Origin of the sequence: Paenibacillus sinensis, assembly GCF_019904155.1 — a bacterium.
GTDB classification, from domain to species: Bacteria; Bacillota; Bacilli; order Paenibacillales; family Paenibacillaceae; genus Paenibacillus_AQ; species Paenibacillus_AQ sinensis.
In genome coordinates, this window is the sequence record NZ_JAHCMB010000128.1 from 115,780 (window position 1) to 231,122 (window position 115,343).

The 115,343-nt window shown below is 54.0% G+C and carries 85 protein-coding genes, 2 tRNA genes and 1 pseudogene (2 of these 88 only partly in view); 68 read left to right on the forward strand and 20 right to left on the reverse strand.

The window, feature by feature from the left end; translation table 11 throughout:
* Positions 1 to 7, reverse strand: partial view of an ABC transporter permease subunit gene (locus tag KIH86_RS14575; RefSeq protein ID WP_223085325.1) — the beginning only. Its footprint begins 806 nt before the window's first position; 7 of the gene's 813 nt are visible here — the first part of the coding sequence; it begins with the start codon at positions 5 to 7; its stop codon lies beyond the left edge, outside the window.
* Complete coding sequence (locus tag KIH86_RS14580) at positions 4 to 891, reverse strand: ABC transporter ATP-binding protein (protein ID WP_223085324.1); 888 nt, start codon at positions 889 to 891, stop codon at positions 4 to 6. Before KIH86_RS14580 ends, KIH86_RS14575 begins: the two co-directional genes overlap by 4 nt.
* Positions 892 to 1,056: 165 nt before the next feature.
* Here KIH86_RS14580 and KIH86_RS14585 point away from each other — a divergent pair, with 165 nt between their 5' ends.
* Positions 1,057 to 1,662 (forward strand): TetR/AcrR family transcriptional regulator, encoded by a 606-nt coding sequence (locus KIH86_RS14585; protein WP_223085323.1) that lies wholly within the window; start codon positions 1,057 to 1,059, stop codon positions 1,660 to 1,662.
* Positions 1,663 to 1,794: 132 nt separating this feature from the next.
* Positions 1,795 to 3,171, forward strand: coding sequence for a class II fumarate hydratase (fumC, locus tag KIH86_RS14590; RefSeq protein ID WP_223085321.1), 1,377 nt, complete (start codon positions 1,795 to 1,797; stop codon positions 3,169 to 3,171).
* 171 nt (positions 3,172 to 3,342) lie between these two features.
* Here fumC and KIH86_RS14595 read toward each other — a convergent pair whose 3' ends face one another.
* Positions 3,343 to 4,230: a hypothetical protein gene (locus KIH86_RS14595; protein WP_223085319.1), complete on the reverse strand. Its 888-nt coding sequence runs from the start codon at positions 4,228 to 4,230 to the stop codon at positions 3,343 to 3,345.
* A 201-nt stretch (positions 4,231 to 4,431) separates the two neighbouring features.
* Between KIH86_RS14595 and KIH86_RS14600 the strand changes: the two genes are divergently transcribed.
* From KIH86_RS14600 to KIH86_RS14610, 3 genes are all read left to right on the forward strand, one after another.
* Positions 4,432 to 5,343, forward strand: coding sequence for a LacI family DNA-binding transcriptional regulator (locus KIH86_RS14600; RefSeq protein WP_223085318.1), 912 nt, complete (start codon positions 4,432 to 4,434; stop codon positions 5,341 to 5,343).
* Positions 5,344 to 5,934: 591 nt separating this feature from the next.
* Complete coding sequence (locus tag KIH86_RS14605) at positions 5,935 to 7,782, forward strand: glycoside hydrolase family 13 protein (RefSeq protein ID WP_223085317.1); 1,848 nt, start codon at positions 5,935 to 5,937, stop codon at positions 7,780 to 7,782.
* A 338-nt stretch (positions 7,783 to 8,120) separates the two neighbouring features.
* Positions 8,121 to 12,437, forward strand: a complete 4,317-nt coding sequence (locus KIH86_RS14610) for a bifunctional 2',3'-cyclic-nucleotide 2'-phosphodiesterase/3'-nucleotidase (RefSeq protein WP_223085315.1) — start codon at positions 8,121 to 8,123, stop codon at positions 12,435 to 12,437.
* Between the two features lie 358 nt (positions 12,438 to 12,795).
* On the opposite strand, the gene KIH86_RS14615 is transcribed toward KIH86_RS14610, so the two are convergent.
* The gene (locus KIH86_RS14615; protein ID WP_223085313.1) at positions 12,796 to 13,347 is read right to left on the reverse strand and encodes a helix-turn-helix domain-containing protein; all 552 of its coding nucleotides are present in this window, start codon (positions 13,345 to 13,347) and stop codon (positions 12,796 to 12,798) included.
* Positions 13,348 to 13,492: 145 nt separating this feature from the next.
* Here KIH86_RS14615 and KIH86_RS14620 point away from each other — a divergent pair, with 145 nt between their 5' ends.
* Genes KIH86_RS14620 through KIH86_RS14630 form a run of 3 tightly spaced genes read left to right on the forward strand, consistent with a single transcriptional unit; the run spans position 13,493 to position 15,348 of the window.
* Entirely contained in the window at positions 13,493 to 13,897 is a 405-nt protein-coding gene (locus tag KIH86_RS14620) for a DoxX family protein (protein WP_223085311.1), read from the forward strand.
* Complete coding sequence (locus KIH86_RS14625) at positions 13,894 to 14,562, forward strand: alpha/beta hydrolase (protein ID WP_223085310.1); 669 nt, start codon at positions 13,894 to 13,896, stop codon at positions 14,560 to 14,562. The genes KIH86_RS14620 and KIH86_RS14625 overlap by 4 nt, the downstream gene beginning before the upstream one ends.
* A gap of 6 nt (positions 14,563 to 14,568) precedes the next feature.
* The gene (locus KIH86_RS14630) at positions 14,569 to 15,348 is read left to right on the forward strand and encodes a DODA-type extradiol aromatic ring-opening family dioxygenase (RefSeq protein ID WP_223085308.1); all 780 of its coding nucleotides are present in this window, start codon (positions 14,569 to 14,571) and stop codon (positions 15,346 to 15,348) included.
* A gap of 236 nt (positions 15,349 to 15,584) precedes the next feature.
* On the opposite strand, the gene KIH86_RS29565 is transcribed toward KIH86_RS14630, so the two are convergent.
* Both KIH86_RS29565 and KIH86_RS29570 read right to left on the reverse strand, forming a co-directional pair.
* The gene (locus KIH86_RS29565) at positions 15,585 to 16,244 is read right to left on the reverse strand and encodes a vWA domain-containing protein (RefSeq protein WP_235775430.1); all 660 of its coding nucleotides are present in this window, start codon (positions 16,242 to 16,244) and stop codon (positions 15,585 to 15,587) included.
* A 222-nt stretch (positions 16,245 to 16,466) separates the two neighbouring features.
* Positions 16,467 to 16,982 (reverse strand): annotated as a pseudogene (locus tag KIH86_RS29570) (TerD family protein); the annotation flags it as partial.
* Positions 16,983 to 17,112: 130 nt separating this feature from the next.
* On the opposite strand from KIH86_RS29570, the gene KIH86_RS14640 reads away from it, so the two are divergent.
* Complete coding sequence (locus tag KIH86_RS14640) at positions 17,113 to 18,447, forward strand: exonuclease domain-containing protein (protein WP_223085299.1); 1,335 nt, start codon at positions 17,113 to 17,115, stop codon at positions 18,445 to 18,447.
* A gap of 202 nt (positions 18,448 to 18,649) precedes the next feature.
* Here the strand turns inward: KIH86_RS14640 and arfA are convergent, their stop codons facing one another.
* Complete coding sequence (gene arfA / locus KIH86_RS14645) at positions 18,650 to 20,140, reverse strand: arabinosylfuranosidase ArfA (RefSeq protein ID WP_223086056.1); 1,491 nt, start codon at positions 20,138 to 20,140, stop codon at positions 18,650 to 18,652.
* A gap of 384 nt (positions 20,141 to 20,524) precedes the next feature.
* Between arfA and KIH86_RS14650 the strand changes: the two genes are divergently transcribed.
* The 10 genes from KIH86_RS14650 (at position 20,525) to KIH86_RS14690 (ending at position 34,184) form a co-directional block, all read left to right on the forward strand.
* Positions 20,525 to 21,427, forward strand: coding sequence for an ArsR/SmtB family transcription factor (locus KIH86_RS14650; RefSeq protein WP_223085297.1), 903 nt, complete (start codon positions 20,525 to 20,527; stop codon positions 21,425 to 21,427).
* Between the two features lie 330 nt (positions 21,428 to 21,757).
* Positions 21,758 to 22,960, forward strand: a complete 1,203-nt coding sequence (locus KIH86_RS14655) for an ROK family transcriptional regulator (RefSeq protein WP_223085296.1) — start codon at positions 21,758 to 21,760, stop codon at positions 22,958 to 22,960.
* A 23-nt stretch (positions 22,961 to 22,983) separates the two neighbouring features.
* A complete protein-coding gene (locus tag KIH86_RS14660; protein ID WP_235775424.1) occupies positions 22,984 to 24,015 on the forward strand; it encodes an ROK family protein in 1,032 nt (343 codons plus the stop codon).
* Between the two features lie 32 nt (positions 24,016 to 24,047).
* The gene (locus KIH86_RS29845; protein ID WP_262416521.1) at positions 24,048 to 24,176 is read left to right on the forward strand and encodes a hypothetical protein; all 129 of its coding nucleotides are present in this window, start codon (positions 24,048 to 24,050) and stop codon (positions 24,174 to 24,176) included.
* On the forward strand, positions 24,169 to 25,899 hold the full coding sequence (locus KIH86_RS14665; RefSeq protein WP_223085294.1) for a prenyltransferase/squalene oxidase repeat-containing protein: 1,731 nt from the start codon (positions 24,169 to 24,171) through the stop codon (positions 25,897 to 25,899). The genes KIH86_RS29845 and KIH86_RS14665 overlap by 8 nt, the downstream gene beginning before the upstream one ends.
* Before the next feature lie 196 nt (positions 25,900 to 26,095).
* A complete protein-coding gene (locus tag KIH86_RS14670; protein ID WP_223085292.1) occupies positions 26,096 to 29,593 on the forward strand; it encodes a BadF/BadG/BcrA/BcrD ATPase family protein in 3,498 nt (1,165 codons plus the stop codon).
* 2 nt (positions 29,594 to 29,595) lie between these two features.
* Positions 29,596 to 31,140, forward strand: a complete 1,545-nt coding sequence (locus KIH86_RS14675; protein ID WP_235775425.1) for a 2-hydroxyglutaryl-CoA dehydratase — start codon at positions 29,596 to 29,598, stop codon at positions 31,138 to 31,140.
* 63 nt (positions 31,141 to 31,203) lie between these two features.
* Positions 31,204 to 32,631 carry a cardiolipin synthase gene (cls, locus tag KIH86_RS14680; protein WP_223110526.1) on the forward strand — a complete coding sequence of 476 codons (1,428 nt, stop codon included), beginning with the start codon at positions 31,204 to 31,206 and terminating at the stop codon, positions 32,629 to 32,631.
* Positions 32,632 to 32,878: 247 nt separating this feature from the next.
* Positions 32,879 to 33,181: a hypothetical protein gene (locus tag KIH86_RS14685; RefSeq protein WP_223110527.1), complete on the forward strand. Its 303-nt coding sequence runs from the start codon at positions 32,879 to 32,881 to the stop codon at positions 33,179 to 33,181.
* Positions 33,182 to 33,308: 127 nt separating this feature from the next.
* On the forward strand, positions 33,309 to 34,184 hold the full coding sequence (locus KIH86_RS14690) for an Rpn family recombination-promoting nuclease/putative transposase (protein WP_223085286.1): 876 nt from the start codon (positions 33,309 to 33,311) through the stop codon (positions 34,182 to 34,184).
* Positions 34,185 to 34,267: 83 nt separating this feature from the next.
* Here KIH86_RS14690 and KIH86_RS14695 read toward each other — a convergent pair.
* Positions 34,268 to 34,344, reverse strand: a tRNA-Pro gene (locus KIH86_RS14695).
* A 201-nt stretch (positions 34,345 to 34,545) separates the two neighbouring features.
* Here KIH86_RS14695 and KIH86_RS14700 point away from each other — a divergent pair.
* The 15 genes from KIH86_RS14700 (at position 34,546) to KIH86_RS14770 (ending at position 62,208) form a co-directional block, all read left to right on the forward strand.
* Complete coding sequence (locus tag KIH86_RS14700; RefSeq protein WP_223085284.1) at positions 34,546 to 35,334, forward strand: B3/B4 domain-containing protein; 789 nt, start codon at positions 34,546 to 34,548, stop codon at positions 35,332 to 35,334.
* A complete protein-coding gene (locus tag KIH86_RS14705) occupies positions 35,327 to 36,049 on the forward strand; it encodes an AzlC family ABC transporter permease (RefSeq protein WP_223085283.1) in 723 nt (240 codons plus the stop codon). Before KIH86_RS14700 ends, KIH86_RS14705 begins: the two co-directional genes overlap by 8 nt.
* Positions 36,046 to 36,345: an AzlD domain-containing protein gene (locus KIH86_RS14710; protein ID WP_223085281.1), complete on the forward strand. Its 300-nt coding sequence runs from the start codon at positions 36,046 to 36,048 to the stop codon at positions 36,343 to 36,345. Before KIH86_RS14705 ends, KIH86_RS14710 begins: the two co-directional genes overlap by 4 nt.
* A 29-nt stretch (positions 36,346 to 36,374) precedes the next feature.
* Positions 36,375 to 37,058, forward strand: a complete 684-nt coding sequence (locus tag KIH86_RS14715; RefSeq protein WP_223085280.1) for a flavodoxin family protein — start codon at positions 36,375 to 36,377, stop codon at positions 37,056 to 37,058.
* Between the two features lie 56 nt (positions 37,059 to 37,114).
* Positions 37,115 to 37,456, forward strand: a complete 342-nt coding sequence (locus KIH86_RS14720; protein WP_223085275.1) for a cupin domain-containing protein — start codon at positions 37,115 to 37,117, stop codon at positions 37,454 to 37,456.
* 96 nt (positions 37,457 to 37,552) lie between these two features.
* Positions 37,553 to 38,980, forward strand: a complete 1,428-nt coding sequence (locus KIH86_RS14725; RefSeq protein WP_223085271.1) for an anthranilate synthase component I family protein — start codon at positions 37,553 to 37,555, stop codon at positions 38,978 to 38,980.
* A complete protein-coding gene (locus tag KIH86_RS14730; RefSeq protein ID WP_223085269.1) occupies positions 38,961 to 39,560 on the forward strand; it encodes an anthranilate synthase component II in 600 nt (199 codons plus the stop codon). The genes KIH86_RS14725 and KIH86_RS14730 overlap by 20 nt, the downstream gene beginning before the upstream one ends.
* A gap of 13 nt (positions 39,561 to 39,573) precedes the next feature.
* Complete coding sequence (locus KIH86_RS14735; protein WP_223085268.1) at positions 39,574 to 39,873, forward strand: chorismate mutase; 300 nt, start codon at positions 39,574 to 39,576, stop codon at positions 39,871 to 39,873.
* 15 nt (positions 39,874 to 39,888) lie between these two features.
* Positions 39,889 to 41,322, forward strand: a complete 1,434-nt coding sequence (locus KIH86_RS14740) for a UbiD family decarboxylase (RefSeq protein WP_223085266.1) — start codon at positions 39,889 to 39,891, stop codon at positions 41,320 to 41,322.
* A gap of 11 nt (positions 41,323 to 41,333) precedes the next feature.
* The gene (gene trpB / locus KIH86_RS14745; protein ID WP_223085264.1) at positions 41,334 to 42,548 is read left to right on the forward strand and encodes a tryptophan synthase subunit beta; all 1,215 of its coding nucleotides are present in this window, start codon (positions 41,334 to 41,336) and stop codon (positions 42,546 to 42,548) included.
* Positions 42,549 to 42,645: 97 nt separating this feature from the next.
* Positions 42,646 to 44,178: a MocR-like pyridoxine biosynthesis transcription factor PdxR gene (gene pdxR / locus KIH86_RS14750; protein ID WP_223085262.1), complete on the forward strand. Its 1,533-nt coding sequence runs from the start codon at positions 42,646 to 42,648 to the stop codon at positions 44,176 to 44,178.
* A 301-nt stretch (positions 44,179 to 44,479) separates the two neighbouring features.
* Positions 44,480 to 50,623 carry a non-ribosomal peptide synthetase gene (locus KIH86_RS14755; RefSeq protein ID WP_235775432.1) on the forward strand — a complete coding sequence of 2,048 codons (6,144 nt, stop codon included), beginning with the start codon at positions 44,480 to 44,482 and terminating at the stop codon, positions 50,621 to 50,623.
* A 13-nt stretch (positions 50,624 to 50,636) separates the two neighbouring features.
* The gene (locus KIH86_RS14760) at positions 50,637 to 51,824 is read left to right on the forward strand and encodes an MFS transporter (protein WP_223085261.1); all 1,188 of its coding nucleotides are present in this window, start codon (positions 50,637 to 50,639) and stop codon (positions 51,822 to 51,824) included.
* On the forward strand, positions 51,821 to 61,006 hold the full coding sequence (locus KIH86_RS14765) for a type I polyketide synthase (RefSeq protein WP_223085259.1): 9,186 nt from the start codon (positions 51,821 to 51,823) through the stop codon (positions 61,004 to 61,006). The genes KIH86_RS14760 and KIH86_RS14765 overlap by 4 nt, the downstream gene beginning before the upstream one ends.
* 11 nt (positions 61,007 to 61,017) lie before the next feature.
* Positions 61,018 to 62,208: an Acg family FMN-binding oxidoreductase gene (locus tag KIH86_RS14770; RefSeq protein WP_223085257.1), complete on the forward strand. Its 1,191-nt coding sequence runs from the start codon at positions 61,018 to 61,020 to the stop codon at positions 62,206 to 62,208.
* A 263-nt stretch (positions 62,209 to 62,471) separates the two neighbouring features.
* Here the strand turns inward: KIH86_RS14770 and KIH86_RS14775 are convergent.
* A tRNA-Pro gene (locus KIH86_RS14775) sits at positions 62,472 to 62,548 on the reverse strand.
* A 219-nt stretch (positions 62,549 to 62,767) separates the two neighbouring features.
* Here KIH86_RS14775 and KIH86_RS14780 point away from each other — a divergent pair.
* The 3 genes from KIH86_RS14780 (at position 62,768) to alaS (ending at position 66,633) form a co-directional block, all read left to right on the forward strand.
* Positions 62,768 to 63,550 carry an SDR family NAD(P)-dependent oxidoreductase gene (locus KIH86_RS14780; RefSeq protein WP_223085255.1) on the forward strand — a complete coding sequence of 261 codons (783 nt, stop codon included), beginning with the start codon at positions 62,768 to 62,770 and terminating at the stop codon, positions 63,548 to 63,550.
* Between the two features lie 204 nt (positions 63,551 to 63,754).
* The gene (locus KIH86_RS14785) at positions 63,755 to 63,913 is read left to right on the forward strand and encodes a hypothetical protein (protein ID WP_223085253.1); all 159 of its coding nucleotides are present in this window, start codon (positions 63,755 to 63,757) and stop codon (positions 63,911 to 63,913) included.
* An 89-nt stretch (positions 63,914 to 64,002) separates the two neighbouring features.
* Positions 64,003 to 66,633 (forward strand): alanine--tRNA ligase, encoded by a 2,631-nt coding sequence (gene alaS / locus KIH86_RS14790; protein WP_223085251.1) that lies wholly within the window; start codon positions 64,003 to 64,005, stop codon positions 66,631 to 66,633.
* Between the two features lie 358 nt (positions 66,634 to 66,991).
* On the opposite strand, the gene KIH86_RS14795 is transcribed toward alaS, so the two are convergent.
* Positions 66,992 to 67,981 (reverse strand): SDR family NAD(P)-dependent oxidoreductase, encoded by a 990-nt coding sequence (locus KIH86_RS14795; protein WP_223085249.1) that lies wholly within the window; start codon positions 67,979 to 67,981, stop codon positions 66,992 to 66,994.
* A 62-nt stretch (positions 67,982 to 68,043) separates the two neighbouring features.
* The gene (locus tag KIH86_RS14800) at positions 68,044 to 68,460 is read right to left on the reverse strand and encodes a MerR family transcriptional regulator (RefSeq protein WP_223085247.1); all 417 of its coding nucleotides are present in this window, start codon (positions 68,458 to 68,460) and stop codon (positions 68,044 to 68,046) included.
* A 425-nt stretch (positions 68,461 to 68,885) separates the two neighbouring features.
* Here KIH86_RS14800 and KIH86_RS14805 point away from each other — a divergent pair, with 425 nt between their 5' ends.
* The 11 genes from KIH86_RS14805 to KIH86_RS14855 all read left to right on the forward strand — a co-directional run bounded on the left by KIH86_RS14805 (position 68,886) and on the right by KIH86_RS14855 (position 80,861).
* On the forward strand, positions 68,886 to 69,161 hold the full coding sequence (locus KIH86_RS14805) for an IreB family regulatory phosphoprotein (protein ID WP_038694608.1): 276 nt from the start codon (positions 68,886 to 68,888) through the stop codon (positions 69,159 to 69,161).
* Complete coding sequence (gene ruvX / locus KIH86_RS14810) at positions 69,158 to 69,580, forward strand: Holliday junction resolvase RuvX (protein ID WP_223085246.1); 423 nt, start codon at positions 69,158 to 69,160, stop codon at positions 69,578 to 69,580. Before KIH86_RS14805 ends, ruvX begins: the two co-directional genes overlap by 4 nt.
* A 108-nt stretch (positions 69,581 to 69,688) precedes the next feature.
* On the forward strand, positions 69,689 to 69,997 hold the full coding sequence (locus KIH86_RS14815) for a DUF1292 domain-containing protein (protein ID WP_223085237.1): 309 nt from the start codon (positions 69,689 to 69,691) through the stop codon (positions 69,995 to 69,997).
* Complete coding sequence (locus tag KIH86_RS14820) at positions 69,990 to 70,295, forward strand: DUF1292 domain-containing protein (protein WP_223085235.1); 306 nt, start codon at positions 69,990 to 69,992, stop codon at positions 70,293 to 70,295. Before KIH86_RS14815 ends, KIH86_RS14820 begins: the two co-directional genes overlap by 8 nt.
* Before the next feature lie 194 nt (positions 70,296 to 70,489).
* The gene (gene mltG / locus KIH86_RS14825) at positions 70,490 to 71,515 is read left to right on the forward strand and encodes an endolytic transglycosylase MltG (RefSeq protein WP_407672280.1); all 1,026 of its coding nucleotides are present in this window, start codon (positions 70,490 to 70,492) and stop codon (positions 71,513 to 71,515) included.
* A 69-nt stretch (positions 71,516 to 71,584) separates the two neighbouring features.
* Entirely contained in the window at positions 71,585 to 72,517 is a 933-nt protein-coding gene (locus KIH86_RS14830) for a peptidase U32 family protein (RefSeq protein WP_223085227.1), read from the forward strand.
* Positions 72,518 to 72,570: 53 nt separating this feature from the next.
* Positions 72,571 to 73,896, forward strand: a complete 1,326-nt coding sequence (locus KIH86_RS14835; RefSeq protein WP_223085225.1) for a peptidase U32 family protein — start codon at positions 72,571 to 72,573, stop codon at positions 73,894 to 73,896.
* Positions 73,897 to 74,083: 187 nt separating this feature from the next.
* Complete coding sequence (locus KIH86_RS14840; protein ID WP_223085223.1) at positions 74,084 to 76,318, forward strand: methyl-accepting chemotaxis protein; 2,235 nt, start codon at positions 74,084 to 74,086, stop codon at positions 76,316 to 76,318.
* 214 nt (positions 76,319 to 76,532) lie between these two features.
* Positions 76,533 to 78,431, forward strand: coding sequence for a cache domain-containing sensor histidine kinase (locus tag KIH86_RS14845; RefSeq protein ID WP_223085222.1), 1,899 nt, complete (start codon positions 76,533 to 76,535; stop codon positions 78,429 to 78,431).
* A gap of 5 nt (positions 78,432 to 78,436) precedes the next feature.
* A complete protein-coding gene (locus tag KIH86_RS14850) occupies positions 78,437 to 79,732 on the forward strand; it encodes an ABC transporter substrate-binding protein (RefSeq protein ID WP_223086053.1) in 1,296 nt (431 codons plus the stop codon).
* Between the two features lie 46 nt (positions 79,733 to 79,778).
* The gene (locus tag KIH86_RS14855) at positions 79,779 to 80,861 is read left to right on the forward strand and encodes a LacI family DNA-binding transcriptional regulator (protein ID WP_223085216.1); all 1,083 of its coding nucleotides are present in this window, start codon (positions 79,779 to 79,781) and stop codon (positions 80,859 to 80,861) included.
* 270 nt (positions 80,862 to 81,131) lie between these two features.
* Here the strand turns inward: KIH86_RS14855 and KIH86_RS14860 are convergent, their stop codons facing one another.
* The 3 genes from KIH86_RS14860 to KIH86_RS14870 are packed head-to-tail and all read right to left on the reverse strand — an operon-like array spanning position 81,132 to position 84,534.
* Positions 81,132 to 82,301, reverse strand: coding sequence for a glycoside hydrolase family 130 protein (locus KIH86_RS14860; protein WP_223085213.1), 1,170 nt, complete (start codon positions 82,299 to 82,301; stop codon positions 81,132 to 81,134).
* A gap of 48 nt (positions 82,302 to 82,349) precedes the next feature.
* Positions 82,350 to 83,555, reverse strand: coding sequence for an AGE family epimerase/isomerase (locus KIH86_RS14865; protein WP_223085211.1), 1,206 nt, complete (start codon positions 83,553 to 83,555; stop codon positions 82,350 to 82,352).
* A gap of 19 nt (positions 83,556 to 83,574) precedes the next feature.
* Entirely contained in the window at positions 83,575 to 84,534 is a 960-nt protein-coding gene (locus tag KIH86_RS14870) for a glycoside hydrolase family 113 (RefSeq protein ID WP_223085209.1), read from the reverse strand.
* Between the two features lie 304 nt (positions 84,535 to 84,838).
* On the opposite strand from KIH86_RS14870, the gene KIH86_RS14875 reads away from it, so the two are divergent.
* From KIH86_RS14875 to KIH86_RS14900, 6 genes are all read left to right on the forward strand, one after another.
* The gene (locus KIH86_RS14875) at positions 84,839 to 85,636 is read left to right on the forward strand and encodes a response regulator transcription factor (RefSeq protein ID WP_223085207.1); all 798 of its coding nucleotides are present in this window, start codon (positions 84,839 to 84,841) and stop codon (positions 85,634 to 85,636) included.
* Positions 85,637 to 85,891: 255 nt separating this feature from the next.
* On the forward strand, positions 85,892 to 87,277 hold the full coding sequence (locus tag KIH86_RS14880) for an ABC transporter substrate-binding protein (protein WP_407672281.1): 1,386 nt from the start codon (positions 85,892 to 85,894) through the stop codon (positions 87,275 to 87,277).
* Positions 87,278 to 87,359: 82 nt separating this feature from the next.
* Entirely contained in the window at positions 87,360 to 88,295 is a 936-nt protein-coding gene (locus tag KIH86_RS14885; RefSeq protein ID WP_223085205.1) for a carbohydrate ABC transporter permease, read from the forward strand.
* A 3-nt stretch (positions 88,296 to 88,298) separates the two neighbouring features.
* Positions 88,299 to 89,132, forward strand: a complete 834-nt coding sequence (locus KIH86_RS14890; RefSeq protein WP_223085204.1) for a carbohydrate ABC transporter permease — start codon at positions 88,299 to 88,301, stop codon at positions 89,130 to 89,132.
* Positions 89,133 to 89,169: 37 nt separating this feature from the next.
* Positions 89,170 to 90,192 (forward strand): glycoside hydrolase family 130 protein, encoded by a 1,023-nt coding sequence (locus KIH86_RS14895; RefSeq protein ID WP_223085202.1) that lies wholly within the window; start codon positions 89,170 to 89,172, stop codon positions 90,190 to 90,192.
* Between the two features lie 68 nt (positions 90,193 to 90,260).
* Complete coding sequence (locus KIH86_RS14900; protein WP_223085196.1) at positions 90,261 to 91,220, forward strand: acetylxylan esterase; 960 nt, start codon at positions 90,261 to 90,263, stop codon at positions 91,218 to 91,220.
* Between the two features lie 168 nt (positions 91,221 to 91,388).
* Here the strand turns inward: KIH86_RS14900 and KIH86_RS14905 are convergent, their stop codons facing one another.
* Positions 91,389 to 92,048 (reverse strand): type 1 glutamine amidotransferase domain-containing protein, encoded by a 660-nt coding sequence (locus KIH86_RS14905; RefSeq protein ID WP_223085195.1) that lies wholly within the window; start codon positions 92,046 to 92,048, stop codon positions 91,389 to 91,391.
* Positions 92,049 to 92,146: 98 nt separating this feature from the next.
* Entirely contained in the window at positions 92,147 to 93,031 is an 885-nt protein-coding gene (locus KIH86_RS14910) for a LysR family transcriptional regulator (RefSeq protein ID WP_223085188.1), read from the reverse strand.
* 267 nt (positions 93,032 to 93,298) lie between these two features.
* Between KIH86_RS14910 and KIH86_RS14915 the strand changes: the two genes are divergently transcribed.
* Positions 93,299 to 95,164, forward strand: coding sequence for a peptidoglycan D,D-transpeptidase FtsI family protein (locus KIH86_RS14915; RefSeq protein ID WP_262416520.1), 1,866 nt, complete (start codon positions 93,299 to 93,301; stop codon positions 95,162 to 95,164).
* 167 nt (positions 95,165 to 95,331) lie between these two features.
* Here KIH86_RS14915 and KIH86_RS14920 read toward each other — a convergent pair whose 3' ends face one another.
* Positions 95,332 to 96,549, reverse strand: a complete 1,218-nt coding sequence (locus tag KIH86_RS14920; RefSeq protein ID WP_223085185.1) for an AI-2E family transporter — start codon at positions 96,547 to 96,549, stop codon at positions 95,332 to 95,334.
* A 177-nt stretch (positions 96,550 to 96,726) separates the two neighbouring features.
* On the opposite strand from KIH86_RS14920, the gene KIH86_RS14925 reads away from it, so the two are divergent.
* Both KIH86_RS14925 and KIH86_RS14930 read left to right on the forward strand, forming a co-directional pair.
* On the forward strand, positions 96,727 to 98,109 hold the full coding sequence (locus KIH86_RS14925; RefSeq protein ID WP_223085184.1) for a polysaccharide deacetylase family protein: 1,383 nt from the start codon (positions 96,727 to 96,729) through the stop codon (positions 98,107 to 98,109).
* A gap of 217 nt (positions 98,110 to 98,326) precedes the next feature.
* The gene (locus tag KIH86_RS14930; protein WP_223085182.1) at positions 98,327 to 99,670 is read left to right on the forward strand and encodes a GH1 family beta-glucosidase; all 1,344 of its coding nucleotides are present in this window, start codon (positions 98,327 to 98,329) and stop codon (positions 99,668 to 99,670) included.
* A 109-nt stretch (positions 99,671 to 99,779) separates the two neighbouring features.
* Here the strand turns inward: KIH86_RS14930 and ilvD are convergent, their stop codons facing one another.
* Positions 99,780 to 101,468, reverse strand: coding sequence for a dihydroxy-acid dehydratase (gene ilvD, locus KIH86_RS14935; protein WP_223085181.1), 1,689 nt, complete (start codon positions 101,466 to 101,468; stop codon positions 99,780 to 99,782).
* A gap of 445 nt (positions 101,469 to 101,913) precedes the next feature.
* Between ilvD and KIH86_RS14940 the strand changes: the two genes are divergently transcribed.
* The 4 genes from KIH86_RS14940 to mgrA all read left to right on the forward strand — a co-directional run bounded on the left by KIH86_RS14940 (position 101,914) and on the right by mgrA (position 105,388).
* Positions 101,914 to 102,654, forward strand: a complete 741-nt coding sequence (locus tag KIH86_RS14940; RefSeq protein WP_235775428.1) for an alpha/beta hydrolase — start codon at positions 101,914 to 101,916, stop codon at positions 102,652 to 102,654.
* Between the two features lie 91 nt (positions 102,655 to 102,745).
* A complete protein-coding gene (locus KIH86_RS14945; protein ID WP_223085177.1) occupies positions 102,746 to 103,513 on the forward strand; it encodes an HAD family hydrolase in 768 nt (255 codons plus the stop codon).
* A gap of 28 nt (positions 103,514 to 103,541) precedes the next feature.
* Positions 103,542 to 104,282, forward strand: a complete 741-nt coding sequence (locus tag KIH86_RS14950; protein ID WP_223085175.1) for an NAD-dependent protein deacylase — start codon at positions 103,542 to 103,544, stop codon at positions 104,280 to 104,282.
* Positions 104,283 to 104,383: 101 nt separating this feature from the next.
* Positions 104,384 to 105,388 (forward strand): L-glyceraldehyde 3-phosphate reductase, encoded by a 1,005-nt coding sequence (gene mgrA / locus KIH86_RS14955; protein WP_223085172.1) that lies wholly within the window; start codon positions 104,384 to 104,386, stop codon positions 105,386 to 105,388.
* 14 nt (positions 105,389 to 105,402) lie between these two features.
* Here mgrA and KIH86_RS14960 read toward each other — a convergent pair whose 3' ends face one another.
* Positions 105,403 to 106,269 carry an AraC family transcriptional regulator gene (locus KIH86_RS14960; RefSeq protein WP_223085166.1) on the reverse strand — a complete coding sequence of 289 codons (867 nt, stop codon included), beginning with the start codon at positions 106,267 to 106,269 and terminating at the stop codon, positions 105,403 to 105,405.
* Between the two features lie 398 nt (positions 106,270 to 106,667).
* On the opposite strand from KIH86_RS14960, the gene galE reads away from it, so the two are divergent.
* From galE to KIH86_RS14985, 5 genes are all read left to right on the forward strand, one after another.
* On the forward strand, positions 106,668 to 107,657 hold the full coding sequence (galE, locus tag KIH86_RS14965; RefSeq protein WP_223085164.1) for a UDP-glucose 4-epimerase GalE: 990 nt from the start codon (positions 106,668 to 106,670) through the stop codon (positions 107,655 to 107,657).
* 49 nt (positions 107,658 to 107,706) lie between these two features.
* Positions 107,707 to 109,290, forward strand: coding sequence for a UDP-glucose--hexose-1-phosphate uridylyltransferase (locus KIH86_RS14970; RefSeq protein ID WP_223085162.1), 1,584 nt, complete (start codon positions 107,707 to 107,709; stop codon positions 109,288 to 109,290).
* 204 nt (positions 109,291 to 109,494) lie between these two features.
* A complete protein-coding gene (locus KIH86_RS14975) occupies positions 109,495 to 110,658 on the forward strand; it encodes an iron-containing alcohol dehydrogenase (protein ID WP_223085159.1) in 1,164 nt (387 codons plus the stop codon).
* A 155-nt stretch (positions 110,659 to 110,813) separates the two neighbouring features.
* Positions 110,814 to 111,350 (forward strand): protease, encoded by a 537-nt coding sequence (locus KIH86_RS14980; RefSeq protein ID WP_223085158.1) that lies wholly within the window; start codon positions 110,814 to 110,816, stop codon positions 111,348 to 111,350.
* Positions 111,350 to 112,906: a flotillin family protein gene (locus KIH86_RS14985; RefSeq protein WP_223085157.1), complete on the forward strand. Its 1,557-nt coding sequence runs from the start codon at positions 111,350 to 111,352 to the stop codon at positions 112,904 to 112,906. The genes KIH86_RS14980 and KIH86_RS14985 overlap by 1 nt, the downstream gene beginning before the upstream one ends.
* Before the next feature lie 154 nt (positions 112,907 to 113,060).
* On the opposite strand, the gene KIH86_RS14990 is transcribed toward KIH86_RS14985, so the two are convergent.
* Positions 113,061 to 113,888 carry an AraC family transcriptional regulator gene (locus tag KIH86_RS14990; protein WP_223085155.1) on the reverse strand — a complete coding sequence of 276 codons (828 nt, stop codon included), beginning with the start codon at positions 113,886 to 113,888 and terminating at the stop codon, positions 113,061 to 113,063.
* 213 nt (positions 113,889 to 114,101) lie between these two features.
* Between KIH86_RS14990 and KIH86_RS14995 the strand changes: the two genes are divergently transcribed.
* Both KIH86_RS14995 and KIH86_RS15000 read left to right on the forward strand, forming a co-directional pair.
* A complete protein-coding gene (locus KIH86_RS14995) occupies positions 114,102 to 115,058 on the forward strand; it encodes a glutathione S-transferase family protein (protein ID WP_223085150.1) in 957 nt (318 codons plus the stop codon).
* A gap of 18 nt (positions 115,059 to 115,076) precedes the next feature.
* Positions 115,077 to 115,343, forward strand: the 5' portion of a protein-coding gene (locus KIH86_RS15000) for a GNAT family N-acetyltransferase (RefSeq protein WP_223085147.1). 162 nt of this gene lie beyond the right edge of the window; 267 of the gene's 429 nt are visible here — the first part of the coding sequence; it begins with the start codon at positions 115,077 to 115,079; its stop codon lies beyond the right edge, outside the window.

The window sequence follows — 115,343 nt, forward strand, 5'->3', positions numbered from 1 at the left end:
CGTTCATGCTTGTGCATCCTCCCGGTCATAGAAATTCATGAATATATCTTCCAGATTCTGCGTGAACACATCCAGGCTGCGAATCTTGTATTTCGCGGTCTCCCGAATCAAATCATTGTAATTGCCCTGAATAGCGACCCGGACCCGGAAATCGTCCACACTCTCGGCCGGCAGGCCGGATGAGCGAAAGGCCACAGCGTCTTCCCTGTTCTCGAACACGATGTCGAACAGCTTCCGCTGCATGGACTGCAGCTCGTGGACATTCTTTACCGCTACCAGCACACCGTCCTTGATGATGGCGGCGCGGTCGCATGTGCGTTCGATTTCGGGAAAGCTGTGGGAGGACATAAAGAAGGTCGTGCCGCGCGCTTTTTCCTCCAGAACAAGTTCGATAAAGAGCTTCTGCATCAGCGGATCAAGACCGGATGTGGGCTCGTCCAGAAGAATCACCTCAGGGTCATGCATGAACGCCGCGACGATTCCAACCTTCTGCTTCATGCCCTTCGACATCTTGCGTATGGGCGTGTTCGCATCGAACTGCAGCATCCGGATGAGCCGGTCGCGCTTCGATTTGTCCTTCATGCCCCGCATGCTTCCCATAAATTCAAGGAACGAGAGCCCGGTCATGCCGTCGATAAAAGAGATTTCCCCCGGCAGATAGCCAATATAGCGCTGCACGATTCCCTGCGATTTCCACACATCATGGCCGCAGATGGACGCTTCCCCGCTGTCGGGCTTCATGAAGCCCATCAGATGACGCATCGTCGTGGATTTGCCGGCCCCGTTCGGTCCGAGAAAGCCGAATACCTCGCCCCGGTTAACCGAGAAGGTCAGCTCGCGGATACCTTTTCCCCCTGAAAAAGTCTTGGTGAGTCCCTGGACAGTAATCATACTGCCACCTCCGAATGAAATGGTGAACTATTTTTATGCATATATTTCATGTGTTATACTATGCTTATCGAAGACGAACGTCAATCATTTTATGAAATTATTTTATAATATTGTTTCATAAATTACATTTTAACAACTATCGCACAGGCAGGGAGCAGGCGGATTATGGAAACGAAGAACGGGTTTGAGAAGCGGGCGGAAATGATCAGGCGGAAGATCATCAACACCACCCTGGAGATGCTGAAGACATGGGAGCCGAAGCGCATGCGCGTCGCGGATATCGCGAAGGAAGCCGGCGTGTCGCAGGTGACGATCTATAATTACTTCGGGAGCAAGGAGAAGCTGATCGATCAGACTTTCCGCAGCTATCTGGACATGACGATCGAACGGTTCGAGCGTTTCATGGACAAGCCCCGTTCAGTCCGGGATTTTATTCATTTCTCGATGGAGATGGAGAGGGAGCAGTACAGCGCGTTCCGTCCGGAGCAGATCAAGACGCTGATGATCGATGATCAGGAGATGTTCGGCTATGTGCAGGAGCGTTATGCGGGCACGGTGCTTCCGCTGATGATCAAGCTGGTGGAAGACGGCAAAGCGAGCGGCGAAATATCCCCCAAGGTATCCGTGAACGCCGTCCTGGCGTATATGAACATGTACATACGCAGCTCCAGCGAATTGCTGGAATTAGCGCAGAAGCAGGAGGATCTGAACGCCTTTCTCGATGAATTGACGCATCTGTTCTTCTACGGTCTGTGCGGCCGGGAGGAATAGGCAGGCGTTTTTGAGGGGGGCGGTTATTGTTCAATTTTTTCTGATGCGCGTTTGTCCCGTGGCTTGAGCTTATTGTAAAATACAGACAGGCCTGAATCTTGGCCAAATCCGGCAAAAGGCGGGGTGACCAGCTTGGAATATCGGATGGAGAAGGACACGTTTGGCGAACTGAAAGTGCCCGCGAACAAGCTCTGGGGGGCGCAAACGCAGAGGAGTCTGGAGAATTTCAGGATCGGCGGAGAGCGCATGCCGATTGAAGTAATCCGCGCGCTGGCGCTGATCAAGAAGGCGGCGGCCCGGGTGAACGCAGAGCTCGGCCTGCTGTCTTTGGACAAGGCGGAGGCAATCGCTCAGGCCGCTGACGAGATTCTGCAGGGCGGGCTGGATGACCATTTTCCGCTTGTCGTCTGGCAGACGGGCAGCGGCACGCAGAGCAACATGAACGTCAATGAAGTGATTTCCCATCGGGCAGCCGAGCTGCTGCGGCAGGCGGGACGGGAGGAGACCGTTCATCCGAACGACGATGTGAACAAGGGACAGAGCTCCAACGATATTTTTCCGTCTGCCATGCATATCGCCGCTTTTCTGGCGGTACGGGATCATGTGCTGCCAGTGCTGGAGCAGCTTAAGGCGACTCTGGCTGCGAAGGCGGAGCAGTACTCGTCCCTGATCAAAATCGGGCGCACGCATCTGCAGGACGCGACGCCGCTGACGGTGGGGCAGGAGATCGGCGCATGGGCCGCCATGCTGGAGAGAAGCGGCCGCTTCATCGAAGTAAGCATGGGCTGCCTGCTGGAGCTGGCTGTCGGCGGAACAGCTGTCGGCACCGGGCTGAACGCGCATCCCGAGTTCGGCGACCGGACTGCGGCCGAACTCGGTCTGGAACTGTCGGAGCCGTTCATCTCGGCGCAGAACAAGTTCCATGCGCTGACGAGCCATGACCAGCTGGTGCATGTGCATGGTTCGTTGAAGGCGCTTGCAGGCGATCTGATGAAGATCGCGAATGACGTGCGCCTGCTGGCGAGCGGGCCCCGCAGCGGCATCGGCGAGCTGCGGATTCCCGAGAACGAGCCGGGCAGCTCGATCATGCCCGGCAAGGTGAATCCGACGCAGAGCGAGGCAATGACCATGGTGGTCTGCCAGGTGTTCGGCAACGATGTGACGATCGGGATAGCGGCGAGCCAGGGGCATTTTCAGCTCAATGTATTCAAGCCGGTGCTGATCCACAGCTTCCTGCAGTCCTGCCGGCTGCTTGGCGATGCCATGCTCTCATTTGACCGGAACTGCGCACAGGGGATCGAGGCGAACGAAGAGACGATTGCCCGAAATTTGAACAACTCGCTCATGCTCGTAACCGCACTCAATCCTTACATCGGCTACGAGAAGGCGGCTGAGATCGCCAAGCTGGCCCATAAGGAAGGACTCACGCTCAAAGAGGCAGCGCTTACGCTGAATGCGCTGACGGAGGAAGAGTTCGACCGGATGGTCCGGCCTGAGAAGATGATTTAACTTGTGAAGAAGATTTAGATTCGTCAGCTTCGGAACAGACCGAAAAAGCCGGCTCCCCTTGAGCCGGCTTTATTGACGTTTCGTGAACGGAGTAGCTCTTGATCTGCTGGAGTCCGCCGCCACAGCCGCCAGGCTTGCCGCACTTGGCAGATTAGGCGTATGATTTGGCGATTACACAATCTGTAGAACGCGGTTGAACAAGTCTCCGAGCTCGCTGTCCGAAGCCGAGGAGATGTCGATGCCCGACAGCAGGCTGCGAACAGCGGTTAATTGATCATCTCCGGAAACCTCATCCGAATTTCCGGTAGAGTCTGCATCGCCCTGCTGCTGGAGATACTCGAGCAGCGTCTTGATGTCATCCGTGCTCAGCTTGCCTGCAATACCGTTATCCTCCTGGGTGACTTCGCCGGTTGCGGACGTATCATCTACGGCTGCATCATTGTTCGTTCCCCACATGAATGGCGGCGGAACAGCTCCCATTGCCTTCAGCATGGGAGGTACCCCTCCCGGCCCACCATTGCCTTCCTGATCATCAGGCATCGCATAGGCAAAAGAGCCCGGAACGGACTGCACCTGTGCGAACAGAGACGCAATATCCTCTTGAGACAGGCTGTCAAGATCGGTACCCGACAGCAGTTTGGACAGTGAGTTGACTGTGCTGTCTTCTGCCGTCAGGGACGCGCTGTCTGCTGAAGAGTCCAAGGCCGACACGGTGTCATCACTGGATGCATCCGTAGAGGCCGACAATTTGGACTGGATGCTCTCCAGAATGGATTTCATTTGATCCGGGTTCAGCGGCGGGGGAAGCTGGCGGCCCTGCGGCCGGCTGTAGATTCCGGTGGATGTCGCATCCGTATCGGTGTCGTCCGATAACTGTGCAAAATACTGCAGCGCAAGTGAACTGATCTCGGCGTACTCCGTATTCGTTGCCTCTGTAGTACTGCTCTTAGCAGCGGAAGTACTTGTGCTGCCAGCCGCTGCCGTCTTGACGGCGTTTAAGAGATTGTCATAATTGTAGTAGTTCTTTTGGTTGTAGGTATTGTAGATCGTTGTGGACATTAATGATCCCCTTCCTTTATTGGCCAGGCGGCAAGCCCTGAATCCTCTATCGGAGCCCAAGCTGAATTGAAACTGAAAAGCGGCTGAAAACTAGCTGAAAGTTATGTAACCAGGGCGGCTACGGAGCTGCCGCATTCGAAGATTGACATGGCCGTCAGAGGCCACTACGATGAATAATAAGTTTCCAACCGGAGGTCCGCCATGAAAGGAAAAAAAGTGACGCTGCAGGATATCGCCAGGGAAGCGCGTGTGTCATCCGCCACGGTGTCCTATGTGCTCAATTACTCGGAGAAAGAGAAGATCAGCCACAAGACCCGCCTGAAGGTGTTCGAAGCCGCCAGGAAGCTGAACTATGTTCCGGATATGACAGCCAAAGCTCTAGCCAACAAAAAAAGCTATCTGATCGGAGTCATTGTCAATCTCGGCGAATTCAATCTGAGGAGCAAGCTCTATCAATATTACGAGCAAATTGACGCGCTCCAAAGCCGGCTTCACCAGCTCGGATACGATGTCGTTCTGCTCTCAACGCAAAATCTGACTGAGGATATCCAGATCAGTCAGCGCCGGTCGCTGGACGCCGCGTTTATCATCGATATGGATACGGTGACGCTGGCAGGTATGGTCAATCGATTTTACATACCGCTGATCTTTATTGACGGGTATTTGGGAGATCCGTTGTTTCATGAGGTGCTTGTTGACTACGAATCCGTCTTTGCGGCGGAAGTTGTGCCGGGAAATACGTATGTAGCCATAGAGGAATATTCCAGCGATTATGTGTACAAATGCGCGAGCAAATATTGTCCGGAGGAATGGATCTTCGTTAACCGGAAGGGCGCCTCGCTTCGGGATTTCCTTGCTTCCAAGCATGGCATGAAGGGAGTGGTGGTCGGAGAAGTGCTCGGTCTGCAGACGGAAAGTCTGACAGGCGGGCCGCTTGCCGTCGTTGTCGGTGACGGAGAATGCACTCTGCTCCGGCCCGAGACCCGGAAGATCGTGGTCGATCAGGCGCAAAAAGCCGATATAGCGATTCATGTTCTCCGCAGTCTGCTGTCTCTCGATAACTCAGGGGACCCTCCCAAGAGTGTGTATGTCACTCCGCAAGCCTTGGGATGATTCTCATGTCCTATAGATCCGGTATGGTCTTCTCTCATTCAGGGGGAGAACATGCTTTTTTGTATGTAATTCCAAAAAAAATTTTGGCTTGTCTGCGTGCCTTTACTTCAGCTTAACGAATGGAAGTGCAAAGACTCCAACCGGCTGTGCCGCTTAAGGCGGCGATCGACCGCTTGCAGCTTAACGAAATTTCTCACTTCGGGGGCCGCCGCCAAAACCTTGCAGCCAAGGCGGTTTTGACCCTTTTTTAGTGATTGACAACCGGATTTTCGAGATTTACACTAAGGTCACTTAAGCGCATAAGTGAAGATTTTACCGACTGTTTTCAGATAGTCAGAAGTCCGGTTGCAGACAGGAAACCCGCAGGCAGGAGCTCAGCATTTGGATATGCCGGATTGGGAGAGATGAGAGCTTCCGGAAGCTGTTCACCGTCCCGTTCTGGCCGCATCCCTGCCCGAAGGAGTGCTCATTTGTCTGGCTGTATACAAGAGCGCTCGTCACAAGTCCCTAAGTCACATGCCGGTGTTTGAGAATCTGGTGAACGGGTAATTCAGCCCGGTTAACAAGTAACAGAAGAGAAGGAGTGGAATTATGGATTTATCAGCTGTCATTCACGAACCCAAAAGTGCCCTTTCCTACATGTTCGACGCAAATACGCTTCATCTGCGGATCAAGACGAAGAAGAATGATGTGAAGTCCGTAACGCTGCTTGCGGCCGATCCCTTTAACTGGCGGCCAACCGTCGATAACCCGGAGATATACGAATTCGCGCTCGAGACGATGGCGCGGATTCCGATGATTAAAGAGGCGGAGACCCGTTATCACGACTGCTGGTTTGCGGAATTGACCGGATCTTCATGGAAAAGAGTCAAATACGGATTTGTGCTGGACGACGGGAACCGGCAAATTTTTGCCGGATGCCATGATTTTCTCGAGCTTCCGGAGGAATGGACACCGCCTGCCGATCACTCGAATTATTACAATTACCCCTATCTTCTTGAGGAAGATCTGTACCGAGCGCCGGCTTGGGTGAAGGATACGATCTGGTACCAGATTTTTCCCGACCGGTTTAGCAGGGGAGCCGGCAGAGCGGCAGAGGACGCGCTTCCATGGGGAAGCGTAGAGCGTGACGGCAACGATATCAAATTCGGAGGCAATATTCAGGGCATTATCGACAAACTGGATTATATCCGGGATTTGGGCTGCGGGGGCATTTATTTCACACCTCTATTCGCATCCCCCAGCTCGCATAAATACGATACCCGGGACTATTTCAGCATTGATCCGGATTTCGGAGACAACGCTCTGTTCGGTAACCTCGTCGACGAGGCTCACAAAAGGGGCATAAAGGTTATGCTGGATGCGGTGTTCAATCACTGCGGCTATGAGCATCCGTTCTGGCAGGATGTGCTGAAACGGGGGCAGGAGTCTCCGTATTACGATTATTTCTACATCCTGGACCCGAATAAGCCGGTAGAGCCCGACCTCTCATCGCGCGGGTACTTAGGAGAGCATCTGAACTACCTGACCTTCGGTTATACGGAGAATATGCCTAAATGGAATACAGGCAATCCGGGGGCGAGAGAATATTTGCTGAGCGTCGCGGAGTTCTGGGCGAAACACTATAAAATCGACGGCTGGCGGCTCGATGTATCCAACGAAGTCTCTCATGAATTCTGGCGGGAATTCCGGAAGCGGATCAAGGGAGTTGATCCCGAAATTTACATTCTGGGCGAGAATTGGCTGAACTCCAATCCATGGCTGTTGGGCGATCAGTTCGATGCGGTGATGAATTATGAGTTCTCTTCGCCGGTCATCAGGTTCTTCGGAACACAGCACAAGAATCAGGAGCAATACAGTGCTACGGATTTCACGGCCGCCGTCAATGAGCTGCTTGTCAGCTATCCCAAGAATGTGACGACGACTTTGTTCAATCTGCTTGACAGCCATGATACAGCCCGGATTCTTTCACTATGCGGCGAGAATGCGGATTTGGTGAAGCTGGCATATGTGTTCCTGCTGACCTATCCCGGGTCTCCAAGCATATATTATGGCGGCGAACTGGGACTTTCGGGCGATGAGCATCATAACCGGCAGTGTATGCCATGGGAGCCGAAGCTGCAGAACAAAGACCTTTACCAAGTCGTGCATAAGCTGATCGCGCTGAGAAAGCAATTTCCGGCGTTCAGAACGGCCGATTGGCACTGGCTTGCGGCTGATGATTCCACCGGCACATTGATCTACCGGAAACGGGCGGAAGGCGATACGCTATATGTCCTGATTCACAACTCGCCGGAAGCTAAGGAAGTTCCGCTGCCTGCGGAATTCCGGGGACAGAGCTTCATCGATCTGATTAGCGGGCAGCCCTGCGAGGACTTGCCGGCTGTCCACATGCCAGCTTATTCGTTCCTGCTGTTGCACAGCCAAGAAACCAAATAGCTTCAAGTCTTAAACGGAGCCGCTGAAGTCGGCTCCGTTTGTTTGTCTGTATCGATTTTAGGATCGGTGCAACAAAAAAATGGAATTAAAAATATAAAAAGTAAATATAGTACAAATATTTTAATATATAGGATGTTAGAAATGTTACGCTAACTTCAAATTGATGTAAAAATAATGTTAAAAAAGACCTCGATTTAACCTATTACTTAACTTATCGTGTGAAGTTTATTACATACTTTACGTTTGCTTTATGATTTTCTGCTAGATTCTATAAAATTTATATGCTACAATCTCCCCCGAGTGGAAATAATAGAATAATAGAGGAGGATCACTTATTCATGGGAGATCTGCGTTGGAACAAGCGAGTGGCTTCCGTATTGGCCGGAGCTGTGTTCACGGCCCAAATACTGGGGGGAGCTGCGCTAGGTTCACTTTGGGGTACGGAGAAGGCGGATGCCGCCGGTGCTGGGGCCTCTTCACTGCCTAAAATTGACCTTAGGTTAATGAGCACGACGGACGTGCATACCAACGTCTACGGCTGGGACTACTTCAAGGATGCTCCGTCTGCAACGGTCGGGCTTTCCCGAACCTACACATTGGTGAAGGCAGCTCGGGCGGAGCAGCAAAATAACCTGCTGCTCGATAACGGAGACTTGATTCAGGGTACGCCGCTGGGTACATATGAAGCAAAGATCAATCCGTTGACGGCTCCTGAAAATGCCGGAAAGGCTCACCCGATGATCGCCGCCCTCAATACGATGGGCTATGATGCGGCAACTTTCGGAAATCATGAATTCAATTACGGTCTGGATTTCCTGGATCGCACGATCAAGGGAGACGAACAGCCTGGAACCAAGGCCAATTTCCCGTATATCAACGCCAATATTTACAACGTAGATGGAAGCGGAAATCCGACAACGAACAAATACGAGCCTTTTGTCATTCTGGACAAGCAAGTGAAGGACAGCAATGGCAACGATGTCACACTTCATGTCGGCCTGCTCGGTCTTGTAACGCCGCAGATCATGGATTGGGACAAGGCGAACCTCGAAGGTAAGGTTACAACTGCAGATATTGCGGCAACCGCTGAGAAGTTCGTTCCGGAAATGAAGGCGCGTGGAGCCGATGTAATTGTCGCCATGGCTCACTCGGGCTTTGACTCCGCGGCGTCTATCGGAGACGGCTCCGAGAATGACATTAACGCGCTGAGCCAGGTGCCAGGCATCGACGCCATCACATTCTCGCATACGCACAAGGCGTTCCCGACGAACGGCGACAACACGGCGCTGGATGCTTCCTTCAAGGACCCGTCCACCAAGCAGCCTTATTCTTACATCGATAATGTGAACGGCCATATCCACGATGTTCCGGCTGTACAAGCCGGCTTCGGCGGCGGTTATCTCGGCCTGATCGATCTTGTGATCACTCAGGACGGAAGCGGCAAATGGACAGTGGACAAGGGTGCTTCCAAAGCATCGACCCGCTCGGCCAAGGATGTTGCGGAAGATCCGGCTGTTCTGAATGCGGTGGGCGGCGATCATGAGGCTACCCGCGATTATACCGGAACTCCGCTTGGCACCACACTGGCGCCGATGAACAGCTATTTTGCGCTCGTTCAGGATGACCCGACCGTTCAGATCGTAACTTACGCGCAGAAGCGCTATGTCGAGAATCTGATCAACACCGACGGAAACCTGTCCCAGTACAAGGGCTTGCCGATTCTCAGTGTAGGCGCTCCGTTCAAAGCGGGACGCAACGGCCCGGACGAGTATACAAGCATTGATGCCGGTCCGCTGACGATCCGCAGTGCGAGTGATCTGTATCTGTATGACAATACGCTTAAGGCAATTGTAGTCAAAGGTTCGGTCGTCAAGGAATGGCTGGAAATGAGCGCAGGTGCTTTTAACCAAATCAAGACCCGCATTACTACACCGCAGTCTTTGCTCAATTCCAAGTTCGCTGTCTATAACTTTGACGTTATCGATGGCATTCAGTACAAAATCGACGTGACCAAGAATGCGAAATACAAACCAGACGGTACGATCAACGACCCAACCTCCAGCCGGGTGGTCGATGTAACCTATAACAATGAACCGCTCAATCTGAATCAGGACTTCGTCGTTGTGACGAACAACTATCGTGCAAGCGGCGGCGGCAACTTCCCGGGTGTCAAGGGATCGAAGATGATCATCGACTCCCAGATGGAGAACCGTCAGGTTCTGATGGATTACATCACCGAAGCCGGAACGATTGATCCGACTGCGGATGGCAACTGGTCTATCGCTCCGATCAAGAGCAATGTGAATGTAACCTTTACGTCTTCGCCTCTGGCGGCTGCAAGTCTTCCGTCCTACATGTCCTCCACCGGACAAAAGGATGAGAGAGGGTTCAGCATTTATAATCTGAATCTGAATGAAGCGCAACCTGCGCCGACCCAGGATGTAGAAGTTCACCTGATCGGTATTAACGACTTCCACGGCCAGCTGGACACGACATCTATTGTCAGCGGCAAGTCTGTAGGCACAGCCGCTATTCTGGCGACCTATCTGAAGCAGGCTCAAGCGAAGTATGAGCACTCGCTGCTGTTCCACAACGGCGACTCGGTAGGAGCCTCTGCTCCGGTATCTTCTCTGGAGCGCGATGAACCGACGATCAAGTGGATGAACATGATGGGCTTTGATGTCGGTTCCCTCGGCAACCATGAGTTCGACCAAGGTGTGGACGCATTGAAATCCCAGCTGTACGGCGGTAAAGATCCGAAGAATGAGAGCATCGTTCACGCCGGTACGGATTTCGATTACGTGAATGCCAACACGATTGACAATGTAACAGGCAAGCCGATCATCAATCCTTATGTCATTAAGGAAATCGGAGGCGTTAAGATCGGATTTATCGGTCTGGTTACCAAAGCGACGCCAAGCAAGGTTTCTCCTGCAGGCACAGCAGGCGTACACTTCCTGTCTCCTGAGGAAGAAGCGCAGGCTGTAGAGAAATATGCAGCCGAGCTGCAGAGCAAGGGTGTACAGACAATCATCGTTCTGGCCCATGATCCGGCAACGACCAAGGATGGTCTGACGACTGGTGAAGCTGCCGATCTGGCCAATGCGCTTCCGGCGAATTCTCCGGTAGACGTTATCGTGGCCGGCGACAACCACGCTCTTGCCAACGGCACCGTGAACGGCAAGCTGATTGTCCAGGCATATTCCTACGGAACGGCGTTTGAAGACATCAAGCTGGTCATCGACCACACAACGGGCGATGTGAAAGATAAGTCCGCTACCGTTACAACGACATTCCAGCAGGGAGTAACTCCTGATGCCGCTACCGCAGCGCTGGTCAATGAATATCTGAACAAGCATCCGGAGCTGACCCGCCCGGTTGGTACAACGGACGGAAGCATTACCCGTACGGATGCATACAACAATGAATCGGCTCTGGGCAACCTGATCGCCGATGCAATGCGCGACGCAGCCTTTGGCGACAACAAAGGACCGGCTGACTTCGCCTTCATGAATCCGGGCGGCATCCGCGCCGATCTTCCGGCCGGCAATGTTTCCTTCGGCGACCTGGCCAAGATTCAGCCATTCGGCAATACGCTGGTGAAGCTGACGCTGACCGGTGCACAGATCAAGACGCTGCTGAAACAGCAATGGGCTGTGAAGGCTGATGGTACAGCTGACACCAAGACACTGCAAATTTCGGGCCTCAAATACACGGCCAATATGTACCTGCCGGTTGAGAGCCGGATTGCATCTCTGACAAAAGCCGATGGCACACCAATCCAGGATACTCAGAAGTACACGGCAGTCGTCAACAACTTCATGGCGGCAGGCGGAGACAACTACAAGGTACTGACAGAAGCATCCGACTCTCTGGCTGGTCCGATCGATCTGGACGTATTCTACGATTACATCGTCAAGAAGTTCAATGGCGGCCAAATTACCGCTTCTGTTGAAGGACGTATTACCAACGTAACGACTCCAGGCTCCGGATCAGGTTCGGGTTCGACAGCAACACCGAAGCCGAGCGCGTCCGCTTCACCGACGCCAACTCCGTCCGCAACCCCTGCACCAAGTGCAACTCCGGCTCCGACTGCTTCCGCAGCTCCGAAGTTCACGGACTTGGGCAAGGTAGCATGGGCTCAGGAAGCGATTCAATCGCTAACGGACAAGGGTATTCTTAAAGGCATGGGCGACGGCACCTTCGCTCCGCAGAAGACTGTAACCCGTGCGGAATTTGTTACGATGCTCGTTCGTGCATTGAATCTGCCTGAAGCAGCCGGCAGCAACAGCTTCACCGATGTCAAGAGCAATGCCTGGTATACGGATTCGATCGCCAGAGCATATAAGGCGGGCATCGTATCAGGCTCCGGCGGCGGCAAATTCGAACCGGGACGCCAGGTAACCCGGGAAGAAATGGCGACTATGATCTACAACGCGCTTAAATCGCAGCTGCAGCCGATCGACCAGAACTCTGCTCTGAAGTCGTTCTCCGACAGCTCCAAGATTGCATCCTACGCGAAGCTCCCTGTCGCACAGCTGACTCAGCTGGGCATCATCAAGGGTGTAGATGCATCGAAGTTCGCGCCGAAGGAACTCGCTAACCGTGCCCAGGCGGCGGTAATTATCTACCGCATGCTTGGCCAGGCTTCATAAGCTGCCCCACAGTAACATTAACACCCCGCTATCTTCGGATGGCGGGGTGTTTTTTTGATGCAAGGACTTTGGACGCCAGAGCCCTTATTTCGGGAATAACAGGCATTTATCAAAGTTACGGACCTAGAGCTTTTGTAGATTGATTTGCTGAGAGCAGGAATAATTGCTTATTTAAGCGATCACTAGGGCTGTGAGCGGCGGAATATCAGAGCTGTATCGGCAGATTACCAGAGCTGTATGTCGCAGATCACTAAGACTGCAAGGCGCAGATTATCAGCAGGTTAACGGGCTGCAAGCCGAGGAGCAAACCGCCCGATAGCCGGGCGGCGCTGATTTTATTCAAGAAAAACCGGCAATCCTAATTCATGCTCCAGTCTTCCTGACGCTCCATGTAGACGGTAATTAAAATAACGGCAGTCTCGTCTCCGATGTTCTGTACCCGGTGAGGTGTGCAGGCATTCCAGCTAAAAGAATCTCCTTCCCTCAGCTCGGCAATGTCTTCGCCTTGCTCGGCCAGGACCGTGCCCGACAGAACGAGATGCGTCTCCTGGCCTTCATGAGCATGGGGGATTTCACCGGTTGAGGAACCTGGCGGAATCTCCACAAGCATCATCCGCATGTTCTGGGTCTGGCCCAGATGGGAGACCTTCAGACGGTCGGGCCCGCTTGTCGTCTGCTGGCGCTCCGAGGCTCTGACAATGTGCATCCGCTCCTCCTTGCGGAGCAGGAGGTAGGGCAGGGGCACCTTTAGCGCCTGGGCGATGCTCTCCAGCGTGCTGATGGACGGGGAGGTCTTGTTGGTCTCAACCTGGCTCATGAAGCCTTGCGACAAGCCGGTCTGCTCGCAAATTTGGGCAATGGTAATATTTTTTCGCTTGCGGATGGATCGTATGGTTGAACCGATATCCATGGGGGATCACCTCAAATGAAAATATTAGCGATAGTAATTATATATTCATAATAACAAATTTGTTATTGACAGACCAGCATGTATTGATTAAATTTGTAATATAAAAATTAATTACACATTACTAATATTTTGGAGGGGTTATAGAATGAAGCCTACTGTTACGATTATCATGCGTGTTGCATTGGGGATTCTGTTCCTGGCGCACGGAATCAACAAGCTGCAGATGGGACTAGATAGCGTGTCGGGATGGTTCTCAGGGCTAGGGCTTCCCGGCTTCATGGCTTATGTGGTAACGGGCATCGAGCTTGTCGGCGGGGCGCTGCTTATCGTTGGATTGTTCACCCGTTATGTGTCGGTATTGTTTATCGCCGTGCTTATTGGCGCCATCGTCACAGCCAAGCTTCCTGCCGGCCTTCTCGGCAACGGACAATCCGCCGGGTATGAGCTGGACATCGCTTTTATCCTGATCGCCCTGTATCTGGCCGCGGCCGGACAGACGGGGATGTCGCTGGACCGTGCGCTTTTTAATAAAGGAGGCCAAGGCCGATGAAGGATTATCCTTATACAGTTGTTCTGCCCGACAATTACAATGAGGATTCACGCTATCCGGCAGTGTTCGCACTTCATGGAAAAGGCTCGAATGAGCGCGATCTGCTTGAACTGCTGAAGCCTCTTGGCACCAAATTCATTCTGTTCGGCATCCGGGGGGACCGGGAGATGGGGCCGGGCTTCCAATATTATGAGTTGAAAAGTTTGGGGAATCCCGTACGTGAGCAGTTTGACGAAGCGGCGGCCGGACTGGAGGCCTTTATTGAAGAGGCATCGGCGCAATATGCGGTCGATCCGGCAAGACGTTATGTAGTCGGGTTCAGCCAGGGTGCGATTCTCGCATCTTCACTCGCGCTGACGATGGGGGATCGGCTCAAGGGCATTGCGGCGCTGAACGGTTACGTGCCCGATTTCGTCAAGAACGAGTACCCGGTCCGCAGTGTGGAGAAGCTGTCCATTTTCATCTCGCACGGGGAGTTTGATCCCGTCTTTCCGGTAAGGATCGGTTACGAGACCGCGGATTTCTTCAAGTCGAGGAACGATCAAGTGATCTTCCGCATCTATCCTTCCGGGCATACCGTCACCGGAGAGAACCAGGCAGAAGTGCTGCGGTTCCTGGAGCAGGACGCTTTTTCCGATTCGCATACTAATTTTAATGAGGAGTGAAACGCTATGATGCCATCCTTTTTCTTCGCCCATGGGGCTCCGTCGCTTGTTATAGAGGATCATGAATACACCGAATTTCTGAAAAAGTTTGCGTCCACGCTGCCGCGGAAGCCGAAGGCGATCGTTATTTTTTCCGCCCATTGGGAGGACCGGGTTCAACAGGTGAGCCAGGTTAGTGAACATGGAACGATTTATGATTTCTACGGCTTCCCGGATGAGATGTACCAAATGAAATATCCGGCTCCGGGAGATGCCTCGCTGAGCGCTCAGGTTTTGTCGCTGTTGAACGGCGCGGGCATTCCAAGCGTTCCCGACACGTCCCGTGGACTGGATCATGGCTCATGGGCAGTGCTTAAGCTGATTTATCCGGATGCGGATATTCCGGTCGTCGCCCTGTCGGTTAACCGCTACCTGAGCAATAAGGAGCAGTACGAGATCGGCAAGGCGCTGGGCGAGCTTCGCGAGCAGGATGTTCTCATCATTGGCAGCGGCGGCATTGTCCACAATCTTCGCCAGATTTCTTGGGGCGCCGGACCGGAGTCGGTCGATTCCTGGGCATTGGAGTTTGATACGTGGATTCAATCGCGGCTGGAGGATTGGAATTTGGAGGAGCTGCTGCAGTATCGGGAGCTTGCCCCGCATGCCGAACGCGCCGTACCTACCAGCGAGCATTTCATTCCGCTGCTGCTGGCAATGGGGAGCGGGGATTCCGTCCACAGCGCCGAGCTGCTGCATCGAAGCTACCAGTGGGGAAGCCTCAGCTTGACGGCGTGGAAGTTCAACTAAGGGTAGAGCATAGCCGGTCCGCCGATTTCCCGGGCAATACGCATCCATCTGTGGAAACTTCACTGAAGGACCAAGAGGAATGTGACGGACAGGGCAGGACAGGACGTATTGTACAGGCGGAACTTATGCGTTAACCGGATAGACAGATTAAGCCCCGATGACCGGATGGTCATCGGGGCTTTCGCCAAATGAAAAGATTGGTAAAGTACGCCGCCAACCGACATCCTCAACTTTTGTTACGGTATAATCCGTTTCGCTTTCGCTGCCCGGAGCCAGAGGGGGAATTCATTGAGCAGCCGTTCATACAGCTCTTCATCGGAGATGCGCTCGATATCGTTCAACTGAATAAAGTTGGCATTGTCAACCAGTCTGCCTTCCAGCGTATCCAACTGCTTCAGCACCTTGAAATCGGACTTGCCGATGCCGACAAACTGCCAGAAGATCGGTTCTCCGGAAGCCGCATGAATGGCCTTCTTGGTCTTGAGAACAACACCACCGTCGTTGATAAAAATAAGGAACACCGGGGTCTCATCTTGCTCTTCTTTGGTGTACTTGCGGATCACGTCTTCTATAACCGGGGGCTCGTTGTTCGCGCCGAACTTGTGGATTTCCCGATTGTTGAGAATATGCGTGAATACATAGCGCCCGAAATCCCGTTCCGTGACGGACGGCAGGCGGCTGAATTCATTATCGTACACCCATACATCGAGCGAACCATTATCATCAAATTTTGCGGCAACCGCCAGCACCCGCTCTACAACCTCCTGGACAGTCCCATTGTTATAAAGTCTCTGCATGGAGCCGCTGATATCCAGCACAATGCCTACTCTTGCGCGCACGCCTGTCAGCTTTTTCTTCTCTAGCGTGATCTGTACCAGCTTCTTGCGCAAATCAATCCCGGATGAAACCGGAGCCGTAGGAGCAGTCGTAGGAGCAGTCGTAGGAGGAGGTGTCGGATTAGGTGTTGGTGTTGGAGTTGGTGCCGGAGCGGATGTCGGAGCAGGTACGAGAGCTTGCGTCGGAGCCTCAGGTGCAGGGGCGGCCTCAGAGATTGCCTCCGCAGCGGCGGCAGACTCGGTATCCCCGGAGTCCTCTACCTCCAGCCCATAATGAGTGCACAATGCGGCAAGTCCACCATTAAATCCGCTGCCCACTGCATGAAGCTTCCATTCGCCGTTGTACCGGTAGAGCTCCGCTGCCACTATAGCGGTTTCGTCAGACAAGTCCGCGCCGTAATGGAACTGGCCGAGTTCTTCGCCACTTCCTTCATCCACGATTCGAAGATAGGCGTCTTTCACCTGCTTCATCGTATGTCCCTGCTTGTCCCCTTCGTAGATTGTCATCGTCAAAGCGATGCGGGTAATCTCCTGCGGCAGCCGGTTAAGCGAAATGCTGATTTTTTCCCTGTCGGGCGGGCTTAATGGGGTATGAGTTACAGCACCGTTTACAGACTGCGGGTTTCCGTAGAAAATAAAATCCTCGTCCCGCTCACAGCGATTCCGCTCTGACAGCAAAAAAGCGGCGGCGTCAATCCCGATCCCCGCTATCTCGGCTGTCCATCCAAAATTCAAAGAAAGGCCCGATAGGTTTCGTCCTTTCGTAATATCTGTTTTTTGTCCTTTGATCAACTGCACGCAATCCTCTCCTTGGTTTAATCGGTTAGTTAAGGAATAGCATGCTTTACTTTCTTTGTAAATAGCTGGATTGTCTTTGTCCGCCCGCTGTCATAAACTGAAGCTATACTTGACTGACAAGGGGATACATATGAATTTTACGGCTATCGATTTTGAAACCGCCAATGCGGGCCGATCCAGCGCTTGTGCACTGGGACTCGTACAGGTCAAGGAAGGACAAATCATTGCTGAGCATAATTGGCTGATCGATCCTCAAAGCCCTTTCGACGGCAGAAATATCGCCATACATGGGATTACTCCTTCAATGGTGCGCGGCAAACCTACCTTTGGCGAGCTTTGGCCCACTCTGGAACCCTTGCTGCAAGGGCAAATTGTAGTGGCTCATAATGCTTCCTTCGACATGAGCGTAATCCGTTACTGTCTGGATGAGGCTGGGACAGCCTATCCGTCCTTTCAATACCTGTGCACCTATCTATTAGGCAAAAAAATGCTTAAGGAATTGACTTCCCATAGGCTTGATGCGATTTCCAGGCATTTCGGGATTTCCTTGAAGCATCATGACGCTCTTGATGACGCCAGAGCCGCCGCCGGCATTTTGCTCAAGCTGATGGAGCGGGAAGGACATGCCGATGCGATTTCCTTATGCAGCAGTCAAGGGTATTCGGCCGGGAACTTGTATCCCGGGGGTTATACCCCTTTTTCCACCCAAATTCAGAAAAACTCCAAGAAACGCTCAGGCAAAGAAGAGAATAAGCAAGCGGCAGAGAGCCAGCGGGTCGTTACTCCTAATGCTGGAAATAGGCTGGCAAAAGGTGTTCAGCCAACGATTTCAGCGAATTCAGCGACCCATCATTCCGGTTTGGAATTGATCAAGGGGCAGCGTATAGGGCTCAACCGGGAGCATCGGCTTTTCAGGATGCTAGTTGAAATGAACGGAGAGATGAGCAGCGGTGGCGTGAACATGGATGGAGCCGCGTTCCTGTTAAACAAGGATGGCTGCTGTCTGCCGGATGATGGCTTCATCTGCCATGGCCGTCGAACTAACGGGGATTATTCGGTCTTGTCCTACAAGCCGCAGCCGGACAAGTCTCATCTCATAGTCGATTTCGCTCGGCTTCCGAATGAAATTGACCGGATCGTCTTGGCGTTGATTCCGTCTGATGAAGGGGCGTTGGCTCCAATGGAGTGGAGTGTGAAGACTAGCGTCACTTTGATTGATGCCGATTCAGGGGCGTTGTTGGTCCGGTTCCCATTCGAGGCTGTATACGGTAGAGGAAGTGCGGTTGTAGCCGGAGAACTGTACAGGTATCGGTCGGAATGGAAGTTCAATCCGGTAGGGGCCAGGTATCCGGGAGGAATGGAGGCGCTGTGCAAAAGCTACGGCTTTGAATTTGCCCCAGGGGATGCCGAAACCGCCGCAGCCGCCGAAAATGTCGGCTATCTGGAAGGGCCGGAGAACAAATAAATAGATTGGGTAGAGTGTCTGGCGCTTTGAGCGCTGGGCATTTTTTTTATAAGGTGATCACACAGAAGAAGCCCCAAGTCTATATAGACCGGGGCTATTCGCAGCTATTCAGCGCTATCCGCTAATCTGACACTGATAGGACAAGATGACAAGACAGGATCGCAAACGTAAAATGACTTTCGTTTACTTTGTCCTCGAGCGTTTATCCTTGCAGCTTCAACCGGATAACATTCCATGACGCCTTCGGTAAAATGCTCTTGAAGGCTGCTTCTTCCTTGAAGGTCTGGCCGCCGGTGCGAGGGGTGATGCGGTTCGGCTCTTCCTTGCTGTTAACTGCCTTCAAATCGTGGTGCTCCATCACGATATGCTCGACCAGCTCGACGGCTCCGAAGCTGCGGAGGTCCAGCGTGAGATCCATCGTCTCGGACAAGTGCCGGTTGACCGCAAAGACGGTAATCTCGCCAGTTTCTTCCTTATAAATGCAGACCGATTCGAGATAAGGAACGTCAGTGAAGTCCTTGGAATCGTATTTTGGCGATTTGATCATGGGATGCAGCACGGTTCCTCTTCCGTACATCGAGGCATGGAGATACGGATAGTAGGTCGTATGGAGCCACATTCCGCCGCCTTTCTCCGTGGTGATCGGAGCGATCACATTAACCAGCTGTGCGAGGCAGGCCATCCGGACCCGGTCGGCATGCTTCAGCATCGTAATCAGGCAGCAGCCGACCACGAGCGCATCTTCCATGTTATAGACATCTTCGCATTCCGGCGGAGCGATCTGCCAGCGGGTTTCAGCCAGGCTGGTCCCTTGCGTCTTCCACACATTCCATTCATCGAGGGAGAGGTGGATTTTCTTGCGGCTCTTTTTCTTGGCTTGAATATAATCGCAGATGGCGGCGACGCTGCCGATAAAATGATCCAGGTTTAGCGAGCGGGCCAGGAAATTCGGCGTATTGTCTTCATGATTGTTATAGTACATGTGCAGGGAGAGGAAATCGACGTTCTCATAACACAAATCCAGAACGGTCGCCTCCCACTCGGCAAAGGTTGACATGTCGCTGCCGGAGCTGCCGCAGGCAACCAGTTCGAGCGACGGGTCCACCCATTTCATGACTTTGGCCGTTTCATTGGCAAGTCTGCCGTACTCGGTTGCCGTTTTGGCCCCGATCTGCCAGGGGCCGTCCATTTCGTTGCCGAGGCACCAGGTCTTGAACCGGTGAGGCTCGCGGTAGCCGTGAGAGATCCGCAGATCGCTCCAGTAAGTGCCGGAGGGGTGATTGCAGTATTCCACCAGGTTTCGGGCGGCATCGATGCCGCGTGTGCCAAGGTTGACGGCCATCATGACTTCGCTGCCCGCCATTTTTGCCCATTCAGCGAATTCATTCGTTCCGATCTCATTGGTCTCCGTGGTCCACCAGGCCAACTCCAGCCGGCGCTTGCGGGATTCGACCGGGCCGACTCCGTCCTCCCAGTTGTAGCCGGATACGAAGTTGCCTCCAGGATACCGGATGATCGGCACATTTAGGTCGCGGACTGCCTTGAGAACATCGAGTCGGAAACCGTTCTCATCGGCGTTGGGATGGCCCGGCTCATAAATTCCCCCATACACTGCTCTTCCCAAATGCTCGATGAATGATCCGTAAATCCGTTTGTCTACCTCGGCCAATACAAAATCCTTATCTGCAATCATGGATGCTCGAATGGTCAATGTAATTCCTCCCTGTTGTGCATTTAGCTATTTGGTTAATTCATACGCAGCTGCTTATATTCATAATCTTAATTTTCGCCAGGTGGATAGACAAGAACAATGTTCAGGATTAATATAATTCGTAATTCTAGTGTGCCTTCCCGAGGAAAGCAGAAGGAATAGTCGGTTTCTGCGAATAACGCCAATTTGATGGACAAGCTAAAAATGCGCTAGGCGCACGGTGCCTTCCCGAGGAAAGCAGAAGGAATAGACGGTTGCTGCGAATAACGCCTATTGGTGGACAAATTGAAAATACGCTAGGCGCACAAGTACGCCTTCACTTTTCCCACCAGAACAAGCGGATATTCAGTTTAGGAGGAAAATGTCATGTATCTCTCAACCAGCAAAGAGTCGCTGCTCGTCTACGAAGCGCTCGCCAGCGAGGTTCGCCTCAAAATCATCGAGCTGCTCGATGAGCGGCCAAGATCGATTAAGGAATTGGCAGCCGAGCTGTACCTCAGCAGCGCCATTGTCAGTTCGCATGTGAGCAAGCTTCAGGAGGCCGGACTGGTAAGCGGGAAAATGTGCAGGGTGGATGGTGCGACTTATAAAATATGCTCGCTCTCGGCCAACTATTTGCAGATCCGGCTGTCCCGTGCCCAGCAGACGGCGCAGAAGGTCGTTGAATTCTCGGTGCCGATCGGTCAGTACACCGATTTTGAAGCTCATCCGACCTGCGGAATAGCGACGAAGGAACAGATCATCGGCTATTATGACGATCCCCGGTATTTTGCCGACCCCCGGCGGGCGGACGCCGGTATTCTGTGGTTCGCCAAAGGGTATGTGGAATACCGGCTGCCCAATTATCTCGCCTCTGACCAGACGGTTCAGGAAATTGAGATTTCCATGGAAATCGGCTCGGAGGCTCCGAAGATCAGCGAGAAATGGCCGTCCGACATCGGCTTCACCCTGAATGGTGTGGACCTCGGGAAGTGGACAAGCCCTGGAGATTTCGGGGCGACAAAGGGAAGATTCACCCCTGGCTGGTGGCATGCCGATGTGAATCAGTACGGCACGCTGAAGGTGCTGCGTATCCGTAAGACGGGAACATTCATGGACGGGCAGCAGATGTCGGGGATTAGCCTGGATGATGTGGACTGGCGCAAGGAGCAGTGGAGCCTCCGGATAACGGCGGAGCCGGCGGGCCGGAGAAGGGGAGGACTAACTGTCTTCGGGCGGGGATTCGGCAATTATGATCAGGATTTGAATATCCGTGTGTATTACGAATAAGCGGCGAAGATATCTTCATCATGCCAGCGGTCGCTACCGGTCAGCCCTTTCAAATGCACCTAGATAACTGGAATTGGGCTGCCGGAAAATAAATGCTGGAACTAAGTCCAAACCTTCTGTATTATTAGTTAATAAATTTAACTAACTAAATCAGGTTTGTGTTCGAGACTGCTAAGCAAGGCGACACTCCCTTTGAGAGAAATAAGTCTGAGAGAAGAAGTTTGAGAGAAGAAGTTTGAGAGAAGAAGATATTCGAGGGAAACAGAGGTTTGAAAGAAAAAAAGAAGTTCGAGTGAAAAAAGTTTGAGAGAAGAGGAAGCAGGGGTTGAAATGAAAGGAAGCTCATCAGGCACTCCCGCCTACCTGAGAAATTTGAATGAATGGACGCTTCTTGAGCGGATCATTGCAGACGGACCGCTCTCCCGCGCAGAGCTAAGCCGGCGGACGGGGCTGAGCAAGCCAACGGTATCATCTGCCATTCTTCAACTGATTGAACGCGGCTTGGTCAGGGAAACCGGGAGGGGAGATAACTCGCAGGGACGGAAATCCACACTGCTCGAATTCAACCGGACCTGTTATTACGTGCTCGGAATCGACCTCGGGGCGACCCGGATTCGAACGGCGCTCGGGGATCTGGAGGGGCAGCTCTGTGGCTTCAGGCAGACTCCGATGCCGAAAGAAGGCATGCAGGGTGCGGAGCTTCAGGCCTTGATTCTGGCCGAAGCGGAGGCTCTGCTGCTGGAGCAGGGCATGACATGGCGCAGCATCCAGGCCGCCACAATCGGGATACCGGGCATCGTCGACACGGCATCGGGGGAGGTATCCCAGCTTGTGCCGCCGCTCCCTGGAGCGGAGCAATCGCTCTCGCGGGCGCAGCTGAACGCGCTGCTTCCGGTGCGCGTCGAGACGGAGAATGATGTGAATCTGGCCGCGCTGGCCGAATTCACGATACAGGGCGGCGCAGAATCCGGCCCCCTGCTCTATTTCTCGTTGGGGGAGGGAACCGGCGGAGGTCTGGTTCTGAATGGGGCCATCTTCCACGGCTTCCGGGGAGCGGCCGGCGAGTTCGCCAACATGACGCTTCACGGAGAGCGAGTGGAGGAGGTTCTCTCCGCAGGCGGGCTGATGCGTCTGGCAGCCCGCTTCGGCGGAGAAGCGGGAGAGAGAGAAGGCCGCTCGCTGAAGGAGCCCGGAGTGTCGCCGGAAAGATTGATTGAACAGGCACGGGGCGGAGATGCTGCGGCCATGGCTGTAATGGACGCCTATTGCGAACTGCTGGCCGAAGCACTCATCAATCTCTGCGCCGTGATCGCTCCCGAGACGGTGGTGCTCGGAGGAGGCATCGGTCGCAATGCCGATGTGCTGCTTCCGCGACTCGAGAGACGGCTGTCCGGATTCTACAGCCGTCCATGCCTGGACGTTACCCGGCATCAGGAGAAGGATGTCGTTCTGGGAGCCATTCAGACAGCGGTACAGGCGGCTCTTCGGCACATCCGGGAGGCCTATCAATCGTCGTCTCCATCTAATAATTGAAATTGAACATGGAGGTACTGACCTTGACAACCGACAGCAGAGAGTCACACAGCCCTATTTATTGCGCAGGATTGGATATCGGAGGAACCAAGACATTGATTTGTCTGACTGATGAGAATGGAGTCATTCAAACCGAACATAAGCTTGAGACCAAGCTAAGCCGCGATCCCCGGCAGTTTTTTCTGTGGCTGTTCGTGGAATTGGACCAGTTGTGCCGAACATACGGCTCATCGCTTGCCGCACTCGCCGGGATCGGCATCGGACTGCCGGGCGTCATGAATGAATCGACGGGCATCCTGTCGAGTGCCCCCGCACTGAATTGGCCGTATGAAGACATAAGGGCTATTATTTCCCGCTATTATACCGGCGTTGTCGTACTCGACAATGATGTCAACATGGCTGCGCTTGGAGAGCAGGATGCCGGAGCGGCTGCCGGTGCGGAGCATTTTATGATGATTACAATCGGAACCGGCATTGGAGGAGCGCTCTTCCTGAACGGACAGCTGTACCGTGGAGCCCGCTATTCCGCCGGGGAAATCGGTTATCTGAATTTGGGACCCGTGGCAAATGAAAGCATGGGGGGACATGCGGGTGACAAGCCAGAGGACAGCGAATTCGGGCCGTTCGAACTGGTTGTATCGGGAACCGGCATTGGCAGACAGGCCGCTGAGCTTGTACGGGATGCTTCAGCTGACACGCTGATCCGGAAGCTGGCTTCCGGGACCGTTCCCGAGGCCAGGCATGTGTTCGAAGCCGCGATGCAAGGAGACGCTGCGGCGGTTTCGATCCTAAACCGGGCTTATGATCTGATGGCGCTAACGATCAAGAACATGCTGATTACCCTTGATCTGGAGCTGATTGTGCTTGGCGGAGGCGTCGTTGAGAAGAATGCGGGCTATGAGACGGAGATTGCGGAACGAGTCAGCCGCTACACGCCTCGACTTTCCGTTCCAATTCGTAGAGCCAAGCTCGGCAACAGCGCCGGCGCTATCGGCGCGGCGGCTGCTGCAAGAAGCAGACTGACGGCGACTGGCCGCAGTCCGATGACTCTCTGATATTAGGTGCATAGGGGAGGACGATCTGAACAATGAAACAGGAAACGGGAATCGTGAGAGGAAGATTTGCGCCCAAGAGCAGAGAGTCGGAAGTGTTGCTGGTCAAGATGCGCGGGCTTTATCTTTTTACAGGGCTGGCCGGGAGGAGAACTCATGTTTAACAAGCTAACCGCCTTGAACGACAAATGGACCGAGGAATCGGTCCAGCGGCAAATTATGGACAAGGATAACCGTTATTTTGGGGGCATACGCGATCCGTTTACCGGCGTCGCCTGGCCCAGCCATACCGGCACCGCGCTGATCCTGGCAGTATGGACCGGCTCGCTGCTGGGTTCGTCTTCCGGGTATTACAGAAGCCTTGAACTTCTGGCCAGGCTGGAAGAGGGGATGGATTTCATGCTGCGCTTTCAGCATGAAGACGGCACCATCTCCCCCGGCTGGACCAATTATCACTCCCCGCCGGACACGGCGTTTGTCGTCGTCGGTCTGGCCAATGTGCTCACGCTTCTAAATCGGGAGGAATGGGACAAGCTTGACGATTTAACCGGAAAGGTCGGATTGTTCCTACAGCGGACGATTCCGGCTATGCTGACCGGCGGTGTGCATACGCCCAATCACCGGTGGGTGCTTACGGCGGCTCTGGGTTCGCTGTTCCGCATCTTTGGCCTCCCAGAGCTGAAGTCGCGGGCCGATGAATGGCTTCGGGAGGGAATGGACATTACGCCTGACGGCGAATGGACCGAGCGGAGCAACGGAATCTACAACACGGTCAGCGACATTATGCTCTATTACGCTGCGCAGGATCTCGAACGTCCGGAGCTGCTGGAGCCGGTCCGCCGGAATCTGCGGATGATGAAATATCTGGTACATCCTGACGGTGAAGTCGTGACCGATTACTCGGGGCGCCAGGACTTCGGTAGCATCCACACGCTTGAGGATTATTATCTCACGTATAAGCTGATGGCCGAGCATGATCAGGACCCCGAATTCGCCGCCATGGCTGAACTGGCCGGTGCAGGGGTAACGAATCCCGGCTCGCTTCCGAACAACAGCATGCTGGGATTTCTGCTGTATCCGCAAATGCATGCCAATTCCGTTGCGCCGGGCGAGCTGCCCGTCACTTACCGGAAGGTCATCAACCAGACCTTCAACCGGCAGGAGCTGCTGTCCGGCATCGAGAAGGCCGGTCACGGCGGCCGGATTTACCATAGCAAGCTGCACACGGAGTTCGGCGCGCCGGTTGCCCGCATCCGCCGGGAGAAGACGAGCGCCACCGTCATGACGGAGACCTCCTCATTCTTCTCGCTAAGACATGGCAAAGCCCGTCTGCTCGGTGTCCAGCTTGCTTCCAGCTTCGAGCCGGGGCTTATCACCATGACCTCGATGGAGGAAGCGGGAGATGCTTACAGACTGGAAACTGTCATGGAAAAAGGTTACTACGGCCCGGTTCCGGAGGAGAAGCTGCCGCTTTCCGCCGATGGGCCGTCCAGCCCCTGGTATCTGCTCCCGCATCAGGATCGCCCGCTAACCCATGCCCAGCGCTGCCGGGTGCATGCTGTCGTCACGGAAACAGACGAAGGCTGGAAGCTGCATCTCATTTCGGAGGAGCCGTCCGACGTTTTAACTCAGGTTGTTCTGCTGTTCGGCTCCGAAGGAAGCCTCGAGGGCAAGCTGTTGCCGGCTCCCGGACTGAGAGACTCCTCGTTCTGGACCGGAGGGAAGCTGCGTTATATGTCCGGGGAAGATTGGATGGAGCTGGACCATGGAGTCCATGACCATATACAGGCCGGGATTCGAGGAATGGCGTATCCGGACGGCTGCCTCAAGGTAATCGTCAACCTGATTACGCCACTGGACTACACGGTTACGATCAGGCTTTCATAGAAGCGGGTCGCTGGGGTGTTTTAACGATTACCTTGGAGTAACTCCATAGCTCCTGCAGCCTCTAAGCTGTCGAGAACGTCTCGGCGGCTTTTTGCTTTTTTTGAATAGAAAATTATTACTTTTATTGTATATTGTGATAAATATCATTCTTTTAGTGTAAATTAACTGAAAACAAACGGAAGCGGGAGATGTGTTTATGACTATCATCGCCCAACGGGCGGGCTCCTTGATCATCGGGATCGACATTGGCTCGACCACAGTCAAAGCAACTGTAGTGGACCCGGACAGCAAAGCTATCCTCTGGTCGGACTATCAACGCCATCATACGAAGCAGGCGGAGAAAGTAATGGAATTATTGCTTGTCATCGGCAGCAAATTTCCGGACGTCAAGCAGGACAACATTCGCGTCTTTGCGACCGGCTCCGGCAGCGGGCCTATTGCTCCGCATATCGGAGCTAAATTTGTGCAGGAAGTCAACGCGGTTACCATGGCCGTGGAGCAGCTGCATCCCGAAGCCGGGAGCGTCATCGAGCTTGGAGGGCAGGATGCCAAGATCATCATTTTCAAGGAGAACAAGGAGACGGGGACCAAACAAGTATTCACATCCATGAACGATAAATGCGCATCCGGGACCGGGGCGACGATCGACAAATGCATGATCAAAGTGGGGATGCCTATGGAAGAGGTGGGCAAGCTGCATTTTGATGATTCGAAGCTGCACCATGTGGCTGCCAAATGCGGAGTATTTGCCGAGACGGATATCGTGAACTTGGTGAAGAGCGGCATTCCTTCGCCGGAAATCATGTGCTCGCTGGCAGATGCGATCGTCATGCAGAACCTTTCCGTACTCACGCGCGGCAATACGCTCCGCCACCGTGTGCTGCTCCTGGGAGGACCGAATACGTATCTGCCCTTTCTGCAGGAATGCTGGCAGAAGCGGATTCCACAGACCTGGCGGGATCGGGGATACGATTATCCGTCCAACGAGGCAATCGAGGACCTGATATTTGTCCCGGACCACTCGCAGTATTATGCCGCTTACGGAGCGGTTCTGTACGGGCTGCATGAACCGGCGGATGCCGGTCTATACCAAGGGCTGGAGGTGCTGAAGGCGTATGTTGCACATGGACGCAATGCCAGATTGGGCGAAAAAGCAGGGCCGCCGCTGGCAGGCTCCGCAGACGAGTTGAATCAATTCCGCCTCATCTACAGCATTCCCCGGTTCGAGCAGACGGTCTTTGCTCCGGGGGAGAAGGTTAAGGCGGTGATCGGCGTTGACGGCGGGTCCACTTCATCGAAAGCCGTTCTGGTGGACGAGCAGGGACGGATTCTCCTGAAGGAATACCAGCTCTCCAAGGGGAATCCGCTGGAGGACACGAAGGAAATGCTGCTTCGCATTCGTGACAAGGTGCGGAAGCAGGGAGCCCAATTGGAGATTATCGGCTTCGGCGCCACGGGATATGCCGCGGATGTTCTGGAACAGACACTGAAGGCGGATGTCAATATCGTGGAGACCGTCGCCCATATGATGAGTGCGGTCCGTCAATTCGGTGACATCGATGTCATCTGCGACATCGGAGGACAGGATATCAAGGTTCTGTTCCTGAAGAACGGGGATATCCGAAACTTCAAGCTGTCGAATCAATGCTCGGCCGGGAACGGAATGCTGCTGCAAGCAATGGCCGACCAGTTCGGGATTCCAGTACAGGATTATGCAGACACGGCCTTCAGGGCCGGCCTCAGCCCGAAATTTACTTACGGCTGCGCCGTGTTCCTCGACGCGGACCGGGTGAATTTTCAGAAAGAGGGATATTCCGCAGAAGAATTGCTCGCCGGACTTGCTCTTGTCCTGCCGAAGAACATCTGGCAGTACGTCGTTCAGATTCCGCGCATGGCCGAACTTGGCCGCAAGTTCGTGCTCCAGGGCGGCACCCAATATAATCTGGCTGCGGTTAAAGCCCAAGTCGATTACATCATGCAGAGGGTTCAGGATGCCGAAGTTTACATTCATCCGCATCCCGGAGAAGCAGGGGCGATCGGAGCGGCAATGGAGACGCTGCGCGTGGTCAAGCGCCGGGGTTATTCGACCTTTCTTGGGCTCGATGCGGCGATTGACCTCCGCTATGTCAGCCGGAACGATGACTATACCCGCTGCCAGTTTTGTCCCAATCACTGCAGCCGCACCTTCATCGACTCCAGGACGCCGGATGGTCAAACCGCCCGCTACATTTCCGGCTTCTCCTGCGAGAAAGGCACGGTGGAAGACCAGGAAGCGGTCGTCAAGCTGATGAAGGAGCGGCAGCAACTGAGACAGCAGTATCCCAATCTCGTCGAATACGAGGCGCGCCGCATGTTCCAGCATCTCTACGATGCCGAGCCGCTGCCCGAATCGGAGCCAATTTCGCAGGAGGCTGCCCGCTCGAAGCCAGGCTGGCTTCACGGCTTGCGCGGCAGGCAGTCCAAGCCAGGCCAGATCAGCTTTACGCGCTCTTCCGCAGAGGCGATGGATCGGCGAGGCAAGATGCGCATCGGGATTCCCCGGGTACTGAACATTTGGTCAACGGCGCCCTTTTGGCGTACCTATTTCGAAGCGCTCGGCGTAGGCGGACGAAACATCGTATTCAGCGATTACACCAGCGAAGGCATGTGGCAGGAAGGCGGGAAGTACGGCTCGATCGACCCGTGCTATCCGTCAAAAATAGCCCAAGCCCATGTTCACAATTTGCTGTTCAAGCATCATGAGGTTAAGGCGCTGGATATTCTCTTTTTCCCGTGCATCACCCATCTGCCGACCTATTTGAACCATGTGATGGATTCATCAAGCTGCCCGGTCGCGGCCGGCGCCCCGAACGTGATCAAGGCCGCTTTTACCAAGGAAGTGGATTTCTTCGCTGCGCGGGGAATTGCGTATATGGACCCGGCCGTGACGTTTATCGAACGGAATCTGATGAAAAGACAGCTGTATGACGCGTTTGCGGACATTTTGCAGATCACCGAGGACGAAAGTGATTTTGCCGTAGAGCAGGGCTGGAAGGCGATGGAGCAATTCGATGCGGAAATGAAGGAGAAGGGGCGGCTCATCCTGGAGCAGGTTGAACGGGAAAATCGCCTCGCCATCTTGATGATCGGGCGTCCCTACCATTCCGATCCGGGTTTGAATCACGGCGTACTTGATGAGTTTCAGGTACTGGGTTATCCCATCCTGTCCATGCGTTCGATTCCTACAGACGAAGCCTGGCTGCGCCGCTTCTTCGACGGCGACCTGAGGAGCGGGCGGGTGGCGACCGCGCTTGAAGTCGGCGATGTGTGGCCGGAGAATTTCAGCGCCAATAGCGCGCAAAAAGTATGGGCGGCCAAGTTCGCTGCACGCCATCCCCATGTGGCGGTGCTGGATCTGTCCAGCTTCAAATGCGGTCATGACGCACCGACCTATGGGCTGATCGATTCGATCATCTCCGCGGCTGGCGCCCCTTACTCGGCGCTTCATGAAATCGACGGCAACAAGCCGGGCGGATCGATCAAAATCCGGGTCAAGACGTATGCTCACAGCCTGGGGCTGCACGAAGAGCGCTTGCAGGATTTGGCCCGCAAAAAAGCGGAGCTGCAGCATTACATCGAACAAAAACGGGCGGAGCTGTCAGGTCTGAAGCAAGACGGGTATACCGGAGCGATCTCGTACAAAGGAGTGAATTGAGCATGGCAGTTGACATACAGGAACATCTTGCAGGCTTGGATCAAGAGTTCAAAGTCCATTGGTTCGAACCCGCTCCGGGCCGGTTCCTGGCCAAAGATAAAGCCGCCACGACAATTCTGTTCGGGGGACTGACGATGGCGCAGGATTATTTGCTGGAGGGAGCGCTGAAAGGAATGGGATACCGGGTGCAGCATTTGGACTGCCCGGACAATGAGTCGCTCCGCTGCGGCAAGGAATTCGGCAATCGCGGGCAGTGCAACCCGACTTATTTCACTGTGGGAAATCTCATCAAGCATCTGCAATACCTTCGTGATGTGGAAGGCAAATCGAAGGAGGAAATTGTTTCTAACTACCTGTTCGTCACCAGCGGGTCCTGCGGCCCCTGCCGCTTCGGCACCTACATTACGGAATACCGGAAAGCTCTGCGCGATGCGGGGTTCGGCGGTTTTCGCGTGCTTGAGTTCAAGCAGACGGACGGGCTGAAACAGGCGGCAGGCGGAGAATCGGCGCTGAAGCTGAATGCACCGTTCTTCATCGGTGTACTGAAGGCTGTTCTGCTTGGAGACATTTTATATGCGCTGGCTTATCGGATTCGTCCTTATGAGCTGAAGACCGGTTCAACGGACGCCGCCCTGGAGCATTGCAAGCTATACCTATACGAAGCGCTGAGCAAGCACAAGCCGCTGCTGCCGGCGCTTCTCAAATGCCGTGGGGAATTTCATGCCGTGTCCGTGGATCGTACCAGGGTCAAGCCAAGGGTCAGCATAATCGGCGAGTTCTGGGCGATGACGACCGAGGGGGACGGGAACTACCGGCTGCAGCGCTTTTTGGAGAGCGAGGGAGCCGAGGTGGAGGTACAGCCGCTAACGGCCTGGATTCTGTTCCTCATCTGGTCCGGGCGTTTCGATACCTCACAGCGAATCGGTCTGCGTAATGCCGACCCCGGCAAGAACGGTCTGATGGGGAAGAAGCCCTACTCCCGCTTGCGTATGTTATGGCTTGCGGATCGCTCCGTCCGTGTCCTGTTTCAAGCCTATGCCAGAATCATGGGTCTGCGTCGGTATCCTCTTCCTGATATGGAGGAGATCGCCGATGTCGCCCATGAGTTCTATAACAACCAGCTGCGCGGCGGGGAGGGGCATATGGAGGTGGGCAAGCTGATTCTGAACGTGGTGAAGCGGAAAGTGAACATGACCATTTCGGTCAAGCCCTTCGGCTGCATGCCTTCATCCGGCGTGTCGGACGGTGTGCAGTCGCTGATCACCGAGAAATATCCCGAAGCTATCTTTCTGCCGATCGAAACGACGGGGGATGGAGCGGTCAATGTGTACAGCCGGGTGCAGATGATGCTGTTCAAAGCCAAGCAGGCCGCGCAGAAGGAGTTCGAGGAAGCATTGGCACACCGGAACCTGTCGCCGGGTCAGCTTCAGCCCAAGAACTATAGGAGATTCGGCGATCCGCTGCGGGTCAGCCGTCACGTTGTTGCCTGTACAGCAGCGAATGGCGTATACGGCTTGACCGGAAAGTTCATAAGATATAACAGTTAGCCAGTATCCGGGAACGGAGCTCTGAATAAACCATTCAGACCTGTGATACCCTTTACTACGGGGGTGAGACTGACATTGCTGTGGGCCATTGCAGCGCTTTTTCTAGAGGCTATTCAAATCATTGCGATTGTAATCTTCGAGCTTCGGCGTCCGTATAAAGCGATCACCTGGGTCGTCGTCGCTGCCGTTCTTCCGCTGATTGGCTACGTCCTTTATTTTTTTATAGGTAAGGAATATGCCGACAAGCGTCCGGACAATCCAGAGGATAAGCTGCTGCTCGAACAAGTCAGGGAACAGTTGTCGGACCGGGGCCGGCGGAAGCTGACAGAGGAATGTCCGGATGCCGCAGCGAGTCCGAATGGCAGTCCGGGTCTGAAGCCGGGACATACGGCAGCTCTCCCTGTGACGGCCGGCAATAAGACGGCTGTGTTCTCCAAGGGAGAACAAGCCTTTGAAGATATGCTTCGGGCCATCGCCTCGGCCAGACATCATATCCATATCGAATTTTATATTATCCGTGATGATCATCTCGGCTCCCGCTTTCAGCAGTTATTGATCCGCAAAGCCCGGGAAGGAGTTAAGGTGAAGCTGATCTATGACGGAATCGGCTGCCTTAAATTGAAGAAGTCTTTTGTGAACCGATTGCATGAGGCCGGGGCGGAAACCGGATGTTTTTCCCCTCCGTTCCTCTCTTTTTTTACCGGACGCCTGAATTATCGCAACCATCGGAAGATCGTGGTCGTGGATGGCCGAATCGGGTATTTCGGCGGTCTAAACATCGGGGATGAATATTTGGGGAGAGATCCGAAAATCGGTTATTGGAGAGACACTCATTTCCGGATCGAGGGCGATGCGGTTGGCTGGATTCAATTTGCGTTTCTGACCGACTGGTATTTCGTGAAAAGAGTTTTGCTGACCGATCCGGACTATTATCCGCTTCAGGAAGGCAAGGGGAAGGAGCGGGTGCGTATGATAAAAAGCGGACCTGACGAACCCATACATGAACTCTTCTTCTCCTGCTTTGCTTCCGCCAAGAGAAGGATCTATATCGAATCCCCCTATTTCGTGCTGGAGCCCGGAATTATTCTGGCTTTGCGGACGGCAGCCGTTACCGGAGTCGATGTTCGCATCATTTTGCCGGCTGTTCCGGATTCGAAATTCGTTCACCTGGCCTCCATGTCTTATGTGCAGGAATTGCTGCAGGCCGGAGTCCGCTTCTATCTGTATGAGAAAGGTTTCCTCCACGCCAAGGTCATCATTGCCGATGATCTGGCTTGTTCCGGATCAGCCAATATGGATATTCGCAGCTTCTATGGACAATTCGAATTGCATGCGATCTTCTATGACGGGACGACTGTCGACAGACTGGTCCATGACTTTGACAGGGACTTGCAGGAAAGTCGGGAAATCGAGCTGTCCCAATATGCACAACGACCGCAAATCCAAAAATACAAAGAGACGATTGCCCGCCTGTTCTCGCCTTTGCTATAAGGATTGATCCCGATTTCAGCCAACTGCACCGTATCAGAAAATCCTCTCCCGACTGGGGTCCGGACTGTCATCTTCTTCCGGGCTCCGGTTCAGTCAGGTCATTTATGTTACCGCTTTCGAAAAACTATGTTTTTTTCCGTTATGACTAAAGTTGCATCCTTATGACGAGGGGGCATCTTTCTATAATTAAAAGGGAAGAAGAAGCATCGTAACCCTGTATCCCTTTTGGAATATTACGGTGCTGGCTTTGAACAACGCCCTGGACACGCTCCGGGGAGGGATGATCTATCTGTGGCCCAGAAACTTTACGCTGGACAATTTCAAGGTTATCAAATACACCGGCAGGCAGCTGTACTGCGGTGAGTTCGGCGTGATCGACACGGCGCCGGCGGACAGTGCCGTCCGCTGGGTCAAGGATGTAGTAGAGCTGCTGGACGCATACGGCATCGGCCACGCTTACTGGAACTATAAGGAAATGGACTTCGGCCTGGTCGACCGGCATGGAAACGTCGCGAACGAAGAGCTTGTCGGAGCGCTGTTCGGCAAGTAAGTTACTTATACAGTATGAGTATAGCGCTAGAGCCGCAAGGGTATGGCCGCAAGGTCAAAACCTTGCGGCTCTTGTCCGTGTACCGATAGCTGTACCGCCGGAAATTTTGTTATAATAAACCTAAAGAATGGAGTTGGCCGATGTGGAACTGCTTGATCCGAGAGTGGATTTTGTATTCAAACGAATCTTTGGCAGCGAGAACAACAAGGATGTGCTGTTGGCTTTTCTGAACCGGATTTTCACCGAAGCGGGGGAACCGCCACTCACAGAGATTATCCTGATGAATCCCTACACTGACAAGGACGATCCGCTCGATAAGCAATCCATCTTCGATGTATATGCGAAGACCGCTGAGGGCAAGTTGATAGACATTGAGATGCAATTGTTCAACAAATACGATATCGAGAAGCGGACGCTGTTCTACTGGAGCAAGCGGTATGCCAGCCAGCTTCAGGAAGGCGAGAAGTACCAGGAGCTGAAGAAGTGCGTTACCATCAACATTCTGAACTATGCCTTCTTGCCGAATGATGAATACCATAATGTATTCCATCTCCGTGAAGACCGCTCGGGAATACTGCTGATTGACGATATTGAGATACATTTTTTGGAGCTGCCGAAGCTGGATGATGCCATTCCCTCGAACGGCGGCTTGGAGAACTGGCTGCTGTTCCTCAAAGGCGTGGATACAACTCATTGGGAGGTGCTGAAGATGAATGAGCCGGGACTTGAGAAGGCCATGGATACGCTGCAATACTTGAGCCAGGATTCGGAGGCCCGCCGCTTGTACGAGGCCCGTCAGAAATACCTGCATGACGAAGCGTCGATGCTCGAAGGGGCCAAGCAAGCTGGGATGAAGGCGGGTATACAAGAGGGGATGAAGGCAGGAGTGCAAGCAGGAATCAAGGAAGTCGCCAGGAACATGCTGGCACTGAATCTGGACATCGCCACCATTGCCACAGCAACCGGATTGTCGGAGCAGGAGATACTTGCACTGAAGAAATAGAGCTGAGGGAGCTTCCAAAACGCGGAGCTCCCTTTTTACGTACAAAAAAACCCTTGATTTCTCAAGGGTTTAACATTCATATATGGTCGAGACGACAGGATTTGAACCTGCGACCTCTTGCTCCCGAAGCAAGCGCTCTACCAAGCTGAGCCACGTCTCGATACTGGGAAGTAATTCACATTGTTTGTCCGAACAATTAATGATTATACGCCTTGTTTTTCAGATTGTAAATAGCTATTTCCAGACCGGATGGCAGCTCATGTGGCGGATTGGTATGGCCAATTGGCTGGCAATTGGTATTTTAATAATAATGTGTATTTAAGGTATTATATTCCATGTAACGTACTGAAGGAGGATCAAGATGGATAATAACCCTGCGGGTAGAACGGAATACGGCAGATCGTTCAAGGTGGAATTTTCGGAGGATGTCTTTGACGTTGCCCCGGATTTGCATGTCGGGCTGATCGCCGTTCCGCAAGTAGCCAACCTGGGCAAGGATTCGGAAGTTAAGGCATTGTTGGCTCATATGGAACAGGAAATTCTGAACTCAGGATTGCAAAAAGATGCGGTGAGCGAACTATCGACCATTGCAGCCTGGCGGAAAGTATACACTCAATTTGGCGTCAAGCCCGCAAGGTATCCTTGCGCAGCGGAATCGCTTATCAGGCGCGTCATTGAGCTGGGGTCATTGCCCCGAATCAATACATTGGTGGATCTGTGCAATGCAATCTCTTTGAAATCCCGCACGCCCATCGCATCCTGTGATATTACGAAGATACCGGAATTCACCATCAGAAGGGCCGTGGGGACTGAACAATTCTTGCCCATTGGCAAGGTGGAGGAATTCGAGTTCCCTTCGTCCGGCGAGATCATTTATGCGGATAATGCAGGCAGGGCGCATTCCCGGCGATGGAACTGGAGACAGAGCGATTATATCAAGACAACGTCCGAGTCCTCACAGATGCTGTTTACAGTTGAGGCCGTACATAAAGAAGCCAAAGTGCTGGTTGAGGCAACGACGTTTCTGTTACATGAGTTGCTGCAGCCGTTCACCGGAGAAGGGGGATCTGAATGGGCTTTTATTCACAAGAATTCTACTGCGCATGTCTTTCAACTCAATGCCGGGGAGGTTCTCATAAATCGTGAGTGATGCAATGAGGCAAGTGAGGCAGGGGCTTATCGACTCCGTTCCCATCGTTATCGGATATATTCCGGCATGCATCACCTTCGGACTTGTTGGCAAGGCACTCTTATTGAGTGATCTGGAAGTATTCCTCCTCTCCGCAGTGGTCTACGCCGGAGCCAGCCAGTTTATAGGTGCCAAATTACTGGCGACGGGAACTGCCGCACCTATCATTTTGCTGCTAACGTTTGTTATAAACTTGCGATATTTTTTTCTAGGCATGTCGTTCTCTTCAAGGATGGACCGAAGTTCACGCCTGTTCCACAGAGGAATTGTTGGATTTGGACTAACGGAGGAAGTGTATGCCGTAAGCATGATGTCAGACAAAAATCGCAGAGACACAAGCAACCATTCGTTAGCTTACTTGATGGGATTGGAGGCCGCCCCATATGCCGTCACGCTGATCTCAACGTATGCAGGGATAATGCTCGCAGAATATATTCCTTCTACAATTTTGCCGGCACTCAACACTTCCCTTTACGCTCTGCTTATTGCACTGGTGATCCCGCAAATTCGGCGGAATAGAAAAAATCTGGCCATTTGCATCTCTGCCGCCGCTTCCTCCTGGCTGCTGCATCCATTGCTGGGAAATGCGACTGTAGTGGTTTCCATGATCATTGGAGCATGCGTCGGCGGAATAATCCCTTCCAAAGAAGAGAAGATCAGGAGTGAAGTGATGTGACGATCGTGTTGATTCTTGGAATGGGCTTGATTACCTTTTTGTTTCGCTTTACTCCTTTGCTGCTTGTCCGCAAGACAGACATTGAGGAGAGAAAGAACTGGTTTCTGGAGAATCTTCCATTGGCTGTACTCAGTGCATTAATTATTCCCGGCATTTTTCAGGTGGATAATGAAACGCCAATGGTCGGAGTTTCGGCGGGTATCGTTGCAATTGTTCTCGTGCTGTTGAAGAAAGTTCCTTTGTTTGGAGTGATTATAGCTTCTGTTTCCGTTGCTGTCCTTGTTAAAATCCTATAATCTATTAACAATGGGAGGCTTTTTCATAAATGGATAATAATCCTGTGGAACTTCTAGCTATATGCGGATCGACCCGCATCGGTGGTAATACAGATCAAATCCTGCAATATTGCAATGAAATAGCCGTCCAAAGAGGAGCAAATCTTTCAGTATTGAATCTAAGAGACTTTAATATCTCTGCTTGCGGGACTTGCGGGGATTGCAACAATCGGGAGAATCATTGCGGGCTGACCGACGATATGCCGTACATTGTGCAGATGATGCAGAAGGCCGATGGAATTATTTATGCGGTTCCCGTTCACGGCTTTGGTATGGGGCACTTGATGCAAATATTTATTGAAAGATCGGGTGTATGCTATCTCCGGTTCGAAAGGCCGCTTACGAATAAAGTTGGTGGAGCTATCATTACTGGCCGGCGCTACAATCATCAGCAGGTGCACTCACAGATTGTAAGCAATATTCTGCTGAATCGAATGATTATGGTAGGGAGCGGATTTCCCGCTCTTCTGCATGCTGGACAAGCCAATGAGGCATTTAATGATATGGAGGGGCTGGATTCGATCCGCAGAATGGTCAACCGGATGATTGATATGATCGCAGCCATGAAGCATTACACGCAGATTACGAGTCATTCCTTTTTACAGTGTGAGGAAGATAATGAGCGGAGCATATGTAAGGATGAACTTATGCGCTTGCAGGCACCGCTGATTTAATAGATTTACCTTTATTAGGTTTCCATATATTAATCATAAACTGGAGGTTGATGGTTGTGACGAACAAGGAACTGGAAGCTCTTGGCGGTATTGATTTTCCTAACATGGAATGGACGAGCTGGGAAAAGCCCGGCGCAAATGGACGTGTGAAAATCTGCTATATCGGAAACAAGCGGTTTCGGTTGCTGGAGCTTCCTCCGGGATTCAATGAAGAGCACTGGTGCCTCAAAGGACATGTCGGCTATGTGCTGCAGGGGGAATTCACGATTCATTACGAGGATCGGAAGGTGTCCTGCAGACCGGGCATGGGATTCTCGATCCCTGATGGAGACCCTCATCGGTCACAGGGAATGGAAGGCAGTCCGACTCTAGTCTTTGTTGTTGATGAAGTGGAATAAAACAGATTGGAGTGTGAATAACTCTTGCATCCCATTCAAGTAAACACAGAAATACATGAGATTGAATTCAATAATTCTTTTGAGACCTATTTAGCCTTGCAGGAAAATCTGGGACAGCAGGACGTGTACCTGCTTGAGACTCTATCCGGGCCTTCCAAGATTGCTCAGACTACTCTGATTGGTTTCAAATCTCTGTTTACGATAACTGCTTTTGCTACAGAGATACAGCTGACTGGGATGAAGTCCATTGTTGAACGGGTTAGACAAGGTGCACTGAAAGAAGGGCTGTTAATTACCCGGGACGGGGCTCTGCATTTGCAAGACCGCAGCGGATTGTGGGATTTCTTGCGGTTTGTTCAGTCCCAGTTCTCGGTTTCAATTCCGGACCAGGGTGAGGCTTTCTACTTCGGGTTTTTCGGATACTTGGGTTATGATACAGCCTGGTCTGTTGAGAGTCTGCCTACTCATATTCCAAATGACGGAACGGTACCGGATCTCGCCTTGTCCATCTATCAAGGATTAATTGAATATACGCTAGTGGACAAGACCGCCAGACTGATTCTGAATCAATCTGCCGGGGAATGGGATGATTTATCCAAAGCGGAGATCTGCAGGATGTTTCGTAATGAAAATTCGCAAGAGAGTCAGACTTATGCGGATGCTATTGAGCCGTTATCCGTGGAATATACGATAGACCGTCAAGTGTATCAGAACAATGTGAAAAAAGCTCTCTCTTACATCTCGGACGGGGATATTTATCAAGTCCAGCTAGGAAATCAAATCAATATAGAAAGCCATATAACACCAATTGAGGTGTACCGGAGATTGCGGGTGCGCAATCCATCTCCCTATATGTATCTGGCATCTATTGGAGGCATAACCCTGATCGGCGCCAGTCCGGAACTGTATATTAAAATCCAGGGCCAGTACATCACGATGAGGCCGATTGCCGGAACTTGTCCCAAGGGTTCCACTCCGGAAGAAAACGAGAGATTCATAGAAGCTATGAAGAATGATGATAAGGAAGTAGCGGAGCATATCATGCTGGTGGATTTATGCCGCAACGATATTGGGCGGGTCTGCCAAAAGGGGACATTGGCGGTCGAGGAACTTATGGTGATCGAGAAGTACTCGCATGTGAACCATCTGGTATCAAGTGTAGGTGGGACACAAGAAGCTGCCAAAGACATGTATGATATTATTGCGGCAACTTTTCCGGCAGGAACAATGACCGGAGCGCCAAAGATTCGGGCTATGGAGATTATTGAGGATCTCGAAACAACGCGCCGCGGGGCTTATGCTGGGGCCATTGGCTTTATGGATTTCAGCGGATACGTTAACATGGCGCTTTGTATCCGAACGGCGATTCATCGTGAACCCCATGTTTATTCCATACGGGCTTCTGCGGGAGTGGTAGCCGATTCCGTACCTGAGAAGGAATGGAACGAGACTTTTCACAAGATGGGCGCATTATTCTGGGCGATAACAGGTAAGGAGGTGCTGCATGAGAGCATTAGTAATTGATGCGTATGACAGCTTTGTCTATATCATTTGCCAATATCTCATGAAAGCCGGGGTGGAGCTGGAAGTCGTGCGGAACGATCAGATAAGCCCCGGTATGGTGGAGCGGGTTGCCCCAAACTTTGTAGTGCTGGGTCCTGGCCCGGGCCATCCGGCTGATGCGCGGTATGTTGAGCTGATCAGGCAATATGGCGCACATCTTCCTATCCTTGGCGTATGTCTGGGGCATCAGGCCATCGGACTTGCTTATGGAGGGAAAATAATGGGTGCGGATCATTTGATGCATGGCAAGACCAGTGAGATTATTCATGACGGCAAGGGCTGCTTTTCCGGCCTGGATAATCCATTTCGCGCTACCAGATACCACTCTTTGATTGTCAGTCGGGAGGGTCTGCCGGATTGTCTTGAAGTTACTGCGGTATCCGCGGATGATGGATATATAATGGGAGTGCGGCATAAGGAATTTCCAATTGAATCGATTCAATTCCATCCTGAAAGTGTATGCACGGAAGGCGGATTTCAAATTTTTCAAAATTTCATTTCAACATACGCACCATACTCATTTGAAGCCAATATTGTTTAAGGGGGATTTATTAATGTCAATAGACAACCTGTCGCTTCACAGACAAGAGATCGACCGGATTGATCAGCAGATTGTAGCCTTGATTGCTGATAGAACCAAGACCGTCAAGAAGATTATGGTCTTGAAAACGGATGAGGAGTCCGTCCGCTCTTGCGACCGGGTACAGCAGGTATTGGATAAGGTGGCCAAGCTATCGGAGGAAGCGGGTCTGGAACCGCATATTGCAGTTGCTACTTACCGGACATTAATAACGGTTCTGACTGATATGCAGCTTGAATATTTGCACAATCGCCAACAATCGGCAGGGCATTAACGATGAGCGAAGCAGATGATGAAAGCAGCAGCCTCGGGGGTTATTCATGATCTGAAATCGGCCCTAATCTATCTGGAAGAAAAGGGAGACGCTCCCTTGCGGTATACGCTTCCCGTGAAGGCCGAATATGAGCTTGCCGCCCTGTATGCAGCGCAGGGGGGAGGGGTACCTGTCGCATCGCCGACCGGACCGGGAATGCCGATGCTGTTCGAGCATGTGAAGCCGGTGAATAAGCCCGTGCTGACAGGAATGTTTGGAATCCGGAGACGGTGTGCAATGCTGCTGGGCACAGAGGAATACCATATGGCGGACTTCCTGCTGAATGCAGCTGCCAACCCAATTGAGCCTGTAAAGTGCGAACAGCCGCCCTGCCAGGAAGTGATCCAAAAGTCCGTTGACCTAAGCGAGCTGCCTATCCCTACAATGAGTGTGAAGGATGCCGGATCCTATATTACACTCGGATTAGTAGTCGCCAAGCATCCAGTCACCGGCGAGAGCAACATTTCAATTCATCGGCTGTGGGTTAAAAGCAGCGACGAATTGACGATATGGATGGTGCCTGGCCGCCATTTGGAGAGCTTCTATCTGGCGGCCAAGGAAATGGGGATGCCGCTCCCGATCTCCATCAACATTGGCCTGGACCCTGCCATATATATAGCCTCATGTTGTACAAGCCCTGTAGCACCCGAGGGTTTCAATGAGCTGGCTATTGCCGGCGGATTACGAAGACAGCCCGTCAAGATTTCCTCTTGTTTATCTGTCGCTGCCGACTGCTTGTCCGAGGCGGAATATGTGCTGGAAGGTGAAATCACCCATGAATATGCTCCTGAAGGACAGCTTGGGGGCTGTTCCATGCCTGAATTTCTGGGATATGACGGCAAGGCGCATCCCCATTTGCCTGTCGTCAGGATTACCGGGGTTACTTCCTCAGCCAATGCCATTTTTCAATCGGTGATCGGTCCCGGGTATGAACAATCCAATCTGTTGGCGTTGGGTATGGAAGCCGGGGTGCTCCAGTATGTCCGCAGTCAAGTCACCTCCCGGATTACAAATGCATATTGCAGTTCTTCAGGGGGAGGTCAGCTGCTGCTGTTTGCTCAATTTCATAAGATGAGCGATGAAGATGATCTGGCAGTCCGGCGCGCCGGTACGATGATTCTTCAATCGTTTCGAATGATCAAACAGGTGGTTATGGTAGATGAGGATGTCAACCTGTTCAGTGAAGAAGAAGTGTGGTGGGCCATGGCAACCCGTTTTCAGGCTGATGTTGATATAATGGTCTTGCCCAAGCTTGATGGCTTCCACCTGGACCCTTCGCAAATGCCAGGCATGTCCCCGCAGATTACGAAGCCGGGCATGACCGCTAAGGCAGCGTTTGATTGCACAGTACCTTATAGAATGAGGAATCAATTTATTCGAACTTCTTTTGGCACACATGAAAATGATTAGGAGGTCATTTTATGAGTATCATTAAGGTAACTGCGGATGGTGTGTTTGGTGAAGGGGATCAGGAGCAATTCGGCGGAAGTTACGTTCCGGAAGAGCTTATGACGGCTCTAAATAAACTGGATGAGGCTTTTCGGCATTATAAAGATGATGAAGAGTTCGAGCGTAAGCTCAACTATTATTTGAATGAATACGTGGGGAGACCCAATCCGCTGTATTATGCCGAACGGCTGACGAATAAACTCGGCGGGGCCAAAATATATCTCAAGCGTGAAGATTTGAATCATACCGGAGCGCATAAGATCAATAATGCCATCGGCCAGGTCCTGCTTGCCCATGAGATGAAGGCCAAGAGAATTATTGCAGAGACTGGCGCGGGACAACACGGGGTGGCTACAGCGACCGTATGTGCCTTGTTTAATATCCCCTGCACCATCTATATGGGAGAAGTGGATATTGAACGCCAGGCTCTTAATGTATTCCGCATGCAGATGCTGGGAGCAGAGGTTGTGGCTGCGAAGTCCGGAAACCGGACATTGAAGGAAGCGGTGGATGAAGCGCTCAATGATTTTGCCCGGAACTATGAAGATACTTATTATCTCATTGGATCTGCCGTTGGGCCGCATCCTTTTCCGCTAATGGTCCGCCATTTCCAATCGATCATTGGAAGAGAGGCCAAGCAGCAGATTCTGGAGAAGGAGGGACGTCTTCCCGATCTAATCACTGCCTGTGTGGGCGGAGGCTCGAATGCGATCGGGTTGTTCTATCCGTTTGTGGATGATCCCGATGTCGCAATAGTGGGCGTTGAGCCTGCGGGAAAAGGGATCGACACCGGGATGCATGCCGCTCCGCTCTCGGTTGGCAAACCGGATATTATCCACGGGTTCAGATGCTATGTTATGGAGGACGCCGAGAACTGCCACTCCATTGCAGCCGGCTTGGATTATCCTGGCGTGGGTCCGGAACACAGCTACTACAAGAATATTAAACGGGCGGATTACGTTTCCGTTACGGATGAGGAAGCACTGGATGCCTTCCTGACCTTGTCCAAGACGGAGGGAATCATACCTGCCCTGGAAAGCTCCCACGCGATTGCCTATGCGATGAAGGCTGCGCAGGCTATGAGCAAGGATCAAATTATTGTGGTTAGCCTTTCCGGCCGCGGGGACAAAGATGTTGCCCAGGTCTATGAAATGCTCGAAATGCGCCGGACGCTGCAAGAAGTATAAGTCCAGGTATGAACGACAAGCCTTCGGAGCCTGCAGCTCCGGAGGCTTAAAGCCATTTATATGGAGAGTTATTTCATTGGGGCTGGAGGGGGCTTTATTGGCATATGAATTGTTAATTGCAATTGATAAGACACTGGATACATCCTTGTCCAGACAAGTGTACGAGCAAATTCTGCAGGCAATTACAAGCGGCTGCTTGCGAAGCGGGGACCAGCTTCCCGCGACAAGGTTGCTGTCTGAGCAGATTCTGGTTTCCCGCAGCGTTATTCTTCAAGCCTACGAGCAGCTGCAGGCCGAAGGCTATTTGGAGATGAGAAGGGGAGCGGGAACATTCATCGCTTCAAATGCGGCGAGTGCAGGCGCCAGTCCTGACAATGAGGCCGAGGAATATTGCGAGGTGGCAACCAGAGCGCCAACTTTCGCAACGGCGGACTCCTCTCCGACAGCGGTCCCTTACGACTTCCGTCATGGTGTGCCGGCCTGGGATGTCTTCCCGATGGATCGCTGGCAGCGGGCGCTGACCGAGGCATGCCGGAGGGCCACCCCTGATATGCTTACTTACGGCCCTGCGGAAGGCTCTTTGGCGCTGAGGGAGGAAATTGCCCGCTTGGTGCGCTCTACCCGTTCTATCCCGGCGCTGCCGGAGCAGATTGTGATAACGACAGGAGCTACGCAGGCGCTGGATATTCTCGCCAGACTATGCCTGAACAACGGGGACCCTATGCTGGTCGAAGATCCGACCCATAATGTATTGCGGGAGATATTCGCATACTCGGGCGGAGAAGTCATTCCGGTACCCGTGGATCAGGAAGGGATATGCGTTCAGGAGATTGATCGGTGTCTTGCGGCCTACAGCAAGAACCCGACGAGAACTCCCAAGCTGCTCTATGTGACCCCTTCACATCAGTTCCCGATAGGCGTAACGATGTCATTTAACCGGAGAATACAGCTTCTGGAATGGGCCAGAAGATCGGGAGCGCTCATTATTGAAGACGATTATGACAGCGAATACCGCTATGTCGGGCAAAAGGTATCCGCGCTCGCAGGGCTGGATTCATGCGGCCGTGTCGTGTATGTGGGCAGCTTCAGCAAAATTCTGTTTCCTGCGCTGCGCATCGGCTACGTGATTCTACCGCCTTCCCTGGTTGAGCCCTTTCTGGCAATCAAATGGATTACGGATCGCATGAGCCCTACCATTGAACAGGAAGCGTTGACAGATTTCATACAGTCAGGACAATATGCCAAACATGTGAGCCGGATGGGGAAATTATACGGAACCCGGCGGGCTTGTCTGGTGGATGCGCTGCAGCATGAATTTGACGACCGGGTCAAGGTTATTGGAGATGAAGCCGGGCTGCACCTGCTGATTGAGCTGGATACTTTGGTTGATGAGCGGATCATTGCGGAGCGGGCTCTGGCGTACGGGGTTAAAATATATCCGGCATCCGAGTATTTTTTGAACAATATGCCCCGAAAGCCCACGTTTATCTTAGGCTATGCAAATTTGTCGGAGTATCAAATACGAATGGGTATTAAGCTGGTGGCACGGGCGGAGCAAGAATGCCGAAGTATGAATTCAGTGCCCAGGATTGGCGGCGAGCCGGAGAGGCTGCTGGACGCCCGCACCTGATGTTGTGCAGGAAGTACTAAAGTTCTAGGTCTTAAATTTGAGCAATATATAAAGAGACAACTCCTCCCGGGTTTGAACCCGCCGAGGCTGTTGTCTCTTCGTCTGAAACGGAGTCCGCCCCTGACCACATAACACAAATCTATAAAACATCCATTTTGTAAAATAGATGTTAAATTTTATAAAATAAGAGAATATTGGTAATTTGTCATTGACACAAAATCCCATTTCAAGGTAAATATCTTATGTGAATTGATTCGTAACAAAAATGATCGATGCGAGGGGGAGGGGTTTTGTGAGCAAGATGTTTGTTCATTCATCTAGTGTCTCAAGCGGCACTGGTCAAGCGGTCTATCAGCTGGTTTCAAGTGTAACAGGTCACAGGATCGAAGATTTGAATTCGGATATGTATCTGGAAGATGATCTGGGACTGGATTCCATCAAAATGATTACCTTGATGAATGAATTGATCGGATTGGTCCCGGCAGAGCAAATGGATGATTTTACGGCTGCATACCCGGTGACTGTCTTGATGGGTCTGCAAACTGTCGGCGATCTTGTGCAGATTTTTGAGGAATGGGAACTTGCCCGGCGGGAAGGAGCAGAGGTACAGACTGCGGTTAGTACTGCGCTTCAAGCGCAAGAAGATTTCTGGCCTCAGCCTGCTGTAGTCCAGGTTCAATCCGCTGCCCCGGATCTGCGTGAACAGTTGACAATAGAAGTCTGCAGGTTGATCTCCGGCATTACCGGACATAAGCCTGAAGATCTGCATACGGATATGGATCTGGAGAGTGATTTGGGCCTGGATTCCATTAAAATGATTACCTTAATGAGCGAGATGGTTTCATTGCTGCCTGCCGATTCATCCGGTGAAGTCAACGACAGCAATATGGTGACGTCGCTCATGTCTATGCATACGGTTGGAGATATCGTGGAAATGCTGGCCGTCCGCAGCGGGGGGAACAGCGGTACCCTGGCAGTTACAGATGACGATAACAGTATAGTGGCGGAGATTCCTGAAATAGTGGCGGAGATTCCTGAAAATGAGCCCGAATTTCTTGAAATATTACATTCCCAATATTTATTTCTGATCACCTATTTGTCGGTAGCCAATCTGACCATAACGTCAGGTGTACGCCTGCGGGGGAGACTGGATGTCGCAAGCCTGCGGAAGTCGTGGGGTGAGCTGATTCTCCGCCATCCTGTACTGCGGGCCGTGTTCATCACGGAACCGGCGAACGCGAGCCTTAAGGGGTATCGTCTCCAATTGCTGAAGGCTGTGGTGCCGCCGGAAATTCCCGTCCTGGATATCAGACATCTGGATGAACAAGCGAAGCGCCGGTGGATCTCGGAAAGGTTCGAAGCCTCGCTAAATGAGAAATTTGATATCACCCGCTGGCCGCTGCATTCTTTGTCAGTCATCCGGACGGCCGACCTGGAATACGAGCTGATTCTGGACATCAACCATATGATCTCGGACGGTCTGGGCAACCAGCAGATTCTGAAAGAAATATTGGAAATTTATGGATTTAATTCGTATAACAACGCAACTGAACTAAAACACGTACTGCCAGCCCGGGAATATAACCGTATTGTATCTGAAATCAATGCCTGGAATGCTCCGGGAGAGATGGAGGATCTGGACCGGTATTTGAAACAGCAGGGCCGTGGAGCCTACTTCTTCAACCCCTGCGGGGTTAGCCGCAAGGCAGATGCAGCAGGTGCTGCCGGAGCCGTCATTCATTCCCGCAAATACTGGATCGGCGAGGAAGTTACCGCACGGCTGATTGCCTCAACCAAGACCTGGCGCACCTCTCTCTTTATTCTTCTGGTCAGCGCATATTTGAAGACGATCAAGCAGCAGGGGGAAGAGCGGGATCGGATTATTCTGAATCTTCCGACTAGCGGCAGGCTGTACCCCCACACGGATGCTTCGGAGGTGCTGAGCGCCTTTGCCCAAAATCTTGCACTCAGCTTCACCTGCACGGATGCAAATGAAGACTGGGAATCATTAATTGACAGAACGCATGAAGAATTCACCAATCCATTTTCCTCAGGCATAGACAGGGCTCAGACCTACAGAGCTGCGCAGTATGCTAAAGACACGATCCATCTGCAGAACGGCGTTATGCCGGAAGCGGTGGCCTCCATGATCCGCTCCACATTGAAATCAAACTTATATCTTTCATTTGTAGGCAATACATCCATAGACACGCAATACGGGGATTACGAAGTTTATGATTATGAGGCTTATACAGGAACCAATCCGGGAACGATTGACTGCTTGGTTGAATTGTTTCAGGGCAGGCTGATGATCACGGCTAACTATGACAGCAGCTTTTTTGAGGATGATTATATCGGGAAGCATATGGACAGGTTCATGGACAACCTCAGCCAGCTTGCGGGAATGGGAGCTGTGGGCAAGCCGGTGCTTGCCGCAGCAGGTACCGAAGAGCCGCATAGCGCGGAAATAAGAGAACGGCTGTACGGAATAGTCCGGGATATTTCCGGAACGGCGCTTAACGAGGAAGCACTGTTCAAGGATATGGAGGCAGAACTCGGGATGGATTCCCTTCAGCGCATCCGGCTGGTTACCAAGCTAGGCAAAGTATTCGGGCATGCCGACAAGGCGGCATTGCTTGAATGCAGGACGCTGAATGAATTAATTACCCATATTACACATGCAAACAATGCAATTAAACCGGCAGGCCATGACGCTGCATTAGAAATTCCCTATCTCCAAATTTCCCGTCAGTGCAAGGCAACTCCTGATGCGGTTGCGATATTGGACGGCACCAGGGAGGTTACCTACCGCGAGCTGGATGAGCAGTCCAACCGGCTTGCGCATTATTTAACTTCACAAGGGGTGCGTTCGCAGAGCCTGGTCGGCATTCTAACATTCCCGGGCCGTCTTATGCTGACCGGAATTTTGGGGATATTGAAAGCGGGAGCGGCTTATGTGCCGCTTGATCCGATGTACCCCGCCGACCGGATTGAATATATCGCGGAGCATGCGCAGCTCAGTATCCTGCTCACGGAGCAGTCGCTGCAGAAGCAGGCAGATCCTATCGTGCAGAAGAGTTCTTCTATCCGGAAAGTAGTCTGCCTCGATGAAGGGTATGAAGCCCACGGTCATTTTGAACAGGCGGGAACGGAAGAGTGGCAGAGCTGCTCCGCCAGCGATCTGCGGGTGGACAGCGCCCCGCATGATCTGATGGTTGTTCTGTATACATCGGGTTCAACCGGGAAGCCCAAGGGAGTTATGCTGAATCACCGCGGCTATATGAACCGGCTGGAATGGCATCAGATGACCTTTCGCCTGCAGCCTGGCGAACGTGTGGCCCAGAAGACCTCCTGCTGCTTCGATATTTCCGTGTGGGAGCTGCTGTGGCCGCTGATGTACGGTGGAACGGTATGTCCCGTAAGACAGGAAATTGTCAAGAATCCCTGGAGCCTGGCCCGATGGATGACGGACACCGGAATCAATGTCATGCATTTCGTGCCCTCCTTGTTCGGTGAATTTGTAGATTCACTGGAGGATGAGAGCTATACATTTCCTGCGCTTCGCTGGCTGATTTTCAGTGGCGAGGGGCTGCCGCTCCGCCCGGTGCAGAAATGGATGGACCGCTATGGAAGCAAGACGAAGCTGGCTAATCTGTATGGTCCTACCGAAGCTTCGATTGATGTTACTTACCACATTATTTCAAAGCGGCCGGGTTCAGCTGGTGAGATGAGCATTCCCATCGGCAAGCCGATTCCCGGGGTGTATATCAAAAATCTGGATGAGCACATGCATGAAGTGCCCGAGGGTGAACTTGGCGAGCTGTGGATCGGCGGCATTCAACTGGCCAAAGGGTATCTGTACAACCCGGAAAAAACCCGCGAAGCCTTCCATCCCAATCCGTTTCCGGAGATTCCGGGAGAATTTATCTACCGCACAGGTGATTTGACGGTCAAAAGGGCGGACGGAAGTTATGAGTACCATGGACGCACCGACAACCAGGTGAAGCTGCGCGGTTTCCGTGTGGAGCTGGGCGAAATTGAAGCTGTGCTGGGCAGCCATGACCATGTGGCTGAAGTGGCGGTGATTGTCACTCAGCCCGCGCCCGGACAACAGCTGCTGCTGGCCTGCCTGGCTGGCAAGCAGGTGCCGGACCAGGAGATGAAAGACTTCGCCGTCCGTAAGCTTCCGTATTATATGATTCCACATCGGCTGGAATGGCTGCCCAGACTGCCCAAGAATCCGAACGGCAAGCTGGACCGCAAGGCGCTGAGTGTTATGTTCAGCGGGATAGGGCAAACGCCTCAAGCTTCAGAGCTGCCGGCTCCCCCGGTGGAGCGCGAGCCGCTAAGCGCGGGGGAAATGCTCCCGCTTGCGCCGGCGCAGAGCTGGCTGATGAATTATTTCGATGATCCTTACTGCTGGGCGGGCTATACCCGCTTCCTATACAAGCAGCCGCTGGATTTCCAGCAATTCAAGCAGGCTGCCATGTTGCTGAACCGGCGTCATGACGCGCTGAGAAGCATTCTGGAGCGGAAGGATAACGGCTTTGAACAAAGGTTCCCGCAAGGAGAGCTGGAGGGCAATGTGGATTTCTATGATGGAAGCCATATGGAAGAGGCTGAAAGAAATGAAGAAATTCAGACGATTCTGGCAGAAGCGATTCAAGGGTTCCGGGTGGACCAATGGCCGTTATGGCGGATCATTGTCATTCAGGTTTCAGAAGCGGTCTATGAGATTGCGGCGGTCGGGCATCACCTGATTTCGGATGTGATCACGAATCAGCTGCTGCTGCAGGAAATCTGGCAGATTTACGCTTCGCTGAGCCCGGGAGCCCGGCACAGCAGCTTACCCGATGCGAAGCCGTTTGCCGATTTTGTCCGGGCGGTCCAGGAGAAGAAAAGAATCCACGGGAAAGAGTACACAGACTACTGGTCCACACATTTCCCTCCGGAATCCGTGTGCAGGCTGCCGGCAGATTTCATCAAGGGACCCAATGATGAGCAGTCATCTGCGACTTTGCGCTTCACTTTTGACCGGGAGCAGACTTCGCTGCTTCTGACCAAGGCCAAGAAGCATTTCAACAGCAATGTATATCCGATTTTGCTGGCTCCTCTATATAAGGAGTTGAGTGTTTTTTTCGGACAGCCGGAGGTTGTCGTGAGCCATCGGGTGCACGGAAGAGAACTCGGCAGCGGACAAAATTTCATGCAAACACCAGGCAACTTTGCTGTTAATTTTCCGCTGGGAATAAATGTGGAGAAGGATAGCCAATGGAATAATCTGATCGCAAGCATCCGCAAAGGTCTCGAGAATGTGCCGCTTGGCGGAGTGAGCTATGATTTGGTATCCGAGAATCTACCGCGCTACATGTACCCGGATGTGAAGCTGACTCCAATCCGGGCGAACTATCTCGGAAACCGGGATGCTCCCCGCCTGCCGGGCCTGGAGTTTTCCAGAGAAGGCATGGACCGCAGATTTTCACTGCCGGGTCAAAAACGGATTTCGGTCATTGAATTCTTTTTCTCCATTGAAGAAGGGAAGCTGACCGTTGAGATCGAGTATTCGGCTAATCTTTATGCCGCAGCAACGATCCAGAATCTGGCTGAGCAATATAGGGAGCAAGCCCTTGAGCTTCTGGCGTCCATTCAGGATACTCCGGTGCTGCCCCCGGCTACCAGAAAAGGACTGCTGGCCAATAAAGTAGCGGTCATAACGGGCGGCAGCAGAGGCATCGGACGGAGCATAGCCCTGTCCATGGCCGGTGAAGGGGCCGACATTGTACTGGTATCCAGATCCGGGCAACAGCTTCAGGAGGCTGCGGATGAAATCCGCCGGCTCGGCGTAAAGGCCATGACCATATCCGCCGATGTGAGTGACGCTCCAAGCGTCAATAAGGCGGTTGAACAGATTATCGGAAGCTTCGGCCGTATTGATATTCTTGTCAACAGTGCCGGAATTACCGGCATGGCGGCGATGGCCGACATGAGTCCGGAGGCGTGGGAGTCGATCATTCAGGTGAATCTGCTTGGAACCTATCATTTTTGCTACGCGGTGATCCCTTATCTGATCCAGCAGAAGCAGGGCAAGATCATCAACATCGGCTCGGATTCCTCATTTATCGGCTATCCGATGATGAGCGCTTATGCGGCATCCAAGCACGGGGTGCTCGGTCTGACCCGTGCACTGTCAGAAGAGCTGAAGAACAGCAACATTCAGGTGAACGCTGTGTGCCCGGCGCTCGTGGACACCGACATGGCGCCGGCGGCGTTCAAGGGGCGGGCGATTCCTCCGTCAGGGGTTGCGGACTCGGTGTTGTTATTGGCCTCACCGCATGCGGACTATATTACCGGCGAGGCTGTACAAGTCTACGGTAAACAGGATATGCACTGGTTCGGGGCACAGCAGATGCAGCTGCTTCAGGCCGTGCAGCGCAGACAGCCGTAATGGAGGCGGCGTGATGGAACAAAAGACGCACAAGGCAGGGAAGCGAAATGACCTCTTTGGAGGCGGGAAAGCCGTTATTTACGGTATCGCCCTTTTGGTAGGCATCTCCGTTGGTGTCATTAATCCGCTCTCCACCACGCACATGACAGCGAATCATGGAGAAGAAATATGGATAGGGGTGATCTCATCCTCCTATTTTTTCTTCATGGCGATCGGTTCCATGGTTGCTGACAGAACGATGAGAGGTACCGACATGAAGAAGGTCATTACGTCAGGCCTGCTGCTTACGGCGGTCTGCTCGGCGCTCTTCCCGCTGTTCACCGTTAATGTGATTTGGCTGTTGCTGATGTCACTAATGGGTATAGGCATCAGCTGCAACATGATGGGACTTCAGACGGCGCTCCACAATCTCACGGGTGAGAAAAGTCTGGGTATGGTCAGCGGATTGTACAGCCTGTGTTTTGCGCTAGGGATGATTGCCAGCTCTGCACTTGCGCCTATGGTTTATGACCAGGTGCCCTGGCTGCCGTTTGCGTTCAGCTGCTTCTGTCTGGCGCTTGCTTCAGCCGTTATCTATTTTAAACTGCCGGGTAAATTGATCATTCCCGGGCGTGCGGGGAAAAAGGTGCTGTCCAAAATCAGCCAGCCGCTGTTCGGCGCTTTTGTCTACGGGTTCGGCGAAACGATTGTCGTGTCCTTATATCCTCTGTATCTGATCCGTGAGCATGTTGCCGTTGCCCAGACGGGTTATGGATTAAGCATCTTTGCTGTCGGCAGCCTCCTCGGCTTGCTGCCGGTCACCTATCTGGCTGACCGGATCGGATGCAAGAAATGCCTGATCTTATGTGTAGTTATCTCGATCTTTACTCTTCTGGGCATTGTGACTTCCGGCAGCATGCCTTTAAGACTGCTGTTCTCTTTTGCTTCCGGGTTCATCATCGGCCCCCTGTACCCTTTGGCGATGGCGCTTACGGTCCAGGAACTGACGCCAGAGGAGAGATCCTCCGGGAACGCTTTGTTTACCACATTTTATGGCTTTGGATCAGCGGCGGGTCCGTTTTTATCCACAGTAGTCATGAATGCATGGGGGAATCAGCATTTATTCACCGTATGTATGCTTCTGTTCTGCCTGTTCCTTGCTCATGCGGCAATGACAAGAAAAGGATCGAAAGTAAGGGTAACGAAGGAGGAAATATTGTGAGCAGTTCCAAACGGAAGAAACCAGAAACCAAGCTTTCTATCCTGAAGGGCGAAAATATCACTGGCAGATTTACGGAAATGGAGAATCTGGCAAATGTGCTGGTTCACGTGTCCGGCAATAAAGACCGGGGCATTACCTTCCTGCAAAATGACAATTCAGAGTTCTTTCTCTCCTATCTGGCCCTCCTTGAAGGCGCAACCTGCCGTCTGGGCGGCCTGCAGGAGCAAGGCTTTGCACCGGGCCAGTATGCACTTATTTTGCTGGAGGACAGCCGGGAATTCGTTCTTACGTTCTGGGCCTGCATCCTGGGCGGAATTATCCCCGTACCGGCCTCCTATCCTGCCTCTTCGAAGGTCATCAATACCTCCCTCAGCAAGCTGCAGGCGATATGGGAGGTGCTGGAGCGGCCGATGATCATCTCGGACCACAGCCTCGCAGAGGCAAGGGCTGAGATGGAGACAACGCTGGGAATCAGCGGCCTGCGCATTCTGGAAGCCGCAAAGCTGGATACAGCCGGACGGTCCGGGACCCTTATGCTGGCCGGGGCGCATACTCCGGCGATGATTCAATTCAGCTCCGGGAGCACAAGTGTGCCGAAAGGAACCATTCTAACCCATGATAACCTGCTAACCAACATTGAATCGATAATCACCAGCTCAGGAATGTTGGAAGATGACCGTTCCCTTGGCTGGATGCCGTATCACCACGATATGGGACTGATCGGCTTCCATCTGTCCACGCTGGCCTGCGGGATTAACCAGTTCAATATGACGCCGATGAAATTTGTAAAAAGGCCGACCCTATGGCTGGATATGATCGACAAGCACCGGATTACCTTCACCGGCTGCCCGAATTTCGGGCTTCGGCTTGTCAGCAGCAGAGTGAAGGAAGAGCAGCTGAAATCCTGGGATCTAAGCTCGATCCGGCTTCTCTATAACGGTGCCGAGCCTATATCGGTCAAGACAATGCGGGAGTTCATGGACAAATTCGCGCATAGCGGGCTAAAACGCAGTGCGATGTATCCTGTATACGGAATGGCAGAGGCCTGCCTGGCGGTCAGCTTCCCCCGGCCTGGCGAAGAGCCGCTGGTCCATTCCGTCAACCGCGAGCGGCTGGTCGGTGAATCGCGGATTGAGGCCATCGACGAGAACGACAGATGTGCCTCATTAATAGCCGATGAGGGCCACCCTGTGACGGGCATGGAGATCCGGATCGTGGACGACGCTTCCGGTACAGTTGTTCCCCAAGGAACGTTAGGAGAAATTCAGATTCGCGGCCGCAATGTAACTTCGGGCTATATCAATAATCCGGAGGCTACCATGCGGTCCTATCAGGACGGATGGCTGAAGACCGGCGACACCGGCGTTGTTCTGAACGGGCGCTTATCGGTAATCGGAAGAATTAAGGACATTATCTTTGTCAACGGCCAGAATTTCTTCGCGCATGATATTGAAGCGGTAATGGAGGAGCTGGATGGGGTCGAGCCGGGCAAAATTGCCGTGTGCGGCTGGCATGATGAACAGGAAGGACAAGAGAGAGTCGGGCTCTTCTCAACGGTACGGCTGCAGGAGCAAGAGGTTAAGCCGTTCTACGCCAAAATACTCCGTCATGTCAACGAGGTCTTCGGCATCGCTGTAGACTATGTGTCTCTAATCCGCTCCATTCCCAAGACGACAAGCGGCAAAGTGCAGCGGTTCGTTCTTGTAGAGGCTTTCAGAAAGGGAGAGTTTCAGGATAAGTCGTATTCCGCCGCGTATTTCGCAGAGGAGACTAAGGTTGCCGACTCTATACCGGCACAGTCGCTGCCAGCGCCGTCCTCTGTGGCGGCTCCCGGAGCCTTTCTGGACAAAATTCGCGCTATCTGGGCTGAAGTGCTGGGCCGTCCGCCTGAAGCGATTCCGTATAACCAATCCTTCATGTCCATGGGCGGGACCTCGCTCAAGGCGATACAGATTCTGGGCGCTTTGGAGGACGAACTGCGGATTGAATTGACCCATGATCTGCTGATCAAATGCCGCACCATTGAGGAGATGGACAGCTATGTGGCCCGCAGGGTGAATATGGGCGGCAATCCGCTCTCTGCCGGGGATCGGCAATCCGCTGCCGTTCAGGGAACAGGCAGCGGCGATGCAGATATTGCTGTGATTGCGATGGCCTGCCGCTTCCCGGGTGCTTCAAGTCCGGAGGAGTTCTGGAACAACCTGCTGCAGGGGAAGGATTCCATCGGTGAAGTGCCGCGGGACCGCTGGAATATTGACGATTATTACAGCCCCACTCCGGAATTCGGCAAAACCTACTGCCGCAATGGCGGGTTCCTTGATAACCCTTATGGCTTTGACGCCGCTCTGTTCGGCATCTCCGAGGATGAAGCGGCGGTGATGGACCCGCAGCAGCGGATCGTGATGGAGCTGGTATACGAACTGATCGAACGGGCCGGATATTCGCGGCAGCAGATGAATGGCAGGGAAGTCGGGCTGTTTGTCGGGGCGGGCGGCAATTCCTATTTCGAATATCACCTGAATACCTTGAACCGAATGAACCTGCAGAGCTTTGACAGCTTCTCTACGCTGACCAGTGTGCAGCAGGAGCGCATTATGGAAGAATGGAAGCGGAAGCTGGGGGTTACGGGAACCCATCCAAACCTTCTGGTGGATAATATAGTCAATATGATTCCGGCGCGGACCTCTCAGGAATTCAACTTCAAAGGACCAAGCATGGCGGTAGACACCGCCTGCTCCTCATCACTGGTCACGCTGCATCTGGCCGCAGCCTCCATCCGCAGGGGAGAATGCGAATCCGCCATTGCCGGCGGCATTCATCTTATGCTGACGCCGACCTCCTATCAATACTTCAGCAGCGCCGAAGCCTTGTCTCCCACTGGACGCAGCTGCGTGTTCGCGGCTGATGCGGACGGCTTCGTTCCGGGCGAGGGTGCCGGGCTGGTGATGCTGAAACCGCTGGAGCAGGCGCAAAGAGACGGCGATCCGGTGCTGGCGGTGCTGAAGGCCAGCAGTATCAACAATGACGGGCATTCCATCGGCGTAATGGCTCCGAATCCGGACGGGCAAAGGGAGCTGATCGAATCACTGTACATCAGGCATAATCTCAGTCCGGCGGATGTGCAGTATGTGGAGGCTCACGGAACAGGTACCAAAATCGGCGATCCGAGCGAAGTTAGAGCACTGGACAGTGCCTTCAAGCGCTGGGGGCTGCTGCGGCAATCAGTTGCCATTGGATCGGTCAAATCCAATATTGGCCATCTATTGGGAGCTGCGGGCATTGCAGGCTTCATCAAAGTGGTGATGGCGCTGCAGAACAAGATCATGCCGCCGCAGATCAATGTCTCCGCTCCGAACCCGATGCTGAAATTTGAGAAGACGCCGTTCTATCTCCTTGCCGCAGCCCAGGAGTGGGCGGTGTCCGAAGGAAAGGCCAGAAGAGCGGCGATCAATTCCTTTGGCTTCGGTGGCACCAACAGCCACATGGTGGTTGAAGAAGCGCCCGCACGGGCCTCGGCAAGTGAAACGGAGTGGCCGGTGCGTGCCAAGCATGTAATCGGGCTATCCGCGCAGACTGAGCCGGCACTGCTGCAGAAGATGCTGGAGCTTGCGGCATTTCTGGAGCAGCACGGGGACTATCCGCTGGCAGATGTCTGCTACACCGAGAATTCTGCGCGAACCGCATTGCCGCATCGCTTCTATACCGTGGCAGATTCGGTTCAGGATCTCATCAGAAAGCTGCAAACCGGAGTCCCGGCTGCTGCACCGGTTTCTCATTCACCCGCAATTGCTCTGATGTTCACCGGACAAGGCTCGCAATATGCGGGCATGGGTAGAGCGCTGTACGAAGGACTTCCCGCTTTCCGGAAAAATGTAGAGTCCTGCTCCGCAGCGTTTGAGCCTTATCTGAATCTGAAGCTGACGGACCTCATCTATGGCGGGGAGGCCGATGACGGACGGCTTGCCCAGACGCAGCTTACCCAACCGGCTGTCTTTACACTGGATTATGCCTTTGGACGCTTGCTGCTGGATGCGGGCATCCAGCCTGCTTATATGCTGGGGCACAGCATCGGAGAATGGGCAGCCGCATGCCTTGCGGGCATCGTCAGTCTTGCCGATGCGGCGAGACTGGTCGCCGCAAGAGGCAGACTCATGAGCGGGCTTTCGGCTGCCGGAGCTATGGCTGCCATATTCACCTCAGGCAGCGAGTTGGAAGAACTGCTGCAAGCTTATGCCGGTTCCCTTTGGGTTGCCGGATACAACGTTACGCATCAGGTGGTCTCCGGCAGCAGCGAGGCGGTCGAGGAATTCCTCTCCGTACTCCAGACAAAGGGGGTCGGGGCCAAACGGCTGAATGTGTCCCAGGCCTTCCATACTCCGCTGATGACCCCGATGCTGGAGGCGTTCAGGAAGGAACTGGAGGCCACTGTATTCCATGCGCCGCTGATTCCGGTGATCTCCAATGTCACTGCCGAAGTGATCGAAGGCCCGCCTGCGCCGGAATACTGGATGCGCCATATCCTGGAGGCCGTCCGCTTTGAACAGAGCCTTGCTTACGCGCTGGATCAGGAGGTCTCGGTTCTGATTGAATGCGGACCCGACGCCATCCTCGCCGGGATGGCGGGAGGGCTGCGGCATCCGGGCAAACCTCAGGTGCTTCATGCCCTTAGCCGCAAAAAGGACCCGTGGGACACCTGGCTTGGCCTGCTCGGCCAACTGCATTGCCTTGGCGCCAGGCTGGACTGGGCGGCTGTGGAGCAGGGCGGTCTTTTCCGTAAAGTACCGCTGCCGGTCTATCCTTTTGAACATACAGTCTTCAAGCCCGATTTCGGAGATGTCTCCGGCTCAGACTCTGCTGTAAATGCAAGAAAGTGGCTCTATGAATGGAAATGGAGACCTGAACCGCTTGCGGAAGTCGACAGCCTTGCAGCCGGCGCGGTGCTGGTGTGGAAGGGGGATACAGAGTTTGGCAGGGAACTGGAGAGCATGCTCGACACTGAGCGCAATCCTGTCTTTTATGTAAGCTTCGGCAACGAACCGCATTATGACGGGGATCAAAGCTTTACCATACGGATGGACTCGGAGGAAGATTATAGCGCCATGCTGCGGCAGTTGCCGGGTGCTGTCTCCACAATAATTCATTTGTCCAACTACGCGCGGGAGAAGCTTGGGAACCCAGAGCTTTTAACGGACATCCGGGCGGTGAACGATGGAATATGGAGCCTTTACTTCCTCGGCCAGGCGCTGGTGCGACAGGGACTGAGCGATGTGCAACTAGTCATTGTGACGAATAAGGCGTTCAGGCTGGAGGGGGATCTGGAAGCAGGTCATCCGGCTCAAGCGGCAGCGGCTGCAGTGGGTCAGGTCATTGATTTGGAGCACGAAGGGATTCATGTCTCGGTGCTGGATATGAACAAGGAGGACTATGTTTCAGGCCAGGAATTTGCCGCTGCCCTGCACGCTGCCCTGCTGCTGAGGGCAGATGGGGAATCCGTCGCCGCGATTCGCAGCGGTATCGCGTATTCGCGGAGCCTGGAACGGATGCCGGAGCAAGCTGCCGGGGAAGTGTTTGAGCCACGCAGCGGCGAGACCTACCTGATTACCGGCGGCACGGGGCTTGTCGGAAGCCGGATCGTCGAAGCGCTTGCCCGGCAGGCGCAGATCAATCTGGTGATTACCGGCCGCAAGCCTGTTCCAACTAACCCCGAGCTTCTTCTAGAGCTGGAGAAGCTGGGGGCGCAAGTGATGTATATGGCAGTGGATGTCACCAGCCGTGCGCAAATGGAGGAATTGCTGGCCCGTATTCATGATGTCTATGGACCGCTGCATGGTGTTATTCATGCGGCAGGCCAGATGGAATATGCTCCGCATAAACTGCTAACCCGCAGCCAGGACGAGATTGAACAGGTGCTGGCTCCCAAGTGGCAAGGCACGATTATTGCGGATCTCGTCACCCGGCAGGAGCCGCTGCGATTTTTTGCGGCCTTGTCCTCTATCTCGGCTTCCCGCAAAGCCTGGGCATCCGGACTTGGGGATTATGCCGCGGCGAACGCGTTCTTGAACGGCTACTGCAATTACCGGGGAGGGGACAATGCGCCTGGGCGTTCCTTGTCTATTAATTATTCCCTCTGGAAGGATACGGGGGCCGGAACGGATTTCGGCAAGCTGGTTGAGCTCACCCTTAAGGGACAAGGCTTGCAGCCGCTTGCCCATGAAGCAGCAGCGGCTGCTTTTCTGAGAGCCTTGTCCTCTGCCGGGTCTGATATTGTTCATGTGCTCGATCTGGTGGAGCCGAAGGCGCAAAAGGAATATTCCGCACTTCCTCCCAGACAGCAGGAGCCTGCGCGGGTGGCGGAACGACCGTTCGTCCATCGCTCCGCGAGAGAAATCAGAGATATTGTCTATCAGGCCATCAGCGAGGAATTGCGGATATCCATCCGCCATCTGGATACGGGCATGAATTTCATGGAGCTGGGTCTGGATTCGGTTGGAGCGACGCGGGTGGTTGCCGATATTGGCGGCAAGCTGGATACAGAGCTTTACCCGACTCTGATTTTTGAATATCAGACGCCGGAAGCCCTGGCCTCGCATATTGCGGAGCAGTTGACTCAGGAATCAGCGGCTTATGCCGCTACAACTCTGGAAACAGGAGGCGCAGCTGCCGAACCCGGCCCGGAAGAGCGGCAGGACATCGCCATTATCGGCATGGGTCTGCGCATACCGGGGGCGAACAGCCTGGAGGAATACTGGGAGCTGCTGTACAGCGGCAGAAGCGCCATCCGTGAAGTGGCTCCCGGCAGATGGTCGGATGACAAGCACGTGAACGCGGATACAGGCGTGCTTCACACCTCCTACATCGGCAAGGGCGGGTTCATCGACGCCCCGTATGATTTTGATCCGCTGTTCTTCGGCATGTCGCCCAAGGAAGCGGAGTCTACAGATCCACAGCAAAGAATTTTCCTGCAGATTTGCTGGGAGGCCTTGCAGCAGGCAGGATACGGCGGGAAATACCGCACCCGCAAAATAGGGGTGTTCGCAGGCTGTGAGCAGAACACTTACATGGAGCATTTCGCAAATTACCGTTCCTTTATGCTGATTAAGGAGCGACTGCTGGACAGTCCGGCCTTCAGCGGGATGCAGCCTGCTGAGCGGCAGGAGATTCTCGCCCGAATCTCCGGTGTGCTGGAGCCTGCACGGCTGGTTGCCGATGTTGTTGCAGGGAACGGCCTGAATGAAGTGGCCGCGCGGGTCAGCCATTGCCTTAACCTGAGCGGGCCGAGCCTGATCGTGAATTCCGCCTGCTCTTCTTCCCTGGTGGCCATCCATATGGCCTGCGAGAGTCTGCGGACCGGACAGTCGGAGATGGCGCTTGCCGGAGGGGTGAATCTGAACCTTAGCCCTACGCCGTTCGTGTCTCTGAGCCGGGTAACCGCCCTGTCTCCAACAGGCGAGTGCTATCCGTTTGACCAGCGGGCGAACGGAATGGTTCTGGGGGAAGGGGCAGGCGCGGTGCTCCTGAAGCCGCTACATGCCGCACTGCGGGATGGCGATCATATCCATGCGGTAATCAAGGGCTCGGCGGTCAACAATGACGGGCGTTCCCAGGGGATCACTGCGCCCCGGCCACAGGGGCAGGCTGAGGTGATCCGCGAAGCGTTTGTGCGGACCGGCATTCATCCTGAGACGATATCCTATATCGAGACACATGGCACAGCCACACCGCTGGGAGATCCGATTGAGATTGAAGGCATGACACAGGCGTTCAACAGCTTTACGGACAAGAAGCAGTTTTGCGGCATCGGCTCCGTAAAATCTTCTGTCGGACATATGTTATCTGCCGCAGGGGTGACCAGTCTGATCAAAGTGGTGCTGTCTCTGAAGCATCAGATACTTCCGCATACGGTAAATTACGAGCAGCCCAATCCTAATATTGATTTCGAGCGTTCACCTTTTTATGTCGTCGATAAGCATCCCCGGCAGTGGGAAGCCGCCGGAGAAGCCCCGCTGCGGGCCAGCGTGAATGCCTTCGGATTTGGCGGAACCAATGCCCACGTCATTCTGGAGCAGGCGCCGCCGGAGGCGGTTGTTCTCCCTGATTCGCTGCAGCCTGCCCCGCAGCTTCTGCTGCTTACGGGCAGAAGCGAACCTGGACTTAGACAGGTTGCCGGCCGGCTCCGGGCCTATCTTGCGGATAATCAAGAAGTTAGCGCTGCTGCCGTCTGCCGCGCGATGAACCGTTCGCAGAAGGAATTGCCGGTTAAGGCAGCGGCTGTCGTAACCTCCAGGGAGCACCTGGCTGGCATTCTCTCGGCTGTCGAAGACGGCGGGAGCTTGGCCGAGATCCTCAGAGGCCGGGCTAATCCGAACAGAACGACTCCGGTCCAATGGGTGCTTGACGGCGGAAAAGCCTTGAACGGCCAGGAATTGGATGCTGTCAGCGCACGGTTCCCTGGCTTCGGCCTGGCTTACCGGGAGGTCATGGAGGCAGCGGGTGGAGCAAGTGGGCAGATCGAATGCCTGGCCAGCCAGTACGCGCTTGGCAGGCTGCTTCTCGATGCCGGCATCCGTCCTTCGGCTATACTGGCCGAAGGGGCCGGCATTCTCGCAGCCCTGATGCTTACGGGACGAATTACGCTGCGCCAGGCGGTTCTGTTCATTCAGGACGGACGGAAGCCGGCAAGAGATTCTTCGCCTATTCCGGAAGGGATTGTGAAGTGTGCGGTGGTCATTCCTTCAGGGACCATTGATCAGCAGTCCATGGATGGTCTTTGGCCGCTGATCGCAGAGTCCATGGTGAACAGTCTGGTGCTTGCAGACTATGAACATTCATTGGAAACGGGCGATACGCTGCTGTACTGCGGCAGCCTTCGCCGCCGGGACAGTATATCCCTTGAGAGCATCCGGGAGAGCATCCGAGGAGTGCATACCGTCTGCATGCAGCTAGAGCATGACCCTGTGGAGAATTTACTGCGGGCAATGGCAGAGCTGTATGTGCTGGGCGTGCCGTTTGATCCGGCAGGACTGTCAGTTCCAAGCGGGCGGACCCTAACCCTGCCGACTTATCCATTTGAAAATGCGACCTATAAGGCGCCGTTCGAGGATGAAATTCTGCTGCCTCAAGCATCAGAGACTCCTTACGTTGATCCGAATTCCAGAAAAGGACTCATAAAAGTAGAAGTATAAAAGGAGGGGCCATGAGTAAGGGCGCCAAAATATCTATGATTATACTATCATCGGTTATTATTGTGCTCATCCTGCTTGCTGGAGCGGTATTCACGGCGAGCGGCGTATTTAAGAAAGCCAAGTACCTGGACCCCTGGAAACGTGATTACACTGACCAATTCGAAGATCCGAGAGTGAAGTTGGCAGCCTATGGCTTGCTTGCTCCTAACGGACACAATATGCAGCCCTGGAAGATTCGTCTCGACAAGCAAAATCCACTTAAGTTCTCTTTGTACACGGACAATACACGCCTCGCGTTGGCATCCGATCCGGTGGCGCGGCAAACCATGGTTTCCCAGGGCACCTTTCTGGAATATGTGAGGGTTGCCGGAGAACAGTTGGGCTATCAGGCGACGATCAGGCTTTTTCCGGAAGGGGAATATGATGAGCAGAAACTTGGCGAGAGTATGGACCAGAAGCCTGTAGCGGAAATAACGCTGTCAAAGGTACAGCCTGCGGCTAATCCGTTGTTTGATTATATGTTCTTGCCGGATACGAACCGGATGGCCTATAAGCCCGACCCGTTGACTGCGGAGCAGCGTCAGCGTCTTGAGCAGACTAATACGGATGAGGCTCTGAAGTTAACCTTTATGGATGACTCGGCGGACATCAAGAAGCTGGGCGAATACGGTATAGAGGGTACAGACATCGAAACCGGACTTAAGCGCATGAATGATGAATCAGCAAATATTTTCCGTTCAAATGAGAGCCAGAAGAACAAATACCGATATGGCTTTTCGTTTGAGGGGCAAGGAACCACGGGCGTGAAAAAGCATCTGCTGCAAGGCCTCATTACGATCTTCCCCTCTTTTAATAATGAGGAAGCTTCGACGAAGCTCGCCGTTGATGCGACCCGGACGGCTGCCGAACATACTCCGGCGTATGCACTGATTCTCAGCAAGGACAACAGCCGCACAAGCCAGGTCAAAGCGGGCATGCTCTACAGCCGGCTCATTCTCGCCGGACATGGGCAGGGACTGGTCATGCAGCCGCTGAGCCAGGTGCTGGAGGAGTATCCTGAGATGAAGGCGCCGTATACCCGGATTCATCAGGAGTATGCTCCGGGCGGTGAAACGATCCAGCTACTGGTCCGCCTGGGCCAGCCGACACAGGATACGCCGCTCAGCATGAGAAGGGATGTTACCGACCTGATTGCAGACTGAGCGAGGCACACTTGTCATGAATCAAGGAGCATCTGAGTGCCGCTTCCCCTGCAGGGGCGTAGACTGATATGGCATTGCCAACCGGATAAACCGGAATAATCGAGCGTCCACCGAACCGCCGGAAGCACAATAGAAGCCAGAAAAGCTGGCTTTTATTGTGTTTTTTTGACACCAATTAAACAAGCATCTGATCAGCTGAAGCGATGTTAATCTTTCTAATACAAAAAAACCCTTGATTTCTCAAGGGTTGTAGTAATTTTGTATGGTCGAGACGACAGGATTTGAACCTGCGACCTCTTGCTCCCGAAGCAAGCGCTCTACCAAGCTGAGCCACGTCTCGTTGAAAATCCGGCATACAATAAATTGAGCCGAACAGTTTACTATTATACTCATTGTCACGGTAAAAGTAAATTGATTTTACAACAAGCCCGCTCCATATTCATTTGTAGTCACTGCGTACAGAGATGGTGTTAGGAGATCAACCGCTCACCTTGTATAATAACCCATAGCAGCATAATTTGCGGTTGGACAGCCAGCCGACGGGGGAGGATCATTGCAAATGGATTTGGGCTTGAAGGGGAAAAAGGCGGTAATCACCGGGGGAAGCAAAGGAATCGGACTGGCAACGGCACTGCTGCTGGCCGGAGAAGGAGCGGATGTGGCGATCATAGCCCGGACGCTTGAACCGCTTCAGGAAGCAGCCCGGCGCATTGCGGAAGCGACGGGCAAGGAGCCGCTGGTCGTGCAGGCCGATATCTCGACGGAGGAAGGCGCACGCGGGGCGGTAGAGAAGGCGGCGGGACATTTTGGCGGACTCGATATTCTGGTTAACAATGCGGGAACATCCGCAGCCAAGCCTTTTGAGGAAGTGGACGGAGCTTCCTGGGACGCCGATCTTGATTTGAAGCTGCTGGCAGCGGTGCACTGCTCGCGGGCTGCTATTCCGCATATGCGGGAGGCGGGCGGGGGTGCGATTGTTAACGTAACGGCGGTGAAGGGCAAGGCCCCGTCCGAGTCGTCGCTGCCGACATCCGTCAGCCGGGCGGCAGGGCTGGCGCTGACCAAGGCGATGAGCCGGGACTTGGCGGGAGCGAACATTCGCGTCAATGCGGTGTGCATCGGGCTGATCCGCAGCAACCAGATCGAGCAGAAGTGGAAGCAGGCGGCTCCGCAATTAAGCTGGGAGGAATTCTCCGCCGATCCCCGGCATAACATTCCGCTGGGACGTATCGGCGAAGCCCGGGAAGCGGCGAATGTGATCGGATTCCTGGTATCCGAGGCTGCCTCTTATGTGACGGGAACCGCGATGAATATCGACGGGGGATCGTCGGCCGTGCTGTAGTCTTTACCGGCTGCCCTCAGCGGGACTCAGTCCGCTGGCAGCGCGGATTGACAGAGTCTTCGGGCGTGGCTATAATTGGGATGTTAAACTGTGAATTGTATAGCGGATAATACGCTGATGAAATGAAGTACGCCGATTACCACCCTTCACCAGAGAACGGATTCCCCGGAGATTATTCGCCGGGCGCTGCGAGAATCCGGAAGAATGGCCGGCGGAAAGCTGCTTTCGGAGTGCAGGTGTACAAGCCTGCCGGACGGCCCCGTTAACGGCCGCAACAAGGCGATCGCCTGCAAGGCGGCGCGCGGTGAGCATCTGATCGGTTCTTATGACTGCAATCAGGTTCCCGGAGCGTCAAGGCGATAACCAGGGTGGTACCGCGAGATCAATCGTCCCTGAATTCATTCAGGGGCGTTTTTCGTTGTTCATTTTATCGATGGGAGCTGTTAATTGATATGAAAGCAAGTGAAATCCGTTCCAAATGGCTGGAGTTCTTCGCCTCCAAAGGCCATAAAATCGAGCCCAGCGCATCGCTCGTTCCCCATAACGATCCCTCCCTTCTGTGGATCAATGCCGGGATGGCTCCGCTGAAACAGTATTTTGACGGACGCGTGAAGCCGGAAAATCCGCGCATTGCGAATTCGCAGAAGTGTATCCGCACGAACGATATCGAGAATGTGGGCAAGACACGCCGCCACCATACGTTTTTTGAAATGCTGGGCAACTTCTCCATCGGCGATTATTTCAAGGAAGAAGCGGTTACCTGGGCCTGGGAGTTTCTGACGGGCAAGGAATGGATCGGCTTCGACCCGGAGCGGCTGTCCGTTACGGTCTATCCGGAAGATGAGGAAGCATTCAAGCTGTGGAATGAAAAAATCGGCATCCCGGCAGAGCGCATCATCAAGCTGGAGGACAATTTCTGGGATATCGGCGAAGGCCCTTGCGGACCTTGTACGGAAATCTTCTATGACCGCGGCGAAGCCTATGGCAGCGACATGTCCGATCCGGAAATGTATCCCGGCGGCGAGAACGAGCGTTATCTCGAAGTCTGGAACCTCGTCTTCTCCCAGTTCAACCATAATAAGGACGGCAGTTACACACCGCTTCCGAACAAGAACATCGATACCGGCGCTGGTCTGGAGCGGTTCTCTTCCATTCTGCAGGATGTGGATTCGAACTTCGACACCGACCTGTTCCAGCCGATCATTCAGACGACTGCCAAACTGGCCGGCGTAACTTACAAGGAGAACCTGGAGCAGGATGTTGCGCTGAAGGTAATCGCCGACCATATCCGGACGGTTACATTCGCGGTTGGCGACGGCGTGCTGCCGTCCAATGAAGGACGCGGCTATATTATCCGCCGCCTGCTGCGCCGCGCGGTTCGCTACGGCAAGACGCTTGGTCTTGACCGTCCGTTCCTGTACGAGCTGACAACGGTTGTTGGCGATGTCATGGGTGTGTACTATCCGACTGTTGTGGAGAACCGCGAGTATATCGCCAAAATTATCCGCACCGAAGAGGAGCGTTTCCACGAGACGCTGTCCGACGGTCTGGCTATTCTGGGCGAAATCAGCGAACGGGCGAAATCGGAAGGGCTGGATACAATCAGCGGCGCCGATGCGTTCAAGCTGTACGATACCTACGGCTTCCCATTCGATCTGACCGAGGATTATGCCGCCGAGCAGGGGCTTAAAGTGGACCGCGAGGGCTTCGACGTATCCATGCAGGAGCAGCGCGACCGCGCGAGAGCGGCCCGCCACGACAGCGGCAGCATGAAGGTCCAGGGCGGGGCCCTGTCCGAGCTTACGGTTAAAAGCGAGTTTGTTGGTTATAATGACCTCGTAACCGAATCGAAGATCGCCGCGATTCTCGTTGGCGATGAAATGGTTGAGGTTGCGGGTGAAGGACAGGAAGCCCAGGTCATCCTGGATTCGACTCCGTTCTATGCCGAGAGCGGCGGCCAGGTCAGCGACCGCGGCGTGCTGACAGGCGGTTCCGCCGTAGCCAGAGTGAACGGGCTGTTCAAGGCGCCGCGCGGACAGCATGTCCACATCGTAACGGTGGAAGCCGGAGAGCTTCGGGTTGGCGATACGGTTCGCGCCGAAGTGGATCAGGCGGAGCGCGAGGACATCGTCAAGAACCACACCTCGACGCATCTGCTGCACAAGGCGCTGAAGGAAGTGCTCGGCGGACATGTCAACCAGGCGGGATCGCTTGTGGAAGGCGCACGCCTGCGCTTTGACTTCTCCCATTTCGGCGCCATTACGCCGGAAGAGCTGACAGAGATCGAGCGCAAGGTCAACGAGCAAATCTGGCGTGCACTTGATGTCGTGATCGAGAACAAGCCGATCGATGAAGCCAGAGCGATGGGCGCTATGGCGCTCTTCGGCGAGAAGTATGGCGACATCGTCCGCGTCGTCCAGGTCGGTGACTACAGCCTGGAGCTGTGCGGCGGCTGCCATGTGCGGAACACCGCGCAGATCGGCATCTTCAAGCTGGTGAGCGAGAGCGGCATCGGCTCCGGCGTTCGCCGCATCGAGGCGGTGACCGGACGCTACGCCTACCAGTTCACGGAAGGCCAGCTTGATGTGCTGAAGCAGGCAGCCGCGCTGCTGAAGTCCTCGCTGCATGATGTGCCGAAGCGCATCGAAGCTCTGGATGCACGGGTACGCGAGCTTGGCCGCGAGAATGAATCGCTCCAGTCGAAGCTCAGCGCCGCAGCGGCTGCCGAATTGACCAGCAGCGTGAAGACGGTCGGCAGCGGGGTGCAGGTGCTGACTGCGGCCGTCCAGGCCGGAGGAATGGACGCGCTGCGTTCCATGGCCGACGAGCTCAAGGTGAAGCTCCCGACGGCTGTCATCGTGCTGGGCGCAGCGGCGGACGACAAGGTGAACTTCGTCGTGGCCGTGCCGCAGGCGCTGGTGAAGCAGGGCTATCACGCCGGCAAGCTGGTGAAGGAAGTCGCCGCAGTATGCGGAGGCGGCGGCGGCGGCCGTCCGGATATGGCACAGGCTGGCGGCAAGGACGCTTCGAAGCTTGCCGAGGCGCTGGCCAAGGCGGAAGAGCTTGTAGCAGCGCAGGCTTAACAGGCGGAAATTGCCGGTTGTTCTTGTGCACCGGAAAACGGCCCCGAGGATACGGGGCTGAGGGCAGAAGCGCATAAAATAAATGGGCAGCGGGATCGTATCGAGAGAGACCTCGAATATCCCGCTGCCCGTCTTTTTCAAGGTAATGGACTAACATTCTGCCTGTAGCAGTACTATAAGATAATGGAAAATGGAGCAAGATCTTCTCGTTTGCTTTCAGCTAATTCCAGGCTTCCTTAGCTTCGCCTCCATCCAGGGGCGGAGCTATTTCACCGGAAACCGGAAGGAGTGAGCGTTTAGGAATGCGGACCGTAAAGCGGATGAATCACAGACAGGTCGCCTAGAAGCTCCACCGTCCTTAGGCGGACGGAATGCGGTCAACACCGGTAAGCTCGGCGGAAAGCGCCCATAGGCGGACCGCCTGCTCGGGATCAATGGCATAAGCTTTGACTCCCGTACGGTTGTTCTCGTCCACCGAGATTTCCGCGATATCGCAGTCCTCGCAATAGACGCCGCCCATGCCGTTCAGCTGTGGGGAGGTTGCCACCCATACCTGGGTGGAGGCCCCTTGCTCCGGTGTCTTGAAGAGAGGATTGACGACTTCACCGGTCTCGTCGAGCCAGCCTCTTTCAATCATTTCCTCCTTCGGCATATGGCGCTGCAGCGGTGTCATAATGCCGCCGGGATGCACCGAGAATGCTCTTACGCCGTGCTTCTTCCCGCGCCGGTCAAGCTCGACGGCGAACAGACTGATGGCCGTCTTGGACTGGCCGTAAGCCAGGAATTTGTGATAGGACTGCGGCTGTGTGAAATGGATGTCGTCCCAGCGAATCGGTGACGAATGGTGCCCAACCGAGGACAAGGCCACGACACGCGCCCCTTCGCCTGCGGCCAGCGCCGGCCACAGCAGGTTGACCAGTGCGAAATGCCCAAGGTGATTGGTGGCGAACTGGCTCTCCCAGCCTGGGCCGACCCTGGTCTCGGGATTAGCCATAATGGCTGCGTTCAGGATGGCGATGTCGATGCTTCGGCCTTTATCGAGGAAACGGTCTGCGAATGTGTGAATACTTGCAAGGTCCGAGAGATCAAGCTCCTCGACCGTGACGCCGCTCAGGCCGGCGAGCGCTTCCTCGGCGAGAGCCGGGCGGCGTGCCGGCACGATCACTTGTGCCCCGGCGCGGACAAGGGCCCGTGTAGTCTCCAGACCCAGGCCGGAGTAGCCGCCGGTTACGAGGGCCAGACGTCCTGTGAGATCAATGCCGCTCAAGACTTCATCCGCGGTGCTGCGGTAACCGAAGCCGGAGCCGAGCTTATGCTGCGGTGTTATTGAACCGTTCTGCTCTTCCATGCTGGTTCATCTCCTCTTGGTATGTTGGAGATTTAACTGTACAACTTAGAGAACACTCTAAGTCAAGTGGTTTCCACACTCCAGAGCTGCTGCGCGGTTCCTGCACTGAGATGCTGCTCATAGGTATCGACCTTTCGGCTGATCAGTTCGAGACAGTCGTTCAATTGGGCGATTTGTGAGACAGTCCGCTGCTGGTGCTCACGGAGGATGGCAAGCCTCTCCTGTTCATTGCCCATTCCCTGGCGGACAAGTTCTGCATACCGCCTGATCTGGGCGATGGGCATTCCGGATGCGCGGAATTTGATGCAGAGGCCGAGCCATTCGACATCGGCCTGCTTGTACCGTCGCCGTCCGCCGCCGTCCCGCGATATGCGGGGGGATAGCATTAAGCCTTCCCGCTCGTAAAAGCGCAGGGAATGTGCGCTTATGCCGGTGCGCTCCGCGACTTGACTGATGCTGAGTTCCTGCTCGGTTTCCATGTGTGTTGCCCAACTCCTTTATTCATAGATTTACCTCGCCGTTTCTGACATTCTAAGTCTAAACGGTTGTCAGGCAAATCTACAACTGTCTCTCGCCGGGCCACTTGCGGGGATCGATTGAACCGGCAGTGGTATCTTGACCCGAAGAAGCAGTTTAATTCGAAGTAGCAGCGGGTAGCGGTCCTGCATTCCGTTAAGCTGGGCTTGGCCGTTTACAATTCACGCCTGTTAAACGTTTGCAATAGCGTAACTACCAAAAAAATCTATATTTTTGTAGACGAAATGCCAAAAAAAGCGTTATTACATCGGCAAAATTTCCTAGGCGGGGCCTGAATATGTTATGATGGGAGCAGCAAGCTGGCTACAGCAGCAGCTGATGGCAGGGCTGTCTGCTGGGGGGATTTTGCAGAAGGAAGGTGTCACAGATGGACTCCATGGACAAAACGGTCAAATTCAATGTGAAGGGCGACGAGAAGGAGGCCTCTCCCCGCGAGATCCTGCTTACCGTGTACGATGCCCTGGTGGAGAAGGAGTATAATCCGATCAACCAGATTGTAGGCTATCTTCTTTCCGGTGACCCGGCTTACATTCCTCGCCACAACAATGCGAGAAGTTTGGTCCGGAGGAAAGAACGTGACGAGCTGATTGAAGAACTGGTCCGGTTCTATCTTGCCAATCAGCCGGCGGAAAGGATCAAATGAGGAAGCTGGGACTGGACTACGGCGACCGGCGGATCGGGGCTGCCGTAAGCGATGCCTTCGGCTGGACAGCCCAGGGACTGAAGACCATTGAACGCCGGCGTGATGGCGGTGAGATCGAGGAAATTCGCCGACTTATCGAAGAGAACGAAGTGTCCGAGATCGTGGTCGGTCTGCCGAAGAACATGAACGGAACGGTGGGACAGCGGGGCGAGATATGCATCGAATTCGCCAACCAGCTGAGGGAGACGCTTAAGATGCCCGTACACCTTTGGGATGAGCGCCTGACGACAGTATCCGCAGAGCGGGTGTTGATCGAGGGCGATGTCAGCCGCAAGAAACGCAAAGGAATTGTGGACAAAATGGCCGCGGTTCTGATTCTGCAAAATTTTTTGGATGCTAAGGCTTCCCGAGGGAATTAGTTCTCGCATAAGATGGCACAATATCAGCGACTGCGCGTTTGTGCCGGCAATTTGGCGAGTATGGTTACAGCGGGATACCTAACAGTAAAAGGTGAGGGGTGCGCACACATGGCAAACGAACAGATCGGCATGGAAGAGGAACCGGAAATTATTTATATTCCCGATGAAGAGGGGAACGAAGAGGAATTCGAGGTTATCATGAAATTTGAGGTTGACGGCTCCGATTCCAAATACATGATGGTGGTTCCGCTTGATTCCGAAGATGAGGAAGCCGACGAAGTATACGCATTCCGTTATGAAGAAGACGGCGACGATCTCCAGTTGTTCATGATTGAGGATGACGAGGAGTGGGCGATTGTTGAAGAGACTTTCAACACGCTGGTCGAAGAGCTTGACGGGGGAAGCGGGAATGACTGAGTATTCCGCCGGCCAGGTCATATGGAGCTCCAGGCTGAAAGAGGCCTACGGCAGCGCCGTGGAACTGGAAGACGAGAACGGCAAAGCTTCCGTATTCGAGATTATCGCCGAATTCGAAGTGCAGGGTCAAGGATACGCGGTACTGCGGAATCCTGAAGGGGACGGAGAACCGGAGTTTTTGCGGGTCATCGTACCTGGTGAAGGATTGCCGGAGCTGGAGAGCATTGACGACGACGACGAATGGGAAGACATCTCGGAACTGTACGATGAGCTGACTTTCCCGGACGACGAAGTATAAGCATATAAGCCTCGCCCCGGAGGCTGTTTCGCATACCGGGGCGGGGCGCATGCAGGGGGGGGCGGAGTATTCCGCGCTCTTTTTGCGCGTAAATGAACAATATGCAAAAATATCTATTGAATTTAAGTGGATAGAATTTTATATTTATAGTCGGAAAGCGAGGAAGTGGATTGAAATCCGTCATCCGCAATTCTTTGATTATTCTTCTGCTGCTGATCGTCGCAGCCGGAGGAGCAATCTGGTATATATGGAACGGCATGAAGCCGGCCGCTACGGGTCCCGCGGTCACCTTCACGGTTGAAAAAGGGATGGGCAGCTCGGAGATTGCCGATCTTCTGGAGAAGAATGGCCTCATCAAGAATGCCACCCTTTTTAAGGGATATCTGAAGTGGACGAGCGAAGGCTCGAAGTTCATGGCTGGTACTTACAGTGCCGCGCCCGGGGCAACCTATGACACCCTGATCGAAAGGCTGAACGCCGGAGATGTGGTGAAGAAGGAGACGGTCGCCTTTACCATTCCTGAAGGCTATACGGCCGAGCAGATTGCGGACAGGCTCGCGCAGAGCTGGGGCAAGGATTCGTCGGCTTTTCTGGCATTGATGGATTCCGGCCAGGACTTGCAGGAGACGCAGCTGCTCGGCATCCCGCAGGAGAATGATCTCAGGCATCGTCTGGAAGGTTATCTGTTCCCCAGCACGTATGAGCTGGTCAAGGATAGCACGCCGGAGCAGGTCATCGAGAAGATGCTGGAGGAGACGCAGAAGAAGCTGGACAGCATCCCGGATTGGAAGAACAAGCTGAAGGAGCGGGGACTGACTCTTCATCAGCTGCTCACTGTCGCTTCATTGGTGGAGCGTGAGGTGGTAGTGGACAACGAGCGGCCGCTTGTGGCAGGAGTTATTTATAACCGGCTGAAGAAGGAGCAGAAGCTTGAGATCGACGCGACTGTCCAGTATTTGCTGGATAAGCCGAAGGAGCGTCTTCTGTACAAGGATCTTGAGGTGGACAGCCCCTATAATACGTACCGGAACGCCGGGCTTCCGCCCGGCCCGATCTGCAGCCCGGGACTGCCTTCCATTAAGGCGGCTCTTGAGCCGGAGGCGTCGGATTATTATTTCTATGTCACCAAGAAAGACGGCAGCAAGACACACCTGTTCGCCAAGACCTATAAAGAGCATTTGGCCAATATCAAAAAGAGCGAAGCGGAAGCAAAACAATGATCCGCGCCCATGCATAACAACACCGCAGGCCGCCCTGATGCGGCCTGCGGCCTGACAGGAGGATTCACCATGACAAGCAAACCGGAGCTGCTGGCGACGGCCGCTTCCCTTGAGGAAGCGGCCTTGCTGCTGGATGCCGGAGCCGACGCGCTGCTGATCGGCGATGACCGGTTCGGCATGCGGCTTGCCGGCCATTTCAGCCTGGAAGATACAGCGAAGGCTGTGGAGCTGGCTCACGCCCGCGGCCGCCAAATCTATACAAGCCTCGCCGGCCTGATGCCGAACGAGCTGCTGGATGAACTGCCGGGCTATGTGAAGGCCCTTGCGGAGCTGGGAGTAGACGGCGCGGAATTCGGCGATCCTTCGGTTCTGACCGTCGCCCGCAGAGAAGCGCCGGGACTGAAGCTTCACTGGAACGCCGAAATGACGTCCACCAACTTCGCCACGGCCAACTATTGGGGCCGCAAAGGCGCCTCGCGCGTCTGTCTGGCGCGCGAACTCAATATGGATGAAATTACGGATATGATTCCGAAGCTGGATGTGGAAGCCCAGGTCCAGGTTCACGGCATGACCAATATTTATCATTCCAAGCGTAATCTTGTGGAGAGCTATATGAAGCATCAGGACCGGCCGGTGGGGGACGGCAATCTGGGCCGGGAGCGCGGCTTGTTCCTCGTTGAGGCGGAGCGCCCGGGCGAGAAGTTCCCGATTTATGAAGACGAGAGCGGCACGCATATTATGAGCTCCGACGATATCTGTATCCTGGAGGATCTGCATATTCTGATGGGAGCGGGCGTGCACAGCTTCAAGGTGGAAGGACTGCTGAAGGCGCCTGCCTATAACGCCTCAGTGGTTAAGGCTTACCGCGCCGCGATTGACGCTTACGCGGCCGACCCGGATTCTTATGCGTTCCGTGAAGAATGGCTGGATGACATCCGCCGCCTGCAGGACCCGGAGCGCGAGCTGTCGTTCGGGTTCTTTTACAAAGAACAGGTCTATTAATTTACCCAAGAGAAGCGGCGACGCTTCGTGAAATACAGGAGGGGAGACAAGGTATGAGCACTGTGGCCAAGCCGCAATACAAAGGCAAACGATACCGCCTGGACAAACCGGAGCTCCTGGCTCCGGCGGGCAATCTGGAAAAATTGAAATTCGCCGTGCATTATGGCGCGGATGCAGTATATATCGGCGGGCAGAAGTACGGCCTGCGTTCGAACGCGGACAATTTCAGCTTCGAGGAAATGCGTGAAGGCGTGGAATTCGCCAAGAAATATGGCGCCAAAGTATTTGTCGCCACGAATATTTATGCACATAACGAGGATATCGAGGGCATTGAGGAATATTTGCGCAACCTGCATGAGGCTGGCATTTCGGCCATCATCGTCGCAGATCCTGCGATTGTGGATATCGCGCTGCGTTCGGCGCCTGGGCTTGAGGTGCATTTGAGCACCCAGCAGTCCACGCTCAACTGGCAGGCGGTCTCTTTCTGGAAAGAGGAAGGGCTGCCGCGGGTCGTGCTGGGCCGGGAGACGAGCCTGAAGGAAATCGCGGAAATCAAGGAGCATGTCGATATCGAAATTGAAGCGTTCATTCATGGAGCGATGTGTTCTTCTTATTCAGGACGGTGCGTGCTATCCAATCACTTTACGGACCGTGATTCCAATCGCGGGGGCTGCTGCCAGTCCTGCCGCTGGAAATACGATTTGTTCGAGGATGCCCGGGGGCAGGAGAATTGGATCTCTGAAGAGGAACATGCCCTCCGTTCGGCTTCACCGCTTGTTCCCGGCGTCAGCCAGCTGCCGCTGCATACACCGGAGGACAACCCTTTTACCATGGGAGCCAAGGATCTGTGCATGCTGGAGAACATCCCGGATCTGATCGAAGCGGGAATCGACAGCTTCAAGATCGAAGGGCGCATGAAATCCATCCATTATGTGGCGACGGTCGTTAATGCCTACCGCAAGGCGATTGACGCCTACATGGCTGATCCCGAGCATTATGAAATGAAGCGGGAATGGCTGGACGAGCTGAACAAGGCCGCCAACCGGCCGCTCAATACAGGCTTTTTCTATGATACACCGGATCATGAGGACCATATTTACGAACCGGAGGAAAAAGCGGCGCCCTACGACTTCGCCGGACTTGTGCTGGATTATGATGCGGAGACGGGAACGGTGCTGATTCAGCAGCGCAATCACTTCAAGCCCGGACAGGAAGTCGAATTCTTCGGCCCTGACATCACACCTTTCAAGCAGATCGTCGGCGACCTGTTTGACGAAGAAGGAAATGCGCTGGATGCTGCCAGACACCCGCTTCAGCGGGTGCGCATGAAGGTGGATCATCCAGTTGCCTATTTCGATATGATGCGCAAAAAAAAGTAACCAGTCTGCGAAACCGGTTTTCCTAAAAGGGGAGTGCCTTGGTAACAGGGGCTCTCCTTTTTTTATGGAAAATTAGGTAATAAGACATATTTATTTTCTAATTAGTATAAGAAAAAACATGCACTTTGCCGATATAATAGATATCGCTTACATAAGGTACTCAAATCCATCAGGCAGGTGATCTCAAATGGGGGCTCCTAAACGGGAGAGAAAGAGATTTCAGCGAAAGGAACATCCGGAGAAAGAGAAAGTCAGTATTCCGGATGGCGCTTTGGAAGCGTCGACAGGTGATCAGACCGCCTCGCCGGCAACGTCGGTTCGCGGGGTTAAACGCTTGCTGAATCAATCCTCTAAGCATATCAAACGGGTTAATCCGGTGAAATCGGTTGGGGTTAAGCTATTCTTGATCTTCCTATCATCCATAGTTGTCGTCGTTCTACTCTTGGGGCTGCTCTCCTACTCCAAGGCCAAGAGCACGATCAAGCATAACGTGGCTGAAGCGAACCAGCAGACCATTATCCAGAACGCGGAGAAGCTGGATATTACACTGGATCAGTATGAGAAAATGGCGCTGCAGTTTTATTTTGATCCGGATGTGCAGGGCCAGTTGTCATCGCTCGGAAGAGCGGACGGATACTACGAACAATTCGTAGCGATCAACGCCATAAATACGAAGCTTGCCAGCCAGACCACTTCGGACAACAATATCGTCAGCTTCTCGCTTATCCCTGAGAATGCGAAGCTGCCGCTTATTACAACGGGCAATTCCAAGATTGTCACCCAGGACGTCCGCGATCAGGAATGGTACAAGCAGATATCGACCAACGCTGAGAATTATCAGCCTTGGTATTCGAAAGATGAGACTTCTTCCCAGTTCTACTGGTTCCCGGGAAGCGTTGCTGTCGAGAAGAACACCAATATCGTTGTGGCCCGGAAGCTGAAGATGATGGGCGACAAGACCGGATATCTCGTCCTGATCGAACTGAAGAAGGACTTCCTTGAAGATTCCTTGAAGAGCGTCAATCTCGGGGAGAACTCCCATATTCAGCTTGTATCTCCTCAAGGTACGGTTGTCGTATCCTCCAATACGGAAGAAGACGGTCTGCCGTCCAAATTCGAATTTATCAAGAATTCCAAGACGGACAACAACAGTCTGGATACGAAGGATGCGGACGGCAAAGACATTCTGGCCGTGTTCACCCCGATGACCAAGGCTGACTGGAAGCTGGCCGGCATCATTCCGACTGGAACTCTGGTCAAGGATGCCAAGCCGATTCTGACGACGACCTATATTGCCGCCGCCGCCGCCGCGCTGCTTGCCTTGATCCTCGGCATATGGATGGTGCGTATGATCGCTCAGCCGCTCGGCCGCCTGAAGGATCTGATGGGACAGGGAGCGAAAGGCGACTTGACCGTACGCACGGAATTCGTGTCCAAGGATGAAATCGGCCAGCTCTCGTCCTCCTTCAATACGATGATGGAGCGGATCACGGAGCTAGTGTCGCAGACGAACCAATCGGCTCAGGAGGTGCTTGCAACAGCGGGTGATCTGGGCGGAGCGTCCCGTAAAACGGCGGATGCCGCAAGGGAGATCGCCGCAGCCACCGAGGAGATTGCGAAAGGCGCCGGAAGTCTGGCGACGGAGGCCGAGAAAGGCAATGATCTGACCGCAGAGCTTACGCTGCAGATGGAATCGGTTATTGCAGCCAACCGCGAAATGGACGCAGCGGCGCAGATCGTCAGCGATTCAAGCGCAAAGGGTGCGGACCAGCTTACCATCCTTATGAACCAGACTGGCCGCACAGGCGAAATGACCAAGGCGCTTGTGAACAAGGTCGACAATCTGAAGGAGACGGCATTGTCCGTCCTGAAGGTTCTGGATGTTATGAAGAAGATTACCCAGCAGACCAATATTCTGTCGCTGAACGCGACAATTGAGGCTGCGCGGGCTGGAGAAGCGGGTCGTGGCTTCATGGTCGTGGCCGGAGAGATCCGCGGTCTGGCCGATCAGACGCGGGAGTCCATCGCACTTGTAGCCGGCATCACAGATAACATTATGACCGAGATGAATGAGACGGTAAGCGTGCTGTCAGAGGTTACACCGCTGTTCGAGGAACAGGTGACTTCCGTTAAGAGCACAGGGGAGATTTTCCTGTCCGTACGCGAGCAGATGGACAGCTTCACAAGCACGCTGCAGTCGGTAACCGAGTCGATCGACCGTCTTAAGGTCTCCCAGACTGTATTGTCGGAAGCTATGGGCAATGTGAGCGCGGTCGCCGAGGAATCCTCCGCTACTTCGGAAGAGGTAGCCTCACTGAGCAGCGAGCAGCAGAACGTCAGCGATCAGCTGGTGTCTCTGTCCGGGAAGCTGGAGAATGTGTCCGAGCAGCTGAAAGAGAAGCTGTCTCTATTCAAGGTATAAGATTAAGGTATAAGCTTAAGAAAGACATGTCCAACCATATTTTGGCCCGCAGGAAGGCTGCTTTGTACAAAGTAACCTTCCGCGGGCCTTTTTATTTACAGCCGGGTTGTTTCTTCTCATTGTGTAATGGTCGATAACATCATATAATAATTTTGTTAGGCAAAATTAATAACAAATGCAACTTTTCGCGGAAAGCATCGGGGGAGCCGGATCAATGAAGAAGAAACGCAACGGAAGCCGGGTGGCCCTGTTTACCGATATGAGTATGGAGCGCAAGCTGCTGCTCGTATTTCTGGTCATCATTACCCTGCCTTTGTCCATAATCAGCATCTACAACTTCAAGAGCTATTCTGGCTCCATACAGGACAATACGATCACCTATTCCGAGAAGCTCACCGATCAGATGATCGATGGGATTGACGATTACATTGACGATATGATGCGGATTTCGTCCATGCCTGCCTATGTCAATGAAATCAAGCAGAATCTGGTTCGGTCCAACCAGTTCTATGAGCAGAAGAAAGAGAAAGAGCAGGATGGGAACATGACGTTCGATCCTTCCGATTTCGATACAATGCTGTCCATCCAGCGCGGGATCGAAGGCAATGTCTCGTTCATCAACAATATTAAACGGGGCGCCAACTCCGTCTATATCTTTGACAACTATGGCAATGGTTATTACTCCGCCAAGGATGGCGGCGTTAGACTCGATCTCAAGCAGAGCTATGACTTCTGGAGTAAGCAGGTCAAAGACTCGAACGGGGAAGCGCTGCTGTTCGGCACCCAGGCTTATACCAGCAATTTGCAGAGCACACGGTACGCATTCACCGTTGTCCGCAAAATCGTGGATGGTCTATGGAACCCGATCGGTCTGATTGCCGTTGAGGCCAACGTCAGCATGCTGCAGAATCAGGTAACGGAGCTCGATAAGGTAACTCATGGCCAGTCGATGATTGTGGACGAACGCGGCCATGTCATTTATGACAGCAAGCAGAAGCTTCTCGCCAAGGATGTGTCCGGCTCCGAGTTGTTCCGGAAGGCTCAGGGAAGCGGCGGCAGCTTCTACGACGAGTCAGAGGGCAAGAGCAGGCTGAATATTTACTCCACTTCGCCCAAGACGAACTGGAAGGTGATTATTTCCATACCGGTTCATGAGCTGACCCGTGAAGCCATCGTCACCCGCAACACAACGCTCGCGGCTACCTTCGCCATCATCGTTGTGGCGCTCCTGGTTTCCATTTTCCTGTCCTTCGCACTGACCAAACCGTTGACTCAAATGATCCAGCTGATGAAGAAGGTTCAGGGAGGGGATTTGGAGGTCCGGTTCCAGGTTAAGCGTCGGGACGAGATCGGTCTGCTTGGACACCAATTTAATCGAATGCTGGAGCGGATCGGCCAGCTGATTCGGGATATTTACCGGATAGAGCAGCAGAAGAAAGAAGCCGAGCTGCAGGCGCTTCAGAGCCAGATCAATCCGCATTTTATCTACAATACGCTGGAGACGATCCGCATGACGGCGGAATTGAATGATGATATTGAAGCGGCCGATATGATTTCCATTCTTGGCAAGCTATTACGGTACAGTACGAGCGATATGAACGGACAGAGCACGCTTAAGCAGGAAATTGCTTATGTCGTCAATTATATGGAGCTGCTGAATTGCCGCTATTCCGGCCGGTTCCGTCTTCATATCGATCTTCCTCACAAGTATGATCATTACGAGATTATCCGGCTTGTCTTCCAGCCGATTATCGAGAACGCTGCCTATCATGGCTTTGATGACAGCAAACCCTTCATGAATCTGGGGATTGTCTGCGAAGCCACGGACGAGCATCTTGTATTCCATATTACGGATGACGGCTGCGGCATGAACCAGGAGACGCTGAACAAGCTGAATGAGGGATTGCGGAATGAAGAGCCGCCAGATAAAGGAATTGAAGGTGGAATCGGGCTCAAGAATGTGAATCAGCGAATCCGGATGCATTACGGGGCAGGCTCCGGGCTGGAGGTCTACAGTATACCGGGTGAAGGGACTGAGGTCCGGCTTACCCTGCCTCTGCCCGCAGATAATGAGAGCGCCGAGGCCAAGCTAAAAAGGGAGGCAGTTAGTTGAAACGAATGCATTTCAAAAGACGAACCTTGATCATTCCACTCCTCCTGGTGCTGGCGCTGAGCGGCTGCAGGGGGCAGGTGAACGAGCCTGTACCCTCGGCGGCCGGAGAAGGAAAGGTCCAGCCGGAGCTCAGCGGAACCATCGTTATGTTGACCAACCGGGTCGATCTTATCGAGAACGGAACGATGGACGGCTATGTGAAACAATTCAAGCAGTTGTATCCTGAAGCCGATGTTCAAATTGAAGGACTGTCGGATTATGCCACAGATATTCTGGTGCGTCTGTCCACCCGGGATGCGGGAGATGTGCTGCTTCTGCCGGTTAACCTTCCCTATTATGAATTGGAGGATTTCTTCGAGCCGCTCCCTTCCTCGTTGACCGCCGGAGAGAGCTTCCAGAGCTTTGTATCCTATGGCGGACATAAGTACGGAATGGTAACCGGCAATATCACGGAGGGTATCATCTACAACAAGAAGGCATTCAAAGAAGCAGGCGTTGACAAAGTGCCGCAGACGCTGGACGAGTTCTACGAGGCTTGCGCCAAGCTTAAGAATGCAGGCATCATTCCGCTGTATATGAATTATGGAGCTGTGTGGCCATTGCGGGAGTGGGGAAACAACCTTATCAATTACATGACCGGAGATCCGGATTACCTTAATAACATGGTGAACCAGGACGAACCCTGGCAAATGAATAACGCGTGGGGGAAGGCGGTTTCCATACCTCGTACGCTAGTATCCAAAGGATATGTTGAGCAAAAGCTGTTCTCCAACAATTGGGAAATATCAAAAGCGATGCTGGCGAAGGGAGAAGCGGCGATGGCGCTTCTGGGCAACTGGGCGATCCGGCAAATTATCGACGCAGGAGCCAGTTCCGAGGATATCGGATTCTTCCCGTTTCCCTATGATAACGAAACGACACACTACGCCCCGCTTAATCCGGACTGGTTCGTCGGGGTCAGCAAATACAGCAAGAATAAGGAATTGGCGATGGCATGGATCGACTTCTTCGTGAACAAGACCTCCTATAAGAAAGAGTGGGGGTTCTATGACGAGAATAACCCGGATGAGCCCGGGATGCCGCAGTACGCCGAATTCTTCTCCTATAAGCCGAAAATGCTGGAGGCAACCGTACAGAACGACCGGTTTATCGAGCTTGCGAACCGGGCGAAGCTGTCCTTTTGGTCAGGTGAATATCTTCAGGAATTGATTGCGGCACCGGATTTACAGAAGGCTTTTGATGAACTGAACGCCAAATGGTCGGAAGCAAGAGCCGGAGATACCGCTTCTGCCACGCCCTGAGGACTAGCCGCAGTGGAAATAACATGTTATCGGAGGAATAACAGCAATGGCCAAAAAAGTTACGATGCAGAAAATAGCCGACTACTTGGGGGTGTCCAAGTTTGTCGTATCCAAAGCTCTGTCCGGCAAGGATGGAGTTAATGAACAGACCAGGGAACGGGTTATTCAGGCGGCTTCCCAATTAGGGTATTATACGCAAAAGAACGGGCATATCCAGCCGAATAAATCGGCAGCCTCCGCCGGCTCGGCTATTCGGGACAAGCAGGCCGTGCTGGTGCTGATGCCCAATATACGGTCGCAAACCCAGGACTCTCTGTATTGGGGGAAAATTGTGGATGGGATCGCGGTGGCATTGGATGCGGAAGGTCTGGGGATGGTGATCATCTCCGAACACCGGGAGGACAATGTCGTCAATATCCTGAATCCGGGGGGGATTCTCGGCTTGATCGGCGTCGGTCAAATTTCAACCTCCCAGCTGCTGGCCATCCACCGCCTGGGCCTGCCGATGGTGCTGATCGACCATGAAGACCCGTTGATTCCGACGGATACCGTCTTCGCCAATAATGTAGACTCGATGAGCCGGCTAACGAATCATGTGATCGGAAGCGGGCACAGATCGCTGCATTTCCTGGGCAATATTAAATACTCCCGCAGCTTCAGGGACCGATGGATCGGCTTCCGGAGCGCACTTGAGGAGAACAACATCACTCCGCAGAATGAGCAGGACCCGCTGCTGTATGTGGATTTTCATACGGATACTGTATTTCGGGATACGGTTAAGAGCTGGGTCGCGAGACTATCCAAAGAAGGGACTCTTCCCACTGCCATCATGTGTGCCAATGATCACATTGCATTGGAGACAGGCGACATTTTGCGTGAAGAGGGGTTGAGCATCCCGAAGGATATTACGATAACGGGGTTCGACAATATCGAAGATGCAATCCGGGCCGCAACGCCGCTTACAACAGTCAATGTGCCCAAGGAGGCGATGGGCCGAACGGCGGTAGCAAGGCTGCTGACCCGGGCGAAGGTGCCGGTGGCTCCGCTGGAGAAAATTTTGATCACTGCGGACATTGTCCACCGGGAATCGACAGGGGAGGCTTTTCCGGCTGCTCCCGTCTCTCCTTAAGTTCATCAGCCTTTGAGCAGATGGATGCGGCCCGGAAGGCTTCGGATTTGATGAGTCACCCGATATTTCTTGTGTAAAATTTCGTATATCACCTGTCTTTGTTATCTGGATTCACATAAAGGCTGTCCTGGACCCTCAGACTGACTGGGGGTTTTTGTGTATAAAAAAATCTGGACTCCGGCGAACCGGAATCCAGATTGAACAGAAAAATGAGAATTGCATAGGGCATTTTCATCCCTGCATAGTCTGGCTTTGAAAAAATAGCGGGGCTTACAGACTCAAATTGCGCTCGATCAGTTCCAGACGCTGCTGAACGCTCGCATAAGAGCGGAAAGCATCTTCCGGTGTGTTGATCACATAGTCCAGCATCTGCTCGACAGTCGTTGTAGCCACATGCACGCGTGTATCGGAGGAAGCGTAATAGATATAAATTTCTCCATTATCACGAGCGATAATGCCGTTGCTGAAGACAACGTTGGAGACGTCGCCGACACGTTCTTCGCCTTCCGGAGCAATGAAATGTCCACCCGGTCTGTGGGTTACTTTCCATGGCTCTTCGAGATCGGACAGGAAGGAGTACAGAACGTAACGAAGTCCTGCAGCTGTATTGCGCACGCCGTGCGCGATATGCAGCCAGCCCTTGGAAGTCTTGATTGGAGCGGGACCCTGACCATTCTTCACTTCTTTGATTGTATGGTAATGACGCTCGTCAATGATGATTTCCTTCGTGATTACCGCGTTCTCGATCGTATCGGACAATCCCCAGCCGATGCCGCCGCCGGAACCGGTATCGATGAATCCGTCCTGCGGACGGGTATAGAATGCATATTTGCCGTCTACGAATTCGGGATGAAGCACCACGTTGCGCTGCTGGGCAGAGGCTGTCTTCAGATCGGCGAGGCGTTCCCATGTCACCAGGTCCTTGGTACGGGCAATTCCGCATTGGGCAACTGCGCTGGAGAGGTCTCCCGGTGCAGCGTCCGGATCTTTGCGCTCGGTGCAGAACAGACCGTAAATCCATCCGTCTTCATGGCTTACAACACGCATATCGTAGACGTTGGTGTCAGGCTCTTCCGTCTCCGGCAGCACAACCGGCTTATCCCAGAAGCGGAAGCCGTCAACACCGTTATCGCTCTCGGCGACAGCGAAGAACGATTTGCGGTCAACGCCTTCAACGCGTGCAACGAGGTAGAACTTGCCGTTCAACTCGATAGCGCCCGGATTGAACACGCCGTTCACGCCAAGCCGCTCTTCGAAAAAGGGGTTGGTCGCCGGGTTGAAGTCATAACGCCAAACCAGCGGCGCGTGCTCGGCAGTAAGCAGAGGATAACGGTAGCGGTTGTAGACTCCGTTGCTGATCGGCAGCTTTTCATTCTTGCGGGAGATCAGGGACTCATAATGCTCGGTAAGCTGTTGCTTGCGTTGTTCAAAAACACTCATTCAATATCTCTCCTTTTATTTAGTGAAATATGGATTGCTTTAGCGGAACTACGCTTGATCATGCTTCAGCCGCTCAATCATCTCGAAGCAGGCTCTGCTGTTGTGGTAAGGGCATTTCCATGCGCCTACCTTAGGCTCCTGGCGCAGCGGCTGGAGTTCTCCGTCAACGCCCCAGAACCACTCGCCGAACTCAGGATCGACAATGTATTGGCGGATGAATGACCATGAATTCTCGGCGGCTTCGAGGAAGCTCTTGTCTCCATTTAATTGATAGGCGTTATAGAAACCGACTACAGCTTCTGCCTGCGGCCACCAGTCTTTGTTGCGGTCAAGAAGCCCGTGCGGGCCTGCTTCATTGAAGATGCCTCCATCGGTGTCGATGCCTTCTGCCAGCACGGCTTGCGCCATGGACAGCGCCACGGATTTGACACGAGGCAGCAGGCCTTCGTCGCCGAGTACCTCGGCGGCTTCAAATAGCAGCCAGCTTCCTTCTATATCGTGGCCATAGGAGATATGATCGGATTTCACGTTCCACTCATCATCGAGGAAGAGCAGGAAATGTTCGTCTTTGCTGTCGATAATATGGTCGAGCATGGTGACAATCAGCTCGGACAGCTTGACTCGCAGCTCTTCGGATTTCCATACACGGTACAGACCGGTATAGGCTTCCAGAATATGAAGATGCGTATTCATCGATTTCTTCTCGTTCATATCCTTGGCGCTGAGGGTCAGGTTATCCGTCATTTCCCACTCGCGGGACAGCGCTTCAATATAACCCTTGTTCACGGGATCGTATCCGTATTTCTCGATAACCCGGAACAGCTCGATTGCATAGTCCAGAGCTTCGGGGACGTTCGCAGCCCGGTGATATTCGGATAAGGCATAGATGACGAAAGCGATACCGTAAATTTGCTTCTTGGTCTCGGATGGCTGCCCTTGGGCGTCCACCATCCAGTACATGCCTCCGAATTCCCGGTCGGCAAAATGATCGCGCAGGTAATGGTAAGCCCGCTCGGCGGTGCTCAAATACTGCGGTTCGCCGTACATGCGGTAAGCGCTGGCGAAAGTCCACAGAATGCGGGCATTCAGAACCAGGCTCTTCGCGGCGGAAGGTGTGACCTTCATGCTGCTGTCGATTTCACCGACGAAGCCGCCGTATTCCTCATCAAGTGTGTGCTTCATCCAGAATCCGAGAATATTGTTCTTCAACTCGGATTCGAGCTCGGACAGCCATACATCAGGAGACAGGCTCATGGTAATTCTTCGCTTCCTTTCAAATTGAAGATTTAACTACTTTGGAGGTGTAGTAATCTCGGACGATGCTCTCGGATGTCTTGCCATACATGCAGTAGTCGTCATTGCTGCCAGCCTCTTCCTGTTCATACAGGCGGGCCGGCCAATCCCAGAGCATAAAGCCCTGAACCCAAGGCCGCTCCTCGCATGCAGCGAACATAGCCCGGTAATATCGGGCCTGCTCCAGCTCGTCCGGTTCACCCTGCAAGTTCCAGTCATTGGGAATGGCAGCGCTGCCTTTTCGGCTTGGACAGCCGGCTTCCATGAAGAAGAACGGTTTGCCGAACGACTTGGCAACTCTTTCAATCCGGTCCAGCTGCTTCGCCCAGTCATGCTCCGGGTAATACCCGCTGGAAGAGATCAGATCAACGGCATCCCACCAGGTGACATTATCCTCCTGATATTTGTCGCAGTTGTAGGTGATCGGCCCGGAGTATACCTTGCGGACTTCGGCGATCAGGGATCGCCATTCACTCTCACGCCGGTCAGCCTGAACCGTCTCACAGCCGATACACAGCAAATCGCAGCCGGTCTCCTCGGCAATGGCGGCATAATGAAGGATATAGGCCGTGTAGGAGGAGAACCATTCACTCCACTTCGGCTCGCAGGGCACGTCTTTGTCGAAAAAGTTGATGTGGGCTCGCCAGGTGCCATCAGCGCAGTTGACGATCGGCTTCAGGCACACCTTCAGGTTCAGCGAACGGGCTTTGGCAATTGCCCATCTCAGTTCATCGTCCGTAATCGTCGGTTCGTCGCGAAAGGGAATGACTGTAGATTGGGGCTTGGCCTGAAGCGCCGCGAAAGCGATTGCCGTCCAGTTGGCGCCGGTTAGGGCCGCCATCAGCTCCATCGACCTTTCCGCACGAGAAGTCGCCCAGGTTCCACGCCTGCCCATGGCGCCCCAGGTGACTCCGGCAAAATACTCTTGGTTGATTCTCATCACAAAACCTCGCTTTTCTCGTGGTTGTAGAAAATGCAGTTCGTGAATTACGATAGGTTTTTGTTATATTGTTATTATTATTATGTTAGTATATGATAACAATACACCTTGATTATAACTTTTTCCGTTCATATTACAAGAACCAATTTGTGAATTACGGGATATTTTTATACGCAAATACATTAGTGGGTAAAGGGAAGACTATAAAATACAACGACAGCCTGTTTTTGAGATATCGAATCCAGATATAATTATTGATAGCGCAATCATTTTTCGGAGATGCGAGAGAACGGAGGGATTACCTGTGATCAATATTATGATAGCTGACGACGAAGAGGTTATCCGCAGAGGACTCGAGAAGATCACCTCAAGAATGGATATGGAAGTTAAAGTAATCGGTTCATACGGGAACGGAGAGGAAGCCTGGGAACATCTTGTCGGAATGGCGTCCAAGGACGTCGATCTGCTTATTACGGATATCAAAATGCCAATGATGGACGGGCTGAGATTAATTGAAAAGGTACGGGAGCATAATAGAAACATTAATATCGCGGTTCTGAGCGGCTTCAGTGAGTTCGAATACGCCCGTCGGGCGATCAAGCACGGTGTGCTCGATTATTTGCTCAAGCCGATCGACAAGGCCCAGCTCTTTGAGCTGTTGAAGAGGGTTGAAGCAGACAAACGGAAGAGAGAGGCCCGTGAAGACGAAGAGGCGTCCGATCAACAGCCCCAGAGCGAGGGCGGGGAGCACTATGTGATTGAACAGGCCAAGAGCTTCCTGGAACGAGAGTACATGCATAACTTCGAATTGGAACGCCTGGCCGAGACGGTCGGGATGAACGCAAGCTATCTCAGCAGGCTCTTCAAATATAAGACAGGACAGACGATCACCGATTATTTAATCAGTATCCGGATCGGCAGAGCCAAGCTCTTGCTAAGAGAGCATCCGGACCTGAAGAACTACGAGATTGCCGAGAAAGTCGGCTACAACGACCCTGTGTACTTTAACAAGTTGTTCAAAAAAATGTGCGGCGTCACCCCCAAGGATTATAAATCGGGGCTTCGCGCGACCGGAGGCACAGAGGGGAAAACCTCCAAGTAAAACAAAGTTTTCATTTCCGAAATAAATCGGATAGTTTCGACATTCATTGGTTATGTTATTGCTGTAGCGCGAAAAAGTGAAAAACAAATATAACAAATACAAGACCAGAAAAATCAACTCAAACCATCGTTTTAGCTGTGAAAAGGCTTTAACATTAGACCTGTAAACGGATTCAGGTGATAATTTTCGCTATTTCAACATTTTTTTATGGAAAAATTAGCGAAGAAGTTATTGCATTCTATCCGTTTTGTTAGTATGATTAAAATCGATTTGAGGGGGACATTGATTGTGAACAAGAAGTGGGTCACAGGTTTCATGGGACTGACGCTGATGGCCGGCCTGTTTAGCGGCTGCTCATCGAACAACAACAACACGGAGAGCGAAGCATCCAGCGCACCAGCGGCGAGTGCGTCCGCATCCGGGACGACAAGCCCGAGTGACATCAAAGGCAACATCACGGTCATTACGCAAAGAACGGATATTGTTGATACCGTATTCAAGGATTATGCGGCTAAATTCAACGAAAAATATCCCAATGTAAAAGTCAGCTTCGAAGCGCTGGCCAACTACGAGGATCAAATCAAGATCCGTATGAATACGAGCGATTATGGCGACGTACTGCTGGTCCCAACCAGCGTTCCAATTGCCCAGCTTCCGGATTTCTTCGAGCCGATGGGCGACTTGAGCGAAATGTCCAAACAGTATTCCGGTCTGGAAGAACGTGCAGTTAAGGGTAAGGCATACGGTATTCCGGTTACAGTTAACTTCAACGGTATTATTTACAATAAGAAGGTGTTCGCCGATGCGGGTATTACGACCGTTCCGAAGACCATTGACGAATTTATGAAGGCACTTCAAGCAATCAAGGACAAGACGAAAGCGATTCCTCTTTATACGAACTATGCCGCAGGCTGGACGCTCAACCAATGGGAGTCCGATCTCACTACAGTAGCCGGCGATCCTGATTATGTGAACATTACCCAGGTCGCTTCGGACAACAACTTTGTTAAAGATCAACCTCACTACGATCTGTACAAAGTTCTGTACGACGCTGCGAAGAACGGTCTGATCGAAGAGGACCCTACAACAACCGACTGGGAATCCTCCAAAGCAGATCTTGCAAATGGCAAGATCGCAACAATGCCATTGGGATCCTGGGCTATCGGCCAGATCAAGGGAGTGGCTTCCAACCCTGATGATGTAGGCTTTATGCCGTTCCCGACCAACGCATCCAAGATTATCGTTCCGCTGTCCGATGACTACCTTGTCGGTGTCAGCATTCACAGCAAGAACAAGGAAGCAGCCCGTGCATGGGTAGACTGGTTCATCAACGAATCCGGCTATCCGACAACTGAAGGCGGCGGCATGAGCCCGGTTATCGGCGCTGAGCTTCCGGAAATTCTGAAGCAGTACCAAGGTACTGACGTAACATTCAAGCCCCTTACTCCTGCCAAAGAAGGCGAAGAAGGATGGGTTGACGCCATCGACAAGCAGGCTGAGATTGGTCTCTGGCAGCCTGACTTCAAGAAGCGGATTATCGAAGCAGCTATCGGAAACCGTAAGGAATCCTATGACGATATTATGAAGGATCTGAACGACAAGTGGACTAAAGCCCGTGCGACGGTAACTTCGTCCAAATAATATAAGAAGCGGGGGAGCACCTTGGCTTCCCCGCTTATTCTCTTCAAGCAAACTTGATGGAACACGAAACAGGAGGTGCAAAATGGTCGGTTCATCCAAACTGGGGTACAACAATCAGGGACAGAAAGCGCGCACTAGATTTGGCTTATCCAGCTTGAGTTACAGAACACAGCGGATCGTCATTATCTTCGCCTTCTCTCTGGTACCGGTACTTCTGCTTCTGACCTTTTCCTATTTGCCGGTAATTAACATGTTTAAATATAGCTTCACGAGCTGGGACGGTTTCAGCAAGCATATGACATATGTCGGTTTCGACAACTACAAGACGATATTTACGAATCCCGACTATTTTTCCGTATTTAAAGTCAGCTTGTATTATTTCTTCGCTACCTTTGTGCAAATGGCGCTTGCGCTGTACTTTTCAACCATTCTCAGCTTCAACGTCTTCGGCAAGAATGCCTTCAAGGGTATTTTGTTCTTTCCGACGCTTCTGAATGGCGTAGCCATCGGGTTCATCTTTCTGTTCTTCTTCAAACCGGACGGAACGCTGGACACGCTTCTTCAATTTCTGGGACTTAGCTCCCTTCAGCAAAAATGGCTTCTGAATCCCAATATCATCAACATATCGCTTGCTGGCGCATCCGTATGGAGATATATGGGGATGAACTTTATTATTTTCTTAGGTTCCATTTCGTCTATTCCAAAGGATGTTTATGAAGCGGCGGATATTGATGGTGCCAACCGCTGGCATCAGTTCATGCATATCATTCTGCCGAGCATCAAGCGCATCCTGCAGCTTAACCTGATCCTTGCGGTCAGCGGAGCGATCGGCGTATTCGATATTCCTTATATCATGACAGGCGGTTCCAACGGAAGCGGCACCTTCGTTATCCAGACCGTCGACGTAGCCTTTAAATACAGCAAAGTCGGACTTGCCTCGGCGATGTCTGTTGTCCTGCTGTTGATCGTTATTCTGGTTACCTTGCTGCAGCGCGTACTCGTCAAGGAGGGTGATTAAGGCATGCATTCATTAAGATACCGTACCGCCAGCGTGTTCAAATACGCAACACTGCTCCTGGGCGCATTAGTAGCATTGATTCCGATTGTCGTCGTATTCTTCGCTTCACTGAAGACAGGGGCGGAATATGCATCCTCAAGTCCGCTTTCACCGCCTACCGATTGGCTGAATTTCTCCAACTATGTCAAGGCGTTCGTAGACGGCAAAATGCTTCTCGGCTTCTTGAACACCGTGATTATTGTGGTCATTTCCGTTGCCGGCGCAACGCTTACCGGCTCTATGATGGCCTACATTCTGGCCCGCTTCAAATTTAAAGGAAGCAAGCTGCTGATCGGTTTGTTTCTGCTTGCTACGCTGATTCCCGGCGTAACGACCCAGGTTGCAACGTTCCAGATTATCAACTCGCTGGGACTGTTTAATACACGTCTGGCTCCTATTATTCTTTATTTGGGAACAGATATTATCGCTGTGTACATTTTCATGCAGTTCCTTGATTCCATATCGGAATCCCTGGACGAATCCGCCATGCTGGACGGCGCTTCGTACTGGACGATTTACTGGCGGATTATTCTGCCGCTGCTGAAGCCGGCGATTGCAACAGTTGTCATCGTTAAGGGCGTAAATATTTACAACGATTTCTATGTTCCGTTCCTGTACATGCCCAAGAGCAGCCTGCAGGTTATGTCAACTGCGCTGTTCAAGTTCAAGGGACCTTACGGTTCTCAGTGGGAAGTCATTTGTGCGGGGATTATGATTGCAATCATTCCTACACTCGTTGTCTTTATTTCGCTTCAGAAGTACATTTATAACGGTTTTGCGCAAGGCTCTGTAAAATAGATTATAAAAATAGGAATAGGTTGGAGGAATACTTACAATGAGAGAAGTCAAGATTATTGGCGAGAGCATCCCGAACATGCCTTGGCAGGCAAGACCTGAAGGGCACACTAAGCCGCTTTGGCGTCATAGCGACAATCCGGTTATCAAGAGAAACCCGGCCAAAGACGTAGCTCGTATTTTTAACAGCGCAGTAATTGCTTATGAAGGCAAATTTATCGGCGCATTCCGCACCGAAACCGACACCACCCGCCCGCACCTGCGTATGGGATACAGCGAGGACGGACTGGACTGGAAGATTGACGACGAACCAATCGTGTTCATTGACGAAGAAGGCAAGCCTTACCAGCCGAGATATGCATATGATCCGCGTCTGGTCAAGGTTGAAGATACATTCTATATCATCTGGTGTACCGATTTCTACGGCGCAGCAATCGGCGTAGCCAAAACGCAGGACTTCAAGACCTTTACGATTCTGGAAAACCCGTTCCTGCCGTTCAACCGTAATGGCGTGCTGTTCCCGAAAAAGATCAACGGCAATTTCGTAATGCTGTCCCGTCCAAGCGACAGCGGCCACACTCCTTTTGGCGACGTGTTCCTGAGTGAAAGCCCTGACTTCGTATACTGGGGCAAACACCGTCATGTCATGACCAAAGGCGGAGAAGGCTGGTGGCAGAACGTCAAGATCGGCGGCGGCCCTGCTCCAATCGAAACAAGCGAAGGCTGGCTGATGTTCTACCATGGTGTAACCGGAACTTGTAACGGTCTTGTATACAGCATGGGCGGCGTAATCCTGGACCGCGACGAGCCGTCCAAGGTGAAGTACCGTTCCCGCAACTTTGTACTGACTCCGGAGGAGTGGTACGAAGAGCGCGGCTTCGTTTCGAACGTCGTATTCCCTTGCGCGACGCTGAATGATGCCGAAACGGGCCGCATCGCCATTTACTACGGTGCAGCCGATACTTATGTAGGTGTTGCTTACACAACTGTACAGGATATCGTCAACTATATCATCGACACTCATGAAGAAGTAGGCGACGATGCCACAATCGGCCGTATCTAAGCAATCTCATATGCACAAGAACAAGGGCGGCCCATATTTGGGCCGCCCTTTAATAAGGAGATAGAGCTATGGGCAGCGACATGCCGCTTGAGCAACTAAAGACATATACAGGAAGCAGCCCGAGACCGGAAGGCTTCGACATCTATTGGGAGCGGGCGCTTCAGGAACTGGACGAGGCTTCACTCAATTACGAATTGATTCCAGCGGACTTCACGAGCCCGCTGGCAGAATGCTATCATCTGTATTTTACCGGTGTAGGCGGCGCTCGCATCCACTGTAAATACGTGAGACCTAAGAACCGGAATGGACAAGGGCCGGGGATGGCGATGTTTCACGGTTACACCGGCGACAGTGGGGACTGGAGCGACAAGGTGGGCTACGCCGCCCATGGAATCAGCGTAATCGCGCTGGATTGCCGGGGGCAGGGCGGCTTGTCCGAGGATAATTTGCAGGTGCTGGGCACCACCGTCCGGGGACATATCATTCGCGGTGTAGATGACCCCAACCCGGACAAGCTCTATTACCGCAATATGTTCCTGGACACGGCGCAGTCTGCACGGATTCTGATGTCCATGGAGGAAGTGGACGAGACCCGTGTCGGCGTGTACGGATGTTCACAGGGAGGAGCGCTGGCAACGGTGTGCGCAGCGCTTGAGCCGCGCATTTCTCTGGCCGTTATCGTCTACCCGTTTCTGGCAGACTACAAGCGGGCCTACGAGCTGAATGTGACCTCCTCCGCCTATGAGGAACTGTATTATTACTTCCGGAACATTGATTTCAATCATCAGCGGGAGGAAGCGTTCTTTGAGCGTCTGGGACTGATCGATATCCAGAATCTTGCCGACCGGATCAAAGCCAAAGTGATCTTCGTCTCGGGACTGACAGACACCATCTGCCCGCCTTCGACCCAGTTTGCTGTTTACAACAAGATCGTTTCGGAGAAGGAACTGCTGGTCTATCCGGAGTATGGACATGAATATTTGCCTCGGCTGGGTGACCGCGTACTGCGGGAGTTTCTGGAATTATAGAAGATAAGCGCCAAGAGCCGTATCGCACATTCAAAATAAGAACGCCCCGGGCAGCAGATGATTCTGTACTCGGGGGCGTTCTTTTTGCTATGTTACGCTTGGCCCGCGATGAAAGTCTGAGACTACCGCCGGCTAATACGAAATGATTTCCTTCAAGTTGTCCTGAGCTCAGCCCAGCTTCTCAATGACAGCCTGGGCTACAGCCAATGTCGACTGTGGATTTTGTCCGGTGATCAGGTTGCCGTCTGTCTCATAATGGCTCGACCAATTTGGAGCAGCTACATAAATAGCGCCCAGTTCGCGGATTTTGGATTCCAGCAGGAATGGCAGCAGTGAGTTGAGACCTGTCTCTGCTTCTTCCCGGTCAGTAAAAGCACTCACCCGTTTACCGGCAACGAGCGGCTGTCCATTGGACAGTGTAGCTCCAACCAAGCCTGCAGGGCCATGGCATACCGCCGCGACAATTTTGCCTGCTTCATAGAAATCCTTCAAGAGCTCTTGCAGCTTGACGCTGGCGGGCAGATCATACATCGTGCCATGTCCGCCCGGCAGGAAGATCGCGTCGAATTTCTCGTAGGAGACCTCATCCAGTTTCAGCGTCTGCTCCAGATACCGCCGGGCATCGAGCAATTCCTGCGCTGTATTTTCATCCACGCTGCCCGGATCAACGGGGCTTTTTCCTCCTAACGGACTTGCGACTGTAACTTCGTAGCCTTTCTTCGTAAATTCGATATAGGCTTCGGCAAATTCGGACAGCCAAATTCCGGTCTGTCTATCTTTATTGATCTCCGAGTGGTTTGTTACAACCATCAAAACTTTTTTCGCCATGGTTTCTTCAACCTCCTGAAATTTTATTCCCACGGCTATTCTAGGTCACTTCAACCTATAAAACAAATTATGTTTTTTCTAGTTAATTATAAAAATATTTATATCTTATCGACTGCTGTACCCAGCAATTTCGCCGTTATATTACGGATGGCCGGCAGATGCTTATTTTTCGACTTATAGGCGATAAAAATCTGGTTATGTACGTTCAGCTCCTCCAATACAATCTTTGCCTGATCCTTGTTCATCGAATTGCGGATCATATAATCCGGAATAAGGCTGAGACCCAAGCCATTTTCGACCGCACGCATAATGAGATGCAAATTTGGAATCACATGGCCCGGTTTTATGGCCGGTCTCTTTTTGAAATGTTCCCTCCAAAGTCTTCTAATAATCGGCAGATCCAGCCCATAGCTGATCCAATTTTGTGCCAGCAGCCATTGTTCCTTGGAGCGAAGGTTCATCTGCTGCGGAGGGTCGAGACGGTAAGGGGATACAATATAGAACTGTTCCGTACAAAGGCTCGCGTATTCAATCCCGGGCGTCTGGGATTTCTGTGAAGTTACGATGAGGTCCACTTTATCCTCGTTTAACAGGAGAAGCAGCTGGTCGGCAGTACCGAAGGAAGAAACCGTATAGGCTTCAAGGCCGGACAACTGCGGCAGGATGCTCTCCGTATAGTATTCAATTGCTGATCCGATTCGGATTTGGGGGATGGTGGGCAGAGAAGCGGAATGAAAGCCTAGACTGGTCTCTTCCAGCGACTCAATCAGCGGTGCCAGCTGGGAATACAGCTCCTTGCCCCTTTCCGTCGGAATCATTTTTCGGGCGGTCCGGATAAATAAAGGCTCCCCAACTTCCGCTTCCAGTGAAGCGAGGTGTTGGCTCATGGCGGGCTGCGTCATAATCCGTGTTCTGGCGGCCTCCGAAACCGAATTGTATTTGAAAATATAGACAAAGCTCCGGTACCATTCAAAATCCACCATTGGCACAGTCTCCCTTCGGTATTCTGTTGTTGAGTATAGGTCTCCTTCATATTAAAGCATATTGTGGTCTAATCGGCCTAAAGAGATGGTAAAGACCGGCGGTTCTCACAGCATGAAGGGGCTGTCCCAGGAGAAGGCCGCTCTTTAAAAAGTCAGCTTACAATACTTGGATTCAACGGAGTTTGTCAATGTGCAAGTGAATGAACGACATAGTGGATAAGAAGATAAATGGGAGGAATAATAAGGAAAAAACAGGGGGTGAATCGGTTGACGGCTCATCGGCGGATGAAATGGGGACTCGTGTTTCTGACTGCGCTTCTTGGCCTGCTGGCGCTACGTTTGATCTGGATTCAAGGCGTGATGAGCGGCAGACCCGTACCGGGTGGGGATTATACACTGGCCAAGATGGCCGAGGTGCAGAGCGAGCGGGAAATCGTGCTGGACACCGGAAGAGGCCGTTTGCTAGACCGTAGCGGGTTTCCGCTGGCGGGCGAGACGATCTGGACGGCTGTGCTGCTTCCCCCGGAAGCGGCGGCTGGACCTCGCGCATCTGTCAAGGCTGAACATGAGCCGGATGCGGCTATGCTGCGCCGTCTGGCGGCGCTGCTCGGCACGGATGCGGAGCGGCTGAAGAAGGCTCTGTGTGAAGTGCGCCAGCCGTACGCATGGCCTGCGCCTACGGGGGAGGAGCCGCTGGCGCTGACCTTCCAGCAGGCGGACGAGATCAGCAAGCTCGGCGCCGGCGAGGTTGTCGTTCTGCCGTATTCGCGCAGATACGGCGGCGAGATGAACGGGCGGCAGTGGATCGGATATTTGTCGGAGTCCGTCGCCAGCGGGAAGGCGGCAAAGGGCCATGACGGATCGCCTCCAATTCGAAGCGATCTGCGCCGTCCGATGGAAGGGACGGCTGGGCTGGAGAAGACGCTGGAGCCGCTGCTTCGCGGCATCGGGCATACAGAAGTCGTCGCCAGGGTGGATGCCGAGGGAAAGCGGCTGCCGGAAAGCGGGCTTACGGTCCGGACACCGCGCAATCCATACTACCCGCTGTCCTTCTATACGACGATCGACCGCAGGCTCCAGGAAGGCATCGAGAAGCTGGCGAGCCAAGACGGGATCAAGGAAGGCTCCGTCGTTGTACTCGATGCACAGACAGGCGATATCGCGTCCATGGTATCGCTCCCTCTGTATAATCCGGAGGATATATCCCCCGAAGGCGGGGAATGGAATAACCGGGCGCTGCAGGCCGCCGTTCCGGGGTCGATCTTCAAGCTTGTGACCGCAGCCGCAGCGCTGGAAGCCGGAGTCACCTCTCCCGGCGAGGTATTTCACTGCAGCGGGGAATACGGCCGCTATGGGCTGAGCTGCCCGAAGGAAGGAGGGCACGGCAGTATCACCCTGGAGCAGGGCTTCGCACAGTCCTGCAACGCAGTGTTCGCCGCGCTGGCGGAGCGACTGACCGACGCGCAGCTCGAAGCGGCCGCGTCGGCGCTCGGCCTCGGCCGGCCGGTCGGCTGGCGGCAGGCGGACACACTCGGCCTGCCGATGCTCGCGCCGCTTGCGGCCGAGCAGGCGGGGACGGTGTTCGCGCCGTCCCACGCGAACGACCCCGGCGCCCGCGTGCAGACCGCGATCGGCCAGCGCGATGCCGCCGTCACTCCGCTGCAGGCGGCGAATCTGGTCGCCGCCCTGCTCCGGGGCGGCGAACCGCCCGCACCGCGCATCCTGCGGCGCGTCGATTTTGCGAACGGCCAGAATCTGGCCGTTCTGCCGCCCCATGCGGCCCCTTCGCCGGCCGGCCGCATTTCACCGGGGACCGCATCGCTGCTGCTGCAGTGGATGCGTACCGTCGTTACGGACGGTACGGGCCGGAAGCTTCGCGGCGCGAACTGGGACCTTGCCGGCAAATCGGGCACGGCGCAAACCCAGGTCAAGGGCGTGCCGCGCAACAACCAGTGGTTTGTCGGGTACGGACCGTACGAGCAGCCGCGCTATACGGCGGCCGTGCTGGTCCAGAACAGAGCGCCCGGCAGCCCGCATGCTGCCGTCAAGCTATTCGGCGAAGTGATGGACCTGCTGGCGCAGACGGAACAGAGTGGAGGTTTGAGTAATACGTCCGATACGATAAAAGGCTGAACCGCGATTGCGGTTCAGCCTTTTTGATGGGGGGCATCCTAACGACAGGTCTCAACGGTGAAACTGCTCTGCTGCGTCCAAGCCTTAATTCCACCGGTGATACTAAGACGATTCGACCGGAGCACTTCGCATGCCCCTGCCCGTGCCCGCCGCCGTTAGTTCAGGAATCAATCGGTTCCCGGTGTATTCCGCTTCTCCGGATCGGCAGCACCGCCGTCTGAGACTGACGAACCGGATGGTTCACCGGCCTCTGCGGATTCCACATTGCCGTTCCTTTCTTCAAAAGCGAACGGAGAGACGATGAACTCCTCCTGCGGGAGAGAAATCCAGCGCTGGAGATAGCCCTGCTGAAGCAGCTCCTTCAGCAGGATCAGCAGGATCGGTGACAGAATCAAGCCTGCGACGCCGAAGGCCGAGGTCGACAGGATGACGAAGCTCAGCATCAGGAATGCGGAGGAGACTCCGATGGAATTCCCCGTAATCTTCGGCTCCAGCAGCTGTCTGACAATCAGCACGACGGCCAGCAGCACGGTCAGTCCGATGGCAAGCGAGGTGCTTCCCACGAAGAACAAATAAATGATCCACGGGATCAGGATCGTCGATACCCCAAGCAGCGGGAGGACGTCAAACACGGCGCAGATCAGCGCCATTGTAAGTTCATTCCCTGTGCCCAGGATGAACAGCCCGATCAGCACGATGGCGAAGGTGATCGTGATCAGAATCAGCTGCGCCTTGAGGTAGGAGCCGATGGCCTTAAAGACATGCCCTTGCAGAAAATGATACGCCGTCTTCAGCGTCTTCGGCATTTTGTCATGGGCAATCTTCCGCCAGTCCTTGATCTCCATGCTGAGGAAGAAGGCGAGAATGATGGCGACGCCGAAATTGGCCATGAACGAGGAGAACGAGCCGACGACGCCGATCATATATTGGAAGAATATACTGAGCCAGCTTGCCAGCAAATTGGTGGCATTTTTGAAGTAGCCGTTCAGCTTCTCGGTCAGATCGGGCGGCAGATTGGCAATTTTCTGCTGAAGCCATGTGGTCGTCTCCATAAAATGCTGTTGAACCACATATGTATAGTGATGAAGATTATCGGAGAAATGAACGACCTGGGCCGCGATCAGAAGTCCGGCGCCGAAGAGCGAGCCGAGAAGCAGCACCAGAAACAGCAGGACGGAGATGGCGGAGGCGAACGGTTTGCCGAGACCCCGGCGGTTCAGGAACCGGGCCAGAGGCTCGATCAGCATAAACACGAAGAAGGACAGAAACACCGGAGCGGCGAGCTGGTACAGCTTGCTGAAGATCAGCATCACCAGGTAGACGGTCAGCACGAGCAAACCGATATCGAAAAAGGTGCGCCAGTATTTTTTGTACAAAGGCAGCATGGTTCAACGACTCCTTTACGGCTGAAATGGAAATTGTTACAGACCCGTTTTTCATTGTACACGATTTTAGCAAAAAAACGTCTTTTTCTTTAACGGCTGTGGTAAAATAGGGGGTAACGTTTTTTGGTGGAGAGAAACGTATCCCAAGATCAATCTGGAGAAAAGCGGGGAAGAAAAATGGAGACTTTGCTGCTCTGGCTGTTTTACATCTCATCCTTCTATGCCTTCATACCCGGAATAATAAGCCGACTCTTCGGCTATCGCGTCTTTCGGAAAGGCAATGGGGTACCGGATTTCGCCCTTACCTTCGATGACGGACCTGATCCGCAATACACCCCCCGGCTTTTGGATTTATTGAAGAAATACGATGCCAAAGCCACCTTTTTTGTCGTCGGCTCCCATGCGGAGTCCAATCCGGAGCTGATCCGCCGGATTCACGAGGAAGGGCATCTGATCGGCATTCATAATTACGTTCACCGGAGCAATTGGGTCATGCGCCCCGGTACGGTCCAGAAGCAAATTCAGCGCACGAACGACATTATTTACAGCGTTACCGGCGAGCGGAGCACTTACTACCGTCCGCCGTGGGGAATCGTCAACCTCTTCGACTTCTCCAAACGCCGTCAGGTCAAAATCGTGCTCTGGTCCGCCATGTTCGGCGACTGGCGCGAGAAGCTCGGAACAGACCGGCTGGCTGAGAAAATGCTGGCCCGTCTTAACCCCGGCGAGGTGATGCTCCTGCATGACTGCGGCACAACGCCTGGTGCCGATCCCGAAGCGCCGGAACATATGCTGGCCGCCCTGGAGCGGACGCTGATCGAGGCGCAGAAGCGCGGCCTGAAGAGCATCCGGATCGACGATATGATCAAGGCCGTTGAAGCGCTGCCGATGAACCGTCTGCCGCTTCGCAAGCGGCTGCTTGTAGGGCTCTGGCTTCTCTGGGAGAGTTGCTTTCACTTCCTGTTCCGTCTGAAGACCGTAACACCTGAGCATCCTTGGCTCCACTTCCGTCTGCGGGAGTACCAAGGGCAGCCCGTTCCGCTGGACGGAAACGTCACTCTGACCAAAGGTGATCCGGTCATCGAGCTGCATATCGATAACCGTCAGCTGTTTGAGCTGGGGGTACAGTCCAGATCGACGGCTCAACTAGCGATCCGCATGATCCGGCGGATGGAGGCCGAAATGCCGCATCTCGCGCGGATCATATCGAGCGACGAATCGCTCGCAAGTGCCAAGGCGCTGTACGGCGTCAGCATGATCAACCGGGGGCCGGAGAAGTTCGGCTTTACGATCAGGGATCTGCCTGACGGCATTTTCGCACGGTTGACGAAATTTTACCTTCGCATTCTGCTCAGCATCATCCACCCTGCCGGGGGAGCGCGGCTGAAAGTGCGCAGCGATGCGCTCGTTCCGAAGATGATCGTGATGCCGGTCTCTCAGCTGCTTCAGGCTCACGGCCGGAGCTGTCCCGAGACGAAGCGGGCGCAGCGTTCCGGAACCGGATCGGAGCTGGATGACTCCCTGGCCGAGACCGAGCTTCCGGGAGTACATGCCCACTAATTTCACAGCGGCGAACAAGATAGTCTTTTCCACACCGCCTGCATTCCAAGCCGGATTGCGGTTGTGCGGAAGGGGCTTCTTTTTTCTTGTGGTTCAGTACGCGGCATTTTGCAATACAGTTTCAAAAAAAATGGGATATCCTATTCTCAACGGGTGCATAAACAGGTAAGATAGATTTGAGTTTTGTTATGCTAACAGAAACAGGAGGAACTAACATATGAGCAGTATGCTCTTTCCAAAGGATTTTATCTGGGGGGCGGCGACCGCTTCCTATCAAATTGAAGGCGCTTATCAGGAAGATGGCAGAGGGTTGTCTATTTGGGATACGTTCTGCCGCGTTCCCGGGAAAGTGCTGAACATGGATAACGGGGATACCGCTTGTGACAGCTATCACCGCTTCCGCGACGATATCGCGCTGATGAAAGAGCTTGGCCTCAAGTCTTACCGGTTCTCCATCGCCTGGCCCCGGATTTATCCGCAAGGACGCGGCGAGGTTAACACCAAGGGCCTGGAGTTCTACGATGCTTTTATCGACGCCCTGCTGGAGAATGGAATCGAGCCGATGTGCACCCTGTACCACTGGGATCTTCCGCAGGCGCTTCAGGATGAAGGCGGCTGGGAGAACAGAGCCACGATCGATGCCTTTACCGCTTATGCCGAAACGATGTTCCGCCGCTATGGGGACAAAATCAAACGGTGGATGACGGTCAATGAGCCGTGGTGTGCGTCTTTCCTGTCGAACTATCACGGTGAGCACGCGCCGGGCAACAAAGATTTGCAGACTGCGGTCACGGTTGCGCATCATCTGATGCTGGCTCACGGCCAGGCGGTCCGTAAATTCCGGGAGCTCGGCATGGACGGGGAGATCGGATTCGCGCCCAATGCAACCTGGATGGAGCCGTACACCCGCAGCCAGGAGGACATCGACGCCTGCAGACGCGAGAACGGCTGGTTCATCGAGTGGTTCATGGACCCGGTGTTCAAAGGGGAATATCCGTCCTCTCTGACGGAATGGTTCCGTGAGAGAGGGGCCGAGGTTCCGATTCAGGAAGGCGATATGGCCATAATTTCCGAGAAAATCGACGTGCTTGGCCTGAACTACTATAACGGCTCGGTGGCCCAATATTCGGAGAATGCCGGTATTACGCGGTGCCAGCCGGTGGACATGGGGTATGAGCGTACCGATATCGGCTGGCCGATCTATCCGGAAGGCTTCTTCAACGTTCTGAGCTACATCAACGAAAGATACGGAGATATTCCGATCTACATTACGGAGAACGGAGCCTGCTACAATGACGGACCGCAGCACGGCGCCGTTGCCGACCAGAAGCGGATCGCCTATCTCCATAAGCATCTGCTGACACTGAAGCGCTGCCTGGAGAACGGCATCCCGGTGAAGGGATATTTTGCCTGGTCGCTGATGGACAATTTCGAGTGGGCCTATGGCTACAGCATGCGGTTCGGCCTCATTCATGTGGATTATGACACGCTGGTTCGCACGCCGAAGGACAGCTTCTACTGGTACCAGAACGTTATCGCGAATAATGCTGTGGAAGTCTGAGTTCTTCTATATTGAAAAAGAAAGCCCGGAAAGTCGCCGCTTGGCGCTCTTCCGGGCTTTTGTCTTGCAAGTTAAAGTTATTTGAGTGGGCCGGGGGAGGCGGAAGAGACTAAATCTTCAGCACGCCGCCCTTGCTTGCATTCGTCACGAGCTTGGAGTAGCGGGCGAGGTAGCCGGTCTTCACCTTCGGCTCGAATTCCTTCCACTCCTTGCTGCGGCGCTCGGCCAATTCTTCGTCGCTGACGAGCAGCTCGATCTTGCGGTTGATCAGATCCAGCTCGATGATGTCGCCGTCATGGACAAAAGCGATCGGGCCGCCTTCCGCCGCTTCCGGCGAAATATGGCCGATGCTGATGCCGCGGGACGCACCGGAGAAACGGCCGTCTGTAATGAGGCCGACCTTGGCGCCAAGCCCCATGCCGACGATCTGCGAGGTCGGAGCCAGCATTTCCGGCATGCCGGGACCGCCCTTCGGACCTTCGTAACGGATAACGACGACATGGCCTTCCTTGACCTTGCCGCCTGCGATGCCTTCCAGCGCTTCCTCCTGGGAGTTGAAGCAGATGGCCGGTCCCTTATGGTAGCCGCCTACGGAAGGATCGACTGCGCCAACCTTGATGATGGAGCCTTCCGGAGCCAGGTTGCCGTACAGAACGGCCAGGCCGCCGACCTTGGAGTAAGGGTTGTCCAGCGTATGAATGACGCTGGTGTCCTGGATTTCATGGCCGCGGACGTTCTCGGCCAGCGTATTGCCGGTTACGGTCTTGCAGTCGCCGAACAGCGTGCCTTCTTTCTTCAGCAGCTCGTTCAGCACGGCGCTTACACCGCCCGCACGGTCCACGTCTTCAATGAAGATATCGGAAGCGGGAGCCAGCTTGGCAAGATAAGGCGTGCGGTTGGCAACTTCGTTAATCCGTTCGAGCGGATAATCGATCTCCGCTTCCTGTGCGATAGCCAGCGTATGCAGCACTGTGTTGGTGGAGCCGCCCATCGCCATGTCCAGTGCGAACGCGTTGTCGATCGATTCCTGGGTGACGATATCGCGCGGCTTCAGATCGAGCTTGATCAGCTCCATCAGCTGCTTCGCGGATTTGCGGACGAATTCCTTGCGCTCTTCAGCAACGGCCAGGATCGTGCCGTTGCCCGGAAGCGCAAGACCGAGCGCTTCAGCCAGACAGTTCATGGAGTTCGCGGTGAACATGCCGGAACACGAACCGCAGGTCGGACAGCCGTATTGTTCGAGCTCCAGCAGCTCGTCGTCGTTGATCTTGCCGACCTGGTGGGCGCCAACACCCTCGAATACCGAGGTGAGCGACAGCTTGCGGCCTTTGCTGTCCACGCCGGCCTTCATCGGGCCGCCGCTGACGAAGATCGTCGGGATATTGACGCGCAGCGCGCCGATCATCATGCCCGGTGTGATTTTGTCGCAGTTCGGGATGCAGACCATGCCGTCGAACCAGTGCGCATTCACGACGGTCTCCAGCGAGTCGGCAATGATCTCGCGGCTCGGCAGGGAGTAGCGCATGCCGATGTGGCCCATGGCGATGCCGTCGTCCACACCGATCGTATTGAACTCGAACGGTACGCCGCCTGCTTCGCGGATCGCTTCCTTGACGATCTTGCCGAATTCCTGCAAATGCACATGGCCTGGAACAATATCGATATAAGAGTTGCAGACCGCGATAAACGGCTTGCCGAAATCCTCTTCCTTTACGCCGGCCGCACGCAGCAGACTGCGGTGCGGAGCCCGGTCAAAGCCCTTCGTAATCATGTCAGAACGCATTTTCTTGGCTGCCATCTGAACTCGGTTCCCCCTTATGAATCATAATAATTGCCTCATGCAACGCGTTAACGCGCTGCTCTCCGAAGAGCGGCAAAGCCGCTATTTATAGAAAGAACAGGGTCTTGTTCCGAGCGTTACGGAATACACGGCCTTATCTTGCCCGTTTCTATAAAAAATCTCCTTGTTTAATAGTAGAGTTTATCACAGAAGCGGCTTTTTTTCTACCGGGCAATGTTAAGTATCGCTATAAAAAAGAGATTCCCGCCATCGGCTCACCTCTTTGATTTGAATTGAAAAGTACGCATTTTCCTGGAGCCCTGTTGTGATCTGTTTCACTAGGAGAGAAGGCCCCGGCGGATGATTATGGCAATTTGCAGAAGGTTGTTTGCATGAAGGGATTACACTATAATTTTCCTTGAGAAAAGAAAGCTGCATGCCTCATAACCCGGGAGCTGACGATGTGAACTCATTTCGCAAAAAGCGCGGATTGCTGATTGTACTGGTCGCTGTTGTTCTTGCCGCGGCGCTGGCGCTCTGGCTGTATTTAAGACCTTATGAGCCGAACGGCTCAGCCGAGAAGGCTCTGTTGACAGGCGGGGGAATTACTGTAGAAGTGAATGACAACTGGATATCCTTCGAGCCTAGGGTGTCACTCGGGATGGGCATCATTTTCTACCCGGGGGGACTTGTCAAGGCCGAATCTTACGCTACGCTCGCCCGCAGACTGGCCTTGGCCGGATATCCCGTCTACATCGCCGTCATGCCGCTTAATCTGGCGGTAACCCGGAGTGAAGCGGCGGAGGATATCATCCGGGTTCACCCCGGAATGTCCTTTGTGATCGGAGGGCATTCACTCGGCGGCGTCATGGCTTCCCGGTTTGCGGCGAAGCATGCGGACGAGCTGGCGGGCGTGTTCTTCCTGGCCTCTTATCCCGACGATAAGGGCAGCCTGAAATCGACCACGCTGTCAGCGTTGTCCGTGCTGGGAACCGAGGACAAGATCATTGACCGGGTGAAGTACAGTGAAGGCAGATCCTACCTTCTTGACAACACCGTCTATTACTCGCTGGAAGGCGGGAATCATGCCCAATTTGGGGATTACGGCCCGCAGAAGGGCGACGGGGAGGCGACGATTACTCCGGAGCGGCAGCAGGAATTGACAGTTCGGGCCATGCTGGACTGGATGGGAAATCTTCGGTAGAAATACCGGCAGTGGTCCGTGCGCCATACACGGGCTGCTGCCTGCTTGGAGGAATCGGCGGATGCATAATGTTCGGAGGGAGAAGTGAGGAATGCCTGAGCTATATGTGAACGGAATTTCGGTGCCCTGCAGAGCTGTTTTGTTCGATAAGGACGGCACGCTGCTGGACATGATGGAGATGTGGGGAGCCTGGGCGCAGGATGTCCTGGACCGTCTGGAGACGGAATTGGCCCTGTCGGGGTCAGAATTCGCCATCGGGAAGGACAAGGTATTCGGTACATATCATGATGCGCACGGGAGGATTACCGGCTATGATCCGGCAGGCCCGCTGTCGATGGCGACGATAGAGCAGTCCTACGGCATTCTGGCCTGGCAGCTGTACAACGCCGGAGTGCCGTGGAACGAGGCGGTCATCCGGGTCATGAGTATCGCGAAGGACGCGATGAACAGTCTGCGGGAACGGCGCTCGGCGAAGCCGCTGCCCGGCCTGCTGCGGTTTCTTGCCGAATGCTCAGCAGCCTCTCTTCGGCTCGGTGTCGTCACCTCTGACGAGTCGGCGGCAACGGCGGAGCATCTGGAGTGGCTGGGCATCACCGCCTATTTCGGCTCCGTTGTCACTCGCGATAAGGTGAAACGGGGTAAGCCCGCACCGGAGATGGCGGAAAGGGCTTGCCGGGAGCTTGGCGTTTCGCCAGAAGAGGCCGTTATCATCGGGGACAGCAACGCGGATATGCAGATGGGTAAGGGCGCGGGCCTGCGCCTGGCCGTAGGCATAACCGGAGACTTGGAAAGCGCGGAGCACCTGGCGGACGCTGATCTGATCGTCCGTGACTACCGGGAGCTGTCCGTGCTTCCGTAATTTGAGATGGGAAAGGATGTTGCATGCGATGGATTCCTTGTCAACGCTGGCTTCCTGGATCGGGGAAAGCTCAAGCATAGTCTTTTTTGGAGGGGCCGGAACCTCGACGGAGAGCGGAATTCCCGATTTTCGTTCTGCAGCCGGTTTGTATCTGACGGAGAAGAGCTCGCCGTATCCACCTGAGCAAATGCTCAGCCACAGTTTTTTCGTGAGCAAGCCCGAGGTGTTCTTTGACTTCTACCGCAGCAAGATGCTGCATCCGGACGCGGAGCCGAACGGCGCGCACAAGCTGCTGGCCCGGCTGGAGCGGGAGGGGCGCCTAAGCGCCATTGTCACGCAGAATATCGACGGCTTGCACCAGAAGGCCGGAAGCACACGCGTGCTGGAGCTTCACGGCTCCGTACACCGAAATCACTGCATGAAATGCTCGCGGCCTTACGGGCTGGAAGCGATACTTGAGAGTGCGGAGACGGTTCCGCATTGTCCGGTCTGCGGCGGCGTCATCAAGCCGGATGTCGTGCTGTATGAGGAGGAGCTGGACCGCAGGGTGCTGACGGATTCCATACAGGCCCTCTCGGCGGCCGATCTGCTGATCATCGGCGGGACCTCGCTAACCGTTCAGCCGGCGGCCAGTCTGACCGCCTATTTCCGGGGCAGACATGCCGTCATGCTCAACGCGGAGCCGACGGCCTACGATTCACGGGCCGATTTGATCATCACGGACCGGATCGGGCATGTGTTCGACCGTGTCGGAGAACTGCTGACCTAGAATTCCGCCCCGCCAAGCCATATTCCAGATTCGGATTCGCTCCCGCCGTTTATAAGAGTTAGGAACCGCAAACACATACCACACCAAAGGCGGGGATGACGATGGCTTATCTGGCAAGCGATGAACGGTATGAGTTGATGAGGTATAACCGGTGCGGGAACTCGGGACTTAAGCTGCCGGCGATATCGCTCGGACTTTGGCATAATTTCGGCAGTGCGGACGCCTACGACAACAGCAGGGACATGATAACGCGGGCGTTCGATCTCGGGATTACGCATTTTGACCTGGCCAACAATTACGGCCCGCCCCCCGGCGCGGCCGAGGAATTGTTCGGGCGGGTGCTGGCGAAGGATTTGTCTCTGTACCGGGATGAGCTGATCATATCCACGAAGGCGGGCTATTATATGTGGCCCGGACCTTACGGGGAATGGGGCTCGCGCAAGTACCTGCTCTCCAGCCTGGACCAGAGCCTGAAGAGACTCGGCGTAGACTATGTCGATATTTTCTACTCGCACCGTCCCGACCCGGACACCCCGCTGGAGGAGACGATGGGCGCGCTGCACCAGGCGGTGCAGTCCGGGAAGGCGCTCTACGCCGGCTTGTCCAGCTACAGTCCGGAACAGACGGAGGAGGCGGCAGCCATTCTCAAGGCTCTCGGCACACCGCTCTTGATCCACCAGCCCCGGTATTCGCTGCTGGACCGCTGGATCGAGAATGGACTTCAGGATGTGCTGGATAGGCTGGGCGCCGGAACCATCGCCTTTACGCCGCTCGCCCAGGGCCTGCTGACCAACAAATATTTGAACGGAATTCCCGGCGACTCCCGGGCGGCGAAGCCGGGTGCTGCGCTGAGTGAAAGCCAGGTCACGCCGGAAGCTATCCGCAAGGTCCTGCTGCTGAATCAGATGGCCGCAGCCCGCGGACAGACGCTGGCGCAATTCGCGCTGGCGTGGGTGCTGCGCGGCGGAAGGGTGACTTCGGCGCTGATCGGGGCAAGCCGGGTCAGCCAGATCGAGGACAATGTCGCTGCATTGTCCAATCTTGAATTCTCCGGTGAGGAACTCTCTCGTATCGATATCATTCTCAACCCGGAGACCGGAGAATGACGGGCCTGACGGCTCTATGTGAGCTTGCCCTCCGGCTGGCGGGCGGTGACAGCACGGTAGGCCGTCGGCGACTGCCCGCAGAACCGCTTGAACTGGCGGGAGAAATACAGGGCGTCGGTCAGGCCGACCGACGCCGCCACCTGCTCCACGGACAGCTCGGGACGCTCGCGAAGCAGCTGCCTCGATTTGTCGATCCTCAGCTTGAGCAGATACGTAACGGGCGACAGCCCCGTTTCTTCCTTGAATACCCGCGACAGATAAGCCCGGTTATAGCCGAGGCTTGAGCACATCAGCTCGATGGACACCGGATGCGCGTACTGCGACGACATATAATGAATCATCTGCTTGACTGTCCGCTTGACCTGGGAGTCTCTGCCGGGCAGACGCGAATGGGCCTTCAGCATACCGGCCGCTTCTCCAAGCATGAGATACAAATAGCCCAGCGAAGTCAGATGCCCGCTCTCCTGTCCGCTGTGGAAGGCTTCCATAATGCCGGCCAGGGAGCCGGGGATCACGCTTCCCTCGCCGCAGGATGCCACCGGCTGCTCGGGGGAGAAGCCGGCTTCATGGACAAGCCTTCCGGCTTCCGTTCCGGAGAAGGCCGTCCAGCGGTATTTCCAGGGAGTGTCCGGATCGGAGACATAGCTCACGAGCTGGCCGGGATGGATCAGGAAGCAGTCGCCGGGACCCAGCTCGTAAGTACGGTACTCCGTACGGAAAGATCCCGCCCCCTGCTCGATGCAGTGGAGCAGGAAGTAATCGTATATTTTCGGCCCCAACTGGTGCCTCGGCAGCGTCTGGCTCTCGCCCGCGAACAGGACGTGAAGATTCTGTTCCTCATAATAGACGGGGTTTGAAGCCACGGAGTAGGAGTGTTCCATCCGCAAGTTCCTTTCTCGGATCAATTTCTGGTGAAGTCACATTTATCCATACATTACACACATGATTGCATTACAGGCGATGACACCTTTTATTATACTATAACCGTACAGCAAAGCGTAAGCGGCAGCAAGGTTACTGCGCAAGAGGCGGGATGGAGCAAGACGGTAAGCGGTTTTTATTCATACAGAGCAGCCCTGATCATACGCTTGGCAACCGCTCTTGTATTTCGCCCCGAAAGAGGGAACATCCTTCTTGGGGGAGAATCGAACAGCTTACCCTTGTCTGATTATTCCATGTGCTGCCTGTAATGCATCTTGGCGCAGAACAGACATAAGCGTCACCCCAATACAGTACGCCCTCTCTAGGGGGCGCAAGAATCGGAAGGAGTGGAAGGTAGATGGCTATTTTGGTAACAGGCGGAGCGGGTTATATCGGCTCCCATACGGTAGCGGAACTGCTTGAACGAGGCGAAGATGTGGTGGTGCTGGACAATCTGGTGACCGGTCACCGCGAATCCCTTCTGGGAGGCAGGCTGTACGTGGGCGATCTTCGCGACAAGGAACTGCTTGCCAAGCTGTTCGCCGAGAACGACATCGACGCGGTCATTCATTTCGCGGCCAGCTCGCTGGTTGGCGAGAGCATGAAGGACCCGGTCAAATACTACGACAACAATGTGTACGGCACTCAGTGTCTGCTCGAAGGCATGCAGAAGGCTGGCGTGAACAAAATCGTCTTCTCGTCGACAGCGGCCACTTACGGGGAACCGGAGAAGGTGCCGATTGAAGAAACGGACCGCACACAGCCTTCCAATGTATATGGGGAGACGAAGCTGACGATGGAGCGGATGATGTCCTGGTTCGATAAGGTGCTGGGCATCAAATATGTGGCGCTTCGCTATTTCAACGCCGCAGGCGCCCATGCAAGCGGCAAGATCGGCGAAGACCACCGTCCCGAAAGCCATCTGATTCCGCTAGTGCTCCAGACTGCCCTGAAGCAGCGCGAGAGCATCGCGGTCTTCGGCGAAGACTATCCGACGGAAGACGGCACTTGCATCCGGGATTACATCCATGTGAGCGATCTGGCTGACGCGCATGTGCGGGCCGTGAACTATCTGCGCGGCGGCAACAGCAGCAACTTCTTTAACCTGGGCAACGGCACAGGCTTCTCCGTCAAAGAGGTAATCGAGACGGCGAAGGAAGTCACCGGACTCGAAATTCCGGTCGTCATTCAGGAACGCCGCGCCGGCGATCCCGCTGTGCTCGTAGCCTCCTCGGAGAAAGCCCGCACGGTTCTGGGCTGGAATCCGGCCCGCGCCGATCTGAAGGACATTATCCAGAGCGCCTGGAGCTGGCATTCCTCCCATCCGCAGGGTTACGGCGAAGCATGAATTTGACGGCTCTCTAGCGGAGCCTTCCATACCGAAGGAGAACAACGCAATGACTAACGAACGGAACAGAACAGAAGGGGCTGAGCGCGCCCTTATTGCGATCGATCAACTCGTGCTCTTCGCCTCCCGCCGGCGGCTCATCGAGCCGGCAGACACCGACTACGGCCGCAACCGGCTGCTGGAGCAGTTCGGCTTCAGCGAGCCTTATGACGGCGAACCGGATCTGACGGAGCTTGAGGGACCTCAAGCTCCGCTGGACGCCCTTATCGATTACGGCGTCGAAATCGGGCTGATCCCGGAGAACACCGACACGTACCGGGACCTCCTGGACGCGAAAATCATGGGCCAGCTTATGGCCCGTCCCTCGGAGATCAACCGGGAGTTCGTCACGCTGGCGGAGACAGAAGGCATTGCCGCCGCGACGGACCGTTTCTACCAGCTCAGCATCGACTCCAACTATATCCGGATGGACCGCATCTCCAAAAATGTCTACTGGCTGCAGCCTTCGTCTTATGGCGATCTGGAGATGACGATCAACCTGTCCAAGCCGGAGAAGAATCCGAAGGAAATCGCGATGGCCCGGCTGCTTCCGCCTCCGGTCTATCCGAAATGCCTGCTCTGCCGGGAGAACATCGGCTACGCCGGACGTCTGAATCACCCGGCTCGCCAGAATCTGCGGGCGATTCCGCTCACGCTGAACAAGGAGAAGTGGTTCTTCCAGTACTCGCCTTATGTGTACTACAACGAGCATTGCATCGTGTTCCATCACGATCATGTGCCGATGAAGCTGACCAAGGATACCTTAAAGCGTCTCCTGGCGTTTGTGGGCGATTTCCCGCATTATTTCATCGGCTCGAATGCCGACCTGCCGATCGTCGGCGGATCGATTCTGACGCATGACCATTTTCAGGGCGGCCGCCATACCTTCGCACTTCAGAAGGCGCCGATTGAGCAGTCGTTCACCCATCCGTCTTATCCGGGCGTATCCCTCGGGATGGTGAACTGGCCAATGTCCGTTGTGCGGCTTCAGGGCGAAGACCAGGCCGTGCTGCTGGAATGCGCGAACGACCTGTACGAAGCCTGGAAGGGATACAGCGACCCCTCCGCCGATGTTTTGGCTTTCAGCGAAGAGAACGGCGAGCGTGTGCCGCATAACACGGTTACGCCAATCGTCCGCCGGAGCGCAAGCGGCGGCTATGAGGCGGACCTGGTGCTCCGCAACAACCGTACAAGCGAGGAGCATCCGGAGGGCATCTTCCATCCGCACCGCGAAATGCACCATATCAAGAAAGAGAACATCGGCCTCATCGAGGTTATGGGTCTTGCCATCCTGCCGGGACGTCTTAAGGACGAGCTTGATGACATTGCCAGCATTCTGGTGGGCAACGCAGAAGAGCTTCAAGCGGTTCGTGCTTCGGCTGATCACCGCCTTGCCCAGCATGCCCACTGGATCGGCCAGCTGGTGGAACGCTTCGGCACCTCGCTTGACCGTGAAGAGGCGATCGGCATCCTGCGCAACGAAGTTGGCCTTAAATTCGCACAGATTCTGGAGCATGCGGGAGTCTACAAGGTTACACCGGAAGGCCGTGCGGCTTTCCGCGCGTTCCTCAAGAGCTTCGGCACGGTTCAATAACAGAACCAGGCAGCTGGTCTTGATCTTGCCAACAGCCCCGACTCTCACAGATCGGGAACTTGCAGTCGGCGGTTTCTCCGAAAGGAGAGGCCGCCGGCTTTTTTTTAACGAAGAGCAAATTTGAATGTGCAAAATGGGTAGATTATAATAGATTTCGCGTCATCCGGGACAAACCCGGAACAATACGGTTAGGAGGCACAGCCTATGCGCAATTTTCAATTTTACAACCCGACCAAGCTGATCTTCGGCAAAGGCACACTCGAAGCGCTGAAGACGGAGGTTCCCCGCTACGGAAAGAATGTGCTTCTTCTCTACGGCGGCGGCAGCATCAAGCGAAACGGTCTGTACGATAAAGTGGTTGCCATTCTGAAAGGCGTCGGCGCGAACATCACCGAGCTGCCCGGCGTTGAGCCGAACCCCCGCTTGTCTACCGTACATAAAGGGGTCGATCTCTGCCGGAACGAGAACATCGATCTGATTCTGGCGGTTGGCGGCGGCAGCGTGCTTGACTGTGGCAAGGCCATCGCCGTCGGCGCGAAGTATGAAGGCGATATGTGGGATTTCGTGGAGCGCAAGGCGGCTCCCCAGGATGCGCTGCCGCTCGGCACGATTCTGACGATGGCGGCTACCGGCTCCGAGATGAACAACGGCTCGGTTATCACGAATGAGCAGACCGAGGAGAAGATGGGCTGGGGCAGCCCGCACTCCTATCCGGTCTTCTCCATTCTGGACCCGGAGCATACGTTCTCGGTGCCGCGCGACCAGACGGTGTACGGCGTCGTGGACATGATGACCCATGTGCTGGAGCATTACTTCCACAACGATCCGAATACACCGGTTCAGGACCGCTTCTGCGAATCGCTCCTGATCACCATGATGGAGGCCGGCTCGAAGCTGGTCGAAGACCTGGAGAATTATGAGCTGCGGGAGACGATTCTGTACTGCGGAACCATGGCGCTGAACGGCATGGTAAGCATGGGCTTCGCGGGCGACTGGGCAACGCATAATATCGAGCACGCTGTATCAGCCGTGTACGATATTCCGCATGGCGGCGGCCTGGCCATTCTGTTCCCGCAGTGGATGAAGTATAATCTGGAGACCAATCCGGAGCGGTTCAAGCAGTTTGCAGTCCGCGTGTTCGGCGTGGACCCTTCCGGCAAGAGCGCAAGCGAAGCCGGGCAGGAAGGCATCGATGCCTTGCGGAAATTCTGGGACTCCATCGGGGCGCCGAGCCGGCTGGGGGATTATGATATCGACGACAGCCGGATTGATGAAATGGCGGAGAAGGCGGTTCGCTTCGGCCCCTTCGGCAACTTCCGCAAGCTGGATCGCGAGGACACCGTGGAAATTTATAAAATGTCGCTGTAAACCGCGGCATAACAGTGTGAAATGCAGGAAGGGCGCGGCGAGAGGCTGCGCTCTTCTTTGTATGCAATCCGGCAATAAATCCAGTTTTTTGAAACCAATCCGCCTGCATATACGTAATAATAGTGAAGGATTAGTCTGGCCGGGAGGAAAAGATTATGGAGACTCTTTACTTAAGCTGCCTTTCGCTTGGCATTTTGTTCGCTCTCGTGACGCTGCTCGCGGGCGACTGGATCGGGCATGCGCTGGGAGGAATGCTCGACTTTCTGTCTGTGGACGTCATCAGTCCGACCGTTCTGGCGGCTGGCGTCACGGTGTTCGGCGGTGCGGGCATCCTGCTGACCCGGTATACGGGACTCGCCGGAGGGCCTGTCCTCGTGCTCTCCCTGATGGTTGCCGTCCTGCTCAGCGGCGCCGTGTACATAGGCGTGGTGAAGCCGATGGAGCGCAGCGAAATGTCGACAGGCTTCTCCATGCAGGAGCTTCCCGGCCGGATCGGCGAAATTACCGTCCCGGTTCCGGCACTTGGCTACGGGGAGGTTATGGTCAAGTTCGGCGCATCGAATACCCTTCATACCGCCGCCAGCTTTGACCGGCATCCACTTCCAACGGGGGCCAAAGCGGTCATCGTGGAAGTGAAAGACGGTGTTGCCCTTGTATCCGCACTAGATGAACGAAGAGGAGAGGATTTGTAATGTACGGACTACCCGACTATCTGCTGATTCCCGCTGTGGTTATCGCCGTCCTGATTGTGCTCGGGATTGCGTTCTGGGCCCGGTACAAAACCGTCGGTCCCGATGAGGCCATGATCGTTACCGGCTCTTTTCTCGGATCAAGCCACATCTCTGATGACGGCTCCGGGCGAAAAATCAAAATCGTTCGTGGTGGAGGCGCTTTCATTCTGCCTGTGTTCCAGAAGGCCGAATTCATGTCGCTGCTCTCCCACAAGCTGGACGTTACGACGCCGGAGGTGTATACGGAGCAGGGCGTACCCGTCATAGCGGACGGCGTAGCCATCATCAAGGTGGGCAGCTCCGTCGAAGACGTGGCGACGGCCGCCGAGCAGTTCATGGGCAAGCCGATCGAATCGCTGAAGGCCGAGGCCCAGGAGGTGCTGGAAGGCCATCTGCGGGCGATCCTCGGCACGATGACCGTGGAGGAAGTGTACCGCAACCGCGACCGGTTCGCGCAGGAGGTGCAGGGAGTGGCTGCCCGGGATTTGAAGAAGATGGGGCTGCAGATCGTCTCCTTCACCATCAAGGATGTCCGCGACAAGCATGGTTACCTCGAAGCGCTCGGCAAGCCGCGGATTGCGGCGGTGAAGCGGGATGCCGAGATCGCGGAAGCCGAGGCGCTGCGGGATGCGCGAATCCAGAAGGCGAGCGCCGAGGAGCAGGGGCAGAAGGCCGAGCTGCTGCGCGATACGAATATCGCGGAAGCGTCACGCGATAACCAGCTGAAGATCGCCGGGTTCAAACGCGATCAGGATACGGCCAAGGCGGAAGCCGACCAGGCGTACCATATCCAGGAGGCGCGGGCCAAGCAGACGGCTGTCGAAGAACAGATGAAGGTCGAGCTTGTGCGTAAAATGCGGGAGATTGACCTGCAGGAGAAGGAAATTCTGATCCGGGAGAAGCAGTATGACGCAGAAGTGAAGAAGAAGGCGGAGGCTGACCGTTACGCAGTAGAGCAGGCGGCGGAAGCCGAACGGGTGCGGAAGATGCGCGAGGCAGACGCGGTGCAGTACAGCATCGAGACTCAGGCGAAGGCTACGGCGGAGCAGAAGCGTCTGGAAGGTCAGGCGATGGCGGATGCCGAGCGGGCTAAGGGTACAGCCGAAGCGGAAGTAATCCGGCTGAGAGGCTTGGCCGAGGCGGAGGCCAAGGAGAAGCTGGCCGAGGCGTTCCAGAAGTTCGGCGAGGCCGCGGTGCTGGACATCATCGTGAAGATGCTGCCCGAGCTGGCCGGCAAGATCGCCCAGCCGCTGTCGTCCATCGACAAGCTGACGGTTGTAGATACGGGCAACGGAGAAGGGGCAGCCCGTGTCAGCAATTATGTGACCGGGCTGATGGCCACGGCTCCGGAGATGCTGAAGAGCGTGTCGGGTATCGATGTGGAGCAGATCATCAAGGGCTTGACCAAAAGCAAGAGCAAGAGCAGAGAGGCGGAGCCGACTGGCGCCCAGCTTTCTCTTGCTGCGAAACCGCAAACCCAGCAGCCGGAAAACCTGGAACCAGAAAGCCAGGAATAGGAGAGCCGGGAGTAGATCATATTTTCAGGCGATCCATCACGTTCCATCACGAAACGGTTCATTTCATCCGTAAGCCGCCGCGCGGGGCACAAGCCCTGCGCGGCGTTTTTTATGGGCAAGACCGGCTTCGCTGCACTTCCGCATATCTCCTCCGTTAATCCATCAGCAATCCGGACCGCTTCAAGTATTTGGTCGGCGTCACAGCGCTGAACTCCTTGAATTCCTTGATGAAATGGTTCTGATCGAAATAGCCCAGCTCCATAATCCCGTCTAGCGTCTCGGCTCCGTGAGGCTTCTCCAGGGCGTTCAGCACATGCTGAAAACGGATGATTCTGCTGAACAGCTTGGGCGATACTCCGATGTAACGTTCGAAGGTTTTATGCATGTACCGCGTGGAATAACCCGTATCCGCAGCGAGATCGCCGATGGGCACAGTTCCTTTGCCTCCGATGATTTTTTCGGTCAAATATTCCACCAGTGCCGGCGTGTCAAGCTTGCTGCTGTAATGCTCCGTGTAGAACGCTTCGAAGGCGCGGATGCGTTCGCTGAAACTGCTCTGGGCAGCAACCGCCTCAAGCAATCTGTCCGCGTGCGGAAGAACATCCTGCAGGGGGATTTCATTCTCGGTAAATTCGCTGACCGGATATTTGAGGAACCGCTCCGCATACCCCGGCAGAAACCGGATGGCGAAATAATCGCAGTCCGGTCTGACGAAGATCCCCTGTCTCCGCCGAACAATGCTGCCGCAAATATTGGCCGAGGGTTGTTGCGGATAGCAGCAGATTACAATATCCAGGCAGCCGTCGGGCAGAATGAACATGCTGTCGATATGCCCGGCATCCAGATGAAATCCGAAATATTGAATGCCTTCGCTTAACAAGGAAGGGGTAGATTCAATGAATTCTGTGTAGGTAGGCAGCGACTTTTTGAAGGAAGGCTGAAACGGAAGGTATTTGAAGCGTTGCCCCGGGGCCGGAGTCATAAGAAACGACCTCCTTTTTTGTTTAATCCGATATAATTCATCTGATTAATATTGATTAAATCGCTAGATCGCTTTTGCTGTCAATAACTTTTTGCTCTCCGCTTTCCTGTCCTGTTCTGATTTTTACTATATTTCATCCCAGTTTCGAAGTAGAATCTGGTAAAAAGTAAAACACATCAGATTACTATGAATTTGAAAAAGGAGGATCATCCAATGACCACTGTACAGAACGCCGCCTCCGAATTTACGCGCGAGGTCGGCAGCGGCGGCGCTTTTGTCCGCCAGACCAACCGGTTCGTTACAGCTTTCGGAACAGGTGTCGGTGAGCTTCCTCCGGAACCCGGTCGCTACCGGCTGCTGTGGGCGCCGATCTGCCCCTGGGCGCACAGGGCGATTATCGTAAGAGCTGTGCTGGGACTTGAGGATGCAATCAGCGTAGGCACGGCCAACCCGGTGCGTACGGAGCAAGGATGGGAGTTCTCGCTTGACAAGGATGGCGTCGATCCCGTGCTGGGCATCCGCTTTTTACCCGAGATTTACAAGGAGACGGACCCCGATTACCAAGGGCGTGCAACCGTGCCGACTGTTGTGGACTTAACTACCCGAAAGGTCGTCAACAACAATTATTTCAGACTGACGAATGATCTGGAAACAGCCTGGTCGCCATTTCACAAAGAAGGGGCCCCCGATCTGTACCCGGCTGAGCTTCGGGAGGAGATCGACGCTCTGAACGATATTCTGTTCCATGAGGTGAACAACGGCGTGTACAAGGCGGGCTTCGCCCGGTCCCAGGAGGCTTATGAACAGGCGTATGATACGGTGTTCACCCGGCTCGATGACCTGGAGAAGCGGTTGGCTGGACAGCGATATTTGTTCGGAAGCTCCATCACGGATTCGGATGTCCGGCTCTATGTGACGCTGGCCCGCTTCGACATCGCCTACTACTCGGTCTTTCGGACGAACCGCAACCGGCTGATCGACTTCCCGAATTTATGGGCCTACGCCCGTGATTTGTATCAGACGCCCGGATTCGGAGATACCACGGATTTCGATGCGATCAAAAAAGGCTATCACCTTGGCGACATCGCCAGCAACCCTCTGCGCATTCTGCCCAAAGGTCCGGACCTCTCCCTGTGGACGTCGGCCCACGGGCGCGAGCGACTGAGCTGACAGAAAGGCTGGCATGAGATGAACATTGAGATTCGTAACAGCTGTCTGAACACGAACTGGGAGAGGGTCGCGGAGCTGATGTCCCATTTCGGACTGTCGAATGCGGCGGCGGATGTGCACAAGGAGGCATTCGAGCACAGCTATGCCACGACTTTTCTCTATGACGGGGACCGGGATCGGCTGATCGGCTTTGGCAGAGCTGTCTCTGACGGCGTTCTGCAGGCTGCCATTTACAATATCGCCCTCGACCCCGATTATCACGGACATGGCCTGGGCCGCCTGATT

Excerpts from the sequence above, each read along its gene's own strand:
- KIH86_RS14580 (WP_223085324.1), bottom strand. The coding sequence starts at position 891 with ATGATTACTGTCCAGGGACTCACCAAGACTTTTTCAGGGGGAAAAGGT.
- KIH86_RS14585 (WP_223085323.1), top strand. The coding sequence starts at position 1,057 with ATGGAAACGAAGAACGGGTTTGAGAAGCGGGCGGAAATGATCAGGCGG.
- KIH86_RS14595 (WP_223085319.1), bottom strand. The coding sequence starts at position 4,230 with ATGTCCACAACGATCTACAATACCTACAACCAAAAGAACTACTACAAT.
- KIH86_RS14600 (WP_223085318.1), top strand. The coding sequence starts at position 4,432 with ATGAAAGGAAAAAAAGTGACGCTGCAGGATATCGCCAGGGAAGCGCGT.
- KIH86_RS14605 (WP_223085317.1), top strand. The coding sequence starts at position 5,935 with ATGGATTTATCAGCTGTCATTCACGAACCCAAAAGTGCCCTTTCCTAC.
- KIH86_RS14610 (WP_223085315.1), top strand. The coding sequence starts at position 8,121 with ATGGGAGATCTGCGTTGGAACAAGCGAGTGGCTTCCGTATTGGCCGGA.
- KIH86_RS14615 (WP_223085313.1), bottom strand. The coding sequence starts at position 13,347 with ATGGATATCGGTTCAACCATACGATCCATCCGCAAGCGAAAAAATATT.
- KIH86_RS14620 (WP_223085311.1), top strand. The coding sequence starts at position 13,493 with ATGAAGCCTACTGTTACGATTATCATGCGTGTTGCATTGGGGATTCTG.
- KIH86_RS14625 (WP_223085310.1), top strand. The coding sequence starts at position 13,894 with ATGAAGGATTATCCTTATACAGTTGTTCTGCCCGACAATTACAATGAG.
- KIH86_RS14630 (WP_223085308.1), top strand. The coding sequence starts at position 14,569 with ATGATGCCATCCTTTTTCTTCGCCCATGGGGCTCCGTCGCTTGTTATA.
- KIH86_RS14640 (WP_223085299.1), top strand. The coding sequence starts at position 17,113 with ATGAATTTTACGGCTATCGATTTTGAAACCGCCAATGCGGGCCGATCC.
- arfA (WP_223086056.1), bottom strand. The coding sequence starts at position 20,140 with ATGATTGCAGATAAGGATTTTGTATTGGCCGAGGTAGACAAACGGATT.
- KIH86_RS14650 (WP_223085297.1), top strand. The coding sequence starts at position 20,525 with ATGTATCTCTCAACCAGCAAAGAGTCGCTGCTCGTCTACGAAGCGCTC.
- KIH86_RS14655 (WP_223085296.1), top strand. The coding sequence starts at position 21,758 with ATGAAAGGAAGCTCATCAGGCACTCCCGCCTACCTGAGAAATTTGAAT.
- KIH86_RS29845 (WP_262416521.1), top strand. The coding sequence starts at position 24,048 with ATGAAACAGGAAACGGGAATCGTGAGAGGAAGATTTGCGCCCAAGAGC.
- KIH86_RS14665 (WP_223085294.1), top strand. The coding sequence starts at position 24,169 with ATGTTTAACAAGCTAACCGCCTTGAACGACAAATGGACCGAGGAATCG.
- KIH86_RS14670 (WP_223085292.1), top strand. The coding sequence starts at position 26,096 with ATGACTATCATCGCCCAACGGGCGGGCTCCTTGATCATCGGGATCGAC.
- KIH86_RS14675 (WP_235775425.1), top strand. The coding sequence starts at position 29,596 with ATGGCAGTTGACATACAGGAACATCTTGCAGGCTTGGATCAAGAGTTC.
- KIH86_RS14690 (WP_223085286.1), top strand. The coding sequence starts at position 33,309 with ATGGAGTTGGCCGATGTGGAACTGCTTGATCCGAGAGTGGATTTTGTA.
- KIH86_RS14700 (WP_223085284.1), top strand. The coding sequence starts at position 34,546 with ATGGATAATAACCCTGCGGGTAGAACGGAATACGGCAGATCGTTCAAG.
- KIH86_RS14715 (WP_223085280.1), top strand. The coding sequence starts at position 36,375 with ATGGATAATAATCCTGTGGAACTTCTAGCTATATGCGGATCGACCCGC.
- KIH86_RS14730 (WP_223085269.1), top strand. The coding sequence starts at position 38,961 with ATGAGAGCATTAGTAATTGATGCGTATGACAGCTTTGTCTATATCATT.
- KIH86_RS14735 (WP_223085268.1), top strand. The coding sequence starts at position 39,574 with ATGTCAATAGACAACCTGTCGCTTCACAGACAAGAGATCGACCGGATT.
- KIH86_RS14740 (WP_223085266.1), top strand. The coding sequence starts at position 39,889 with ATGATGAAAGCAGCAGCCTCGGGGGTTATTCATGATCTGAAATCGGCC.
- trpB (WP_223085264.1), top strand. The coding sequence starts at position 41,334 with ATGAGTATCATTAAGGTAACTGCGGATGGTGTGTTTGGTGAAGGGGAT.
- KIH86_RS14755 (WP_235775432.1), top strand. The coding sequence starts at position 44,480 with ATGTTTGTTCATTCATCTAGTGTCTCAAGCGGCACTGGTCAAGCGGTC.
- KIH86_RS14760 (WP_223085261.1), top strand. The coding sequence starts at position 50,637 with ATGGAACAAAAGACGCACAAGGCAGGGAAGCGAAATGACCTCTTTGGA.
- KIH86_RS14770 (WP_223085257.1), top strand. The coding sequence starts at position 61,018 with ATGAGTAAGGGCGCCAAAATATCTATGATTATACTATCATCGGTTATT.
- KIH86_RS14780 (WP_223085255.1), top strand. The coding sequence starts at position 62,768 with ATGGATTTGGGCTTGAAGGGGAAAAAGGCGGTAATCACCGGGGGAAGC.
- KIH86_RS14785 (WP_223085253.1), top strand. The coding sequence starts at position 63,755 with ATGGCCGGCGGAAAGCTGCTTTCGGAGTGCAGGTGTACAAGCCTGCCG.
- alaS (WP_223085251.1), top strand. The coding sequence starts at position 64,003 with ATGAAAGCAAGTGAAATCCGTTCCAAATGGCTGGAGTTCTTCGCCTCC.
- KIH86_RS14795 (WP_223085249.1), bottom strand. The coding sequence starts at position 67,981 with ATGGAAGAGCAGAACGGTTCAATAACACCGCAGCATAAGCTCGGCTCC.
- KIH86_RS14800 (WP_223085247.1), bottom strand. The coding sequence starts at position 68,460 with ATGGAAACCGAGCAGGAACTCAGCATCAGTCAAGTCGCGGAGCGCACC.
- KIH86_RS14805 (WP_038694608.1), top strand. The coding sequence starts at position 68,886 with ATGGACTCCATGGACAAAACGGTCAAATTCAATGTGAAGGGCGACGAG.
- ruvX (WP_223085246.1), top strand. The coding sequence starts at position 69,158 with ATGAGGAAGCTGGGACTGGACTACGGCGACCGGCGGATCGGGGCTGCC.
- KIH86_RS14815 (WP_223085237.1), top strand. The coding sequence starts at position 69,689 with ATGGCAAACGAACAGATCGGCATGGAAGAGGAACCGGAAATTATTTAT.
- KIH86_RS14820 (WP_223085235.1), top strand. The coding sequence starts at position 69,990 with ATGACTGAGTATTCCGCCGGCCAGGTCATATGGAGCTCCAGGCTGAAA.
- KIH86_RS14830 (WP_223085227.1), top strand. The coding sequence starts at position 71,585 with ATGACAAGCAAACCGGAGCTGCTGGCGACGGCCGCTTCCCTTGAGGAA.
- KIH86_RS14835 (WP_223085225.1), top strand. The coding sequence starts at position 72,571 with ATGAGCACTGTGGCCAAGCCGCAATACAAAGGCAAACGATACCGCCTG.
- KIH86_RS14840 (WP_223085223.1), top strand. The coding sequence starts at position 74,084 with ATGGGGGCTCCTAAACGGGAGAGAAAGAGATTTCAGCGAAAGGAACAT.
- KIH86_RS14845 (WP_223085222.1), top strand. The coding sequence starts at position 76,533 with ATGAAGAAGAAACGCAACGGAAGCCGGGTGGCCCTGTTTACCGATATG.
- KIH86_RS14850 (WP_223086053.1), top strand. The coding sequence starts at position 78,437 with ATGCATTTCAAAAGACGAACCTTGATCATTCCACTCCTCCTGGTGCTG.
- KIH86_RS14855 (WP_223085216.1), top strand. The coding sequence starts at position 79,779 with ATGGCCAAAAAAGTTACGATGCAGAAAATAGCCGACTACTTGGGGGTG.
- KIH86_RS14860 (WP_223085213.1), bottom strand. The coding sequence starts at position 82,301 with ATGAGTGTTTTTGAACAACGCAAGCAACAGCTTACCGAGCATTATGAG.
- KIH86_RS14865 (WP_223085211.1), bottom strand. The coding sequence starts at position 83,555 with ATGAGCCTGTCTCCTGATGTATGGCTGTCCGAGCTCGAATCCGAGTTG.
- KIH86_RS14870 (WP_223085209.1), bottom strand. The coding sequence starts at position 84,534 with ATGAGAATCAACCAAGAGTATTTTGCCGGAGTCACCTGGGGCGCCATG.
- KIH86_RS14880 (WP_407672281.1), top strand. The coding sequence starts at position 85,892 with ATGATTAAAATCGATTTGAGGGGGACATTGATTGTGAACAAGAAGTGG.
- KIH86_RS14885 (WP_223085205.1), top strand. The coding sequence starts at position 87,360 with ATGGTCGGTTCATCCAAACTGGGGTACAACAATCAGGGACAGAAAGCG.
- KIH86_RS14890 (WP_223085204.1), top strand. The coding sequence starts at position 88,299 with ATGCATTCATTAAGATACCGTACCGCCAGCGTGTTCAAATACGCAACA.
- KIH86_RS14895 (WP_223085202.1), top strand. The coding sequence starts at position 89,170 with ATGAGAGAAGTCAAGATTATTGGCGAGAGCATCCCGAACATGCCTTGG.
- KIH86_RS14900 (WP_223085196.1), top strand. The coding sequence starts at position 90,261 with ATGGGCAGCGACATGCCGCTTGAGCAACTAAAGACATATACAGGAAGC.
- KIH86_RS14905 (WP_223085195.1), bottom strand. The coding sequence starts at position 92,048 with ATGGCGAAAAAAGTTTTGATGGTTGTAACAAACCACTCGGAGATCAAT.
- KIH86_RS14910 (WP_223085188.1), bottom strand. The coding sequence starts at position 93,031 with ATGGTGGATTTTGAATGGTACCGGAGCTTTGTCTATATTTTCAAATAC.
- KIH86_RS14920 (WP_223085185.1), bottom strand. The coding sequence starts at position 96,549 with ATGCTGCCTTTGTACAAAAAATACTGGCGCACCTTTTTCGATATCGGT.
- KIH86_RS14925 (WP_223085184.1), top strand. The coding sequence starts at position 96,727 with ATGGAGACTTTGCTGCTCTGGCTGTTTTACATCTCATCCTTCTATGCC.
- KIH86_RS14930 (WP_223085182.1), top strand. The coding sequence starts at position 98,327 with ATGAGCAGTATGCTCTTTCCAAAGGATTTTATCTGGGGGGCGGCGACC.
- ilvD (WP_223085181.1), bottom strand. The coding sequence starts at position 101,468 with ATGGCAGCCAAGAAAATGCGTTCTGACATGATTACGAAGGGCTTTGAC.
- KIH86_RS14945 (WP_223085177.1), top strand. The coding sequence starts at position 102,746 with ATGCCTGAGCTATATGTGAACGGAATTTCGGTGCCCTGCAGAGCTGTT.
- KIH86_RS14950 (WP_223085175.1), top strand. The coding sequence starts at position 103,542 with ATGGATTCCTTGTCAACGCTGGCTTCCTGGATCGGGGAAAGCTCAAGC.
- mgrA (WP_223085172.1), top strand. The coding sequence starts at position 104,384 with ATGGCTTATCTGGCAAGCGATGAACGGTATGAGTTGATGAGGTATAAC.
- KIH86_RS14960 (WP_223085166.1), bottom strand. The coding sequence starts at position 106,269 with ATGGAACACTCCTACTCCGTGGCTTCAAACCCCGTCTATTATGAGGAA.
- galE (WP_223085164.1), top strand. The coding sequence starts at position 106,668 with ATGGCTATTTTGGTAACAGGCGGAGCGGGTTATATCGGCTCCCATACG.
- KIH86_RS14970 (WP_223085162.1), top strand. The coding sequence starts at position 107,707 with ATGACTAACGAACGGAACAGAACAGAAGGGGCTGAGCGCGCCCTTATT.
- KIH86_RS14975 (WP_223085159.1), top strand. The coding sequence starts at position 109,495 with ATGCGCAATTTTCAATTTTACAACCCGACCAAGCTGATCTTCGGCAAA.
- KIH86_RS14980 (WP_223085158.1), top strand. The coding sequence starts at position 110,814 with ATGGAGACTCTTTACTTAAGCTGCCTTTCGCTTGGCATTTTGTTCGCT.
- KIH86_RS14985 (WP_223085157.1), top strand. The coding sequence starts at position 111,350 with ATGTACGGACTACCCGACTATCTGCTGATTCCCGCTGTGGTTATCGCC.
- KIH86_RS14990 (WP_223085155.1), bottom strand. The coding sequence starts at position 113,888 with ATGACTCCGGCCCCGGGGCAACGCTTCAAATACCTTCCGTTTCAGCCT.
- KIH86_RS14995 (WP_223085150.1), top strand. The coding sequence starts at position 114,102 with ATGACCACTGTACAGAACGCCGCCTCCGAATTTACGCGCGAGGTCGGC.